A 115,343-nucleotide genomic window follows, 5' to 3' on the forward strand; every position below is an offset into this window, starting at 1 on the left:
TCACCGTGATGTTGTGCTTCGCCCACTCCATCGCGGCCGCCTGGGTCAGCCCGCGCACGCCCCATTTCGACGCCGAATAGTGGCCGAGCAGCGCGAACGGCCGGTGCGCCACGATCGAGGCCGCACCGATGATCTTGCCGCCGCCGCCCTGCCGGATCATCTGCTGTGCGGCCGTCTTGTAGCACAGGAACATGCCGCGCAGATTGACCGCCATCATGTGGTCCCAGTCATCGACGGACAGGTCCAGCAACGAGACCACCTGCGCGATCCCGGCGTTGGATACCATCACGTTCAGCGCACCGAGTTCGTTGACGACTCCCTGCACCATGTCGCCGACTTCGCCCTCGCTGGAAACGTCGGCGATGAGGCCGGCACTGCGCCGGCCCTTTGCGCGGATCAGGGCGACCACTTCGTCGAGGCCGCTGCGGTTGGCGGCAATGTCGTTCACCGCGACATCGAGCCCGTCATCGGCCAGCCTGAGAGCGATCGCACGGCCGATGCCGCGTCCGGCTCCGGTCACCAGGGCAACGCGGCCATCCTGTCTCTCGACCATGATCTTCTCTCCGTCGGTTTGGTTTGCGGCCACGAGGTCGGTCATGGAATCAGGACCGCGCGACCATGGATGAGGCCGTGATGCAGGTCCTTCAGGGCCTGGTTTGCGTTCTCGAGGCTGTATTGCCGGGTTTTCAGGGAAACCAGGCCGCGATCCGCCAGCGCCATCAGTTCGACCAGCTCGGGATAGGTGCCGACCAGGTTGCCGACGATGGTTTTTTCCGAGGTGATCATGTCGATGGTCGGGATCTCGACTTTCCCGCCATAACCGACGATGTAGTAATATCCGCCGTCGCGGGTCATCGCGAGGCCCTGCGAGACCGAACTGCCTTCGCCGACGAAGTCGATGACCGCTTCGGCACCTTTCCCCTTGGTCAGGTCCTTGATCTGCGCCACCTCGCTTCCGTCCGCGATCACGGCATGATGCGCGCCGCACTCCAGTGCGAGCGTCAGCGCCGCTTCCGACCGGTCTATGACGATGATGTCGGCCGCGCACAGGGCACGCAGCACCTGGATCCCGACATGGCCGAGTCCGCCTGCGCCGATGATGACCGCGAACTGGCCGGGCAGCAGATGCCGCGATGCCTTTTTCGCGGCGCGATACGCGGTCAGCCCGGCATCGGTGTAGGGGGCGACATCCTGCGGTGCGAGCGATGGCGGCAGCTTGATCAGCGCCCGTTCGCCGGAGCGGAGATATTCCGCGTATCCGCCGTCGGCGTTGATGCCGGGAAAGCGGCTTTCCTCGGCGTGCATGTCGTCGCCGCGCCGGCAGGCCAGGCAATGGCCGCTGGTGACCAGCGGATGGCAGATGACGGCATCCCCGACCTTGACCGAGGTCACCGCCCGGCCGATCTCCTCGACCCAGCCGGCGTTCTCGTGCCCCATGATATAGGGAAGCGTCACGTCGGCGTGGTTGCGCCACAACCCTTCGACCACGTGCAGGTCGGTGCGGCAGACACCGGCACCGCCGACCCGGATGATGACGTCGGTCGGGCTTTCGATCTCCGGATCGGGGACCGTCTCGTAGCGCACGAGCTCGTCGCGTTCGAGCGTCTCGTCGTATTGGTGCAGCACGGCTGCCTTCATCGCGAACCTCCTGTGGCGTATCCGACGACGCCTGCAGAATCGTTAGCGCAACTTCCATGCCATCGGCCCGACATGCAGCAGTCCGGCGGGTTCGTGCGACTATGCTGCACTGCAACGTTTCACAACGGAACAGGCATGTTCCGAAACGGAACAGCGTACGTCATGCGGGCTTCCGCGTACCGGATAGCACGCTCATAGTGGCTCCACGAACGAGACTCCGCACAAGCGGTCCCTTTGGAGGACAACTTCCTTGGACGTTCTGGAAAAAGTTGCCGAAGCCCGTTTGCGGCTCGAGAAATACGGCGAGGTGTCGCAGTCCCTGGTCTCGACCGAAATCAGCGCGAGCTGGAATCGCTGCCTCGAGGCGGGCCTCGATCCGAGGCGCTCTCCCGACCTCACCGAACTCGATCTTCCTGCCCTGCGCCATGTCCGCGCCCAGCACGACCAGGTCGCCCGGCTCGCACGCACCGAGATGGAGACGCTGCACGGGCAGATCGCCGGCTCGAATTTCCTGATCGCCTTCGCCGGCCCGGATGGTACCGTGCTCGACGCGATCGGCGACGGCACGTTCCGCGACCAGGCACGCGACCGCGCGCTCGGACCGGGCATGTGCTGGAGCGAGATGCGTCGCGGCACCAACGCGCTCGGCCTGGCGACCGCCCTGCAGCGCCCGGCCTTCGTGCATGGCGCCGAGCATTTCTTCCGTGGCGACAGTGCGCTGACCTGCGTGGCGATCCCGGTATGGGCGCCGGACGGCAGGCTTGCCGGTGTGCTCGACGCGTCGACGCTCTGCAGCACCCGGCAACTGCACACGCGCGCGCTGCTGAGCATGGCGGCCACGCAGATCGAGAACGGGTTGTTCCGCGACGAATTCCGAGACCGCCTGCTGATCGCCTTCCATGGCCGCGAGGAGTTCCTGCACACCTCCGGCGCCGGGTTGCTCGCGCTGTCGTCCGACGGGCACATCTTGGGCGGCAGCCCCCAGGCGCTGGCGATGCTGCACGACCTGCCGCTGACCGCCGGTTGCTCGTTCGGTTCGATCTTCGCCGAGCGCTTCGGCGTCGCGATCGCCGGTCATACCGCCGGCGAGAGCTTCCGGCTGCGCGACCGGTCCGGCTCGGGTTTCGTCGCCATGGTCGCATCCATGCCGGCAATCCGCCACCGCGCGCTGCCGGTGCCGAAGGCGCCGATCGTGCTGGCGTCGTCCGCGCGCCTGTCCTTCGTGGCGCAGGACCCGGCCGTGGCGCGCGCGGTCTCGCTGGCATCGGCCGCTGCCCGGCGCCGGCTGCCGATCCTGATCGGCGGCGAGACCGGAACCGGCAAGGAGGAGCTCGCCCGGGCCGCCCACCTGGCCAGTGGCCGGTCGGGTCGGTTCGTGCCGGTGAACTGCGCCGCGCTGCCCGGGGACCTCGTGGAGGCGGAGCTGTTCGGCTACGCGGAAGGCGCTTTCACCGGAGCCCGCCGCGGTGGTGCCGCCGGTCTCGCGGTCGAAGCCAGTGGCGGCACCCTGTTCCTGGACGAGATCGGCGACATGGATGGCCGTGCCCAGGCGGCGCTGCTGCGGCTGCTCGATGACTGGGTGGTGCGGCCGGTCGGCGGCGGCAGGGGGCAGACGGTGGACGTGCTGCTGATCGCCGCGACCAACGTGTCGCTCGACGAGGCGGTCGCCGAGAAGCGGTTCCGGCGCGACCTGCTGCACCGGCTGGCGGTGGTTCCGGTGCAGCTGCCCCGCCTGGCGGACCGGCAGGATTTTCCCATGATCGCCAGGCATGTGCTGGCGAAGATCGACGCGGCGCTGACCCTCCCGGACGATGCGGTCGCCCTGCTGGCCGCCCAGGACTGGCCAGGCAACATCCGGGAGCTGCGGAACCTGCTGCTGCGGGCGAGCCTGGAGGGCGGCTCCCGGCTCGGGATCGCGCAGCTGCTTCCGTTCCTGCCGAGCCTGACGGTGGCAACTCCGGTTGCGCCGTCCCGCGATCTCAACCTGCAGGTGGCGCAGCGCATCGTCGCCGCCTGCGACCGGCTCGGCGGCAGCATCAGCGAGACCGCCCGGCAGCTTGGCGTGTCGCGCAACCGGGTCTATCGCGCGCTGCGGCGTATCGAACCGAGGGAGGCTTCATGTCCAAGATGATCCACAGCATGATCCGGGTGCGCGACGAGCACCGGTCGCTCGCCTTCTACGAGACCGCACTCGGGCTCACGGTGCGTGACCGCTACGCCATGGACGGCTTCACGCTGATCTACCTGCGCGATGCCGAGGGGACCTTCGAGCTCGAGCTGACGGTCAATGACGACCAGCCCGAGCCCTACGCGTTGGGCAACGGATACGGCCATCTCGCAGTATCCGTGGATGCGCTGGGCGATGAGCATGCGCGGCTGGAAGCGGCCGGCCTGAAGCCGACTACGCTGAAGTCGCTCGACCACGAGGGCGAGACGCTGGCGCAATTCTTTTTCCTGACGGATCCCGACGGCTACAAGATCGAGGTGCTGCAACGCGGCGGCCGCTACCTGTAATCCATACGGCTGGCCGGGCACTCAGGCGCCGAAGATCTCCGCGATAGTCCGCCGTACCGTGGATCTCGACAGCGTCTCACCGATATGAAGCTGGCCCTGTCTGGAAAGATGTCGCCAGAGATCGTCGTCGCGCAGGAGCTTCACCACCTCGTTCGCGAAGGCGGTTTCGTCGTCGGCAACCAGGATGTGCCGGCCGTGCACCAGGCCCATTCCTTCCGCACCGATCGGCGTTGCGACAACCGGAAGTCCGTGTGCCAGGCTCTGTCCGACCTTCCCCTTCATGCCGGCGCCATACCGAAGCGGCGCCACGAAGACGCGATGCCGATCGAGGTGGGGCGTCACATCTGGTACGTAACCGAGCGCCTGGATTCCCGGGCGTTCGCCATAGGCCAGAACATCGTCGCTCATGCTGCTGCCGGCGATGCACAGCTCGACGTCCGGTTCCTGTTCTCGGATCAGCGGCCAGATCCGCTCGACGAACCAGTGGATGCTGTCGATATTCGGCGAATGCAGGAAACTGCCGATGAAGAATAATCCGCGCCGCTGATCCAGGTCCGGCGGAGCGCGCGCCGGCACGTCGAATATGCAGGGCAGCACCTTGACGATCGCCGTCGGCGCCAGGGCGATGACGGCTTCCTGTTCCTGCCGGGTGACCGCGATCGTGACATCGGCTGCCCGTGCGAGTGCCACTTCCTGGTCCCGCGTCCGCCGGGCCTCGGCGTAACGCGCTGCGTCGGCGGTGAGCCCGGCCTGCCGTTCGATCCGCAGGCTGTGGAAATCCACCATGTCGAACGCGATCCGGGCGTCCGGGAAGCGCGCGCGCACGAGCGGCATGAACCGGCCGGCCACGCTCGGATAGGACATGAACGCCCAGTCGATCCTCGTATCGGGCTGGTCGAGATACGCCTGGATTTCTGCTTCGCCGTACAGGATGTGGCGAATATCGAGTGCGCGCAGGGCCCCTTCGTATCGTAGTCTTCCATCCACGGAGGTCAGGGCATCGGGGAGTTCGGAGCGCTCGAGATACGAGCCGAAGGTGAGGCTCCAGCCGGCTTCCCGCAGCAGCTCCAGCAGCGTGAACAACCGCAGCGCGCCGCTCTGCTGATCATAGAGTGGCGGCATATCGGCAATGACGAACATGCTTCCTGCCCGCCGGTTTTTAGCTCTCTTCTTGCGCCGCATCGAATGCCAGACGGTCGAGACCGCGCGCACCGGTGCGGTGATCTTCCATGAACGGGACGCGTGTATCGCGGAAACGATGCGTCGTTGCTCCTGTCCCGCAGCACGCAGGCAACCGATCTCATCGATCATCGCCTGCGCGATCCGGTCCAGTTCCTCGAGGTGAACGAGGCGGTGATCGCCGGATCCGTCGCGGCACTCGCGGATCAGCCGTGCGATCTCCTGCAGACGGAGCGTGTCATCCTTGACGATTGCCGGGTCGGTGATGGTCTTTCCCCGCGTGCAGACTGTCGGGCTAGTGCGTCAGGATGTAGTTCACCGTCAGGTCGATGTCGAAATGGTCGCCCTGCATGTCCGGCGGAACCTCGGGCAGCTTGGCATTGCGGAACATGCCCTGTGTCGAATCATCCAGCGCGAACGAGCTGGACGAGCTGACCAGCCGCACGCTCTTCACATGCCCGTCGCGGTCGATCACCACATGCACGCTCGCCTGGCCGTCCTCGCCCCGCTGGGCGGCATCGGGTGGATAATACAGATGGCGGCGGATCCAGGCGTCGATCTCGTTGCCGTAGTCGTTGCTGACGCCCTTGATGCCGACCGTCGCGAACGGCGTGTTCAGGCGGCCGTTCTTGACCAGCGGCCCCAGCGACATGTCGATCGGCGCATGCGACCCGCCGACCCGGCCGGTGCGGGTGCGTGGCGGGCCGACCTGCGAGAACGACAGATCCATCGGATGCGAGAACGCCGAGCTCGGCGAGCTCTTTGCGGACGAGCGGGCGGTGCGTAGCGGTATCCGCATCGGCTGGCTCTTGGCCGGCTGGTCCTGCGGTTTCTCCGGGGTCGGCGGAGGGGGCGGCGGCAACGGCAGGAATTCCGGGATCTCGATCGGTGGCGGCGGCGGCATCAGGTTGGTGTTGACGGTCGGCTCCTGCGGTGCCGGCGTCGGTGCCGGCGTGGCGGGCGTTTCCGGAGCGGGCTGGGCGGGAGGCGGCGCCTCGTGCGTCGGGGGCGAGCCGCCGCCGAACTCCGGCGACACCGGCTCTCCCTTCATGCCGCTCTGACCATAGACCATCTCGACCGGCTGCTGGTCGCTCGGCGGCGGCAGCTTGGACTGGCGGGCGTAGAGCACCGCGAGCAGCACGAACAGGATCAGGTGCAGGATCGCCGAACCGCCGACGCTGCGCTCGAACGGGGTGCGCTGCGAGCGGATGCCGCCGGACATCGGCACGCCGGCCAGGTCGAGCCGCGCCTGCTGGACCAGGGCGGCCGCGTGCGCGAACGGCGCCGACGGTGCGACCTGCCGCCCGGAGCCGCGCGGCTCGAACGGCAGCAGCGACAGCGCCGAGCGACGGGCGATGGCCTGGCGGTGGGTCGGGAGCGAGACCGGGCGGCGTGGTGCGCGCGGCATCGGATCCTTGGGAGCGGCGCGATCAGCCATGTGGGGTCGGGTCTCTCCGCCTGATCGCCCGCGGCCCTGATTGCTCGCTACGACGTTCTGTGTGCCGACGGTCCCGCCCTGGTCGGCTCCGGCTTCAGGCCGCATTGTGGCAGTTGGCATCCCGCTTCGCCACCACCTGCGTGATCGGATGAACGACGTGTCATCGAAGCGTGTCCCGGCTGCACGTCCGGCACCGGAACAGGCCCCGCGATCGGTCGATGCGGCGCGGCGACACCTGATGGCAGCCGACCCGGACCTGGCCGCGCTGATCCACCGGATCGGGCCCTGCCGGTTGAAGGTCGACCGCAAGCCGGAGCCGTTCGAGAGCCTGGTCCGCGCGATCGCCCACCAGCAACTCCATGCCCGCGCCGCCGGGGCGATCCTGGGACGGCTGGTGGCGCTCGCGCCGGGTGCGGCCTCAGCCCCGGATGCGTTCCCCGCCCCGGACGTCCTGCTGGCGCTGAGCGACGAGGCGGTGCGCGGATGCGGCTTCTCCGGCTCCAAGACCCGGGCCATGCGCGCGGTCTGCGACGCGACCCTCGCCGGCATCGTGCCGACGCGGCGGCAGGCGATGCGCCTGTCGGACGAGGCGCTGATCGAACGGCTGGTCAGCCTGCGGGGCATCGGACGCTGGACCGTGGAGATGCTGCTGATCTTCAGCCTGGGCCGGAAGGACGTGATGCCGGTCGACGATTTCGGCGTGCGCGAAGGCTACCGGCTGATCAAGCGTCTCGAGATGCAGCCCAAGCCCCGGGTACTCGCCGGGATCGCTCAGGCATGGAGCCCGCATCGCTCCGTCGCCGCCTGGTATCTCTGGCGCGCCTCGGACGAGGGCAAGCCGGCCGCGAAGAGGCCTAGACCGGCCAAGGCTTATAAAGCGACCGGCTGAGACCGGCTTGAAGCCAGGACGCGCCGATCTTGGAAACGCCCTGGTCAAGCCTCGACACGCTCTCGGCCGCAACGCGACGATAAGCAACAGGGCCTTGTCGGCAGCGGCTTCTACATCAGCGACAGCTCCATGGCTCATACACAGCGTGCGGTTGGCCTCTTTGGTTCGCGTCCGAAACAGAATGTCTATCGCACGGCCGGGTTTAGCTCTTACGGGCCGCTACGACCGGGGCATACGCATAAGTTGGCCGGCAATCAGCAACACGATAATTAGAGCCACCCCGATCGGCACGGTCCAGAGGATGATCCTGCGGGCCACGTAGCGCCGCGTCCCTCGATCGCCATCCGGCAGCAGCAGCGCCCATGCAAAGAGGAGAGCAAGGCCGACGACCTTGGTGACCATGTCCCCGGACGTGAGCCCGAGGATCTCCGCACCGATCGCAGCATAGCCCAGGGCCCCGACATACAGTCGTCTCAACGGAGTTTGCGGCGCTGGCTCTCGAATTGATATCTGTGCCATGTGCGGACCTTGTCGATATCGTCGATGGGGTTGGTCGTCGGGATCACGTGCTGCAGCAACGCCGAGCCAGCCGCGACGGCAATGCTCTTGGTAATCGCCGGGCCGCCAAGCGCCGCAATAGCGGTTCCAGCAAGGGCTTCTTCTGGGACCAAAAGGGTGACGCCCGCACCGACGGCAAGCGTGCCGATTGCCGAAAGAATATACCCGACAGTGTCGCGTATTACCGAGGGCGGCGTGTAATCGGCACTGTCAACCTGGCCGCCAAAAAGCATCTGGCAATGCTCCTGCCATTGCTGCTGAGTAAGACAGAACGGATAGTCCCCGGGTGCGCGCAGCATGGCATGCTTGGTCTGGATCACCGACTGCGCATAGATCGACCATGGCCTGCGCCGCGCGATGCTGTCGAGTGCGGCGTTGAACCATTGGCGGTAGGCTGGCGATGCCCAGCGGTAGAGAGTCAGACCGACCCAGAAGCCTCGCAAGGCGACCGCGTCCGGCGCGGGCGTGATCCGCACAGCGATGCCACCGATACCCCAGTCGGATTGACGCAGAATGAGGTCGAGGTTCGCGTCGTTCAGCGCGGTCATATGGCCTGTTTCCGTTTTCCTGAACTAGCATTAGCTTCTGGTAGAGAGCGTCGCCTAATCTCCGCAAAACTGCACGTTAATGAGTCAGGTCGCAATTTTACACCGCTGGAAGCCGCGCCGACCCCCCTAGAACGACACAGCTTGATGCGGTCGTTGCGTCGCTTTCCATGCGAGACAGCTGCTTGAAAAACGCTGCATCGCTGGCGATTGCCGGCTGAAGTGTCATGGCAACGGTGAGGCGACGACCAGCCTAGCCCGGAAACGCCGCGGTGAAATCCTCGACCAGTTGCAGGAAGCGGGCAGGGTTCTCGACATGCAGCCAGTGCCCGGCCTTCTCGATCACCTCGAAGCCGTGGTTCGGGAACAGCCGTCGCATCGCCGGATGGTCCTCGGCGCGGATGTACGGGGACGTCTCGCCGGCAAGGAACAGGGTCGGCCCGTCATAGCTGTGCCCCTCGGGGATGTAGGGCCAGCCTTCGATGTTGGTCATCGAGTCCACGATCTCGGCCAGCCCGATCACCCAGCCCGGGTTCTCGCCCAGGCGCAGGTTCTGCAGCATCAGGTTGCGGATGTCCGCATCTTGTATCGCCTCCAGCAGCATCTCGTCGGCGGCGGCGCGGTTCAGGTAGGACGGGAACTCGATCCGCAGCATCGCCTCGCCGAGCGTGAAGCTGCCATGCCCGGTCCGCGCCGGCGGGATGTCGGCGATCAGCAGGCTGCTCACCGCCTCGGGCCGGCTCAGTGCCAGGGTCATCGCCGCCTTGCCGCCCATCGAGTGTCCGACCAGCGTGGCCGGTAGCGCGTCGTGCTCGGCCAGCGTCTCCATCAGGTCGAACGCCATGCTGGTGTAGTCCATCTGGCCGTGCGGACTGTCGCCGTGGTTGCGCAGGTCGATGGCCAGGGTGCGCCGGGTGACCGCCAGCCGGCGCTGGAAATAACCGAGATTGCGTGCCCGCCCGAACAGGCCGTGCAGCAGGACGATCGGTGGCAGCGTGCGGCTGTTCGGACCCTCGGTGTCGGGTCCGCGCGAGACGACGTTCAGCTTCACACGTTGACGTCCATCGAGTGGTCCTTGGATGCGGGATCGGAGAGGCTGAGGATGATCTTGCCGGCGTGGCTGCCGCTCTCCATCAGCGTATGGGCTTGTGCCGCCTCCGTGAAGGGCAACACCTTGTGGATCAGCGGCCGCACCGTGCCCGCATCCAGCAGCGGCCACACGTTCTGCCGCAGCGCCTCGGCGATCTCCGCCTTGAACGCGGCGGTCCGGGGACGCATCGTGGTGCCGGTCAGGGTGAGGCGGCCGCTCATGATCCGGGCGAGGTCGAGTGTGTCCGCCTTGGCTCCGCCCTGCACCGCCACCAGCACCAGCCGGCCGAGATCCGCCAGGCTGGCAAGGTTCCGCGACAAATAGGGCGCCCCCATGAGGTCGAGGACCACGTCCACCCCCCGCTTGCCGGTGAGGGTGGCGATACGCTCGGCGAAATCCTCGTCGCGGTAGTTGATCGCGGCCTCGGCACCGAGTTCGAGGCACAGGGCGCATTTCGCGGCCGAACCGGCGGTGGCGAACACCCGCGCCCCGAAGCTGCGTGCGAACTGGATCGCGGTCGAGCCGATGCCGCTGGTGCCGCCATGCACCAGCACGGTTTCCCCGGCGGCCAGGTGGCCGGTGCGGAACAGGTTCGACCAGACGGTGAAGTAGGTTTCCGGCAGCGCCGCCGCACGGACCGCATCGTAGCCTTCCGGCCAGGGCAGGCACTGCAACGCCGGGGCCACGCAGTATTCGGCATAGCCGCCGCCATTGACCAGCGCACACACGCGGTCGCCGACCTGGACCGGATCCAGCCCGGCACCATCCGCCGACGGCACGACCGCCACGACGATCCCGGCGATTTCGAGCCCGAGTACCGGGCTCGCACCCTGGGGAGGCGGATAGGCGCCTGCGCGCTGCATCACGTCCGGTCGATTGACCCCGGCCGCCATGACACGAACCAGGACCTCGCCCGGACGCGGGGACGGCAGGCTGCCGGTCTCGACCCGGAGCGTGTCCGGCGGTCCGCCGGCGGCATCGTGGGCGATGTAGCGCATCGTGGAAGGTAGGGTCACGGCCTGTTCAGCTCCGGCTTCGGTGGTTGGCTGGTCGCGAGGTCGGTCGACCCGGTTGGACCGAGACCGAAACTGTCCCGTCCCGGACGGCTTGTCACCACACCGGCGCACCAGATGCTCACGGATCATGAAGGAGACCGTCATGCGGCATGTCCAGGACCGCAACCGCTTGCCCCGTGGCGACGCGTCGGCGAGCGGCCAGGAACCACCACCGCCGCCGATGCCCGATCACGATCCCGACGGTCCGCCGCCGCTCGGCGATCCGCCGATGCCGATCCCGGTGCCGCCATCCCCGGGCCCACCGCCGATGCAGGTTCTCGGCAGGGCGATGCAGGAAAGTCGCGCCTGACCGCATTCGGTCGGTGGCTGGTCCCGCAGGCCAGAGAACCGTTGCACTGACCGGGTACACTCTTCAAAAGTCGCAGGGGCAGCCGCACGACATCAGGCGGTGCCTCGCGAGGCTGTCCCGGTGTCCGGTTCTCCACCCCTGGTCCCATCCACCGCCATTCCGGGCGAACGCACGGGTCGGAGCGATCCGGCCGCGGGCAAGATCGACCTGTTGACCAGTCCATCGGCGCCGCATCTTCCGGACAGCCGGCAGGCCGCATTGCGCGCCGGGATCGCGTCCCAGGGAGCCGCCGTCAAGGGCTGGGTGCTGCATGCGCCGCTGACCCTCCGTGCGCTCGTCCGCACCGACGAGATCTGGCTGGCGGTGCTGGCCGCCTTCACCGGAGTCCTCGGCGGCCTGCTCGTGGTCGTCATCAACTCGATCACGCTGCTGATGCATCGCGTGCTGTTCGCGCTCGACAATGACGGGCGCCTGTCGGGGCTGGGCCAGCTCGATCCGGTGCGTGCGGTCCTGGTGCCCACCATCGGCGGGCTGGTGCTCGGGTTGCTCGGGTTGCTGCTGGTGCGATACGTGCCGGGCCGCCCGGTCGATCCGATCGAGGCGAACGCGATCTATGGCGGCCGCATGTCGATGCGCGACAGCCTGGTCGTGATGGTCCAGACGATCCTGTCCAATGGCGTCGGCGCGTCGATCGGGCTGGAAGCCGGCTACACCCAGATCGGCTCGGCGCTGGCATCGAAGCTCGGCCGCTCGTTCCGGGTCAGGCGGCAGGATCTGCGCGTGCTGGTCGGGTGCGGGGCGGCCGGCGCGATCGGTGCCGCCTTCGATGCGCCGATCGCCGGCGCGTTCTACGCGTTCGAACTGGTGATCGGCACCTATTCGCTGGTCAACCTGGCCCCGGTCACGCTGGCCTCGATCTGCGCCATCCTGGTGACCCACGTGCTGGGCAGTGCGGCCCCGTCGCTGCAGATCGAAGTGCCCGTCGCGATCGGCGGCACCGACTACCTGCCGATCCTCGCACTCGGGGTGATCTCGGCGCTGGTCGGCATCGCCATCATGCGTGCGGTCACGCTGTCGGAAAGCATGTTCCGGCGGTCGGCGCTGCCGGTCTGGCTCCGGCCGGCGGTCGGCGGGCTGATCGTCGGGCTGATGGCGCTGATCACGCCCGCGGTGATGTCCTCGGGTCACATGGCGATGCGGCTCGGCCTCGATGCGCAGTTCGGGATGCAGCAGGTGGCGGTGATGCTGGTGCTGAAGGCGGTGGCATCGGCCGTGTCGATCGGCTCCGGATTCCGCGGCGGCCTGTTCTTCGCGTCGCTGTTCCTGGGGGTGCTCACCGGCACCCTGTTCGGCGACCTGCTGGCGCTGGTGACCTCCAACCCGCTATCGCCGGTGATCTGCGCGCTGATCAGCATGAGCGCACTCGCGGTCGCGGTGGTCGGCGGCCCGTTGACCATGGTGTTCCTGGCCCTGGAATCGACCGGCAGCCTGCCGCTGACCAGCGCGGTGCTGGCAGCGTCGGTGGTGTCCTCGCTGACCGTGCGCCGGACCTTCGGCTATTCGTTCGCCACCTGGCGCTTCCACCTGCGGGGCGAAAGCATCCGCAGCGCGGTCGATATCGGCTGGATGCGCAACCTCACCGTCGGACGGATGATGCGGCGCGAGGTGCGCACCATCCGCCGCGACACCTCGCTGGCGGCGGTGCGTCGCGACTACCCGCTCGGTTCGGCCCACCGGATCATCCTGGTCGACGAGGCCGGCGCCTATGCCGGGCTGGTGCTGGTGCCGGAACTGCACGGCTCGGAGGAAGACGTCACCCGGCTCGACCAGCTCGTGCATTACCCGAATGTCATGCTGCTGCCCCAGATGACGGTGAAGGAAGCGGTCGCCCTGTTCGAATCGGCGGAAGCGGACGCACTCGTGGTGGTGGACGACGCGAACACGCGGCAGGTGCTGGGCGAGCTGACCGAGCAGTACGCGCTGCGGCGCTACACCGAGGAACTGGATCGCACCCGGCGGGAGCTGTCCGGCGAGCGGTGATTTCGCTCGCCGGGATGCCGTCAGACCGGCAGGAACCGTGACCGGATCCCCAACTTGGCGGCCAGGTGGCTGAAGCGCCCGGCGATCTGCAGAAAGACGTCGCGCCGTACCGCGTAGAGGACCACCGGATACAGGATCCCGCTCAGTGCCGTGATGACCACGACGCGAGCCATGTTGGATTGCGAGATCAGCGGCAGAAGCGATGCCCCGTAGGCGATCAGCGTCGTACTTCCGGCCAGGAGCAACGGCACCAGATACAGCTCGAGAACCTGGCCGATGCGAACGCCGCCCTCGCGCAGGATCAGGATCGAGCAGATCGGCGGATAGATCGTGTAGTAGACCACCACAGCAGCGGCCACGCCGATCGCGCCGTCGATCTTCCCACCCAGGATCACCGCACCGAAGAACAAGGGTGCCGAGATCGACGCATAGATCAGTGCACGGCCGAACTCCCGGCGTGCGCTCAGGAGCGCGCCGGTGATCCAGGATACCGCATCGAATGGCAGACCGATGCTGAGCAGTTGGACGATCGGGATCGCAGCCAGCCAGCGCTTGCCGAACAGCAATTCCAGACCGGGGCCGGCCAATGCCGCCTGCAGGAAGCAGAACGGTACTACGAGATAGGACAGCAACCGCGAGGCGCGCAGGGCGGCCTCGGCCTGGCGTGCCGGGTCGCTGCGAAGCTGCGCCAACGCCGGAAACAACACGTTGGTGAAATTACCGGCCAGCATACGGACCGGCTGCACTGAAAACCGGAACGCGAAGTAATAAAGACCGACGACATTATGCGAGGCGATCAATCCCAGCACGATGTAGTCGCCCTGGTTGACGAACTCGACGATGGTGCGCGAGGCAAACACGATACTGCTGTTGCCGAGCATGTACCAGAGCTGTATCGGCCGGAACCGACGCCAGATGACCGGTGGTGCCTTCCAGCAGAACAGGACCGCCTTGATCAGCGCCAGGATCGGCACCGGAATTACGAAGCTGTATGCGCCCAGTCCAGCCCAGGCGAGGATGATGGTGCCGAACTGCAGCGCTGCGATCTCGAACGTGTTGTAGGCTGCGAGAAACCGGAAGTTCATCGCGAGCCTGAGCTGAACCATCGGCACGTTCGCCAGAGTCCGGATCGGCATCGCGAGTGCCAGGATAACGATCAAGCCGACGATGCTGTGACTGTGGTAGATCTCGGCGGCGAAAGGCGCAGCCACCATCATCACCACCATTCCGATGATGCCGAGCGTCAGGCTGATCCAGAAGGCTGGAGCAGACCACATCCGCATGGTCCGCTGCCGCTGAAGCAACACGTCGTCCACGCCGAAGCTGACCAGTACCTGGGCGATGCTGGTGACCGTGTTGGCGAGCCCGATGATGCCGAAATCCGCCGGCATCAGCAGCGCGGCCAGGAACAGCTGGGAGACGAACCCTAACACGCGGGCGCTCAGGCTCTGGGCGATCAGCCAGATGACACCGCTGGTCGCTGCACGACCGAGACTCGTCTGACCCGGAACCGTTTTCGTCACGCTTGCGTCATCATGTGCTGCTCTCGTTATTTCTCTGTGTCGTCGATCGACCGTTCATCACCTTAAACGTCGGCCAGTGCGAACGTTTCAGGCCGGGTGGGCCGACCGCGCGTAGCGTAGCACTTCCTCGAACGCGACAACGATGTGGTAGAAGGTGCTGGCGGGTACGACGTCGGACGTCTGCCGTCCGGCCTGGTCGAACTGGTCGATCCACAAGCCTTGTGTTCCGGTCGCGAAGTAGGTGTCGAGGACAGCGAGGCTCAGCCGGGCTGCAGCATCGTGCTGGCCATTGACGAGGCAGCTCTTGATCAGTTCGGTTTGCGGCCAGATGCGGCGGCTCGGTCGCGTCTGGTGTCCGGACCGGTCGCACTCGTCGACGGCATAGCCCTCGCTACCGAGCCCATGCGCCAATCCCCAGCGATGCAGCGCGCCGGCCTCTTCGATCAGGTCGCGTCCATCAAATCCCGCAAGACGGTAGAGCAGCCAGGACCATTCGAAATGATGTCCCGGCTCGACGATCTCACCCATGGGCGGCGGCGCCAGCTGGAACCCGGCCGTGAAGAACTCCCCCAGGATCCCGCTCGCCCGGTCGAACAGGGAGGCCGCGAACACATCGGCAATCCGGTTTGCCCGGTCGAGAAACTGTTGTTCGCCGGTCAGCTCGAACCAGGCCAGTAACGCCTCGAGCAGGTGCATGTGGGGGTTGGACCGGCGCGGCAGGCTGGCCGGCACCCCTTCGCGGACGCTGCCATCGCTCGGCTCGGTCAGGGATGTATCGATGAATGCCAGGGTGTGGTCGGCGAGCTGTCGCGCGTTCGGCAGGCCGGCACGCGCAGCACCATGAAGTCCGAACAGGAGGAAGGCCTGGTCGTACGTGTCGCGAAGGGTGTCTTGTGGCGAGCCGTCGGGGCCCAGCAGATGGATCCAGCCGGGCTGTGCATCGATCCCCCAGCCATACGTCTCGATCGACGCGAGCGCGTGGCGGAGGCGGGGAAGTGCCGCCGCATGCCCGGCTTCAACGGCTCGCGAGAAGGTATAGAGCTGGCGTCCCTGCACCCGCATGCGACGCGATACGATCTCGTCGGGCTGGCCGGAAAAATCCAGCTGTTCGTAGAACAACCCCTTCGGATCGAGCCCGCGGTCGATCCAGAGCGGCCAGGCATGTGAAAACCAGACCTCGATACGATCTGCTGCCTGCTTGAGTAACTCGCTAGCTGCCATGCGTCGCCGCTCCGCCTGATATGATATCCGCACTGCGGTCCGCGGACACTGGCGTGGCCCGGGCCATTACCGTCCCGTCGGTTCGAAAAAGCCCTATCTTGATATCCCGCAGCCGCGGCACTGGCCAGCTTTCGATCCTGGTCCGAAGAGGGAACAGATTGGGAACCCGCGCCAGCTGTCATTCGCCCTTGTTTCCAGCCGAAACGCGTCGAAATTTTGGCACGTTAACAAAGACCGGCGTGACTGAAGCGAGCCGCGGCAACCAGCCGCACCCGCGTCGCTCTCCCAATCGGGGGGCCTCAGCCTTTCTTCAACAGCTTCCTGAATGAACGGCTTAGTTGATACGCCCAGTTCATCACGGCGAGACCGTTCGAAAGCCGAACGACCGACACTTCACTTGTCGAATAATGCGCCGCGAAGAAGCTCTTATGTCCATCGCTCGGCACGATACTGTAATCCAGGCAAATAGCCGCCTCGTTCCTGATGATCTTGCACGGAAACTCGTTGATGATCGGCATGATCGTAAGGGTATACATGAGCGGGCCTGTAAGACGCATGACCCCGACCTTGCCGGTCCCGTGCATCCAGGGTCGGTACGAGTGGATACCTTCGAAGATTGCAACGAGGACTGCGTGCAGGAAGGGATGTCCAGGGGCGGCAATGACGTGCCATTGCTGCAGTTCACCGCCAGGAAATTGAGCGACCTGAGGTTTCAGGCCAAATCCCTCGTATCTCTCCCCCTTCTGGTTGCTCCATTGAGAGGCAATAAAATGCTCGTCACCATGAATAACCTCGTCGATCGGACACGAGAAGCTGCTTTTGATGTCGAGGTAGATCCCGCCGATCTTGTAGATGACAAGATATCGAAACAGGTCGGCTCGCGCCGCGCCATAGGTCGGATCGATCCGCAGATAGGCTGCCAGGACTCCATCGCCGTATTGGCTGAGAATGAACGCCTCGACGGCCTCGTCATCGTAGAACCGATGCTCCCACCCAGGGTTCTTTTCCTGAAGCGCAGTCACGTTCTGCTGAAGCGCCGCTGGCAACTCGCGGGTACCAAAGGTCTGGTGAATGATCCTTGGAATCGTTGTGCCGATCGGAACGTTTCCAAGCAGATGGCTAAAGCGTGATTGTATCATCGTTCCTCGCAACAAAGATGAAAATCGGCTCGCTATTTCATCGTTCGATTCTAGTGCGGTTCTGCCGCAAGGCCCAATTTCGCCGAAAGCTATACCTAACCGCGCTTACCGCCGTATTAGTTTCTTGATCCTGTTCTTGACAGCATCCGAGACGGCAATCCGAAATACGATGCGCCCAACCAGTCTGGGCCACTGACGGCGCGGAACAAGACGGAAGGCGTCCTTGATCCTGCCCTCTATAGCCATCCGGATTCCGGCCGACAGAATTCCCTCCTCGTAAGTGTCATAGAACCGTCGTGATCCGACGTCCCCGTCTCTCTGGGGAACGGAGAGAATATAATCTACATCCGATGGTGATGGCTCGAATGGCCGGTAGTAACAAGTTTCGACAAGTTTCGCGGCCATCGAGGAGAAGAACCACGGCCTTTCATCTTCTCTCATGATGGGCTCGACGACACGATACAGGTCGATCAATTCATTCTTGGAGTCGATACTCGTCTGCAGCTCTCGCGTGAATTCCACATCAGGGAGATTGCTGCGTGTCCGCTGCGCCGATAGGGCAGAAAGCTGCGTCCAGGCCGACATGCGGCGACCGGAAACGATCGACTGTGATGAAATCGAGTCGGCATGAATCCTGTAATCGCCAAGCACTTCCGGCATGATATGGAGTTTTCCAAACTTCATCATGCGCCAATAGAGATCCGTATCCTCCGCCACCGTAAGCAGTCGATATCCGCCCGCTGCCAGGAATGTAGCTCTGCGCATCATCAGAAGTGGCTGCAGGATATAGGGCTCGTTCGCCGGTAGAGCCGCATCATCTACGAGCGCCATATCCTTGGCGCGCGTCGTAGTGCCGATGGGCTTGCCGCCCTCGTCGATATGACGGGCCAGGGCACTGACCGCTACGCAATCCTCATTGGCGAGGAGGTAGGCCCGTTCCATCTCGAACCGGTGTGGATACGAGATGTCATCGCCATCATGGCGGGCGACGAGCGGAGCGGTGCATAACAGCATGCCGGCGTTTACAGCCGCGACGATGCCGGCATTCTGCTGATACTGGTACAGGATGCGCGGGTCATTTTCCTGCGCCTTTGAAATGATCGCCCTGGTATCGTCGGTAGAGCCGTCATCGATAATGATGATCCGGATATCGTCGATCGTCTGGTTCTGAATGCTCGTCAGTGTTTCATCCAGATACTTTCCGGCATTAAATACCGACATGACCACGTCTATTTCAGCCACAGAAAATCTCCTCGCGACGTGTCACACTTCGATGTAGGTGCCGCACCTGGCTCCTGTGCCTGGTAATCGTCGCGTAAACGAGCCCACGTCCGGCGAGGGCGATGCGGACGTCGCGTACCGTTGGCGTCCGCGTGGTGGCCAGCTTATTCGGCAGCGACCGGGCCGAAACACAGGCTGGCATCGCCACATCCATCATCGGCGTCATGGAATATCCTTTGCGTCGATCTGTCTCGGCCCTGCTGATCTCCAGGACGTCTCGTGGGTTGGGTCCCGCAAACCGTTTACCATGCGGAAATGCCTGGTCGCAAAACCCTCAGGAGTGGCATTGCCATCCTTTGCAAATCACGCTGTCGAACGGTCATGGGCAAAGGTGCGTGAAACGGATCTCGACACCTTTGCAGTCCGTGACCACCTTAACGTGATCCAGAGCGTCAGGATGCGGCTCGCTGTAAGACGGCGTGAAGAGCTTGGCGACCGACCTGAGTACGGATACGAAGCCCTGACCCCGCGATGCCCTGGCCCGGCCGGGCAGCTAAAGCTCGATCCCGAGCTTCGGCGCCGCCCAGCTCACCGCAAGATACAGCACCACCGTCAGCAGGCAGCCCAGCAGCAACGCCGGGTAGAACGGCATCCCCGCGCGCAGCAGGGCCGGGATCAGCAGGAACATCGGCAGCGACGGGACCACGTACCAGAACGTCGCGCCGACATGGGCCTCCATGCGGGCGCGGTCGTGGGTGTCGCGCCAGAGCCAGATCATGCCGAGCACAGAGATCAACGGCAGCGAGGCGACCAGCGCCCCGACCGAGGGGCTCCGCCGGGCAATGGTGGAGACCGCGGCGATCAGCAGGCCGGACAGCACCGCCTTGAGGATGAAGTAGATCATCGCCCGGTCCCGGCTTCCCATCGAGCCCGGTCGAGCACCAGCTCGTATTCATGGGCAGGCGCACCATCGAAGACGTCGCCGTCCTCGGTGCGGCCGACGATCTCGAAGCCGAGCCCGGCCAGCAGCATCAGCGACGCATCGTTGCGGGTATCGACGATCGCGTCCGCCTGCTGGCATCGGTAGCGGTCGAACAGGCAGCCGAGCATGCCGGTAATGGCCTCGGTGGCGATGCCCTGCCGCCAGAACGGCGGAAAGATCATGTAGCCGATCAGCGCGGTTCCGGTATCGCCACCGTCGGCCAGCGTCGCCTGCACGAGCCCGAGGCAGCGTCCGTCGATGTCGCGACGGATGATCCAGTTGCACCAGAGATCGGCACCGTCCGGGGATCGGCCGGTGGCGATCTGCCGGTAGCGCGCCTGCAACTCGTCGAGGTCGGCAGGCGGCTGGTCCGCCATGAAGCGATAGAGGGCGGGGTCGGCGAGGCCCTCGAACATCTCGTCCGCATGTCCGACGCGGAGAGGTTCCAGCGTCAGCCGGACGGTCCGTAGTGGCGGGGGAAAGCGTGGCGGGGAGGGCGGCAGGGATTTGTCCCGGACCGGAGGGAAGGGCGCCGCCAGGCCGATCGGCCCGGGGCGCCCCATGATTCAGGCCCGGTCGGTCAGACCGAGTAGTACATCTCGAACTCGACCGGGTGCGGGGTCTGCTCGAAGCGATAGACTTCCTGCCACTTGATCTCGCAGTAGCTCTCGATCTGGTCGACGGTGAACACGTTGCCGGCCAGCAGGAACTCGTGGTCGGCCTCGACCGCCTTCAACGCCTCGCGCAGCGAGCCGCAGACGGTCGGGATCTCCCTCAGCTCGTCGGGCGGCAGGTCGTACAGGTCCTTGTCCATCGCCTCGCCGGGATGGATCTTGTTCTTGATGCCGTCCAGGCCGGCCATCAGCATCGCCGAGAAGGCGAGATACGGGTTGGCGGTCGCATCCGGGAACCGGACCTCGATGCGCTTCGCCTTCGGGCTGGTCGCATACGGGATGCGGCAGGAGGCGGAGCGGTTGCGCGCCGAATAGGCGAGCAGCACCGGCGCCTCGAAGCCCGGGATCAGGCGCTTGTAGGAGTTGGTCGACGGGTTGGTGAAGGCGTTCAGCGCCTTGGCGTGCTTGATGATGCCGCCGATATAATAGAGCGCCGTGTCGGACAGGTCGGCATAGCCGTTGCCGGCCATGACCGGCTTGCCGTCCTTCCAGATCGACTGGTGCACGTGCATGCCGGAGCCGTTGTCGCCGAACACCGGCTTCGGCATGAAGGTCGCCGTCTTGCCGTACGAGTGCGCGACGTTGTGCACGCAGTATTTGTAGATCTGCATGTAGTCGGCTGCCTTGAGCAGCGTGGTGAACTTGGTGCCGAGCTCGTGCTGCGACTGCGCCACCTCGTGATGGTGCTTCTCGATCGGCAGGCCCATCTCGCCCATCGTCGAAAGCATCTCGGCGCGCAAATCGTTCTCGCTGTCGACCGGGGCCACCGGGAAGTAGCCGCCCTTGACGGTCGGGCGATGGCCCATGTTGCCTTCCGGGTAGTCCTTCAGCGAGGCGCCGGGGCCTTCGATGCTGTCGAGCTGGTAGGAGGAGTAGTTCGGGCCGACGCCGAACTTCACGCTGTCGAAGATGAAGAACTCGGCCTCGGGGCCAAAGAACGCGGTGTCGCCGATGCCGGTCGATTTCAGGTACTGCTCGGCGAGCTTGCAGGTGCCGCGCGGGTCGCGGTTGTAGAGCTGGCCGGTCGAGGGCTCGATGATGTCGCAGAACAGGATCATCTGCGGCTTGGCCGAGAACGGGTCCATCACCGCGCTGTCGGGATCCGGCATCAGGATCATGTCGCTCTCGTTGATCGCCTTCCAGCCGGCGATCGACGATCCGTCGAACATGAAGCCGTCACGGAACACGTCTTCCTCGATGGTCGAGACATGCTGGGTGGTGTGGTGCCACTTGCCCTTGGGGTCGGTGAACCGCAGGTCGACATACTCGACCGAATGCTCCTGCAACAGCTCCATCACCTTGGCGACGTTGCTGGAGAGGGGCGTGGGCTCCGCACCGGAATGAGAAGATTTCTTGGCCATCCGTTGACACTCTGCTGTTTGGGACAGCCGCATGGTGCGGCCGGCTCGCTTCGAGAAACTGGTTGGTGCCGGACCGTGACTGGATCGCGTGGTCCGGGTGGGCCTGGATGAAGTCGTTCAGCGGAACGAGGCGAGGGGATCCGCCTGAACCGGGAAATCAGTTAGATCGCATCCTCGCCGCGTTCGCCGGTGCGGATGCGCACCACCTCCTCAAGGCTGGAGACGAAGATCTTGCCGTCGCCGATGCGGCCGGTGCGGGCCGCCTCGACGATCGCCTCGACGGCGCGTTCGGCGATCCGGTCGTCGCAGACCACCTCGATTTTTACCTTGGGCAGGAAATCGACCACGTATTCGGCGCCGCGATACAGCTCGGTATGGCCCTTCTGGCGGCCAAACCCCTTCGCCTCGGTGACGGTGATCCCCTGCAACCCGATCTCGTGCAGCGCCTCCTTCACCTCATCAAGCTTGAACGGCTTGATGATGGCCTCGATCTTTTTCATGACCGCCCTTCTTCGTCACGGCGCGTTTCCGGCGCCCGCTATCGGCGCCCGCCCTGGTCATGGCACGTTCGCACGGGGCGCGGGTCGCGGCAATCGCGGTCGCCGCCGCTTTGCGCCATGATCGGTGCCGACCCGATGCCGAGGCCCATTTGCATGAAACCCCTGAACAGCCAGCTTTCCGAGGCGCGCACGACGATCTTCACCGTCATGTCTGCCCTTGCGGTGAAACATGGCGCGATCAATCTCGGCCAGGGCTTCCCGGATACCGAGGGCCCGGCGGATATCGTGCAGGCCGCCGCGGATGCGCTGCTCGACAATCGCAACCAGTATCCGCCGATGACCGGCCTGCCCGAGCTGAAGCAGGCGGTGGCGCGCGCGAATAGTCGCTTCTATGGCCTCGACGTCGATCCGGTGACCGAGATCGTGGTCACGTCCGGCGCCACCGAGGCGCTGATCGCCACCCTCGCCGCGCTGATCGACCCCGGCGACGAGGTGGTGCTGTTCGAGCCGCTGTACGACACCTATGTGCCTGCAGTCCGGCTGCTGGGCGGTATCCCCCGGCTGGTCCGGCTCACCCCGCCCGACTGGGTGCTGCCACGGGCCGAGCTGGAAGCGGCGTTCGGACCCAGGACCAAGGCGGTCCTGCTCAACAGCCCGATGAACCCGGCCGGCAAGGTGTTCGATGCCGAGGAGCTGGCGTTCATCGCCGGCCTGCTGCAGCGCCACGATGCCTATGCGGTGTGCGACGAGGTGTACGAGCACCTGACCTTCGACGGTGCCCGCCATACGCCGTTGATGACGCTGCCGGGCATGCGCGAGCGCTGCCTGCGGATCGGCAGCGCCGGCAAGAGCTTCTCCCTGACCGGCTGGAAGGTCGGCTACGTCACGGCGGCAGCCCATCTCGCGTCCGTGGTCGCCAAGGCGCACCAGAACCTCACCTTCACCACGCCCCCGAACCTGCAGCGCGCTGTGGCCCTGGGACTCGACAAGGACGATGCCTATTTCGGCGCGCTGGCCAGCGAGCTCCAGGGCAAGCGCGACCTGCTGGCGGCGGGGCTGGAGGAGATCGGCTTCTCGGTGCTGCCGTCGCACGGCAGCTATTTCCTGATCGCCGACTTCCGCGGGCTGGGCTTCACCGGCAACGACGTGGCGTTCTGCGAACATCTGACCGAGGCGGCAGGCGTCACCGCGATCCCGGTCTCGGCCTTCTACGACCAGCCCGATGCACCCGATCACTATGTCCGGTTCGCGTTCTGCAAGCGCGAGTCGGTGCTCCGCGAGGCGCTGGATCGGTTGCGCGCGTACGTGCGGGCTCTGCCGCTGAAGGTTGGGGCGGTGAAGGTTCGGGCGGTTTCGTGAGATCGGATCGATTGACGCGGGTTCGCGCCTCTTCTAAACCCGGCGCCGCTGTGGCGGACGTAGCTCAGTTGGCAGAGCGCCAGGTTGTGGTCTTGGATGTCGCGGGTTCGAGCCCCGTCGTTCGCCCCAGCGGAAATCCCGGCCACCACAAGGCCGTGGGTGCCAACATTTGATCGATGCGGTTGCGATGGTCCTTGCCGGCGGCGAGGCCCGCCGCCTCGGTGGCATCGACAAGCCGCTGATCGAGATCGGCGGAACCCCCATCCTCTTGCATATCCTCGACCGGCTGCGGCCGGTGGTGAGCCACGTCGCGTTGAGTGCGAACGGCGATCCGGCCCGCTTCGCGCGCTTCGGGCTGCCGGTGCTGGAAGACCGGCGCATCGGCATCGGACCCCTGGCCGGATTGCTGCGCGGGCTGGACTGGGCCGCCGGGCTCGGCGCCGGGCTGCTCCTGACCGTACCGGGTGATACGCCGTTCATCCCGGACGATCTGCTCCGGGCGCTGTCGCCGGCGCCATCGGTCGCGGTGTCGGATCGCCGGCATCACCTGGTGGCGCTGTGGCCGGTGGCCTGGCGCGACCGGCTGGCGCGGCACCTGGACGGGCTCGATCCGTCTGATGGACGCCGCGCCTATGGGGTGCTGGCGTTCGCAGGCCCGCTCGGCATGCGCGAGGTCCGCTTCGCGTCCGAGCCGCTCGATCCGTTCTTCAACGTCAACACGCAAGAGGACCGGGACCGGGCCGACCTGATGTTCAGTGCGCGAATGTCCGGGCCAGGCCCGCGGCCAGGCTGATCGGGTCCAGGCGCAGGATCTCGCGCATCTGCGCGATGTCGAACGCCTTGTCCTCCATCAGCCGCCTGATCTCCGCCGCGCCGATCGAAGGCAGGCGGGGAATCGGCCCAGCCAGGAGTGCTCCCAGCATCAGGGGCCAGGCCGGGACCGGGATGATCCTGCGTCGCGGAAGCCCCGCCGCATCGGCGATCCCCGCCACGAAGTCCCGGTAGGCCAGGATGTCGGGGCCGGCGATGACCAGGCCATGCGGCCCGTCCCAGTCGCGGCCGAGCGCTGCCAGCATCGCGGCGGTGACGTCGGACTGGTGGATCGGCTGCACCAGCGCCCGGCCGCCCCCGGGCAGGGGCACCACCGGCAGCCGGCGCAGCACGTCGGCCAGGCGCTGCACGTTGTTCTCGCCTTCGGCCCCGTAGATCATCGTCGGGTGCAGCATGACGCCACGCCGGCCGGACGCCTGGAACGCGCGCTCCCCGGCCAGCACGCCGTTGCCGTGTTCATCCGGCCAGCGGGTGAACTTGCGCGTGCTGCCGAGGAACACGAACCCGGCGTCCGCAGGCCCGGCCGCCAGTATCGCCCCGGCATGCCGGGCATGGGCGGTACTGACCACGCGGCCGGCACCCGCCAGCGCAACCGCCAGCGCCGGGCCATCCTCGATGTCGGCGACGCGTGGGCTGATCCGGATACCGGCGGCGTGCCAGCGCTCGGCACTGCGAACCACCGGAACCACGGCAGCGCCCCGATCCAGCAGCGCGCGGACCAGCGCCAGGCCCGACCGGCCATTGGCGCCGATCACATGGACCGGGCCGATCCGGGAGAGGTCGGGAACGTCGGGGAGGGGGTCTGTATCCGGCATCCGCCCATCTTCCTTTGGCCGGACCGATCGCGCCAGCCGGAACCCGAAATGGCCACGGCCTGCGGTATCCCGATACCGTTGCCAAAGATGCTTACCAGTCAACGGGTTTACGGAAGTGCTTGACGCGGCGGCGTCCGGCGCGGATAAGCCCGCCCTCAGCACTTTCCTCCAAATACGGACAGCATGCCTATGAAGACCACCCTCTCGCTGAAGCCTGCGGAGGTGACGAAGAACTGGATCCTGATCGACGCCGATGGCCTCGTTCTCGGCCGTGTGGCTTCGATCATCGCCCAGCGCCTTCGCGGCAAGCACAAGCCGCAGTTCACCCCGCATGTCGATTGCGGCGACCATGTCGTCGTGATCAACGCCGAGAAGGTCCGTCTGACCGGCAACAAGGCCGGGCAGAAGCTGTTCCACTACCACACCGGCTACGCCGGCGGCATCAAGCAGCGCACCATCACGCAGCGTCTCGAGGGCAAGAACCCGGGCCACATCGTGACCAAGGCGGTCGAGCGGATGATCACCCGCGGCCCGCTGCAGCGCGCGCAGATGAAGCATCTCTATGTGTATGCCGGCACCGTGCATCCGCATGACGGCCAGCAGCCGAAGATGCTCGATGTCGCGTCGATGAACCGGAAGAACTCCGTCACCAACAAGAACGTCGGAGCCTGATCATGTCCGAGACCCAGACCCGTACCGGCTCGCTCTCCGACCTTAAGGACATGGCGGTTGCGGCCGGCGTGGCCGTCACGCCCGACGAGACCGCGATCGTCCGTGAGCCGAAGCGCGACGCGCAGGGCCGCTCCTACGCGACCGGCCGACGCAAGAACGCCATCGCCCGCGTGTGGATCATGCCCGGCAAGGGCGACATCAGCGTCAACGGCCGCAAGGTCACGACGTATTTCGCGCGTCCGGTGTTGCGCATGCTGATCACCCAGCCGTTCCTGGTAGCGGATCGCTACAACCAGTTCGACGTGTATTGCACGGTGAACGGTGGCGGACTGTCCGGTCAGGCCGGCGCGCTGCGCCACGGCATCAGCCGTGCGCTCACCTACTACGAGCCGAGCCTGCGCGGCATCCTGAAGGTTGCCGGCTTCCTCACCCGCGACAGCCGCGTGGTCGAGCGCAAGAAGTACGGCAAGGCGAAGGCCCGTCGTTCGTTCCAGTTCTCCAAGCGCTGATCGTCTTCCGGCGCGGGGTGGCCGATCGGCTCGGGCTCGATCGGCATCCTGGCCGGCGGTGATTTCGAATGGCTCGCCGGGGTGGCATTTCGCTGCCCTTGGCGGGCCGTTCGCATTCCGGGCACGCGGACGAATGGGCGGTGTCAGAACAGCCCGAGATCGTAGGCACCGGTGATGGCGGCGGCACCGCCCTCACTATACCTTGCGGCCGGCGAATCCTCGGGCATCGGGCCGGTGGCGCAGGATGTCAGCAGGAGCAGCATCGCGAGCAGCCACATGATCGGCCTGATGGTCGGGTCGCTTTGTTGCAAAACGGGTGCGCCATGTCGTCGGGTTGAGGGTGGTGGCAACGGACACGTGAGCCCCGCATATGCGACGGGCCACTAAATACGGATTTACCGAGGCAGAAGGACCGAGGCATGACCTCAGCGACCGTGTTCATCGACGGCGAGGCCGGCACCACCGGGCTCGGGATCAGGCGCCGGCTGGAAAGCCTGCCGGTCACGGTGCGTTCGATCGATGCCGACCGCCGCAAGGACCCTGCCGCCCGGCGCGCCCTCATGGAAGCGGTCGACCTCGTCGTGCTGTGCCTGCCGGACACCGCATCGCGCGAGTCCGCTTCCCTGGTGGCCGAGCTGGCGGATCCGCCGAAGCTGCTCGACGCGAGCACCGCGTTCCGGACCGACCCCGACTGGGTCTACGGCTTTCCCGAGATGAGCAAGGGCCAGTCCGATGCGATCGCAGGCGCCGCGCGCGTCTCCAATCCCGGATGCTACGCGACCGGGGCGATCGCCCTGCTGCGGCCGCTGATCGAGGCCGGGTTGCTGCCCGGCGATCATCCGCTCGCGATCAACGCGGTCAGCGGCTATTCCGGTGGCGGTCGAACCATGATCGAGGCGCACGAGGCCGGCGGCGGCCCGGCGTTCGAGCTGTATGGGCTGACCCTGGAACACAAGCATGTGCCGGAAATCCGGACCCAGGCCGGGCTGGCGCGCCGTCCCATCTTCGTGCCGTCGGTCGGGCATTTCCCGCAGGGTATGATCGTGTCGATCCCGCTGCATCTCGATCTGCTGCCCGGCGACGTCACGGGCGCCGACCTGCAGCAGGCGCTGGCGGACTGGTATCGCGGCTCCGACCGGGTCCGCGTCGGCGACGAGCTTGCGCCGACGGTCCTGGTCGCCGAGGCGCTGGCGGATAGCGACGCGATGGAGCTGCGGGTGCATGCCAACGAGGCGTGCCGCCACGTGCTGCTGACCGCGCGTCTGGATAATCTCGGCAAGGGCGCATCCGGCGCGGCGATCCAGAATATCGCGCTGATGCTGGGCCTGAGCGCGCCCTCCATCGCATGACTGCCCGGCCGATGAAGTACCGGCTGCTGCAGGTGCTGGTGGTGGTGTTCGGGTTCGTCCCGGTGCTGGCCGGCCTTGCCGGGATCGTGCTGGGACCGTCGATGGCCGGGCTCGCGCCGAGCGACACCCCGGTCGCGCTGGATAGTCACGTGCGGTACCTGTCCGGGCTGCTGCTGGCGATCGGGATCGGCTTCTGGAGCACCGTCCCGCGGCTCGAATGGCACGCGGTGCGGTTCCGGCTGCTGACCGCGCTCGTGGTGGTCGGCGGCCTCGGCCGGCTGATCGGGCTGCTGGCGATCGGGGTTCCACCGCCATCCATGCTGTTCGGGCTGGCGATGGAGCTGGTGGTGACTCCGGGTCTCTGCTGGTGGCAGTACCGGATCGCGGAACGGGCATAGGGCGTCGTCCGGTCCGCTTCGGCCGCACGGGATCCCCGGTAGAGGCCTGCGTCTGTCATAGGCGTCATCCTGGGCGTAGAAGGCCCGGACCTGACGGCTGGAGCTTTTCGATGCGTACTACATTGCTCGATCTTTTGCGGATGAAGCAGGCCGGCGAGCGGATCGTCATGCTGACCGCCTACGACACCCCGTCCGCGATGATCGCCGAACGCGCCGGCGTCAGGCTGCTGCTGGTCGGTGACTCGCTGGGTATGGTGGTGCTCGGGAACGACAGCACCATCCCGGTCACCCTCGACGACATGGTGCGGCATGCGGCCGCGGTGTCGCGGGGCGTGCAGGACACGCTGGTGGTCGGGGACCTACCGTTCCTGACCTATGCGAGCGAGGCGGACGCCATCGCGTCGGCGCGGCGGATGATGCAGGAGGCCGGGGTCCAGGCGGTGAAGCTCGAGGGCGGACAGCCGATCGTGCCGATCGTGCGGCGCCTGACCGAGCTCGGCGTCCCGGTCATGGGCCACCTGGGCTTCACCCCGCAGGCGCAATACCAGCTCGGCATCCGCGTGCAGGCCAGGCAGGCGTCCGATGCGCGACGCCTGCTCGAGGATGCGCTGGCACTCCAGGAGGCCGGCGCGTTCGGGATCGTGCTCGAGCTGGTGCCGGCGGTGCTGGCGGAAGCGGTGTCGAAGCGTCTCCGAATTCCGACCATCGGCATCGGGGCCGGGGCGGGCTGCGACGGACAGGTGCAGGTCTGGCACGACGTGCTCGGACTGCATTCGGCGAAGTCGCCCCGCCATGCCAAGCGCTACGGCGACATCGGCGCGGCGATGGAAGCCGCGCTGCGTCTCTATGTCGAGGAGGTGCAGTCGGGCGCCTTCCCGACCGCCGCGCAGAGTTCGAAAATGGACGAGAGCGAGCTCGCCGAAGCACTCGCCGGCCTGCCCGGGACAACACCCTGAGCACGCGAGCATATCCCCCGATGCAGGTCGTCAGCACCATTGCCGAGTTCCGCGCGGCACGGCGCGGCTTCCCCGATCTCGGCCTGGTGCCGACCATGGGCTTCCTGCATGCGGGCCATCTGAGCCTGGTCGAGCGCGCTCGCATCGAGTGCGGCGCAGTCGCGGTCAGCATCTTCGTCAACCCGACCCAGTTCGGCCCGAACGAGGACCTGGCACGCTATCCGCGCAGCCTGTCGCGCGACCTCGACCTGTTGCGAGAGGCCGGCACCGCGCTGGTGTTCACCCCGACGCCCGCGGAGATCTATCCGTCCGGCTTCACCAGCAGGGTCGAGGTCGGGCCGATCGGGGAGGTGCTGGAAGGCGCGATCCGGCCCGGGCATTTCTCCGGGGTGGCGACGGTGGTCAGCAAGCTGTTCAACATCGTGCAGCCGTCGCGGGCCTATTTCGGCCAGAAGGATGCGCAGCAATGCGCGGTGATCCGCCGCTTCGTGCGTGACCTCGACGTGCCGGTCGAGGTGGTCGTGGTGCCCACCATGCGCGACCCCGACGGCCTGGCGATGTCGAGCCGCAACAGCTACCTGACGGACGGTCAGCGCGCCCAGGCACCGGTGCTGTATCGGGCACTCAGTGCGGGACAGGACGCATTCCAGGCCGGCGAGACGGATGCCGCACGTCTATGCCTGGCCGTGCGCGGGGTCCTGGCGACGGAGCCCGACCTGACCGTGGATTACGTCAGCGTCGCCGATGCCACCACGCTCGAGGAACTGCAGCGGGCGGACCGGCCGGCCGTCATGTCGGTCGCGGTCCGGCTGGGCCGCACGCGACTGATCGACAACGTCCTGCTGGACCCGCTCATTTCCTGAGGCGACACACCGCCAGCGCATTGCCGTCGAGGTTGGACCGGACCGGCAGGCACGGCCCGTCCCGGTGCAGGCCATAGAATCGAAGCACGGCGGCGCCGGGATCGCCGGGTGCCGATGGCTGCAGGCCATATAACGGGCCCTGGTGGGTGCGGACCGCCTGCTCGATCTGTCGCTCCAGTGCACTGTCTTGGCCCGGGTGCACGAGGTTGTTGTCGACGCCGACGAACCGGATCGTGGGTGCCATGTAGGCGGCGACATACGCCATCGGATCGCCGGTCAGCAGCAGCACCATGGCATCGGGCGGCAGGGGCGGCGGCTCGACCGACGCCGCGGTCGTCGCCGGGCGCTCGCGGCCCCAATCCGGGTAGATGGTGATCGCCGCCGACCCGAGCAGCAGAACGGCCAGGATGGCGGGCGGCAGCATCGGCGAGCGTGCCTTCAGCGGCTGCAAGGCGATCAGGATGGCAAGCCCCGACAGCAGCTCGATCGGTGCCAGGTAGCGCAGGATCGAGAAGCCGGCTTCCCACAGGATGAAGGCGATGGCGAGGAAGACCAGCAGGAAGCCGGCCCGGCGCTCTCCGACCGGCCGCGCGCTGCGCAGGAAGGCGATCAGGCCGCAGCAGATGGTGGCGACGAAGGCGATGGCCAGGCGCGGATCGCGCACGGTCAGCTCGCTGACCAGCCGGCTCGGCGAGACCGCCCAGAAGAACGGATAGAACAGCGCCTGCAACTCGGTCCTCGGCACGAACCAGTTGGGCAGGTCGACCGGTGCGACCAGCGGCGACTGGAAAAGCTGGTTCATGTAGGGAAACAACGGGCTGCCGGTGAGGCGGGTCAGGTGCCACCACCACGGCCCCCCGATCACGAGCGCACCCAGGGCGACGCCGAGGCTGAACCAGACCAGGCGGATGAACCGGCGCGATGCCGATACCGGCGTGCACAGGGCGATCGCCACCGCCGCAGCGACACCCAGGATCGCCAGCGTGGGCTTGAGGGCAAACGCAACCCCGAAGCCGATCCCGGCGAGCACGGTGCGCCAGGCTGGCGCCCGGGCCCCCGGGTCGGTCAGCAGCAGGCCCAGTCCGGCGAGCGCGAAGCAGGCGGCCGGCATCTCGCTCATGCTGGTGCCGGTGGTCGGCAGGCCGGCGACACCGGTGGCGCCGAACAGCACCGCGAGCACCAGCGACAGCCGGGCGCCCGGGGTGTCGTCCGGCTCGATCCGGCGGCCGATGAACCAGGCGATCACGACGGCGACGGCGCTCGGCACGGCCAGCATCGCATCGAGCAGGTGCGGCCAGCGGTTGAGGCGGAAGCGCAGCCAGAGTGACGGCAGGTCGACCATCGGCGGGTGGAAGGTCTGGCGCTGGGCCGCGACCAGGTCGGTGAAACCGTGCTTCCGGAGCGCCGAGAAGGCGTCGTACAGATGGTAGTTTCGCAGGTCCCAGCTGGCATCCGGACCAAGCCGGACCGACAGCAGCAGCATCGCGCAGCCGAGCGCGGCGGGAACCAGAAGCGTTCCGAAACTGATCCGTCGTATCACTGGCCACCGTGCTGCAAAGGCAAAACCGGAGTCCGGCCCGGGAAACGCAACAGGCCGGGACTCGCGTCCCGGCCTGTGCGTCGTCGCGGTCTATACCGTCAGAGCTCGGTGATCGAGCTCACCACCTTGGTGACGAGGCCATAGGCGATGGCCTCTTCGGCACCCATCCAGTAGTTGCGGTCGGTGTCCTTGGCGACCTTCTCGTAGGTCTGCCCGGTCTCACGCGCGAACAGCCGGTTCAGCCGCTCGCGCATCTTGATGATCTCGCGCGCCTCGATGTCGATGTCCGTCGCCGGTCCACGCACGCCGCCCATCGGCTGGTGCAGCAGGAAGCGCGTGTTCGGCAGGCAGAAGCGCTGGTCCTTGGCGCCGGCCGCGAAAATCAGCGCGCCGGCGCTGGCGACCCAGCCGGTGCCGATCATGCGTACGGGTGCGACCGCATTCACGAAGCGGATCATGTCGTGGATGGTGTCGCCGCTCTCGACGTGACCGCCGGGCGAGTTGACATACACGTCGATCGGCTTGTCCGACGCGCCGGCCAGGGCGAGCAGGCGGCCGGTGACGTCGCGCGCCACCTTGTCGTTGATCGCACCGAAGATCAGCACCTTGCGCTGGTCGAACAGGCGCTTCTCGAGCTCGTTGATCGGCGAGGACAGGGTCTTGTTGTCACCGGGCTCGGACGGCTCGGGACCGTTGGGCTCGGGCACTTCCGGGCCGTCGGGGTCTTCGTCATCCATCCGGATAAGGTCGTTCGGCGTCATGCCGGTCATCAGGCTCTCCCTCGATCCGGTACTGGGGATCATTGCATCCATCCTGCAACCGACCCGGCACGATGCCAAGCCGGCGGGATGACGGATCCGTCCGGGGCCCGGATGGGCCTCCGGTCCGCTACATACGGTCCGCTGCATGTAGGGTGTCCGGCCGGCAGGTGAAGACCGGCCGGCGCACGATGACGACGCTGTTTGCAAAGCGGCGGCTTCTCCCGCGGGGAAGGGCCGGGTAACAGTGGCATCCTGACGCACTGCCGGAGCGATCTCCCGCATGGATCGTCGTCGTGGATGGAAGCGGATGGGCAAGGCAGGCGGCACGGTGAAGCCGGACGGACAGGGCCTTCCCCGGCGGACAGGCGGATCGGCGGCGCGTATAGCGTCCGGCCTGGCACTGGTGCTGGTGGCGGGATGCGGCCATCGCGACGTGATCGATACGCCGGTGAGCTGGTGGCACGACCTCGAAGGCGGCGCCATCGCGCAGCAGCGGCCGCCACCGCCGGGAGTGGACGATCCCTATCCGAAAATCGGCACCACGCCGGCGGCCGCTCCCCAGGTGGCCTCGCTCGACCTGCGTAAATCGGTGACCGACAACCTGGTCGAGCAGCGCAATCTTTCGGCCCGGCTGAACGCGCATGATCCGCTGCCACCGCCGGTGACCGCGATCGCCGCACCGCCAAAGACGCCGGCGCCTACGGCCACAGCGTCGTCGGCGACGCTCGACGCGGCCGACGCCCCTGCAACGCCGGCACCGGCCCAGCCTGCGGCGCCTACGACGGTGAATCCCCCCGGGGAGACCGAGCTGGCGATGCCGGACGTCATCCCGCCGGCGACCCAACCGGGCGCCCCGGCCGGCACCGGCCTGGATGCGGCCAGCGTCGCGATGCCGCAGATCCCGTCGGCGCCACCGCCGCCGCCCGGCCTGCCCGGGATCGGGACTCCGGCCGAGGTCACGTATGCGCCGCCGCCGCAGCCGCACTACGCGCTGGCCGCCCGCTCCGGCGAGGCGCTGGAATTCGCCGCCGGCTCCGATGTGCTGAGCCCGGGGCAGTCGGGAACGTTGCAATCCGTGGTCGCCAGGCGCGGCGCCGGCAGCATCTTCGTGCACGGCTATGGCGATGCGGCGTCCGACGCGCCGCGCGACCAGGCACTGGCCCTGACCCTGGCCGCCCTGCGCGCCCGCACCGTCGCGGACGTGCTGGAGAAGCAGGGCGTGCCGTCCGGATCGATCCATATTCGCGCCGACGCATTCGGTCGCGGCGCGACGGCGGGTCTGGTAGACTGATCCGACCGGCAACCCCCGAAAGCATCGCGAAGAGCCTGCCATGACCGAAGAATTCCACCGCATCCGCCGCCTGCCGCCGTACGTGTTCGCGGAGGTCAACAAGGCGAAGGCGGCGGCACGCAGTCGTGGCGAGGACATCATCGATCTCGGCATGGGCAATCCGGACAGCCCGACTCCGCCGCACATCGTGCAGAAGCTGGTCGAGACCGTGTCCGATCCGCGCTCGCACCGCTATTCGGTCAGCCGCGGCATCCCCGGCCTGCGCAAGGCGCTCGCCGGATATTACGCACGCCGCTGGGACGTGGGCCTCGACCCGGAAACCGAGATCGTCGCGACGCTCGGCTCCAAGGAAGGCCTGGCCAACCTGTCGGCCGCGATCACCAGCCCGGGCGATACCATCCTGGTGCCGAACCCGTCCTACCCGATCCACCAGTTCGGCTTCATCATCGCCGGCGCGTCCGTGCGCTCGGTGCCGGCCAAGCCGGACGACGACATGCTGCGGGCGCTGGAGCGCGCGGTCCGCCATTCGGTGCCCAAGCCGACCGCCTTGATCGTGAACTTCCCGTCCAACCCGACCGCGTATCTGGCCGACCTCGATTTCTACAAGGAGCTGGTGGCCTTCGCGCGCCGCGAGGAAATCTGGATCCTGTCGGATCTCGCCTACGCGGAAATCTATTTCGGCGACCTGGTTCCGCCCTCGATCCTGCAGGTGCCGGGCGCCAAGGACGTGGCGGTCGAGTTCACCTCGATGTCCAAGACCTACTCGATGGCCGGCTGGCGGATGGGCTTCGCCGCCGGCAATCCGCGGCTGATCAACGCGCTCACCCGGATCAAGTCGTATCTCGACTACGGCGCCTTCACGCCGATCCAGGTGGCGTCTGTGGCGGCACTGAACGGCCCGCAGGACTGCGTCGACCAGGTGCGGGCGCTGTACAAGGAACGCCGCGACGTGCTGATCCGCGGTCTGGCCGTGGCCGGCTGGGATGTGCCGTCGCCGGGCGGCTCGATGTTCGCCTGGGCGGCGATCCCGGACAAGTTCGCCCATCTCGGCAGTGTCGAATTCTCCAAGCTGCTGCTGCAGGAAGCCGGAGTCGCGGTGGCGCCCGGCCTGGGCTTCGGCGAGCACGGCGAAGGCTTCGTGCGGATCGGGCTGGTCGAGAACACCCAGCGTCTCCGGCAGGCGACGCGCAACATCAAGGCCTTCCTGACGTCGCATGACGGGGTGATCGATCCGCGCGGCGTCGGTGCGATGCGGCATGACGTGCATCTGGAAAAAGCCGGATGAACACGCTCTCGCTCCACGCCGCCGCGGCGCCCCTGCGCGTCGGTATCGCCGGTCTCGGCACCGTGGGTGCCGGCACCGTGCGGCTGCTGCGTGCCAATGCCGAGCTGATCGCGGCGCGGGCCGGGCGGCCGGTGGTGGTGACCGCGGTTTCCGCGCGCGACCGGCATCGGGCCCGTGGCATCGACGTGTCGAGCCTGGCCTGGCACGACGACGCGCTGACCCTGGCGACCGATCCCGATGTCGATGTCGTGGTCGAGCTGATCGGCGGATCCGAGGGTGCCGCGCGCACGCTCGTCGAGACCGCCCTGTCGCGTGGCCGCCCCGTGGTGACCGCGAACAAGGCGCTGATCGCCATCCATGGCGCCGGCCTGGCCTCGGCGGCCGAGCGCGCCGGCGTGGCGCTGGCCTTCGAGGCTGCGGTGGCCGGCGGCATCCCGGTGATCAAGGCGCTCCGCGAGGGGCTGGCGGCCGACCGGCTGGTGCGGATCGGCGGCATCCTGAACGGCACCTGCAACTACATCCTGACCGCGATGCGCGAGACCGGCCGCGGCTTCGCCTCGGTGCTCGAGGAGGCGCAGGCGCTCGGTTACGCCGAGACCGATCCGTCGACCGACGTGGACGGCATCGACACCGCGCACAAGCTGGCGATCCTGGCGGCACTGGCCTTCGGCCGCCCGGTCGATTTCGACTCGGTGCATATCGAGGGCATCCGCCGGATCGGTGCGGCCGACATCGCGTTCGCCACCGAGCTCGGCTACCGCATCAAGCTGCTCGGCATCGCCCGGCGCAGCGACCAGGGCGTCGAGACCCGCGTGCATCCATGCCTGGTGCCCAACACCGCGCCGATCGCGCAGGTCGAGGGCGTGTTCAACGCGGTGGTCGCCGAGGGCGAGTTCGTTGGCCGGGTGATGCTGGAGGGCAGGGGCGCCGGTGCCGGCCCGACCGCGACGGCGGTGGTGGGCGACCTGATCGATATCGCCCGCGGCAGCCTGGTCCCGGCCTGGGGCGCGATCTCCGGATCGCTGTCGAAGCTGACCTCGGTGCCGATGTCCGCGTGCCGTGGCTCGTTCTACCTGCGGCTCGACGTGCGCGACCGGCCCGGCGTCATTGCCGAGATCACCGCCGTGTTGCGCGACTGCGGCGTCTCGCTGAAGAGCATGCTGCAGCATGGCCAGGCGCCGAGCGCGCTGCCGGACGAGAGCGTGCCGATCGTGCTGGTGACGCACGAGACTCGCGAAGTCGCGATGCAGGAAGCGACGGCGCGTATTGCAGGGCTCGACGTCGTGGTGGCATCTCCGGTGATGATCCGGATCGAGGCAGGTTGATTCGACTCGTCGTTCAAGATCTTCCGCTATCAGCCAAAGGAATTCGCATGCAAGCGTCCACCGGTTCCAGCTATCAGACAGACCGCAACCTGGCGCTCGAACTCGTTCGGGTCACCGAGGCGGCTGCCTTGGCGGCGTCGCGCTGGACCGGGCGCGGCAAGAAGAACGAGGCGGATGGCGCCGCCGTCGAGGCGATGCGGCTGGCCTTCGATACCGTCGCCATCTCGGGCACCGTCGTCATCGGCGAGGGCGAGATGGACGAGGCGCCGATGCTGTATATCGGCGAGAAGGTCGGCGCCGGCGGACCGGCGATGGACATCGCGGTCGATCCGCTCGAAGGCACCTCGCTCACCGCCAAGAATGCACCCAACGCGCTAACCGTGGTGGCACTGGCCGAGCAGGGCAAGTTCCTGCACGCGCCCGACATCTACATGGACAAGATCGCGGTCGGTCCCGGCCTGCCCGAGGGCGTGGTCGACCTGGATTCGAGCATCGCGGTGAACCTGCGCAACCTGGCGCGGGCCAAGAAATGCGACGTCAGCGACCTCACTTTGTGCACGCTGGATCGCGACCGCCACGAGGAGCTGATCGCGCTGACCCGCGAGGCCGGCGTGCGGGTCATGCTGATTTCCGATGGCGACGTGGCGGGCGTGATCGCCGCCTGCATGCCGAACAGCGGCGTCGATATTTTCGCAGGCTCCGGTGGTGCGCCCGAGGGTGTTCTGGCGGCGGCGGCTTTGCGTTGCACGGGCGGCCAGATGCAGGCCCGCCTGCTGTTCGAGGACGAGGCCCAGGCAACGCGGGCCCAGCAGATGACCCCCGGCGATCCGCGCCGCCGGCTCGCCCTCGAGGACCTGGCCCAGGGCGACGTGCTGTTCTCGGCGACCGGCGTCACCACGGGCGCGCTCCTGCGCGGCGTGGTGCGGTCCGGCGACCATGCGGTGACGCATTCGATCGTCATGCGCAGCAAGTCGGGCACGGTGCGGTTCATCGAGGGGCACCATAACTTCGCGACGAAAACCTGGAGCGCCACCTGACTGCCGGCTGATGCCTGACGGCGGCCTGGTCCCGGCCATCGCCGGGGGCGCGCTCCCCGGCAGCGTGCTCGGGGTCGAGGCCAGCATCGGCCAGCGGCGCTGGATCTGGCGCGGCGCCGACAGCGCCGCCCAGGAGCGGGCTGGGCTGGCGATGTCGCAGCGGCTGGTCCTGCCCGAGATGGTCGGGCGGCTGCTGGCGGCGCGCGGCGTCGATGTCGAGACCGCGCAGCATTTCCTCGAGCCGACCCTGCGCGCGCTGCTGCCCGACCCGTCCTGCATGATCGACATGGACGCGGCGGCGGCCCGGCTGGCGCGGGCCGTCGAGCAGTCCGAAACCATCGGCGTATTCGGCGACTACGACGTGGATGGCGCCTGTGCGGCGGCGGTGCTGACCACGCTGCTGCGATCGTTCGGCTGCACCGTGCATACCCATATCCCCGACCGGATTCGCGAGGGCTACGGCCCGAACGCGACGGCCCTCGGCGGCCTGGCGGAGCGTGGCGCGACGCTGATCGTCTGTGTCGATTGCGGCACCGCGGCGGCCGACCAGCTCGCGCACATGGTCGGCCGGGCGGACGTTGTCGTGCTTGACCATCACAAGTCGGACGGTCCGGTGCCGCCGATCCTGGCCACCGTCAATCCGAACCGGCTGGATTGCGGGTCCGGCCTGAACACCCTGTGTGCGGCGGCGATCACCTTCCTCACCGGGGTGGCGCTGGTCCGGCATCTGCGCCGGGACGGGTATTTCGCCAGCCGGCCGGCGCCGGACCTGATCGCGCTGCTGGATCTGGTGGCGTTGGCGACGGTCTGCGACGTGATGCCACTGACCGGCCTGAACCGGGCGCTGGTCACCCAGGGGCTCAAGGTGATGGGAAGGCGGGCGCGCCCTGGCATCCATGCGCTGCTGGAAGTGGCGTCTGTGAAGGACGTGCTGAGCGCGTTCACCTGCGGCTTTGCGCTTGGGCCGCGGATCAATGCCGGCGGCCGGATCAGCGAGGCAGATCTCGGCTTGCGGCTGCTGCTGTGCGACGATCCCGTCGAGGCGAAGCTGCTGGCCGAGCGGCTGGATGCGGTGAACCGCCAGCGGCGCACCGTCGAGAGCGGCATCATGGACCAGGCGATGGAGCGCGGCGCCGCGCAGATCGAGGCGGGCCATGCGGTGATCCTGCTGGCGGGAACCGACTGGCACCCGGGCGTGGTCGGCATCGTCGCCGGGCGGCTGAAGGAGCGGTTCAACCGCCCAGCCTTCGTGGCGGCGGCACTCGAGGACGGCACCGTGAAGGGCTCGGGCCGATCGGTCGACGGGCTGGACCTGGGTTCGGCAATCATCAGCGCACGCCAGAACGGGCTGCTGCTGACCGGCGGCGGCCACGCGATGGCGGGCGGGTTCTCGCTTCAGGCGAGCGACCTGGACAGGTTCCACGCCTTCCTCGACGAGCGGCTGGCGGCGGCCCGGTCCCGCCCGATGGCGTCCGCATTGGCGGTGGACGGGGTGCTGACGGTGCAGGCCGCGACGGTGGAGCTGGCCAGCCACATCGACCGGCTGGCGCCCTTCGGGTCCGGCAACGAGGAGCCGCTGTTCGTGCTGTCGCGGGTCAGGGTGCTGCGGGCCGACCGGATCGGCCGCGAGGGCAACACGCTGCGGCTGATGCTGGAAGGCGAGGGCGGCGGCCCCCGGCTCAAGGCGCTGCTGTTCCGCGCCAACGAGAGCAAGCTGACCGCGACGCTGGAGGCCCGTGGCGGCCCGCCGCTGCACCTGGCCGGCTGGCTGCGGGCGGAGAGCTGGAACAACACGACTAGCGCCGGCTTCTTCATCCAGGACGCCGCGGTCGCTTGACCGCCAAAGGTCGCTCCGCTACGCAGTCGCCGTAGGTCGCCCAGGCGACACTCTGGCCCAAGTCCTGTTCGTCTAGTGGCCTAGGACACCGCCCTTTCACGGCGGTAACACGGGTTCGAACCCCGTACGGGACGCCAATCAAATTGCTCAGTGTTTCGAGAATGTGTTTTTGGCTGAGCCGGTTAGGAAAGCTTGGGGCTGGCATTGAATCTTTTCGTTCGGTAGCCTGAGGTCACAAAGAAAGGGCAGCCCCCTTGTGGCACCGCCCTCCGATCTGTCTGGCGAGGGCCAAAGTGTCTATGGAACGGTGGGCGCTAGTGGAGCAAAGGTGCCCTCACTGTCGTCGGCTGTCGGAGACCGTGTGTCGCCTCTAAGGCATTTCGAGCCTCAGCACCTTGACTGGTTCGTCTTCATACTTGCGCCAACGGCCTACGGTGCATCTTCGCCTTGCTCGACAACATCGAGGTTAAGCCCATGCGACAGTTGTGGTCGGTGCCGGCAGGTCGATTACTGCGGCCGAGGCGTGTGCGGCCCGCAGGCGAGCCAGAATTCAAGGCCGACTGAAGAACTGCGTATAGATCGCGGTTGGTGTTATGGTGCAAAGGCTCGCCGATCACGCTTCATGCCTTCAAAGACGCAATACCATTTGACGTGCCAACCTTGCGCGTCTACCCCGGCACTTGGCTCATCTCCAGGGGTCCTGGACATAGCTCGAACGCCCGGCCGCCTCTTACCGTAGCCGTCCAGATGCAAAGCGGCTCTAGGATTTCGTGCAACGGTTCAAGTCAAAGCAGGCGTTACGTCGCGTAGGACCTCGCCACGAGCGCCGGCACTTCTTGAGGCGGACGCTCCAGTTCGACCGATTTTTTCGCATCGAGACGAGATTTAAGACTCCCGCCCGTAAGAGCAGTGTTCCACACTATGGTGCCTGCGATGGTTCCGATAATCGCCTAAGTCAGCATGCTACTACCAAGGTCTTACTGAAAAGACCGGAAGCCGAATTTAGGCCTGCGTCTTTCATCAAGCGGGCGAATTAGATGTAATGAAGATCCCGGGCACCTGCGTAAGAATGGGATGAGAGTGATTGGCGGACGAGACCGAAACCGAGGCTGATACCTGCCGTAGGGCTATCACTCCACGTCTGCAAGCTGCTGGGTGGGATAGCCTTCCTCATCAGTTGCACGAGCAGCACATTATCACTCCTGGGCGCATCCTGTTTACCAAGCGCGGGACAAGGCGAGGTGAGCGTCGAAGGGCCGACTACTTATTGCGCTATCGAGCCGATGTTCCCATTGCGGTTGTTGAGGCCAAGGCCTCCTACCTGCCTGCTGCAGAGGGCATGCAGCAGGCGAAGCAATATGCAATCATGCTTGATCTAAGCTTCGCTTATTCCAGCAATGGCGTTGAAATTCTGGAATTTGACTTTTTTACTGGACTAGAAAAGCTAGTCGACACGTTCCCAGCTCCGGATGAGCTCTGGGAGCGACAGCGTATCGGCCTCGGGCTAGATCCGCGTGCAGCGGAGGTGGCGCTAACGCCTGGACGCCCTGATCCGAAGCAGCCTCTTCGCTACTACCAAGAAGCAGCAATTACTCGAGCCATTGAGGCTATTGCGTCGGGCCGCCGTCGTACATTGATTATCCTTTGCACGGGATCGGGTAAAACATCCATTGCCTTCCAGATCGCATGGCGTCTTCACGCCGCCCGCTGGACAGCAATCTCAGGCCGCTTGCGCGCACGTGTGCTATACTTGGCGGACCGCGATGTGCTGGTGAAAGACCCGCAGAACCGATACTTCGGACCATTCGGGGATGGGCGCCACCGCATCCTGGCCGGACATGCACCGGGGTCACGCGAGGTCTTCTTTGCCACGTATCAAGCTCTACTGGAAGAGGGACCCAATGACGTACGATTTGCAGGACTGCCCTCCGACTTCTTCGATTTGATTATCGTCGACGAGTGTCACCGTGGCAGCTCACGTGCTGACAGTGCTTGGCGTACTATTCTCGAGCATTTTGCGGCGGCCGCTCAGATTGGCATGACAGCGACACCGATATACGACGAGACACGCGATACCTTCGCTTATTTCGGAGCGCCGCTTTACGTCTACTCCCTAAGACAGGGGATTGAGGATGGGTATCTTGCCCCTTACAAGGTCCGTCGTGTCGTAACTGACTTTGACGCTGCAGGTTGGCGGCCGACAAGTGGCGAACTCGACCGCTACGGGCAACCTATTCCCGACGACGAATATCAGACCAAGGATTTTGAACGCGTTGTGGCACTTCGGGCTCGTACTGAAGCGATTGCTCGTCATTTAACTGAATACCTCCGCGGTACCGACCCGTTCGCTAAGACACTTGTTTTTTGTGTTGATCAAGAGCACGCGGACGAAATGCGCCGAACTCTGGCTAACCTGAATTCCGACCTGATGGTGATGCACCCTGATTGGGTTTGTCGTGTTACCTCAGATGAGGGCGATGTCGGACGCACGTATCTGGAACGCTTTCAGGATTTGGATTTACGTACGCCGGCTGTGCTGACAACGTCACAGATGCTTACGACTGGCGTCGATGCGCCGACTGTACATAACGTTGCGCTAGTCCGCGTCATCGGTTCGATGAGCGAGTTCAAGCAGATCATCGGCCGGGGCACGCGTGTCCGTGAAGATTACGGAAAAACCTGGTTTACGATTCTTGATTATACAGGTACCGCGACGGCAAAATTTGCCGACCCAGCATTCGATGGTGATCCCATTGCCGTGATGGTGGAACCGATGGATCCGATCACAGGCACCGTGCCTGATGGGGCCCTTGAGACGACTCCTCATGAGGATTCAACAGCGAATGAGGCTCAAGATGAAGGGGGCGGAACAGTCCTTGTGCCATGAGGCGGCGGACCCGCGGCCAGATCAAAATATTATGTAGATCAAGGAAGATCCCGCATCGTGTGGGACCGAGCAATGGAGCTCGATCCAGAAGGTAGGCTTGTTACCCGAAGAGTCCTTGATCGCACACGGGACGTTGTGCGCACTCTTTATGCAACGCCTGCCGCTCTCCGCACGGTCTGGGGCCTTCCTGATAAGCGGCTAATAGTAGCAGAGGCGCTGGCTGCTCACGGACTCGACGTGAAGGAGCTGGCGGAGGCTGCTGGACAGCCCGATGCTGACCCCTTTGACTTGCTCTGCCACGTAGCTTGGGACGCCCCGCCTCGCACAAGACGAGAACGAGCTGAAGAGTTGAAGCGCCGCAAACCCGCGGTTTTTGATCGGTTTGGCGGAGAGGCTCGGGCCGTACTGGATGCCCTTCTTGATAGATATGAGATTGGCGGCCCGGATGAATTGCGGCTGCCGGAAGCCTTGAAGATCAAGCCACTTTCCGCCATGGGCAACCCGCTGGAAATTGCTAGTCGGTTCGGTGGCCCAGAAGGTCTTCGGCAGGCTGTGATTGAACTGCAGGAACAACTCTACGCCGCCTGATTTGGCTGGCCCTTTAAAGAGAATCAAGATGGCACCAGCACAACGGTTGAAGCGGGAGGCTCCCCCGCGCGGCGCGGCCCAGCGGCTCGACGCCATTATTAAACAGGCTCGCAATAAGTTACGTAAGGACAAGGGCTTAGACGGTGACACAGACCGTTTGCCGTTGCTTGCGTGGCTCATGTTTCTCAAGCTCTTGGATGACGTAGAGCGTGTGCGTCAAGCAGAGGTCGCGATGGAGGGGCGGCGCTTCGACAGCGTGGTCGCGCCTCCCTATCGCTGGCGAGATTGGGCCTCGCCAAAAGATGGGCTTACGGGGGATGACCTCATCCGCTTCTTGACGATCGAAAAGGAGACGCTGCGGCCGGATGGCACGACTGGCCCAGGTCTTTTCGCAACTTTGCGCTCCCTCCGGGCTGATGGCGCACGTGATCGTCGAACGGTTGTTGCAACTGTATTTGTAGGCGTCAGCCTAAAGGCGCGTTCAGGCCACATCCTACGCGAGGTGGTAGAGCTGGTGGATGGCATCCACTTCGATGCCTCTGACGAGGTGTTCCAGCTCTCGCGCCTTTATGAGAGCATGCTGCGTCAGCTGCGTGATGCAGCTGGTTCGGCTGGCGAGTACTATACACCGCGTCCTGTCGTGCGGCTCATGGTAAAAGCACTCGACCCTCGCCTTGGCGAGGTAGTGGAGGATCCGGCGTGTGGAACCGCAGGCTTCTTGGTGGAGGCTTTTACTCACCTTCGCGATCAGCGCAAGAGTGCAAAAGACCAGCGTATCTTGCAGGAGCGGAGTATCCGTGGCGGTGAGGCTAAGCCGCTACCATTCCTGCTGGGTCAGATGAACTTGATGCTGCACGGCTTAGATGCGCCTGACATCGATTCCGGTAACGCTCTTCGCAACAAACTTACCGAAATAGGAGAGGCACAGCGGGTGGATGTCATCCTGACTAATCCCCCGTTTGGAGGAGAAGAGGAGGCGTCTGTTCTTGGTAATTTCCCAATAAATAAACGCACTTCGGAAACGGCTCTGCTGTTTTTGCAACTAATAATGCGCAAGTTACGACGTGGCGGGCGAGGCCGAGCCGCGGTTGTCTTGCCAAACGGAACGCTGTTTGAGGGCGGAGTCGCGGCAAGAATCAAGGCGGAATTACTGGAAACCTGTGACCTGCGCGCAATCATCCGTCTCCCCGAAGGAGTGTTTGCACCCTATACGGACATACCGGCCAATATCTTATTTTTCAGCACCGGAGGTCCGTCCCGCAACGTTGCCTATTGGGAGCAAACCCCGCCAGAGGGACGGCGGAAGTATACCAAAACGCAGCCAATGCTAGATGAGGAGCTAAGCGACGCGTTGGCATGGTATCGTGTCGGATTTCCGGATGATGAACGTGCTTGGATGGTGCAGGCGGAGAGCCTGCTGATAAAGGACAAGGCTGGTCGAGTCGTTTCCTGTAATCTTGATATCAAGAACCCTAAATCTGCAGCAAAAGAAGATCATCGTTCTCCATTCGAGATTATTGCATCTGCGATCGAGAAAGAGCGTGAAGCACTTCGACTTTTGGAAGACGTGCGAGTATTGCTGAGGCAAGACACGTGACGGTTCGGGAGCAGCTACATGTTGTACTAGAGGATGTACTGACACCAAACTACGACTGGATAGTCTTGGATCCTGATGCTGACTATAAGCAGGTAACCGTTAAACTCTGGGGCAAGGGCATAGTCCAGCGAGCGATCGTCAAAGGCAGTGATATCGCTGCCGCCTCTCAACTACGCGTTAAAGCCGGGCAGTTCATTGTCTCTCGGATCGATGCAAGGCACGGGGCATTCGGATTTATCCCACCTCAGTTGAACGGCGCAGTTGTTTCGAGCGACTTTCCTTGCTTTGACGTGGATAAAACCCGGCTCAACGTAAGGTATTTAGCTTGGCTCAGCCGAACTCCAGAGTTTGTGGATCTTGCGCGATCGGGTAGCGAAGGATCAACAAACAGAGTACGTCTGAAAGAGGCTCGCTTCCTAAAACAAAAGCTCATTTTGCCGTTGCTAGCAGAACAAGAGGCAATTGCGAAACAATTGGACAAGGCAGCGTCTTATATAGAAAAAAGAGCAAAAGCGGCGCAGTCAGTTAGTGATAACTTGCAAGCGATGCTGCAGGTTGTTTTCCGTCGTATCACGCGCAGTGCGCCTGTCGTTTGCCTTGGTGAGATCGCTCCGTTGGTCCGTCGTAATGTAAAGATCGAGGAAGAGAAGAGCTATACGGAAATCGGTATACGTAGCTTTTATCGCGGAACATTCCGCCGACGAACTATTCCAGGTTCTTCTTTTACTTGGCAGGAGCTTTTCTCAATCAAAGAACACGATTTGATATTCAGTAATTTAATGGCCTGGGAAGGTGCGGTAGCAATTGCGACACGGAGCGACGTCGAATGTGTCGGTAATCGACGCATGCTCACCTGTGAGGTTAATTTAAAACGAGCGGTCCCAAGCTTCATTCACTTCTATTTCACGCAACCAGAGGGTTCGGCTCGGTTGATTGCAGCCTCTCCAAGTAGCATTGCTCGAAACCGTACATTAGGCCCGGTAGCACTCCATAATCTACCGGTTCCACTGCCTAGCTTGGGTGCGCAGCAGATATTCGACTCTCTGCATACCAAAGTTCAGGCGGCGCTAGCTGCACATAACAAGGTTGAAGAAGAGCTCGCCAATCTCTTGCCGGCTTTGTTGCATCAAACCTTCAATGATCACGAAGTGGCTTTGCCGAATAAAAAGGCGACAAGGCGCCGTGCAGCCGCTTAGGTTTTATTTACGGTTCTAGACCCGTGAGTTGAGGGAGAAAAGTTTAACTTAAGGTTAGGGCATGAGGATGAACAATACATCCGGTAATGTCTGGCGTGGCGTTCATCTTGCTTAAGGCGAGGCTGCTATCTGCCGTGGTCTCGTGCATGAAAAGCGGATTGGGGCTGCACTTTCGATTTCGGCTCGGTCTGGCCCCCGTGAAAATATTTGGTTTGTGGTCCCGGCCGATTAGCTACATTTCGTGGTATTGGATGGTGTGTGGCACCTGCGCCAGCTTGTTGTGCCAAAATTTGAGTGTGCGCGGTTCGCGATTAAGCATATATTCTAACCTGATGGTAGAGACGTTCACAAGGTCATCGACCTGTTGGAGTGACCAGCAAGATGATTAAGGTAGATGTTTGATAAGCGAATTGCAGGGCCGCACGGTCGGGTATCAACCGCTGGCAAGCCTGGACGTTTTTGCGCTTACTTGAGAGCGTCTGCGGCAGCATTATTGATGGCCTTGCACAAACGAGACACCCCGACTGGGCAGGAATTCTTGGCAAGATAAGCTATCTTCTCAATGTCGCGTGTATTCAGCGTCGAGTTGATTTGAGCGGTAACAAAAAAGGCGGAGAGCAGGAGCCTTCTTGGTTTCGGCTGCGAAGTTAGGAAGCGATCTCCAATGGTCGGCTAAGATTCTTGCCACACCCTCGGACGACGCCTCGGCTATTTCCCCTCCGTCGCACCCTTAATAAAGATGGAGATACGCCGCGACAGCTCGCCACGACGTCAGCCCGTCGGCTGCAGTCTCCGCAGCATCCGCCTTCGCTGGTGGGCAAGCTAAAGACTGGGCGCCCACGTTGCCAACGAACAGAAGAAGAAACGCAGCAACGGGAAGACATTTAACGAATAGGTTTACGTTCCCGGCTTGCCCCATGCGCGGTACCGACAGGCGGCTACGCCAGCATGATGTTGTTCCCCGACTAAGACAGGCGCGATACCCGTGTAGCCTGCCCTTCAACGTTTCGACGGAAGCTGCCCCACAAAGTGCACCCGGACGGCCGAGACCCTGACCCAACAAATCAGACATCTCCACACCGCCTCCATCATCAGCCAAACCCATCACTCCCACCCTCCACCAACGTCATCGGCCAAAGCCGCTGCACCGGCCCAACCAGGACCCCCTCATCATCGGGTGTCATCGCCAGCAGCAACGCCTCGGCAAGATCCCTGCCGAGGTCGTGCAGCGATAGCGTGAAGCATGTCAGCGAGGGCGACAGGCCGCGGCTTGCCGGCGTGTCGCGGATGCCGATCAGCGACATGTCCCGGCCTGGTCGCAGTCCGGCCTCCTGCAGCCGGCGATAGGCCCCGACCGGCATGGTGTCGCCATTGAGGATCAGCGCCGTCGGGGGATCGGCCAGCCCCAGCAGCGTATCCACGGCCCGGTAGCCACCGGCCTCGTCGGTCTCGACGCGAACCAGCAGGGCCGGATCGACCGCCAATCCGGCGTCCTGCAGTGCTGCGCGATAGGCATCGGCAAACACATGCCCGAGATTGATGTCCGATGCCGGGTCGGCCAGGGCGATACGCCGGTGTCCGGCGGCGGCAAGGCGGGCGACCGACTGGTGGGCTACGGCCTCGAAATCGAGGTCGATCCACGGCTGGCTGCCGCCGGACAGGCTGCGTCCCAGCGTGGCGAACGGAACCCCGCGCTCCAGCAGGAACGGGATGCGCGGATCATGCCGCATCGTCGCCGACAGCAGCCAACCATCCGCAAGGCCGCGCGACACCGCACGCTGCAGGAACGCGAACTGGTCCTCGTCGCTCCGGGCAAGCAGGACCATGAGGTCCAGTTGCCGGGACGCCAGGGCAGCCTGGATCCCGCCGAACAGCGCCATGAAGAACGGGTCGCCCTGGGCCGCACTGTCCGCGCTGGGGGTCAGCACGAAGGCGATGGTCCGGGTCTGGCCACGACGCAGCGTCTGGCCGGCCTGGTTGGGCACGTAGCCGAACGCCGCGACCGCCTCGAGCACCCGGACCCGCGTCGCCTCGCGCACGTCCTTGCGGCCATTGAGGGCCCGGGACACCGTGCCGATCGACAGGTCGAGATGGCGGGCGAGCGCGCGTATGTCCATCGGGTCCGTTCCATCCTCGAGCCGTGTCGCCGCAATCCCGGCTTGACGCAGGGATAGCACGCGCACAGTCTCCGTAAACGTTTACGGGACCGATCGCCGAACGCAGCCTCACAGAAGGCAGGCGGCGATCGAGCAGGGGGAGGATGACGATGCGAGCAGCCTTGATCGGTTGCGGCGAGATGAGTCGCGCCTGGCTGGCGGCAGCGGCCGAGCTGGACGAGATCGAGATCGTCGGCCTGGCCGACCTGGACGAGGGCCGCGCCCGGTCGCGGGCGGTGGAATTCGGCCTCGGCGACGTGGTGATCGCCAACGATATCGAAACGCTGCTGGAGCGCTCAAGGCCGGACATGCTGTTCGACGTCGTCGTGCCGGCGGCCCGTCATGGTGTCGTGCTGGCCGCCCTGGCCGCCGGATGCCACGTGCTGAGCGAGAAGCCGCTTGCCGACACGCTGGTGCATGCACGGGAACTCGTCCACGCGACACGCTCGGCCAGCCGCCTGCACGCGGTGATTCAGAACCGGCGCTATTTGCCCGGGATCCGGAGGCTGCACCGGCTGATCGAGAGCGGCGCGCTCGGCAAGGTCACCGGCCTGCATTGCGATTTCTTCAAGGCGCCGCATTTCGGCGGATTTCGCGAGCAGATGGAACACGTGCTGCTGCTCGACATGGCGATCCACAGTTTCGATGCGGCGCGCTATCTCGCCGGCGTCACGCCGGACAGCGTCTATTGCCACGAAACCAACCCGGACGGATCGTGGTTTGCCGCTGGCGCCGCGGCGAACGCCATCTTCACCCTGCCCACCGGCGGGGTGCTCACCTATCGCGGCAGCTGGTGCGCGAACGGAATGCCGACCAGTTGGAACGGCCAGTGGCGCGTGGTCGGCGACCGCGGCACCGCCATTTGGGATGGCGAGGATGCCGTCACCGCCGAATGCCTCGCCGACCCCGCGGCACAGGATGGGCTGTTCTCGGTCACGCAGCCCATCGAAGTGCCGCCGTTGCATTCCGATGACGGGATCGACGGACATCTCGGCCTGCTGCGCGACTTCGCACGCTCCGTGCGCGAAGGCCGCGAACCCGAGACGGTCAGCCACCACAATCTCGGCAGCCTGGCCATGGTGTTCGGCGCGATCGAAAGCGCCGAGACCGGCCGCAGCGTCACCATCGCCATTCCCGAAGAACCGGAGGTTCCATGACCAATCCTGCGCTCGATATCCGCATCGGCACCATGGTCCGCGCCAACGCACCGGATCCGGCCGGTACCGTGCGACAGATCTTGCCGCATGGCTTCGAGAGCATCGAGCCGTTCTTCTGGCAGACGCTGGGCGGCGTCGATCTGCCGCGCCTGGCCGGACAGCTTCGCGACGTGATCGCCGATTCCGGCGTGACCATGAGCACGCTCGGGATGTTCGGCAATCCGCTGGAGGACCGCCCGCTCGATCGCGAGACGCTGGCCGGCTGGGAGCAGCTCATCGACCATGCGCACCTGTTCGGCGCGACCACGATCGCCGGCTTCACCGGCCGGGTGCGCGACCGGCCGCTACCGGAAAGCCTGCCGCGCTTCAGGCAAGTCTTCGGCCCGCTGGCGAAGCGCGCCGCCGACAAGGGTGTGCGGATCGCCTTCGAGAATTGTCCGATGGAGGGGTCCTGGGCAACCGGCGACTGGAACATCGCCCATAATCCGGCTGCATGGGAGCTTATGTTCAACGCGCTGCCGGACGAGAATATCGGCCTCGAGTGGGAGCCGTGCCACCAGCTCTATTACCTGATCGATCCGATGCCGCAGCTGCGCGACTGGATGCCGAAGATCTTCCATGTGCATGGCAAGGATGCCAGCGTGCGCTGGGATGTGGTGCGCCGGCACGGCGTGCACGGTGCCGAGCCGTTCGCCTTCCACCGCACGCCCGGGTTCGGCGACAGCGACTGGACCGCGATCATCAGCGACCTTCGCCTGGGCGGCTACACCGGCTCGATCGATATCGAGGGCTGGCACGATCCGGTCTATCGCGAGGCGCTGGAAATGACCGGGCAGGTGGCCGGGCTGAACCATCTGAAACGCTGCCGTGGAGGCGACTTCGTGCCCAACCCGGCCTGACACCGTCGCACCTGCGGCCGACCGGGGATCAACTCCGGCGGCGTCTTCGAGAGGAAACACCGATGTTCAAACATGCATGCCGGCTGGCGTTTTCCAGGTTGGCGATCTCCGGGCTGGCGATACTGTGTGTCGCACCCGCCCGGGCGGCTCCCGTCACGTTGCAATTCTGGACGATCGAGAAGCCGAACCAGGTGACGCAAAGCTACGCGCTGGCGAAGGAGTTCGAGGCAAAGAACCCCGACATCCACATCGAGATCAAGCATGTCGATTTCGCCGATGTGTCCAACGACACCATGCGCGCCATCGCCACCGGCGCCGGGCCCGACCTGGTCACCATCGACAACCCCGAGGTCGCGTTGTTCGCCGCGCATAATGCGCTGGCCGACCTGTCGCCGCTGATCGCGCAATCGAAGGTGATCGATCCGAAGCGCTTCTTTCCCGGCCCGCTCGCATCGGTGACATGGAAGGGGCACGTGTTCGGGCTGCCGCGCGGCTCGAACACGCTGGTGCTGTATATCAACGACGACGCCTTCAAGGCGGCCGGGCTCGATCCCGCGCAGCCCCCGGCCACCTGGGACGCCCTGCGCGAAGATGCGCGCAAGCTGACGGACCCGGCGAAGGGTGTTTACGGTCTTGCCTTCTCGGCCATCGGCGACGAGGAAGGAACGTTCCAGTTCCTGCCATGGGTGCAGAGTGCCGGCGGTGACTACGACAAGATCTCCGGTCCGGCCGGGGTGGCGGCGCTGACATTCTGGCAGAGCCTCATCGACGAGAAACTCGCCTCGCACGACACGCTGATCCGGGCACAGTCGGACGCGTTCCAGACCTTCGTCAACGGCAACGCGGCGATGGCGATTTCAGGACCGTGGGAGCTGAGCGGCCCGATCTCGACCGCGAAGTTCGCCTGGAGCACAGCACTCCTGCCGGTCCAGAAGCCGGGTGGCACGCACGCCTCGGCCCTCGGCGAACATGCGTTCGTCATCCTGCACAACAGCGCGCACCCGGCCGAAGCATTCCGCTTTCTCGAGTACGTCTATTCGCAGGAAGGACGCGACTGGAACGAGTTCGGCATGCTGCCCTCGATCCGCATCGACAATCCGGCCGCGCCGCAGCATCCGCAAGCCTACGCGACCTTCATCGAGGAGATGAAATATGCCCGGGTGCGTGGACCGAACCCGCACTGGTCGGTCATTTCCAAAGCGATCCAGGCCGCCTTCCAGTCGGCGCTGACGCATCAGGCCCAGCCGGCCGCCGCGCTGAAGGACGCACAGGCGATCATCGACCCGGCGCTGCAGGGCGACAATTAATGAAGCTTGCCCACCAGCGGCCTATGTTCGACATCGCCATGCTCGGCGTGCCGCTGGTGTTTCTCGTGCTCATCTGTGCGGTCCCGGTGGTCTACACCGTCGTGATGTCGTTCCAGAGCGTCGACATGTTCACCATCATGTCGCTGCGCCGGCCGTTCGTCGGGCTGCACAACTACATGGCCCTGTTCGCGCGGCCGGGTGCCCGCCACATCTTCCTGAACACCGCCCTGTTCACCATCCTCTCGGTGAGCGCGCAGCTCGTGCTGGGGTTCGCGCTGGCGCTGTTCTTCAACCGCCGCTTCCCGGGCGCCGCCACGCTGCGGGGCGTGTTCCTGGCCGGCTGGATCATGCCCGGGCTCGTGGTCGGCGGGATCTGGAAATGGATCTTTGCCGGCGATAACGGCGTGCTCAACGCGGTGCTGGCCGGACTGCACCTGACCCGGTCGCACCCATTCTGGTTGTCCGATCCCGCTTTGTCGCTCTACGCGGTCATCGTCGCCAACATCTGGCTCGGGATCCCGTTCAACATGATCCTGCTGTCGGTCGGCTTGGCCGCGGTCCCGGCCGACGTGTACGAGGCTGCGAAGATGGACGGCGCCGGCCCGGTCCGCACGTTCCTGTTCATCACGCTGCCGATGATGCGGGCGACCATCGCCGCGGTGGCGTCCCTCGGGGTCATCTTCACGCTGCAGCAATACGATCTGATTTCCGGCCTGACCGAGGGTGGCCCGTCCAACAGCTCCAATGTCGCGCAATACTGGTCCTGGCAGCTGTCGTTCCAGGTCTACGAGATCGGGCAGGGCAGCGCGCTGGCGGTGCTGATGCTGGCGTTCACGGCGGCGGTCGCGGGCTTCTATGTCTGGTCGACCCGACAGGAGCAGGCGGCATGATCCTCCCATCCGTGCGCCGGCGGCGGATCGATGGCGGCATCGGCCTGGTGCTGGCCGCGATCTACCTGTTTCCGCTCTACTGGATGTACGCCACCGCGCTGAAGAGCCCCGCCGAGATCTTCCGCAATCCGCCGACCTTCTGGCCGCACACCCTGCACATCACCTTCGGGCGGGTGTTCGTCGAACATGCGATGGCGCATTATCTGTGGAACTCGGCACTGATCGCCGCCGGGACCACGGTGCTGACGGTCCTGCTCGGCACCGGCGCCGCCTATGTGCTGGCGCGTCACCGCAACCGCTGGGTGGATGCGGCACTGTTCCTGGTGCTGCTGTTGCAGGCGCTGCCGCCATCGTTGCTGGTCACGCCGATCTTCGTGGCGTTCAATCAGCTCGGCCTGCTGGCCACGCCGCGTTTCGCGGTCGTCCTGGCCCAGACCGGCAAGATGGTGCCGTTGTTCATCGTGCTGTGCCGTGCCAGCTTCGCGCAGGTGCCACGCGAACTCGAGGATGCCGCCCGCATGGATGGTGCCAGCCGCCCGATGGCGTTCCTGCTGATCATGGTGCCGCTGGCGCGCAACGGTATCCTGGTCTCGGCGATCCTGGTGTTCCTGCAATCCATGGGCGAATATGTCTATTCGCGGTCGCTGATCTCGTCCGATGCGCTCCAGACCGCGAGCGTCGGCCTGCGCGGCTTCCTGGGCACCAACACGACGGACTGGGGCGGCATCATGAGCTATTCCGCGATCTTCGTGACGCCGATCCTGATCGTCTTCGCACTGCTGCAGACCCGGATCATCGGCGGCCTGACCGCGGGAGCGCTCAAATGATGCCGGCGGCAACGACGGACAGAGGGAGACATCCGAATGAAAACGCTTAAAGGGCCGGCCCTGTTCCTGGCGCAGTTCGCGGGGGATGCAGCACCGTTCAACGGGCTTCCGGCGATCGCCGCCTGGGCGAAGGAATGCGGCTTCGATGGCGTGCAGATCCCGTCCTGGGACGCGCGCCTGTTCGACCTGGCCCGCGCCGCCGAGAGCGACACCTACTGCGACGAGGTCAAGGGCGTGCTGGCCGAGAACGGCCTGGTCCTGACCGAGTTATCCACGCACCTGCAAGGCCAGCTGGTGGCGGCACACCCGGCCTACGACGTCGCACTCGACGGGTTCGCTCCTCCATCGGTGCATAATAACCCGGTGGCACGGCAGCAATGGGCGGTGCGGCAGCTGCATCTCGCGGCGCAGGCGACGCGCCGCCTCGGGCTGACGGCGCATGCGACATTCTCGGGCGCGCTCGCCTGGCCGTACCTCTATCCGTTCCCGCAACGTCCGCCGGGCCTGATCGACGAGGCGTTCACCGAGCTGGCCGGCCGCTGGCGGCCGATCCTCGACGCGTTCGACGAGGCCGGGGCCGACCTCTGCTACGAGCTGCATCCGAGCGAGGATCTGCACGACGGCGTGACGTTCGAGATGTTCCTAGACCGCGTCGGCAACCATCCGCGCTGCAACATCCTGTACGACCCCAGCCATTTCGTGCTGCAGGTCATGGATTATCTCGGCTTCATCGACGTCTATCACCAGCGCATCCGCATGTTCCACGCCAAGGATGCCGAATACGTCCCGAGCGCCCGCCAGGGGGTCTATGGCGGCTACCAGGCCTGGATAGACCGTACCGGCCGGTTCCGGTCGCTCGGCGACGGGCAGGTCGATTTCGGATCGGTGTTTTCCAAGCTGGCGCAGTATGATTTCGACGGCTGGGCCGTGCTGGAATGGGAATGCTGCCTCAAGCATCCCGAAGTCGGCGCGCGCGAGGGTGCGGAGTTCATCCGGCAGCACATCATCCCGGTGACCGACCGGGCCTTCGACGATTTCGCCAGCGGCGGCACCGACCATGCCGCCAACCGGCGCATGCTGGGCCTTCCGGTCGGGGACGCCACATGACCCGGCGTCGCCTGCGCCTCGGCATGGTCGGCGGTGGCGCCGGCAGCTTCATCGGCGGGGTGCATCGCATGGCGGCCCGGCTGGACGACCACTACACCCTGGTGGCCGGCGCCCTGTCGTCCGACCCCGAACGGGCCCGGCAGTCGGCGGAAGCGCTGCACATCGAGCCGGACCGCACCTACGCCGACTACGACACGATGGCGGCCGCGGAAGCTGCGCGCCCGGACCGGATCGACGTCGTCAGCGTCGTCACCCCGAACGACAGCCACGCGGCGATCTGCCATGCGTTCCTGACGCACGGCATTCCGGTGATCTGCGACAAGCCGCTCTGCACCTTGATGCAGGATGCGCGATCATTGGCCGACCTGCTGCAACGAACCGGACTGCCGTTCGTGCTGACCCACAACTACACCGGCTATCCGCTGGTCCGGGAGGCGCGCGCACGCGTGCTGGCGGGCGAACTCGGCACGATCCGCGTGGTGCAGGTCGAGTATCCGCAGGAGTGGCTGGCCGAGGCGATCGAGAACACCGGCCAGAAGCAGGCGGCATGGCGCACCGACCCGGCGCGGTCCGGGCCCGGCGGCAGCGTCGGCGACATCGGCACCCATGCCCATCAGCTGGCCGGGTTCGTGACCGGGCTGCGCCTGGAATCCGTCGCGGCCGACCTGTCGACGTTCGTGCCGGGACGTCGTCTCGACGACGATGCCCGCATGCTGCTGCGCTACGAGGGCGGCGCACGCGGCATGCTCTGGTGCAGCCAGGTCGCGCCGGGTTTCGAGAACGGCTTGCGCCTGCGCGTGATCGGCGACAAGGGCAGCCTGGATTGGCTGCAGGCGGAGCCGAACGTGTTGCACCTGGCGCTGCTCGGCCAGCCCATGCGGCGCCTGACACGGGGGATGCCGGACTTGTCCGCCTCGGCCAGCCACGCCACGCGCATTCCGTCAGGCCATCCGGAAGGCTATCTCGAAGCGTTCGCGCAGATCTATACCGATGCCGCCGCCCTGCTCTGGAACCGGCTGGAGAACACGCCGGCCGGGGCGGATGCGATGCTGCTGCCCGGGATACAGGACGGGCTACGCAACGTCGCCTTCATCGACGCGGTCATCGCGTCGCACAAGGCCGATGCGGCATGGACGCGGCTGGAGGTCTAGGCCGCCGAAGTCGCCTGGATGGACCTCGCGGTTTCGAACGTGCGCTCCTGCATCATGCGGCGCTCCCAGGCAAGCGACGAGCCGAGGATCTCGTCGAGCCCGGTATGGCGCGGCTCCCATCCCAGCACGCTGCGGATACGGTCGGCTTGCGCCACCAGCGCCGGTGGGTCGCCGGCGCGGCGTGGCATCGTCGTCAATTCGACGGTGGTGCCGGACAGGCGCTCGACCGCCTCGATCACCGCACGGACCGACTGGCCGCGTCCGTAGCCGCAGTTCAGCGTGGTGCTGGCGCCGCCGGCACGCAGGTAGCGGAGCGCCAGCACGTGCGCCTCGGCCAGGTCGGAGACGTGGATGAAGTCGCGCACGCAGGTGCCGTCGATGGTGTCGTAGTCGCAGCCGAACACCGACATGCCGGCCCGCTGGCCGGTGGCGACCTCGCAGGCGACCTTGATCAGGTGCGTGGCACCGACCGTGCGCTGCCCGGCGCGGCCGTCCGGGTCTGCGCCGGCGACATTGAAGTAGCGCAGCACGGCAACCCGGATTCCGTGCGCCGCCGACACGTCCGCCAGCAGGCGCTCGGCCGCAAGCTTGCTGCTGCCGTAAGGGTTGATCGGCGCCGGCACGGTGTCCTCGTCCACCTGTGCCGCATCGGACAGGCCATACACCGCGGCGGTCGAGGAAAACACCAGCTGCTCGACGCCGGCCAGAACGCAAGCCTCGGCCAGGTTCATCGTGTTGGCAACGTTGTTGCGCCAGTAGGCAACTGGATGGACGACCGATTCCGGCACAACCAGCGAGCCGGCGAAATGCATGACGGAATCTATGTCGTACAGACGGACCAGCGTCACGATCAGCTTGGTGTCGGCGGTGCTGCCGCGGATCAGCGTAACGCCCGACGGCACCGCCGCTTCCGTGCCGGTCGAGAGATCATCCAGCACCACGACCCGAACCCCGGCATCGCGCAGTGCGAGCGCTGCGTGACTGCCGATATAGCCTGCTCCGCCGGTGACCAGCACCGCACGATTTCCATTGATCATGACACGATTTCTTCTGGTTGCCGGATGCCTGGCAGGGAGCGGTCCGCTTCCATGAACCCGATGATGGTGCGCACCGCCCAGCGTGGATGCGCGGCGAGCTTGCATGATCCCGGCCTGTTCACGTGGCCGGCTCCAGGATCGCTGCCAGCGCATGGTCCTGGCCCGGCGCCGCCTCGATCCGGAACCACTCAATCGTCCCCGCCGCATCGAGTGCCATGGCGAGCCCTTCCGGCCCGCCGAACTGGAAACCGAGCTGGGTCGCGTAGGCACTGCAGACCCTACGCTTGCGCGCAACGTCGATGGTGACCGCGCACTCCGGAAGATCCGACATCGCGCCCGCGAACGGCTCGGCCGGCTCCGCGGTGCGTGCGGCGTATGGAAAGTCTCGCCACCACAGCACCGGAACCGCGACGGGAAGCTCGCGCAACGCGTTCACCGTGACGACATGATCGACATGGCCGCCAATGCCCTGCGGCGCCAGAACCAGCGCCGGCGTCGTGACCGCGAGCAGTCCTGCGATCGTGCCCATCACGGCGGTGCCAGCCTCGTCGCTTGCAAGCACCGGCCCGAACAACGCAGCGGCCGACGAATATCCTCGATGCGGCGCCTCGGGGAAATCCATCCACCGCGTTTCTGCGCCGGCAATCGAACAGGCGGCTGCATCCTCGTCGCGGCGCAACGCCATGTAGTCGGTGCTGGCCGGCAGACCCTTGTCCAGCTGGCAGGCCAGCGCGAAGCCGGTAGGGGACGCGACCGACCGGGTGAACAGGGTTGCCACCACCACCCGCCATCCGGCCGCGGACAGCCGTGCCAGCGTGCCGCCGCAGGAAAACACCGCATCGTCGAGATGCGGCGACACTGCGAGCGCGATCGGGGCCGGGTTGGGCGAGGCTGTCACAGCAGGTGCGGTGCCTCCCGATAGCGGCAAGGGGTCAGCGGCAGCACCGGATCGAAACCTGTCGCGGCAGGCTGTCCGCGAACGGTCGCATAGACATCCATGATGCTCCGTCCCACGGACTCCCACGAATAGGTCAGGCGGCATTCCTCGAGCGCCGCACTCGCGAGGCGACGGCGCAACGCGGGATCGCCGATCAGCCGGCGCAACGCTTCCGCCTGTGCCGGAACGTCGCCCGGCTGCACCAGCAATCCGTTCTCGTCGTTGCGGATGCAGTCCATGACGCCGACCGCGACGCAGGACAGCACCGGCAATCCGCTGGCCATCGCCTCCAGCACGGTGTTCGAGAAGCCCTCGGCATAGGTCGGCGACACGAACACATCCTGCCGGTGATAGATCGCCGGCGCGTCGTCATAGGCGGCATACCCGCTGAACCCGACCAGCGCCTCGATACCGTGCGACGCCGCGCGTTCCCGGGTCGCGTCCAGGTCCGGCCCGATCCCGGACACGGTGGCGGCGAACGGGATGCCGTCGCGGTGAAGCAGCGACAGCGCGTCCATGAAATCGAGCGAGCCTTTCCGCCGGTCGACGCGGCCATGATACAGCAGCCTGACCGGGTCCGCCGCGTCGCCGAGGGTGCGGCCCGGCTCGGGTGCGAACCGATGCACGTCGACCGCGCCTGGAACGATCGTGAAGAGCGAGCGCGGCACCGACAGTCGCTCCACCACCTCGTGCGCGAAGCTTTCGCAGCCGATCAGGACCGCGTTCGCATTCTCCAGCACGCGCAGCATGCCGAGCCGGTGCGTCTCGCAGCATGATCCGACCCAGTGTCCATCGCCGCCCTGGATCGAAACCACGCAGGGAATGCCGAGTTCACGGCCGGCCAGCAACACCGCCCAGCCGTTCGGATACCCATACTGCGCATGCAGGATGTCGAACGGTGCTCGCGCATGTTCTTCACGGATCGTGGCGATCATGTCGTCGATATCGCGCTCGAAATCGCCGCCGTTCTCCTCGCCGAGCGAGCGCCGGCCGATGATCTTCACGCCGTCGAGCCCGGGTGGCGGGCCGCCGCCATAAACGCGCGTGCCGACCGGATCGCCGCGATACTGGCTGATCATCGTGACGTCGTGGCCTGCCGACACCAGCTGGCGCAGCAGGTTTTGCGCATAGACGCTCATCCCGCTGACCGCCGGAAAGTAGCGTCGCGAGCAGAACAGGATTCTCATCGACGGCAATCGTTCAGCCAGCGGCGGGCATCGGGCACCATCCGGTCCGCACGCCCACTGTCCGAGGACAGCTCGACGCACACCAGGCGGGAAAATCCGATCTGCTCCAGAGCGTCCAGGCAGCCGGGAATATCCATGTCGCCGTCGCCGAACGCGAGATGCACATGATCGCCGCGCTTCATGTCCTCGATCGAGACGCTGCCGATCCGGCCCGCGAACTCCAGGATCGCCGCTGCCGGGTCACGCTCCTGCGTCACCATGACATGGCCGAGATCGAGTGCCAGCTGCAGGCTCGGGAATGCCTCGGCGATACGCACGAAATGATCGACGGTGCCGACCATCATTTCCGGTTCCGGCTCCATCGCGGCGGAAACTCCCACGCGCTCGGCACGCGCCAGCACCTGCTCGACGCCCTCGTGCAGCCAGTCCCACGCCTGGCCGAGCTCGATCCCCGGCTTGGGGGAACCGGACCAGAACGACATCACCTCGGCCTGCAGGATCTGGCCGATATCCAGCGCCCTCTGCAGATAGGCGAGCCGGTAGCCGCGTCCATCGGCGGTCGGGCTGACCAGGGTCGGCTGGTGCTTGTCGCGCGGATCGAGCAGGAACCGCGCGCCGGACTCGATCACGCAGCCGAGCCCGCGTGCCTGGAGATCCGCGGCGAGCGCCTCGGCCCGTCGCTCCCAGCCCGCATTCATCGGGTCGAGATAGTCGTGATCCAGGGTCAGCGCGACGCCGTCGTAACCCGCGTCGGCGATCAGGGAAACGGCATCCGTCATGCGATGATGCACGGTGCCGTTGGTATTATATGCGTACCGGAGCGCCATCTTGGTCCTCGATGAATGTCGGTGTTTGTGCTGAGCCGGACGCGTCATCCTGCGCGCGTCGCGATCGCAGGATCTGGGCGGCGAAACAGCCGGGTTCGCGATAGAGCGGGTAGAGCTGGTCGACGATGCGGTCCGCGCGAGCCGCGTCGAACCAGGCCGGTCCGCCGGCACGACGCTCATCCGCCGGCCGCATCCTGACGGGCAGGGCGCCTTCGCGCGGTGCGTCGAGAAGCATGGGGTCGTTCCGGTCGCGCAGGCGTCGCACGCCGCGCCAGCCGATGCGGTGGTAGCTCATGGTTTCGCTCTCAAGCCCCGGCACCACCACCTTGACCGTCTGCACCTTGTCGTCCGGACCCCGGAACGCGACGTAGAAAGCCTCCAGCCCCTCGCTGGCAAGTCGGTCCTCGAGAACCCGCAGCCGGTCGGTTGAGCGGCTTACGGTCTCGGCGCCGGTCTGCGGCAGCGACGACAGCCTCAGCGTGCGCCGGTGCGAGAACACGGTGTCGGCCAGGCGGGCGCGCAGGGACGTGGCATCCTGGTCCAGCCATTCGGCCATCGCCTGCAAGGCACGCGGCTCCTCGTGCTCGAGCTGCACGTCATCGAGCTGCTGGTCCACATGTGCCGCCGGCATCACCCGGCGGCATTCCTCGATCGTGCCGTGCGTCGCCACCTTCCGCACACGCGAACCGCAGAACTCGAGCAGCGCCTTGCGGAGTGCGCGATCACGATCCGGATGCGAGGCCTCGCCGCATGCGGTGACCTGCAGTGGCGAACCGGGCGCATCGTCGTCGCCCACGACATACAGGTTGGTCATCCCGAAATCGGTGGCCGCCAGCTTGGCCGTGACATGGATGCCGAGCGTTTCCAGACGGTCGAGCAGCCCGCGCACCGCCGGGTCCGGCACCGCATCGAGCTCGATGACCAGCCCCTGGTCGAGCGCCCGGTAGCCGATCACGTTGCCGTCGCGCTGCAGCAGTTCCATGATCCCATGGCCGATCGCGTAGTCGAGGTCGAAGCCCGCGCCGAGACCGTTGGTGATCGGCGTGATCAGTTCGGGCCCATGATCCAGATCGAACCCGTGCGAGGCGATCCAGTCCATCGGCAGCCAGATCGCCGCTTTCGACAGGCGGCTTCCCTCGACCCAGGTCAGCGGGCGATCCGGCGCATAGCCGGAGCCGGCGGGAAGGCACAGCGTCAACGGGTCGGCCACGGCGTCCACGCCATGCTCCGCCACCATGTCTTCGTACGACGCCCTAGTGCCGCGGTTCCGTGCCAGCCAGGCGTTGCAATGCACTTCCTCGCAGAGTTCGCCGACTGCGCCGACTTCGCCTTCGATCGGCTCGAAGCCGTAGCCATGGCCGGTCATCAACGGCAATCCCGGCAGCAACAGGTTGGCCTGCACCACCGGGACGCCGGTACGATCGAGACCGTCGATTCGCATCATCGACAGGGTGCCGCCGGCCGGCAGGGCGGCACGGTAGGCGGCTGCGACCTGCTCGAGCGTATCCGTCATGCGTAGGTCCTGCCGCGCAGCTCGTCGATCGGGATATGCCGTACAGCCGGTGGCCCGCGCATGCCGTCATCGAGAACGGCGAGCGCCATTTCGGTATCGATACCCGGCGCGTGCTCGAAAGGCGTGCAGATCGTATCGAAGTCGAGCGACGCGATCACGTTCCGGTAGCGGCACAGCTCGAGCGGTGTAAGCGGGATGTTCTTGTGGAATGCCTTGTGCGTCGAAACGGCCAGGCTTTCGCCGGCCTCGTTCTGATCGACCTTGAATGCATCCCCGCAGAACAGCATCCGGCGGGTAGGATCATGCAGCACCGACTGGCCCTCGTAGTGACCACCGACCTGCCGCAGCGTCTGTCCGGTCGGGAGCACCAGCGCGTCGTCATACGGCCACGTGACGCGAAAGGCCTTGGTCAGCCATAGATCCTCGCGCTGGATCGCGACGATCTCCGGGTCGAATTCCTGCTGCAACTGCCAGAGCGCGCCATATCCGTGCACGTGGCTGGCTGCAAGAATACGAATGCCGCCAAGACGCCTTATCTCGTCCAGCATCGCCGGCGTGTAGTAGGGTGCCGCCTCGAAGGCGATATTTCCCTCCGGATGCAGCAGCAGCCAGCCGGTGCCGTTCAGGCCGAACGGCGGAGACGTCGAGAACGCCACCACGTCGCGACCGATGGTGCGCCAGCGTCCCACCAGCCTGGACGCGACATCGGCTTCGCTTCGGAAATCCCAACCATTCTCGGGCAGGTCGTTGCGCGTGTCGGTGCAGACCGGGCAGTCCGGCGGCGTTGCGAAGTAGCGCTGCCAGTGTCCGCAATTCGAACATGCATAGTAGCTCAGGGGCATGCGGCACTCTCGTAGCATCGGTGGAGCAGGCGCATCGTGTGCAGGTCGCGCACGGCATCGAAGCTGTGCGCCGTGCCTCGAACCGCATCCGAGAACGCCGCCATCTGTCGCGTGAAGGGCGAGACATCGAGGTCGGACACCGGAAGCGCCGACCGGGAGCCGGTATCGGCATCGATGAACGTGACGCAACCACCCGCGTCCTGGCCCATGGTGTTCTCGGCCACGAACATTCCGGCGGTACCGACGATCTCGAGCCGGCGCCGTGGCAGCGCGTCCGGGTGGTTGTACGCAACCGACAACGAGACCAGCACGCCGGACCCGGTCGACCCGACCACGACCGCCCCGTCATCGACCGGATAATCATGCACGCGCCGTTGCGTCATCGCGGTGATCGAGCAGATCGGCTCGTCGAGCAGGAAATCCACGAGATCTATCCCGTGCGGCGCGAGGTCCATCAGCGCCCCGCCACCGGCGCGTGCCTGGTCGATCCGCCAGTTGTCGACGCCACCGTTCGGCGACCAGTCCGCAGGCAGCCAGCAGGCATAGGTGATGCGGATCGCGGTCACCTGGCCGACGCGTCCGGACCGGAGCGCGTCGCGGATCGCACGGTGCGCGGGATGATGCCGCTGGTCGAACGCCGTGCCGTAGAGAACGCCGGCCCGGGCCACCGAAACAGCCATGGCTTCCGCCTGCTCCAGCGTCGCCGCCATCGGCTTCTCGCACAGCACCGGCTTGCCGGCCGCCGCGGCAGCGCCGACCACGGCACCGTGGGACCAGTTCGGCGTGGCGACATACACGGCGTCGACCGCCGGATCGGCCAGGAATGCATCGAGCGTCTCGTGCCAGTTGGCTCCGGACCGGCGCACGGCATCCGCGGCACCCGCGCCGGTATCGTGCACCGCGACCAGCCGATGGCCGGCGGCGATGATTGCCGGCATCGCAAAATCCTGCGCCACCCAGCCGAACCCGACGATGCCCCATCCGACCTGACGCATTACCAGCGCTCCGGCAGGTCGAGCAGTTCGCGGCGCCTTGCCCAGGACCGGGTCGCCTCGTCGAGCCTGGCGCGCGGCGGGCAGGGCGACCGCAGCGGGTAGGTGGCCCGTGGCCCGTATTCGGCCTCGTATCGTGGCGACGGCCACGTCACCGCCCCATCGGCGCGGTACAGGGGGTTGCGGCGAAGCTCCGCGCCTTCCGATGGCACCGTCAGCAGGCCGACCGCTGCCGAGCCGGGCCGACCGCGCATCACCGCGAATGCCTCGACGGTCTCGAGTTCGGTCGGCTGCACACTGCGTGGCTGCCGTCCATCCGCGGCGGCCACGGTCAGCTCCGCGTCGTCGTAGAAGGTGCCGTCCGCGAATAGGGCCACCAGCTGATCGACCGTGATCGCCGATCCCGCCGACAGGTTCGGCCAGTTCCGGTTATGGATATGCCCGACCAGCAGCGTGCCAGCATCTGCCAGCGCGCTCAGCCGATCCAGGATCTCCTGCTTCGGCTCCAGGAAATAGAACGCGTCGTGACAGCACACGAGATCGAAGCGCTGGCTGCCGACCGGCCATGGGCTTCCTGCATCGAAACAGACCAACTCGCTCGCCGGCGAAACGAACTGGCGCGCCAGCCACAACTTGGCGAACACGATATCCGCTCCGGTCGTGCGGACGCCATGCTGGGAGAGGGCGCGCAGATGATGACCGATCCCACAGGCGAGTTCGAAAGCCGATCGCGGCGACGACCAATGCGCCTCGACCAGCGACAGACCGGCAATGAAGCTCGGATCGCTCCACCGGTGCGCGAAATAATCGGCGACCGGGCCCCAGCTCAGCAGTGCCATCGCCTCGCGCAACGTCAGCGTCGCCCGATCCCGCACCAGCCGACGCAACGCGTCCGGCTCGGCCACCGGACCGGTCCACCACGCATCCTGGTCGGCAAGCAGCAGCACCAGCGCCTCGTCGGCCCGGCCGGCATCGAGTTCAGCCAGCACCGCGGACACCAGGGCGTCCCGTCCGGTACGCAGGTATGGGATCCCTTCCACCACCGGCCATCGCGACGTGCCATCGGAGACGGAATGGGCACTGTCCGCCCGTAATGCGAGACCGGTGACCGGCGAGAGCAGGTCCATCATGCGAGCAGACCGGCTTCCCGTAGCAAATCATCCTGGAACATCTTGACCGGGCCTGCATGAACCAGCGCCATGTCGTTCAGCACGAAATCCAGCGTGACTTGGCCCGGACGCAGATGCTGGTCGATTTGCCAGACGCGATCGAGAGTGTCGGCAGCGTGGAACGCGCGGCCCTCGGGAGAAGCCACGTCGGGAAGGATCCGGCGCGCCACGCGCACTTTTTCGGCCAGTGCCGCAGGCAACTGGTCGAGGCATAGCGTTGTGGCACGCTGCATCAGCGGTTCCAGATGTTCCCCGAGCAGCATTTCGCCGCTGAACCCGGAGTCCGGCATGAACGCGTTGTGCAGATGATGCGACATCGATGCCAGCCACACGGTCGCCGGGTCTGCGCCGTAAGCCGGGGCCAGGAGAACACCATATAGGGCAACGATCGCGCAGTGCTCGGCATGATTCTCTGCCGGCTCGAACAGGAGCCGCTGCAATCCGGGACAGGTGACCCCGGCTCGAGGCTGGGATGCGAGCCGGTCGACGAAGTCACTGTCCCGGGTCTCATGGTCTGCCTGCGGCTCTACGCTTGCCACCATCGAAACGATCGCCCCGGGCAATCCGGCGGACATGTCCGCCACGCCCGAACGCTGCACCGCAATGGCCTCGGAAACCCTTAAACCGAGTGCGACGAGAGTCTCGATATCAAGGTCACCGAGCCGCGACGCGGCGAGTAGCTTGAAGACGCTTTCCCGCATCGCCTGATCTATGGAGCGACCGCCGACAAGCAGCCGCCAATCCCGCCGGAATGCACGCTCGGCAATCGATCCCGAGCGTCTCGCTGTCCGCACCCGCTTGAGCTCACCTAGTTCCCGTAGCGTCGTGAGCAGGCCGGGACGGATTAATGCATCGGTCAAAAAACCTCCCGGGGCCCATATCCAGCACAGGTTGTCGAAATCGTTGAGCGGGGGAAAAGTTCCGTGAACAGCGCTGCCTCATTCGTTCACCTTGGTGTGGCGCGGAGTTCGGAACGTCATGACACGCAGTGGCAATCCTACCCTGCAGCTGGCATTCCGTTATGGCGGTTCGACACCACACCTCGCCGAACAGGATCAGGCAGGTCGCAAAAATTTGCACGCACAGACAGGTTGATTTTCTATCCAGGGTGACAAGTCAAAGTATTCCGCGCACGGTCGAATTTTGTTCGAGCGTGTCGATCTGCTTGAACGCTACCGCCGCGATCGATCGTATTGTCAGGCAAGGTCGCGGCAAGTCCGAAGGCTGGATCATCAGGCACCACCGGCCCATGTTGTGAACGTGCGTCGAGCCGGCTGCATGGCGGTGCTCGAAATCCAGGAGGGATACATGCTGGAAAGATTGATGCCGATCACGGCGATCCTGGTCACGCTGGCCGTGTCGGCCTGTGCTCCCGCCGAACGATCGGGAGCGAGCGATGGTCGCGGCGCAAGCGTGAGCGGGCCGTATATCGGCGGGGGAGGCGGCTATGGCGTCCACTGAGGATCTCCCTGCCGCTTCGGGCATCGAGGATGTCTGGACCTACCCCCGCCCGCCTGCGCTTCAGCGGGTCCCGCAGCGTGTGCGGATCATGTTCGGTGGACAGACCATTGCCCTGACCGATGCCGCATGGCGTGTGCTCGAGACGTCGCATCCGCCGGTCTATTACCTGCCGCCGTCTGCATTCCCGGACGGCGTGCTGGAGCCGGCGCAGGGCACCAGCTTTTGTGAATGGAAGGGCCTGGCGCGATACTGGTCCGTTCGGTCGGGCAGCCAGTTCGCCGAGCGAGCCGGCTGGAGCTACCCCGAGCCCGACCCCGCCTATGCGGCCCTGCGCGATCATGTCGCCGTCTATGCCGGTGCCATGCAGGCCTGCTTCGTCGGCGACGAGCAGGTGACGCCGCAGCCGGGCGGATTCTATGGCGGGTGGGTCACCCGTAACCTTAAGGGTCCGTTCAAGGGCGGGCCTGGCAGCATGGGCTGGTAGTCGATGCGATCCTTCGAACCGGGTGGCAGTGCGGTCGTGGTCGGTGCCGGTGGTGGCATCGGCGCGGCGCTTGTTTCCGGATTGCTGCAGACCGAGGCGTTTTCCTCCGTCTGGGCGTTGTCGCGCGACGGCGATACCGGGCGCGACGGCAGGCTGCGGCGTGGCCGCATCGATGTCGGGGACGAACCCAGCATTGCGGCCGCATGCCTTTCCCTGTCGCTTGGGGTCGAACAGGGTGCCGGGCCGATCCGGCTGGTGATCGTGGCGACGGGCATGCTGCACAGGCCGGGAATGCAGCCGGAGAAGACCTATCGGGCGCTCGATGCGGACGCGCTGATGCTGAGCTACCGGATCAACGCGATCGGGCCGGCACTGGTCGCCAAGCACATGCTGCCGTTGCTCGCCCGGCCCGGCCGAGCGGTATTCGCGGCGCTCTCGGCGCGGGTCGGGAGCATCGGCGACAACCGCACCGGTGGCTGGCACGGCTACCGGGCGTCGAAGGCGGCGCTCAACATGATCCTGCTGAACCTGGCGATCGAGACGCAGCGGCGTGCACCGGACACGCTTGTTGTCGGGCTGCATCCCGGCACCGTCGATAGCGGCTTGAGCCGGCCGTTCCAGCGCGGTGTCGCCGAAGATCGGCTGTTCACGCCCGCGCATTCGGCGGACCGCCTGCTCGCGGTGATCGACGGACTGGGCGCCGGGGACAGCGGCCGGGTGCTGGACTGGTCGGGGCAGGTGGTCGTGCCCTGACCACGTAGCTTAGCCGGCGAGGGATGCCGCGATGTTCACACCAAGGGCTATCACCGCGGTGTTGAACAGGTAGGCCACCATCGAGTGCGCCAGCACCAGCTTGCGCATCGACGCCGTCTGTGTGGACACGTCGCTGACCTGACTGGCGACCGCAACGCAGAACGAGAAATACAGGAACTCCGACGAGTTCGGCCTGTCGTTGCCCGGGAAGATCAGGCCACCGCGCTGCCAGAACTCATGCGCGTAGTGTGTCGCGAAAATCGTGTGGATGAAGAACCAGGACAGCAGCACGGTGACGCCGCCGAGCCCCTCGAGGAAGCCGCCATGCGCCTTGCCGTGCGCGTGCGCCAACTCGAACACGATCGCGCCCAGCGACGCGACCGCAGCCACGATCGTGGCGCCGAGAATGCCCAGGCGTCCCTCATCGAGCAGGTCCGCGATGCGCTTGAGGCTTTCGGGCGTGGTGCGCCACATGATCGCCAGGAACACTGCGCCGTAGGCGACGATTCCGACATCCCAGCCGATCAGTGCCGACGTGACCAGCCCCAGCCGCGTGCCGGCCAGCATCGCCACGAGTACGGCCACGCCCAGGCCGGTCATGAGCGAGGGGCGATGTCGGAGAGGGTTGATGAAGTTCGGCATCTGGTTCCGTGCGTTGATGGGCGTTGGCGCGCCGGTGCGGCCCGCATGGGGCTAACGTCGGTTTGGCGATTGTATTTTCCGGCAGGGGCTTTATATTCGAGAAATCGGCTGTCTTTTCGGCCGGGAAGATACGATCCCTACGTAGTAACGCACGTCGACTTCAAAGTCTCCCAATCGGAAAGTGGAGTGGTCCACATCGTCGTGGATTGCAGGCCTATCAAGGAGACTTGCGATGTCAACAGGTACAGTGAAGTGGTTCAACAGTCAGAAGGGCTATGGTTTCATCCAGCCCGACGATGGTTCGAAGGACATCTTCGTACACATTTCCGCCGTTGAGCGTGCAGGCCTGACCGGTCTGAACGAGGGTCAGAAGATCAGCTACGAGCTCGAGCGTGGCCAGCAGGGCAAGGTCTCTGCCGGAAACCTCCAGGCGAGCTGATTTCGCTGGTTAAGACGGCCCCGCTTCGGTGGGGCCGTCGAAAGGACTCGTCATGAGTATGCCGAAGTTCGGGATCGGCGACCGCGTCTCGTTTGTTCCCGGCAAGTATGACAACAACATCACGCGTGGCGTCTATACAGTCGTTCGTGCCATGCCCGTCACCAATCAAGGCTATCAATACCGGGTCAAAAGCCTGCGTGACAGCCATGAGCGGGTGATCGACGAAGTTCAGCTCGCGTCTGCGTCCTGAAACTGCGGCCTTGCCTGAAGATCGGGCCGTAGAAACGGGAGAAGCGGTGTCCGGTGACGGTTCCGTCGATCCTGTCGCCGATCGAAGCCCTCGCAATCCTCGCCATATGAACTTCCCGACCTATCGCGACGACGAAGCGGCAGCAGACCGCGCGATCCACATCGTCGGCCTGATCGTGGCGTTCGGCGGCCTGTCCTGGTTGCTCGCCCGCAGCCTTCCCAACACGAATGTCGCCGGGGCCGTAGCGCTCATCGTCTACGCCGTTGGCGTGCTCTGCATGCTCGGAGCGTCGGCCGCCTACAATCTGTGCCCGCCGAGTCCCCTCAAGGCGACCCTGTGCCTGGTCGACCGATCGATGATCTTCGTGATGATCGCCGGCAGCTACGCGCCGTACGCCCTGCACGCGCTCCCGCCCAACATCGGCCTGCCGCTGTTCATCGTCGTCTGGACACTGGCCCTGGTCGGGGTGGTGCTGACCCTGTTCTGGTTCGAGCGGTTCCAGAAGGTGTCGCTCTGGCTGTATCTCGGCATGGGCTGGCTGCTGGTCGCCGTGCTCCGACCGCTGATCGCCTGGCTGCCCCCAACGGTGCTGTATCTGCTGCTTGGCGGCGGCCTGACCTATTCGCTCGGCACCGTGTTCCACAGTTGGGAGCGGCTCCGGTTCCACAACGCGATCTGGCATCTCCTGGTACTGGTGGCGGTGCTGACGCATCTGGCTGCGATCATGCTGATTTTCACACCGCATTAACGCATAGTCTCGCAATCACCCCGACCGACCAAAAACCTTAACAAAACCTCGATAGTCGATTTCGACAAACTGTTTCAAAAGAACCACCGGCAGCAACGATGCGGCGCCAGAATTAACAGATCCAACCTGCGGTGGTGAGACGACATGACCTTCAAAACCTGGTGCAGGTCGACCTGCGCCTTTGCCGTAACTTTCGCGATGATGCAGCCGACCGTGGTGTTCGCCCAAGAGGCTCGCGGCGACGTGACGATCGCACCGCACAGCAGCGATCTCGTGCAGCGCTTCGCCACGGACATGGCCAAGCAGCCCGTGATGACCACGGCCGACAAGATCAAGCTGCTCCGCAAGCGCGTCAAATACGTGTTCGTCCTGTATCAGGAGAACCGCTCGTTCGATTTCTACTTCGGCACCTTCCCGGGCGCGCACGGCCTGTTCACGCAGTCGGCGGCCAACACGCCGGGCTTCAAACAGAAGATCGTGAACACCGACGGTAGCGTCGGCACGATCTCGCCGTTCCTGATTCCGCAGACGGTCACCACCGCGTCCGGCAAGACCATCCCGATCTATCCGGCCGATACCGCGTCGATCGATCATTCGCACAGCGGCATCGACAACAGCCAGCATTACGTGAACGGGATTTCGCAGAACGACCGGTTCGCGCTCGACGAGGAGGGCCTGACCACCGACGCGAAGGGCACGATCGTCAGCACGAAGACCGGCCTGGCACCGGCAGCACATCCTACGCTGATCCAGAAGCAGATGGCGGAACTCGCCATGGGGCATGTGGACTGCGACACCGCGCCATACCTCTGGCAGTTCGCCGACCGCTTCGCGATGTTCGACAACTTCCATATGACCGTAGCGGCTCCGTCCACCCCGAATGCGCTGGCCCTCATCGCCGGCCAGTCCGGACTGACCCAGTGGGCGCTGCATCCCGGCGAAGCCAGCAGCAACACGGCCAGCCCGGTCGTTGCGACGAGCGGCGGCGAGCCGATCGTCGCCGATCCGGGCCCGTTCCCGGGTTCGGATCTCGACACGTCGCCGATCAAGCCGCCCTATAACCCGAGTGACGAGAATCCGGCGACCCCGGCTCTCAACCAGACCTATGCGAGCCTGCCGCTCTCGTTCATGGGCAAGGACATTCTCAAGACGGTCTCCACCGACCAGAACCCGGCGCTCGACCTCGTCGACATCCAGCACGACATCAAGACCATTGCCGGCGACGGCAAGAAGCCGACCGACTGGGCGTGGTTCCAGGAAGGCTACGATGCGGAACCGACGGACTCGGCCGCCGTACCGCTGCATAGCAGCTACATCATCCATCACGATGCACCGCAGTATTTCGGCTACATCGCCGACAACCCGGCCGTTGCGAAGAGCCATCTCTACGGGCTGCAGGATTTCTTCAGTGCGATCCAGTATCGGCAGTTCCCCTCGAAGGGCGGCGTCGCTTACGTTCGCGGCGGCTATGACAACAACGATGGCCTGGTGCCTGTCGATCCGAACAGCGCGGTCCGGGCGGCATTCCCCGGCAGCGACGATCATCCCGGCTATTCCGACGTGCAGATCAGCGAGCAGCTGCTGGCGGACGAGGTCAACGCCATCGCGGCCAGTCCGTACTGGAAAGACAGCGCGATCATCATCACCTACGACGAGACGGACGGGCTTTACGACCACCAGTCCAACACCACGCGCGTGCGTGATCCCGAGGGCAAGCCTCTCGAGCCGTCCTCGCGCATCCCGGCAATCGTGATCTCGCCATACAGCAAGGCGCACGCGATCATCAGCCAGAACTCCGAGCACAGCTCGGTCATCAAGCTGATCAACGAACTGTTCGACCTGACCCCGCTCGCCGATCTGCCCGACGAGAAGCGTGGCGTGAAGCTCGGCAAGGCGCAGTTCGGCCAGGACTACATGGGTCCGGCCGACGCCAACGTTCCCGGCATCGGCGACATGCTCGCCGCCTTCGACAACTCCCGCCTGCTCGGCACGACGGCGCCGCTGCCGGCGTCGTATGCCGAGATCCAGCCGGGCCAGAAGCCGAGCCTGCCGCATTACGCGGGCGGTGGTTGCTACACGCTCAACATCGTCCCGACCGACTATGCACAGAACAAGCTGCTCGATCCGGCGCCCGCCGACTTCAACCCGCGCCCCGCACTCACTCCGGGCGTGCCGACCTCGGGTACCTGGACGCCCTGATCCATCCGGTTCAGTTGGCTAGGAATGGGGAGCCGGTTTCGACCGGTTCCCCTTTATCTTGTACGGAGCGACAGTTTTGAAAAGCCTATTGACCGCGCCGCTCGCCTTCGTGGCGGCGGCGCTGCTTGCATGTCCGGCGATCGGCGCCACCCGGGATGCCGCGACCGCGATTGCGGAAGTTTCCGGCGGCAGCATGCAGACCGATGCTTCATCCAGCCAGACACTCGACCGGGTTCGAAGGTCCGGCACGTTGGTCTGCGGCGTGGTGATCGACGAGGACGACATTTCGGAGGCCGATACGCACGGCAATCTCTCGAAGCTGGGTGCCGATTATTGCCGCGCCATGGCAGCCGAGATTTTCGGCGACGTGAACAAGGCAAGGTTCGTCTCGTCATCGGACGAACCTGCGGCTCTTGCCGCGCTGCGCGACGGCAAGACCGACGTGCTGTTCGGCGCGACGCCCAATCCCGTTCTGGGCATGGTCTATCACCTGGCATTCGGCCCGCCGATCCTGATCGACGGCCAGGGCTTCCTGGTCGCAAACCGGCTCGGCATCAGGACGCTGGCCGACCTCGGCGGCCGCAACGTCTGCTTCATCAATGCATCCCCGCCCGAGCAGACACTCTACGACTCGCTCGAACCACGCCTGAAGAAACGCGAAAACCGGTTCCCCTATTCCGAGCGGGGCGAGATGGATATCGCGCTGCTCGATGGCCATTGCGATGCCATAACGGGTGATATTTCCTGGATGGCGAACGTGCGTGCGAGCTTCGGCAAGCGCGCATCGGAGTTCTCGATCCTGCCCGACACAGTGTCGATCGATCCGTTCTCCCCGGCCTACCGTACCGGTGACCCCGGCTGGGCGGCGCTGGTCGATTGGACCGTCTGGGCGGCTCAGCAAGCGGAAGCGCACGGCATTACGCAGGCCAACGTCGCCACGCTGGGCCGGAGCACCGATCCGGTAGTGCAGCGCCTGGTTGGAACCAGTCCCTGGATCGGGCGCACGCTCGGAATTCCGGACAACGCGTTTCAGCATGCGGTGGCCGCGGTCGGCAATTCCGGGGAGATCTACCAGCGCAATGTCGGAAGCGGCTCCGACCTCGACCTGCCGCGCGGACGAAGTGCGCTGGCCGAGCAGGGCGGCCTGCTCTGGTCGCTGCCGGTCGAGCCATCGCAATAGATCGGCGCTCCCCGCGTCGATCCTGCCCTGAAACACGAACGCCTCCCCGCAGAACGGGGAGGCGTTGTTATTTCCATCCGGCGCGGATCACCGCGCCGATGTGTCGTGTCAGGCGAGGCTGATCGCGGCAGCCTCGGGACCCTTCTGGCCCTGGACGACCTGCACGCGGGTCGCCTGACCCTCGTTCAGGCTGGACAGGCCGGACCGCTCGAGCGCGGACGCATGGACGAAGATGTCCTTGCCACCGGTGTCGGGGGTGATGAAGCCGAAGCCCTTGGTCGCGTTGTACCACTTGACGATGCCACGGGTCTCTTCGGCCGAGGACAGGTCAGGGGCGGCACGACCGCTGCGGAAACCGCCGCTGGCACCGGCCGGGCCGGCAGCGCGTGGCGCGCCGAATCCTGCACCGGCGGAGCGCGGACGCTCCGGCTGCGCGGTGGTCTCGTCTACGGAGATCACCTCGGCAACCTGGCGACCCTTGGGGCCCTGGCCGATGCGGACGCCGAGCGTCGCGCCTGGGCTGACCGAGTCGTGGCCCGACTGCGACAGCGCGTTGGCGTGCAGGAACACGTCGCCGGAGCCATCCGCCAGCTCGACGAAGCCGAAGCCCTTCTCGCTGTTGAACCACTTCACGCTGGCGCTGATCTCGGGGCCGGACGCGATGACCTGCGAACCCCCGCCACCACCACCGGCACCGCCCATGGGACGACGCGGCGGGCCACCACTGTTCCGGTCACCAAACGACGGCGAGGGCGTGGGGACGAAATCATCATCGAAGCCGCCGCGGCGTGGGGAGCGGGGGCTGCGGTCGGTTCTGTTACTTCTCAACGGTCGTAATCCCGAGGTCTAAAAGGTTGCACCTGGCGACAGGCACACCGGGTGAATGGGTCGGCACGCGATCGGTCATCAAGTAGCCTGGGTGCCCCAGAGCGTCTCTTCTTGATGGATCGGACCATGGCATAGCACGATCGGTGCTGCACGGACCACCACCATACATCACCCGATCGTGTAGTTTTTTCGGGGTGTTACCGTTCGATCAGTGGCTTTCCCACGGACGTTCCGGACAACACCGGCCCGGCCGCATGGTGGTCGTGCCAATGCCGCGCAATGTCGATCCGGCGACAGATCCAGACCCGGTCGTGCTGCTGGATGTGATCGAGGAAACGGGCGAGCGAGGCTGCCCGGCCCGGCCGTCCCGCAAGCCGGCAATGCAGGCCGACCGACAGCATCCGCGGTGCATGCTCGCCTTCGGCATAAAGCATGTCGAAGCTGTCGCGGAGGTAGTTGTAAAAGTCCTCGCCGGTGGAAAATCCGCCCGGCGTCGCGAACCGCATGTCGTTGGCGTCGAGCGTGTACGGCACGATCAGCTGCGGCCGGCCGTTTCGCCCCGCTTCATGGGTGCGGTCCCAGAACGGCAGCTCGTCGGCGTAGGAGTCCGCGTCATAGGAAAACCCGCCCTCCTCGGCGACCAGTTGCCGCGTGTTGGGGCTGCAGCGCCCGAGATACCAGCCGAGCGGGCGGCTGCCGGTGACCGCCGTCTGCACCGCGATGGCACGCTGCAGATCCTCACGCTCGCGCGCGATATCGACATGCTGGTAATCGATCCAGCGATAGCCGTGGCTGGCGATCTCGTGGCCCGCCTCGGTCATCGCATGCGCCAGTTCGGGATAGCGCTCGATCGCCATGCCGACCGCGAACGACGTGAACGGCAGCCCGCGCTCCTCGAACAGCCGCATGATCCGCCAGACCCCGACACGGCTGCCGTATTCGTAGATGCTTTCCATGTTCATGTTGCGCGCGCCCTGGATCGGCTGCGCGGTGGTGATTTCGGAGAGGAACGCTTCCGAGGCCGCATCGCCGTGCAGGATGCAGTTCTCGCCGCCTTCCTCGTAGTTGAGCACGAACTGCACGGCGATCCGGGCCTTGCCCGGCCACTGCGGATCCGGCGGCGTCCGCCCGTAGCCGACCATGTCGCGCGGATAGGGCTGGCTCATCGTGCCTCCTTCTGATGACGCTATCCCGGACGTTCGCGCGCGGGGCGCGCGGGGCAGGGGTTTCCGCAACGCGCCGAAGCCCTTATGAGAAAACAATCCGAGCCATGACGTAGTGAGCACAATGATGCGCAGCATGACCACCCGCACAAGAGCCATCGCTCCCGTCATCGGAGTGTCGATCGGCCTCGCGCTTGGTGTGTCGCCGGGTTCGGCCTCGGCCGAGCCGCAGCAGGATCCCTACGGAACCTGGACCGCGCAGGTCGAGAACGATGCCGTCTCGACCCTCAAGGGCACGTCGGACCAGTACTACACGAGCGGCCTGCGGCTCGGCTGGACCTCCGGCACCGACAACCAGCCGCCGGCGATCTCGGACCTGAACCGGTTCATCTGGGGCCCCGGCGTGCAGCGGATCGCGATCGGCCTGCAGCAATCCATCTTCACGCCGCGCGATACCCAGCAGAACCAGTCGTTCGTCAACATCAAGGGATCCGGTTCCCAGGGCCGCGCCGACCGGCCCTATGCCGGCGTGCTGCTGGCCACCGTCAACCTGATCAGCGACACCGACATGACCCGCTCGGTCGCCGGGATCCAGGCCGGCGTGGTCGGCTCCTATGCCGGCGGCTACCAGGTGCAGAACGGCTTCCACAGCATCATCGGCGACACCCTGAATCGCGGCTGGTCGCGCCAGCTGCCGAACCAGCCGATCCTGCAGATCCAGGCGGCGCGCACCTGGCGCCTGCCGCTGATCACCCGCTACGGGATCTCGGCGGACGTGCTGCCGACCGTCAGCGGCGCCGCCGGCGACTATCGCACCTACGCGCAGATCGGCGGCACGGTCCGGATCGGCCAGGGGCTTGACAGCGACTTCGGCAGCCCGCGCATCTCGCCCGGCCTCGACGGCACCGATGCCTACAAGGGCACGCGCCGGTTCGCCTGGTACGCCTTCGCCGGCGCCGACGGACAGGCTGTCGCGTATGACGTCACGTTGCAGGGAAGCACGTTCCGCAGTGGGGAACCGCACGTGTCCAAGCTCTGGGACGTCGGCGAGTTCGAGGGCGGTGCCGCGCTGATCTTCCACGGCTTCCGCGTGACCTACACGCAGACCTGGCAGACCCAGGAATTCCGTGGCGCCAAGTCCGGACTGTTCAATTTCGGCTCCGTCGCGTTATCGACGAAGTTCTAATGCCGATCTCGAAGCTTGCAGCGGAGTGACGCCGTCCTGATCCCGACATCCCGCAATGGCCGCGCCAAGCCGGGCAGGAACCGGCTGATAGCCTACCGCGTGCTGGTGGCGATCGCGGCCGCATGCTTCGTGGGGGCGTTCGCGATCGCGGCACTGGCGCCGTTCGACCTGACCCTGGCCGGTGGCCTGGTCCGGCTGGACCAGACGGCGGCGTCGTGGCTGCAGCCGGTCATGAGCGAGGCGGGGCAGGCGGCGTTCCATCCATCCTGGCACATCATCGTGGTGCCGTTCCTGGCACGGCCCGCGTGGATATTGCCGGCCATGATCGGGTTGATCAGTGCCGGCCTCGCGGTCACGGTCGGGCGGGTCGTCGGCAAGCAGCGCGTCTAGCGGCGCGCCTGCCCACCCCCCCGGTGGCGCTCTAGTCCGACGAGATCGGTTCGAGCGCCGTGTCGGAATCATCCTGGTTCAGCTTGCGCAACGGCAGTTTGGGGATCGGGCGCCCGATCAGGTAGCCCTGGATTTCCTCGCACCCATGCGCGTCGAGGAACGCCAGCTGCTCCTCGGTCTCGACCCCTTCGGCACAGCTCGTCATGCCGAGCGCCTGCACCATCTGCAGCATGCTGCGGGTCACCGCCTCGGCGCGCCGGTCATGGCCGAGAGCCTGCACGAACTGCCGGTCCAGCTTGATCTGGTCGAACGGGTAGGTGATGAGCGTGCTCAGGCAGGAATAGCCCGTCCCGAAATCGTCCAGCGCCAGCCTGACGCCCATGGCACGCACCTGCGACAATTCGCGGCGGACGTTGCCGTCCTGCTCCATGGAACTGCGCTCGGACAATTCGATCTGCAGCCGGTTCGGCTCCAGCCCGGTTTCCTCGAGAACCCGCTTCAGCAGGTTCGGCAGCCGGCTGTGCGACAGCCAGACCGGCGACACGTTGACGCTGATGCCGAGCGCCTGCTCCCAGGATTGCGCTTCCTTGCAGGCAGCCCGCAGAACCCAGGCATCGATCTGCTCGATCAGCCCACCCGCTTCCGCCACCGGAATGAACAGTGCCGGCGATACCTCGCCATGGCCCGGACGGTTCCAGCGCACCAGCGCCTCGAAGCTCACCACCCGCTCGGTCGCGGTGTCGATTGCCGGCATCCAGTTCAGGTGGAAGGCACCCTGTGCCACCGCCGCCTGCAGATCCTGCTCCAGCCCGGTCGACAGGGTGTAGGCAGCGGTCAGCTGCGGCGTGGCCCGGCAATGCCGTCCGTCACCGTGCTTCTTGGCCGCCGCGAGCGCCGCCTCGGTGCCGAGCAGCAGGGACGCGACATCCTGGCCATCCGCCGGCGCCAGCGCGATCCCGGCCGACGGGCGCAGCGGCAACTCCAGGGTGCCGATCTGCACCGGCTCCCGCAGCCGCTCCATCATCCTCAGCACGATCGCCTCGGCATCGCTCGGCCCGATCCGGCCGGGTGCCACGAGCGCGAAACCGCTGCCGCCGAGATGCGCCAGGAAGCTCGGGATCGGGGCGATCGTCTGCAGCCGGTCGGCCGCCTGCTTGAGGAACTGGTCGGCGATCTCGCGCCCGTACATCTCGTTGAGCGCGGTCAGCCTGCCGACATCGACACGGAACAAAGCCAGCCCGGGCGTGGCGCTCGGGCCGGGTGCATCGCCGGCACCGCGGACAGGCACTTCCAGCGCCTGTTCCAGATAGCGCTCCAGCCCCTGCCGGCCGGGCAGGGCGGTAACCGCATCGATTCCGCTATCGACGCTGTGGCCGTCGTGATGCACGGCCAGCACGCCGGCAACGCCACGGGCGAGGTCGGACAGGGTCAGCAGTACCTCGCGCCCATAGCGGCGGCGCTCCCGGTCGAGCAGGAACAGCACGCCGATCGAGGCGCCGGCGGGATCGCGGATGGTGGCGCCGGCATAGGCGTTGAAGCCGGCATCGCGCTCGTGCATGGGCGCATCGATGAATTGCGGATCGACCGACAGATCGACGATCTCGACCGTCACCCGTCGCGGCCGGCTCATCTGCGCACGCAGGATCGAGACCGGCAGCGCCTCGCCGTCGCAGGTGCCGGATACGGCATGGACCTGCAGCCCCGATGGCGCGTCCACGACCAGGACAGCCAGCTGGCTGCCGGTGGTGCGCACCGCCAGCCTGGTGAAGATGGTGAGGGGTGTGTCCGACGACTCCTCGGAACGACTGCTGGCGCGAGGCAGCGCCAACCGTTCCGGAGTCCGTGCGGCCAGGGGCCCTGATGGTGTGGTGTTCGGGCCAATTCGCGACATGTTCAAAGGCTCCGCCCGACTGCAATAAAACGCAAGTGCCGTGGTCGGTTCCCGCCCGGTCAGCCGGACGAAAGTGTCCGTACGGCATCAGTCCGCCCGAATAGCGCCAGCAGCGGGCGCACCGCCTGGCCCCGTGGCGAGGTAAGCTGCGGATCACGCTGCAGCAGCCGTTCCGCATCTTGCCAGGCGCGTCGCACCAGCCGGTCGAAGTCGGTCCCGCGGGCCAGCCGGAAGCCGGGCAGCCCGGACTGGCGCCGTCCCATCAGGTCGCCGCCGCCGCGGATGCGGTAATCCTCGTCGGCGATCACGAAACCGTCCTCGGTGTCACGCAGCAGCGCCAGCCGCCGCCGCGCGGTCGCCCCAAGCGCCTCGTCATGCAGCAGCAGGCAGTAGCTCACCTCGTGTCCGCGCCCGACACGGCCGCGCAGCTGGTGGAGCTGGGCCAGCCCGAAGCGCTCGGCATGCTCGATCACCATCACCGTGGCGGTCGGGATATCGACCCCGACCTCGATGACGGTGGTGGCGACCAGGATGCGGGTGCGGCCGGCGGCGAACGCGTCCAGCGAGGCCTGGCGCAGGTCGGCGTCCTGCTGTCCGTGCGCCAGCCCGACCAGCCCTGGAAAGCGTTCATCCAGCGCGGCATGCCGGGCCTGGGCGGCGGCGAGGTCTACCAGTTCGCTCTCCTGCACCAGCGGGCACACCCAGAACACCTGCGCCCCAGCCTCGATCGCGCGGGCGATCGCCGCCAGCATTCCGGCCTGAGCCGACAGGCTGTGCAGCGTGGTGCGGATCGGCAGCCGCCCGGCCGGCTTCTCGTCCAGCCGGCTCACCTGCATCTCGCCATACTGGGTCAGCAGCACCGTGCGCGGGATCGGCGTCGCGGTCATGACCAGCACGTCGGTGGCAGCCCCCTTGTCGCCCAGCATCAGCCGCTGCTCGACCCCGAAGCGGTGCTGCTCGTCGATCACCGCCAAGGCGAGGTCGTGGAACACCACGCCCTCCTGGAACAGCGCGTGCGTACCGACCACCAGCGGTACCTCGCCGGTCTCGAGCAGGCGCCGCACGCTGCGCTTGGCGCCGATCTTCAGGCTTCCGGTCAGCAGGGCCACCGGCACCGGCGACAGCCGGCTCAACGTGATGTGGTGCTGGCGGGCGAGGATCTCGGTCGGCACCATCAGGCAGGCCTGGGCGCCGGCCTCCACCGCCCGCAGCATCGCCAGCAGCGCCACCAGGGTCTTGCCGGAGCCGACATCGCCCTGCAGCAGGCGCAGCATCCGGGTCGGCTGCGACAGGTCGCCGTCGATCTCGGCGAGCGCGCGGCGCTGCGCGTTGGTGGGCGTGTAGCCGAACCGGGCCAGTGCCTCACGCCGCAGCCGATCGTCGCCGGCCAGCGCACGGCCGGCGCGGTTGCGGGCGACGAGGCGGGCCTGTCCGATCGCCAGCTGGTCGGCCAGCAGTTCGTCGCAGCCGAGCCGGTCACGCGCTGCCGCCTCGCGCGCCATGTCGCCGTCGGGGGTGTGCACGAGACGCAACGCGCCCCCGAAGCTGGGCCAGGCCTGGCGCCGCACCAGTTCCGGATCCAGCCATTCCGGCAGTTCGGGCAGGCGCCCCAGGGCTGCCCGCATGGCACGCCCGAGCATCCGGTTGGAAAGCCCGGCCGTCAGCGGCCATACCGGGTCGATCCCGGGGATCGCGGCGTCGGTCAGCACGGCCGACGTGCCCAGCGGCACCACGTGCTCCGGATGCGACATGCTCAGCCGGTTGCCGTACGCCTCGAGGATTCCCGAGATCGCCACGTGCTGCCCGACCGCAAGCTGGCGGGCCTGGTACGGGCTGAAGAACACCAGCTCGACGGTGCCGGTGCCGTCTCCCGCATGCACCCGCCAGGGCTGGCGCGGCCGGCCCGGCCGTTCGATGCGCTGGATGGTCACGGCCAGGGTGGCGATGCGGCCGGGCTCGGCAGCGAGAAGGGTCGGGCGGTAGCGCCTGTCGATCGTGCTGTCCGGCAGATGGAACAGCAGGTCGATCACTTTGGTGCCACCGGTGGCGCGGGCGATCAGGCCGGCTATGCCGGGTCCGACGCCGGGAAGGCTGGTGATGCTGGCGAGAAGCGGTGCCAGCTGGGACGCGAACGGGACGGAAGCGGGGCGGTGGGAGCCTGATGGAGAGACGCCGGGACCGGCGACCGGTGTTGCTGATGCCACGCGATTCAGAAGCCTTTCGGGCCGACGGGCTGACAGGGCCCGGGTGCGCCGCTATATGACAACCCGCGCCATGCAACCATACGCCAGTCCCCCCGAGTCCGTCCCGGATCCCGATCCGTCCTCGCCGCCGCTTCTCGATTCGAGACGGCGGCGCATCCTGTTCCGCGCGACCCATCGCGGCACCCACGAGACCGACGTGCTGATCGGTGGCTTCGTAACGCCGCGGATCGCCGGCTTCGACGATGCCGAGCTCGACGCGCTCGAGGAACTGATGGAACTGCCCGATGTCGACCTGGCCGACTGGCTGATGGGACGCCTGCCGATCCCGCCCGAATGCGATACGCCGATGCTCCGGGCGGTCGAGGCGGCGGCACGGACGCGGTCCCTGTCCGGGTTGAAGCGTTGAGCGCGGATGGCGGCGGCGCGGTCGACGCGACGACGACCATCTGGGGTGTGCCCGAGGGCTACGACGCGATATTGCTCGCACGCCGGCAGACGCAGTTCGGCGGCGAGCATGACGGACCGTTGCTGCATGTCGCGCGCGACGACACCAACCTGGCCCGGCTGGCCGACCTGCTGGCCTATGTCCGGCCGGAAGCGGAAATCCTGAGGTTCCCGGCCTGGGACTGCCTGCCGTACGACCGCGTCTCGCCCAACCCGGCGATCGTGTCCGAGCGGGTCGCGACGCTGACGCGCCTGCTGGAGCCGACCACCTCGCCGCGCATCGTGCTGACCACGGTCAATGCGCTGGTGCAGCGGGTGCCGCCGCGCAAGGCGTTCGCGGGGCAGTCGCTGAGCGTGAACTCGGGCGAGAGCCTGGACGTCGCCTTCCTGATCGAGGTGCTGGTCGCCAACGGCTACAACCGCACCGACACGGTGATGGAGCCCGGCGAGTTCGCCACGCGCGGCGGCATCGTCGACATCTTTCCGTCCGGCGAGCCCGACCCGATCCGCCTCGATTTGTTCGGGGACGAGGTCGAGAACATCCGGCGTTTCGATCCGGCCACCCAGCGCTCGACCGACAAGCTCGACCGGCTGGTGCTGCGGCCGGTGTCCGAGATCTCGTTCGATGCCGACAGCGTATCGCGGTTCCGCACCGGCTGGCGCGAGCAGTTCGGGCCGGAAGCCGCCAACGATCCGATCTATCACAGCGTGTCCGACGCGCGCCGGCATTCCGGCGTCGAGCACTGGATGCCGCTGTTCCACGAGCAGATCGAGACGCTGATCGACTACCTGCCCGGCGTGTCGCTGAGCATGGACCATCAGGTCGACGAGGTTTTGTCCGGCCGGCTCGAGATGATCGCCGACCATGCCGACGCACGGGCGATGCCGACCCGCGACGGCGAGGTGCCGTACCGGGCGCTGCCGCCCGAGCTGCTCTATCTGGATCGCGCCGCCTGGGACGCCATGCTGGCGCACCTGCCGGTGCTGTCGTTCAGTCCGTTCGCGAAGCCCGACGGCGCCGGCGGCTTCGAGGCGGGCGGGCGTCCCGGCATCATGTTCGCGCGCAGCCTGCCGGCCGGCAGCCGCGAGACCGTATTCCAGATGCTGGGCGACCAGGTCGGGAAATGGGCCAAGGGCCAGAAGCGGCGCTGCTTCGTCACCGCCTGGACCCGTGGCTCCCGCGAGCGCATCGGCACGCTGCTGCGCGAGGCCGGCCTGGATGTCGAGGCGATCAACGACTGGGCCTCCACCGCCAAGCTGAAGCCGGGCCGGATCGGCCTGCTGACGCTCGGCCTGGAACGCGGCTTCGTCGCCGAGGACATGGCGCTGGTGTCCGAGCAGGATCTGCTCGGCGAGCGGATCTCGCGTCCGCCACGCCGCCGCAAGCGCGCCGACCAGTTCATCGCCGAGGCCACCGAGATCGCCGAGGGCGACCTCGTGGTGCACCAGGATTACGGCATCGGCCGCTATGACGGGCTGGAGACTATCGGCATCGTTCGCGCCGGCAGCCAGAGCGTGATCGGCACCGCCCCGCACGACTGCCTGCGATTGATCTATGACGGCAACGAGAAGCTGTTCCTGCCGGTCGAGAATATCGAGCTGCTGAGCCGGTTCGGCTCCGAGCAGAACGGCGTGGCCCTCGACAAGCTCGGCGGTGCCTCCTGGCAGTCGCGCAAGTCCAAGATGAAGCAGCGCATCCGCGACATGGCGGGCGAGCTGATCCGGACCGCCGCGGCCCGCCAGCTGCGCGATGCGCCGAGCCTGGCGCCGGCGGAAGGGGAGTGGGACGAGTTCTGCTCGCGCTTCCCGTTCGTGGAGACCGAGGACCAGGCGCGGGCGATCGCCGACGTGCTCGAGGATCTGGCGGCCGGACGTCCCATGGACCGGCTGATCTGCGGCGATGTCGGCTTTGGGAAGACCGAGGTGGCGCTCCGGGCCGCCTTCGTGGCGGCGATGTCCGGCTCGCAGGTCGCGGTGGTGGTTCCGACCACCCTGCTGGCCCGCCAGCATCATCGCACCTTCACCGCACGCTTCGCAGGCCTGCCGGTCCGCGTTGAACAGCTGTCGCGCATGGTCAATGCCAAGGACGCCGCCGCCGTGAAGCGCGGCGTGACCGATGGCACCGTGAACATCGTGATCGGCACGCATGCCCTGCTCGCCAAGGGCATCGAGTTCGCCGATCTCGGCCTGCTGATCGTCGACGAGGAGCAGCATTTCGGCGTCTCGCACAAGGAGAAGCTGAAGGCGCTGCGCGAGGACGTGCACGTGCTGACGCTGTCCGCGACGCCGATCCCGCGCACGCTGCAGCTGGCACTGACCGGCGTGCGGGAAATGAGCCTGATCGCCACCCCGCCGACCGACCGGCTGGCGGTGCGCACCTTCATCATGCCGTTCGACTCCGTGGTGATCCGCGAGGCGTTGCAGCGCGAGCGGTTCCGTGGCGGCCAGGTCTTCTGCGTGGTGCCACGCATCGAGGATCTCGATCGCATGGCCGCGCGCCTGCATGAGATCGTGCCGGACGCCAAGCTGGTGCAGGCGCATGGACGATTGGCGCCGACCGAGCTCGAACGGGTGATGACCGAGTTCGGCGACGGCAAGTACGACATCCTGCTCTCCACCAACATCGTCGAGAGCGGGCTCGACATGCCGGCGGTGAACACGCTGGTGATCCATCGTGCCGACCTGTTCGGGCTTGGGCAGCTCTACCAGCTGCGCGGACGGGTCGGGCGCGGCAAGCAGCGCGGCTACGCCTATCTCACCTGGCCGCAGCAGCATCGCCTGTCGGCTTCGGCCGAGAAGCGCCTCGAGGTGATGCAGACGCTCGACCAGCTCGGCGCCGGTTTCACTCTCGCCAGTCACGACCTGGATCTTCGCGGCGCCGGCAATCTGCTCGGCGACGAGCAGACCGGGCACATCCGCGAGGTCGGCATCGAGCTGTACCAGCAGATGCTCGAGGATGCGGTGTCGGACCTGCGGCGCGAGAAGGGCAAGCGCAAGGCCGAGGATCGCGACTGGACACCCAACATCGTGCTCGGATTGCCGGTGCTGATCCCCGAAACCTACGTGCCGGACCTGCCGGTCAGGCTGGGCCTCTATCGCCGGATCGGCAGCCTGCCCGGCGACGCCGAGACCGAGGCGATGGCCGCCGAACTCGTCGATCGTTTCGGCAAGCTTCCCGACGAGGTCGAGAACCTGCTGCAGGTGGTGACGCTGAAGCGGATGTGCCGGATGGCGGGCGTCGAGAAGCTGGAGGCCGGGCCGAAAGGCATGGTGGTGCAGTTCCGCGGCAACAACTTCAGCAACCCGGCCGGGCTGGTTGCCTGGATCGGCGCCAAGGGCAGTGACATGCGCCTCCGCCCGGACCACAAGCTGGCGATCGCACGCGAGATGACCACGGCCGCACGGATCAAGCTGGCCCGCGACGTGGTCGGCAACCTGAACCGGCTGGCGGACCAGGCGAAGGCCGCCTGACCGTTCCCGTTCCGGTCGTTACGGTGATGGTCTAGCACGGCCGGGCTGCGCTATAACGCCCGTATCGCTTCCATGTGGGATTTGTGTGTGCTCCAGAACCGTCGCGTCGTCGTTGTCCTGCCCGCCTACAACGCGGCGAGGACGCTGGAGCAGACTTGCCGTGAGATCCCCAGGGATATCGTCGACGACATCATCCTGACCGACGATGCCAGCCGGGATGGCACCGTGGAGCTGGCCCGGTCGCTCGGTTTGCACACGATCCGCCACGACCGGAACCGCGGCTACGGTGGCAACCAGAAAACCTGTTACGCTGCAGCATTGGAGCGCGGTGCCGACATCGTCGTGATGCTGCACCCCGATTACCAGTATACGCCGAAACTCATCGCGGCGATGGCCGCCATGCTGGTGTCCGACCAATACGATGCCGTCCTTGCCTCGCGGATCCTTGGACGTGGGGCGATCGCCGGCGGCATGCCGCGCTACAAGTACGTGGCGAACCGCGGTCTGACCCTGGTCCAGAACATCCTCATGCAGGCAAAGCTATCGGAGTATCACAGCGGCTATCGGGCCTGGACCAGACAGGTTCTGGAACGTCTGCCGCTCGATCGCTGCTCCGATGATTTCGTGTTCGACAACCAGATGCTGGCGCAGGCGCTGCATCACGGGTTTCGGATCGGCGAGATTTCCTGCCCCACGCATTACTTCGCGGAGGCTTCGTCGATCAACCTGAAGCGCAGCGTGGTCTATGGGCTCGGCGTGCTCCGGACGTCCGCACAATACCGTCTGCATCACATGAAGCTTCGGCATGACCGGTTGTTCGATGCCGTCCCGGACTGAGCCGGTGAACAGCCCAGCCATCCGGACCGATTCAACCGCCCGGTCGTCCGGAGCATTCGCAATACGCGTCGCCTTGGCAGTAGTCCTTCTCCTGGTGGTCGTGGCCGGGATCGTTGGAATACGGGTCTGGCCGCATCGGTTCGCCCACGGCCTGAGCACGATGATCGAGATGGGTCGCAGCTTCGGCGCTGTCGGGTGGTTGCTGGCCGCGTTGATCCAGATCCTGATCGCCTTGTGCGGGATACTGCCGGCGTCCGTCGGCGCACTCGCTGCCGGAATGCTCTACGGGATCGTGCCCGGCTTCCTGCTGTCAGGCGTGGCGACGCTGATCGGCGCGGCACTCGCGTTCATGCTGACGCGGTCGCTGTTCCGGCCATTCATCGCCCGGACGTTGCTGCGCTGGCCGCGGATCGGCCGGCTCGACGATGCGGTGGCGCAGGACGGCTGGCGCCTGGTGTGCCTGCTGCGTATTTCGCCCATCATGCCATTCGCCGTCACCAGTTATGCGCTCGGCCTGACATCGCTCCGTATGCGGCAATACATGATCGGCACACTGGCCTCGCTTCCAGCGCTGCTTGGCTATGTAGTGCTTGGAAAACTTGCGGGAGCTGGCCTGAGCGCGCTCTCGACCCGCCAAGCCCAGCCACTTCGGTGGATCCTGCTTGCCCTGGCGATTGCTGCAACCGCGCTCCTGACGCTGCGGCTAGGACGGATCATCGCTAGGATCATGCAATTGCCGACTGTTCCCCGGGCGGCACAGGAGCCAGATACTCAACGGCACGTTATCCTATGACACCTTTGACGTCTCCCAATCGTCGCGTCTGGGCGCTTCGCATTATCCTGCTGACGGTGTTCGCATTCTTTGTATGTATTCGCATGCCAGAAATCGTTCTGAAAGGCCGGTTCTGGGCGGAGGAAGGAAAATTCTTTTTCCACAATGCGTGGGTAATGCCACCGCTTCAAGCGCTGCTGGAGCCGGTAGGAGGATACCTGAACTTGGTGGCCAACGCCGCGACGCTGGCGGCTCGCTGGCTGATGCCTCTGCGTCTAGCTCCTTATCTTACAATAGCTGTCGCGTTAGTGTTCCAGCTAATGCCGCCGCTGCTGCTGCTGACCGCTCGCGACTCTTGGTTGCAAGAAGGAAGGATAAGGCTTTGTGGTTTACTGTTATTACTGTTGGTTCCAGCTTCGGAGGAAATCTGGCTACAAACTCTCCACAGTCAGTTCGAGCTGACGCTTAGTTGTGCCATCATCTTAACGTTAGAAACCGATTCCGGACGGATGCCGTTATCGAGACGAGGTTTTGGGCAGGCGGGGATCCTTCTGTTAGCGCCCCTTTGCGGCCCCGGCGCGATTGTACTGGTGCCGCTATTTTTCATGCGCGCCATACTCGATCAGTCGGGGTCGCGCCTGATCCAAGCGTTCGTCCTTTCGGTTGGTAGCGTTATCCAGTTGCTTCTGTTCTTCCATGCGATTCCTGGTAGAGGCTATAAGCTGGAGCCCGTATCGTTGCTCTGTGTCTTTGCAATTCGGCATTTGGCGGTTCCGTTTCTCGGTCTTCCGCAGGCCGAAACAGTCGCCGGGGTCGTGCGAGCAAGCTTGTCCAGCGGTCATCTTCCGTGGCTTGCGGTGCTATTGCCGTTGTTGTTGTTCGTGCCGTTCTCCATCGCCACACTCGGTACCCGTAGAACCCGTCCAGCATTCTGGCTACTGGCAGCCGGCGGCTTCACGGCGTTGGCGTCTTACTTCGGTGCGATCGGCGGGACGATTGCACTTATCGACGTGCATTTTGGAGAGCGCTACGTGTTCGTGCCGCAGGCACTTTTTAGCCTGGCGTTCCTTGCGTTTGCGGCAACTGGCAATGCCAAGCTTGCAGGCATCGCTCGGGTCGCAGTGCTTTGGCTCATCGTAGTTGGTGCGACCAATTTCTTCTGGACGTGGCCTCTGATCAGCAACGGCCCGTCGTGGCGATCCGAGATCAGCAAATGGCAGAGTGACCCGACGCGTTTTATAGAACTATGGCCGGATGGTTGGACGATGACGCTGGAAGCCCCACGCACTTCCAAGTAACGTTGCTGCATCGCGTCCCCGAGTTAGCTACTTGGGAGCAAATCTTTCTGTCAGATTTTACAAGGGAGATCTGCATCCATAGGCTCATTGAAGTTTTGTAAACCATGACAGGCGCTCCGTAGATACGAAGGCGTGATTCCAACTCTCGGGATGATACACGACATCTGATCCGATAACGGGTGTGCCTCCGGCCATGGGGCGGACGTCTGTGTAACGATTAAGCCTAACCAACTGGTTCAAGCTTTCAATATCCGCGTTTGGCAGGATTTCGATGAAAATGATCGGCCGGTAGCGGCGGGTTGTCCATGTTGTGCCCGCCAGTAACGCTGTTTCATGGCCCTCCACATCAACCTTGATCAGCGATAGTTGCCTTACAAACGGCGCAAGGTGCAGCATCGCCCGGTCCAACGTTCTGACAAGAACCGGATTGCTTGATGAGTGATTGGACTTGAAACTCGCCTCCAGCGAGGCACTGGTTTCTACCAGACCGTGCTCCTGAGTTAGCATGTAGAGGTTAGAATATCCGTTCGAGTTGCTAAGCGCACACGTGATTGGCCTTATGCGTTTCTCAAGCTTGTTTCGACGGATATTATCGTGGAGCATGACAGAAATCGATGCTACAGGCTCGAATGCTAGGTCCTTGACCCGCAAAGAAGCCGAAGCTGCCAGCAAGGGAATAGAATCCGGTATTCGCACCGACGTCTATCACCAGCCCCGGCGAAGCGCGACATACCTTGAAAATATAGTCAGGCAGCGGACGTTCGAACGCCTGCCAGCCATCGAGGCCGATCTGACAAGCGACGAGATCTCGATCTTCGTGCTTATCAAGGATGAATCTTTGTAAATCAGCATTTAGAGGTAGGCTTACGGCAGTCTGTAACATCGTCTCTGACATGTTTCGATCCACCGTATGCCGTCAGAACAGTCTGACTTCAAAGTTGCTGCTCGTTGATGATGACACGGTCGGGCTGCTCACACGAGCCTGGCCCCGATCTCTGCTTCTGTCCTCAACGTGTACGCATTATCCTGACGTATCTTCTACTGTCCATGATAGAAAAACGTCACTATAGCTACAGGTATCAAATATAAACCTGCGAGCCCAGCAACAGCCGTAGGAATGAGCAGAATACCTGGCTGGCCAGCATCGCGTGGTCCGAACCGCGGAAGCGCGAGTGCCACCAGTGGAATTAACGGGACTAGATACCGACCTTGCGGTCCGCTGATCCAATCATACCCGACCGGTGTGAAGCTGAGATATTGCGAAATGTAAATTAAGAGGATCGTTATGAAGACTGCTGCAAGCAAAGCAAGCGTTTCTTGAGGCTGGCTTCCGTCCGTGTTTGATGCCCCAGCTAACGTCCCGGCGAGACACGAAGCGCCGAGTGCCACCACCCAGAGCGTCATTAGCGTGGTCGGCAATACTAGGTTAAGCCAACCAAGTACACCCAAGAGCTGCGTAAAGACATCTCGATTCATAAACATCGAGTGAATCGGAAGGCTAATGAAGAGCCAGGGTCGCGCCAGCAATACCGACAACTGCGCTCCCATGTCAGTGCGATCGAAGATCGCCGGGCGATTGCCCGGCCAAAGCGGACCAGCCTCTTCTGGCGCCCGTATCACCGGTGCTGCCGCGTAGTGGACGTTAAGCCACGTCCAGCCGATAGTGCATGCCAGAATCAAGGCAACTGTGCCTAACCTGATACCGAACCATGCTGGTAGCGGGCTGCGTCGTGATAGTTTCAGCGGTAGGAACAACAGAATGACAAGTGGGAGATAAGGGGGTTTAGCCAAGCTGATGCAGGCGACCAGAATTGCCACCGCCCAATAGGATGGCGATGCAGCGGGAGGCTGGTCTAGGCGGAGACGACTAGCGAAAGCGACGGCAAGTACTGCTGCGCCGATCAACAGCCCGTCCTGGTTAACTGACGCGGCCAAGGACAAGGTCGTGGGTAGCAGAAGGGTTGCAAACAAAAGCGCTCTGCCGCGCGTCGCCAAAGACAATGCGGCCGCCCCCATACAGAGCGTGAGAACCAGATTGATGAGGCGAGCAGCCATGAACGCCGCATATGCACCAAAGCCACACAACTTGCAGATCCCTATCGCGACTGCGGCCGGGATATAGAAAATCGGAAAATAGCTGGCAATCGTGCCGATCTCATAGAAAGCATGCCGTCCGCCAAACCTAACCCGTCTCGACTCTTCCAGAGCGGCTCCGCTCATATGACTAGGCGTCAGATCATTCACGCGGATCTGCGAGATGATGACGTCCAGCAACGCGCTATCTCCTATTACTCCTTCACGTAGAATGCGCCTTCCGTCCGGTCGGATTTGTGTTTCGCGATGTCCGATCAGTTCACCGTGCAGCAGTGAGTCGGCCTTCATCACGTGCGGCGGTTCGTCTGGTATCTGTCCCAGAGGGGTGAGGGCTGCCAGGAATATGCCCAGAGGCAATGACAGCATCAAGAACAGCAGAACCAGGGGCTGCAGTAACGGGCGGTTTATCGTCAGGCGCATCTGGTCCTGTTAACAGGCCTTCTAACGTAATGGCAACGGAACGTTGTTGACCATCAGCGTGCCCTGTTGCCAGGCGAGGTCCCAGTCGGACTGATCGCCCTGGCGGTGGGCCACCAGTTTCGCGAGGAACAACCCCGTGCGCAGGCGCTCCAGCCCGGGCGCGTTCGCGGCCTCGATCAGCGCATCGAAGCCTTGCGCGGTCAGGTGGCCCACGCCGGTGCCGGCATCCGGCGTGCTGGCGATGCTGGCCCGGCCGTGCCCCGACAGGGTCGTGGCGCCACGACGGGCGACCGCCTGCTCGATCGTCACGTCGACCGGGGCGCCGTGGCCGCCGGTGGCCGACAGCAGCGCCGGCAGTTCGCTGGCGGGCAGGGCCACGCGCACATCGAGCGATTCCGGAAACAGCCCGGCGGCGCGGTCGTTCGACACGGCGCCGTCAAGCATCCCGGTCAGGTGCGCCGTGCGTCCGTCGCCGGCCACGTGCAGCGCCAGGCGATGCGCGCCGAACCTGGTAGTGCCGGCACGGACCGATACGTCGGTCCAGGTGAAGTCGTAGCCGCCACCGGTCTGGACGCCATGCGCGAGCGGCCGCATCGCCGTCTGCAGTACCGCATCCGGGCAGGCGCCCGAATGTTGGGAGGATAGCGCGGTCAGCAACGCGGCGGCGGCGGCGGTCGAGGCCTGCTCGAGTTGCGCCGGCCCGACCGAGGCGGCACCCTTGGCGTCGGCCCGCAGGCGCGCGGCGTGCAGGGATGGCGGGGTCGGCGAGCCGGTGCCCGGGATCGTCACCTCGAGCCGGCCTGCCTCGAAGCCACCGCCAGTCTCATGCAGGTTGGCACTGCCGGCGATGGCACATCCCCCCGGCAGGTCGAGATCGGCCGCCCGAGCCGGAGTTGGCGCGGCGATGGCGACCCAGGCGGCCAGGGCAGGCACAAGGATCGCGGCGAGGGCTGGTGTGGCATCGTTGATCATCGGGGACTAAGGGTGGCCCAGCCTCCACACGGTGGCAACTCGCCACGGTGGGGATGAACGATGCTGAAGCCAGACCCGTTCCTGCTCGCCTTGATCGTCACGGTGCTGCTGGCCTCGTTCGTCCCGTGCCACGGGGCGGCAGTGCCGGTGTTCCATGGCCTGACCATCGCGGTCATCGCGCTGATGTTCTTCATGCAGGGCGCCCGGCTGTCGCGAGCGGCGATCCTGACCGGGCTGGGACACTGGCGGCTGCACCTGGCCATCCTGTGCTGCACCTTCGTGCTGTTCCCGCTGCTCGGCCTGGCCCTGCACGCCCTGGCGCCCGGATTGCTGACGCCGACGCTCTGGCTCGGCGTGCTGTTCGTGTGCGTGCTGCCCTCCACGGTCCAGTCGTCGATCGCGTTCACCTCGATCGCGCGGGGCAACATCCCGGCGGCGGTGTGTGCTGCCACCGCGTCGAACCTGCTCGGCATCGTGATCACCCCGCTCCTGACCGGGCTGGTCCTGGCGGGCGGGATCCACGCCCATGCCCAGGTTTCCGGCCGGGGCGTGCTCGATATCGTCCTGCAACTGCTGCTGCCCTTCGTGGCCGGCCAGCTGCTGCAGCCGTGGATCGGCGGCTGGGCGCGGCGGAACAAGCGGCTGCTCGGCTTCACCGATCGCGGCTCGATCCTCATCGTCGTCTATACGGCGTTCAGCGAGGCGGTGGTGCAGGGGCTCTGGCAGAAGGTGCCGCTGGAACAACTCGGGCTGGTGCTGCTGGTGGATGCGCTGCTGCTCGGGGTGATCCTGCTGGTGACGCGATACGGCGCGCGGGCACTGGGCTTCGCGCACGAGGACGAGATCGCGATCGTGTTCTGCGGCTCGAAAAAGACGTTGGCCACCGGCGTGCCGATGGCCAACGTGCTGTTTCCCAGTGCCATGGTCGGGCAGATCGTGCTGCCGCTGATGATATTCCACCAGCTGCAGCTGTTCGTGTGCGCGGTACTGGCCCGCCGCTATGCGCAGCGAGCCATGATCGACGCGGATACGCCGGTCAGAACGCGTAGTTGACGCGTCCGTAGTAGAAGCCGCCCGAGAGCGGGATCTGCGAGGCGGTCTGGTCGTAGTGGCTGACGTTCGCGTAGGCGGTCGAGGCCGGGGTCTGGCGCGGACGCATGTTGAACAAATTGTTGGCGCCGAGCGTCGCGTGCCAGTGCTTCTGGATCTGGTAGCCGATCTCGAGATCGGTCAGCCACACCGGCGTGCTCTTGAACTCCAGGAACTGCGTGCCGGAGAAGGCGAGGTCGGCCGGCGCCTGGTCCTGGTAGCCGAGCAGGTTGGTGGTCTGGCCCCAGCGTGTCTCGCGGACGTTGACGTCCACCTTCCCGATCTTCCAGAACGCATTGAGGATGATCTTGCTGCGCGGCGTCGCGGTGGTGACGTAGCCCGCACCCTGGGCGGTCAGGAACGGGTTGCCGAGACCGTCGGTGCCGACATGATGCAGGCGGGTCCGGTTGAGATCGATGCCGGCGGTCCAGTTGACGGTGCCGTACTGGCGGAAGTCGGAAAAATAGTTGGCGGCGACGTTGAGGCCCTGGGTGCGGGTGCTGACCCCGTTGGCGAAATAGAACGCCGAGATCTGGTCGACCTGGGCATTGGCCGGAATGGTGGCACCCGTCAGTTCGATCGCATCGAGCGCTGGCTGGCCCGTCACGCCGCCGGCGCCGACGATCCGGTCGCGGATGTTGATCTGGTAGACGTCGGTGGTGATGCTCAGGTTGGTGATCGGCTCCACCACGAAACCCGCGCTGACGTTGGTGGAACGTTCCGGCTTGAGCGGCAACGCGCCGATCGAACGGCCGGCGGCGGAGTCCACGGCAAGATCGCCGCTGGCGCTGGTCGGCCCGACATTGAGCGAGCTGAAATGCTCCTCGGCCAGTGACGGCGCCCGGAAGCCGTTGCTGATCGTGCCGCGGATCGCGAACCTGCGGCTGAAATCGTAGCGGGTCGAGACCTTGCCGTTCTCGGTATTGCCGGAGTCCGTGTAGTGCTCGAAGCGGCCGGCGAAATCGAGGTCCCAGTGCTTGAGCGGGTGGGTGTCGAGGTCGATGTAGCCGGCATAGACGTCGCGGTTCCAGCTGCCGGCGTTCTGCGGGCGCAGGCCGGCGAAACCCTGGGTGCCTCCGACTTCCCAGGAGGCGGGATTACCGGCGCCGAGCTGGTAGGTATCGAGCCGGTGTTCCGCACCGAATGCCAGGTTGACCGACTTGCCGAACACGGTGAACGGCTGGGTGAAATCGAGGTTGTTGGTCCATTGCGCGGTGCGCTGGGTCTGTGCCAGGACCTTGGTCGGCGTGAAGCCGGTGCCGAGATCGAAATCCGGATCGCCGGGCTCGGCGCCGGTCTTGTAGAGGTTGGGGTTGGCGGTGTTCTTGTTGCCGATGTCGGTCTCGTCGTCGCCGTACGTGCTGCTGATGTCCACATGGAAACCGAAGAAGTCCTCGGCCTTCAGGCCCAGGGTGGTGGCGAAATCGTTCTCGTCGTTGGTCTCCAGCGGCGAGAAGCCGTTCGGATAGAGTTGCGGAAGCACTGTCGGGGTCCGCCAGTTCTCGTAGCCCTCGGAGTGGCGGTGGGCATAGGTGATCAGGCCGTAGCCCTGCACGCCACCGAACAGGTCGGGCACCAGCGTCTCACCGGCGGCGATGCTCAGCGTCTCGCGGGTTTCCTCGGGGACGCCCAGGATTTTATTCGAGTTGAGTGGCGAGCCGAACTTGGCCGCACGATTATCCTCGGTGGGCGCGACGAAGAAGTCCTTGTGATACATGCCGCCGCCGATATGCAGGTAGCCGTCGCGGCCGAACGACGTGCCGCCATCGGCATCGAGCTGATAGAGCCAGCCGTCGCCGTTCGCGGCGTTCGCCCCGGTCTGGGCGCTGGCGTTGAAGCCGTGATCGCTCTTCTTGGTAATGATGTTGACCACGCCGGCGATGGCGTCCGATCCGTACTGCGCCGCCGCGCCATCGCGCAGGACCTCGATATGGTCGATCGCCGACGACGGGATCATGTTGATGTCCGGCGCCGTCGAGCCTTGCTCGGGTCCTGAATCGGCCGCGATGTTCGAGGTCGGATGCCGGCGCTTGCCGTCGAGCAGGATCAGGGTGTCGTTCGGGTTGAGGCCGCGCAGGACGATGTTCGCGGTCAGTGCTGCGGTATCGGAGCCTTCCGCCTTGATGTTGATCGAGGGGTCGGTCTTGACCAGCGCGCTGGCGAGGTTGGGTTCGCCGGACCGACGCAGGGTGGTCGCGCTGATGACGTCGATCGGGCTGGTGCTGTCGCGCGCCTTGCGGTTGAGGCTGCGCGTGCCGGTGACGATGACGCTCTCGCCCGCATCCGCGAACGCCGGAGCTGCGGCGCCCGATCCGGCACTGCCCCGTCCCGCCGGGACTGGCTCGTTCGCTGCAACCAGGATGGGTGGTGCTTCCACTTTGGCCGCGGTTGTGGCGCTGACATGTCTTGTCTTGTGCGAATGATGACGAACCGGTGCGGGCGTCTTGGTTGTCGCATCACCTGTCTGGGCGATCGCCGGAAGCGTCCCGGCAATGATCGCCAACGGACATGCAGTATACAGCAGCACTCTTCGAAAGCCGCTTGCTTGGGTTGTCGTCATCCTGCTCTCCATTCCGCCGTCCGTTGGAAGCCGTGTCCCGGGATTTCGAAACCTGAACGAACCGATCCGGCGTCGTGCCGGCGCGGAAGTCCGTTCGCTTCCCGTCACGACCAAAAACTAGGCAGGTAGGGGAATCAAGCCAAAACTGCATATCAAGTATGCAAATAGAGTCAGTGCGGCCTATATGCACCACCAAGAATGTCTATGAAACAGGCAGTTGAGTAGTATATGTGCTGTTTGACGAATCGTTACTGACTATAATAACGTCAGGTCTATCGAGAGCGCGATCTCGATACCGACCTGGAGCACCGCACCTTGAATCGAATGCACGCCTTGGAGCCGACCCGACGGCAACTGCTGATGCGCATCGGAGCGGCGGCCGGCAGTGTCGCCATGTATCAGGCAATGACACAGCTCGGCCACGCAGCCGGAACCGACTTCACGGGCTCACCGGTCCTGTCCGGGGCAAAAAAAGGGACTTCCGTGCTGGTGCTTGGTGCCGGCTTGGCCGGCATGCTGGCGGCCTACGAGTTGCGCAAGGCCGGCTACAGCGTGCGCGTGCTGGAGTACCAGACGCGCTCCGGCGGCCGCAACATCACCCTCCGCGGCGGCGACACCCTGACCGAGCTGGGCGGCGCGACCCAGAACGTGAAGTTCGCATCCGGCAACTACATCAATCCCGGACCATGGCGTATTCCGTATCACCACCAGGGGCTGCTGCATTACTGCAAGCTGTTCGGGGTCCAGCTCGAGCCGTTTATCGAGGTCAACCACAACACCTATCTGCACAACACCGAAGCCTTCGGCGGCCAGCCGCAGCGGTACCGCGACGTGATGTCGGACTTTACCGGCCACACCGCCGAGCTTCTGGCCAAGGCGATCAACCAGGACAAGCTCGATCAGCCGGTCAGCGCCGACGAGAAGCGCGACCTGCTCGATGCGATGCGCGGCTGGGGCCTCCTGGACAAGGACTACGCCTACAAGACCAGCGACTTCGTGTCCCTGCGGCGCGGCAACTCGAAGCCGGCCGGCGGCGGTCCGGACGGAGCACCGGTCCCGTCGACCGTGATGGGTCGCAGCGAGATCATGAAGTCCGGCCTGTGGCAGTGGCTGTCGTTCAACATGAGCTACGAGATGCAGACGACGATGTTCCAGCCGGTCGGCGGCATGGACATGATCGGCAAGGGTTTCGCCAAGCAGGTCAACGATCTCGTCACCCACAACATCAAGGTCACCAAGATCGCGCAGGATGCGAACGGTGTCACCGTGAGCTTCCTGGACAACGGCAAGGGCGGCGCCGCGGGCGAGGCGAAGGCCGATTGGTGCGTCTGCACGATCCCGCTGCCGATCCTGGCGGAAATCGAGGTGCAGGCGGGCGCGCCGATGAAGGCGGCGATCAAGGCGGTGCCCTATGCCTCCTCGGTCAAGGTCGGTCTCGAATTCAATCGGCGGTTCTGGGAGCAGGACGAGCAGATCTATGGCGGCATCAGCTTCACCGACCAGCCGATCAGCCAGATCTCGTATCCGAGCACGAACTACTTCTCGAATGACAAGGGCGTCCTGCTCGGCGGATACATGTTCGGGCCCGCCGCCTATTCGTTCGCCGGCATGACACCGGAGGAGCGGATCGAGGCGGCGCTCAAGCAGGGCAGTCTCATCCACAAGCAATACCGGAAGGAGTTCAGCAACGGCGTCGCCGTCGCCTGGAGCCGGATGCCATGGACGCTCGGCTGCTGCTCGACCTGGAGCGAGGAAAGCCGCAAGGCGCACTACAAGCCGCTGACCGAAATCGATGGCCGCCTGGTTATCGCCGGCGAGCACGCCTCCTACGTCGGATGCTGGCAGGAGGGCGCCATCCTGTCGTCGGTCAGCGCCATTACCCGTCTCCACCAGCGCGCGATCGGAACCGCATGATGCGCCCGGCTTTTTCCAGCACGACCTTCTCAACCATCGCCGCGACCCTGGCGATCGCGGCGCTGTTTTCGCTTCCGTCCAGTCAGGCGCTGGCGGATGCGGCATCCAACGTCGCCGGCAAGTCGACCACCAGCACCGACGGCGCGGTGATCTTCCAGCAGGTGTGCCAGGGCTGCCACATGGCCAACGCCAAGGGCGCGGTCGGTGCGGGTTATATCCCGGCACTCGCCGGCAACCCGAAGCTCAAGAGCGCCGGTTATCCGATCTATGTCGTGCTGAACGGCTACGGCGGCATGCCCTGGCTCGGAACGATGCTGAACGACGCCCAGGTGGCCTCGGTGGTGAACTACGTGCGCAGCAATTTCGGCAACAACTACACCGACAAGTCCAAGCCGGAAGACGTCGCCGCCGTGCGCGGCGCGGCCCCCACGATGGAGAAATGAGCGTGATGACCAGGATGATTCCGGCTGCCGTGCTGTCCGCGATGCTGGCCGCGACGGCGTTGTATGGCGCACCGGCCTCGGCGGCGGACCTGATCAGGCACGCCACCGGCAAGTTCCCGATCGCCTCGGCGATCGAAGTTCCGCCAGGCTACACCACGATCTATCTGTCCGGCATGGGCGCCGAAATATCGGACAAGAACGCCAAGCCGATGACGATGGCGGCGTATGGCGATACCGAAACCCAGGTCAAGAGCGCGCTCGGCAAGATCCAGGCATCGCTTGCCGAGCTGCACCTGACCTTCGCCGACGTGGTGCAGATGCATATCTACATGGTGGCGGATCCGAAGCTCGGGAAGCTCGACTTCGCCGGCATGATGAAGTCGTACACCCAGTTCTTCGGCACCACGGCTCAGCCGAACCTGCCGACCCGGTCCGCCTTCCAGGTCGCGGCCCTGGCCAATCCCGGCTGGCTGGTCGAGATCGAGGTGACCGCCGTCAGGAAGTAGCGACCTCGAGCGTCGCCACGTCCAGGAGGCGCAGGAAAACCTCCGTCTCCTGGGCGCCCGACACGGCAAGGCGGCCGGCGAACACGAAGCACGGCACCCCGCTGATGCCGCGACGGTGCGCGCGAAGGTTCTCCGTATGGACGATGTCCGCATTCTCGCGGGAGCGCAGGAACGCGAAGGCCGCGCTCTCGTCCAGGCCCGCGGCCGCGGCGATCCCGGCCAGCACGTCGAGATCGCCGATATCCAGTCCCTGTGTGAACTGCGCGGCGAACAACGCTTCCACCAGCGCGTCGGCCGGGCCGAATCTCGCCGCCCAGCCGGCCAGGCGATGCGCATCGACGCTCGACGGGATATGCGTCATGCGATCGAACCGAAACGCGACGCCGTCCTGCAGGCCGAGTTCGGTGACCGACGCATAGAGGCGGCGGCCCCGTTCCTCGCCGCCATACTTGCGTTGCACGTAGTCGGGCCGGCTGAGCCCTTCGCGTGGAATATCGGGGTTGAGCAGGAACGGCCGCCAGTTGATCTCGAACCGGTCGTCCGGACGCAGCGCGAGGGCACGAAGCAGACGGCGCACGCCCAGGTAGCACCACGGGCACACGAAGTCGTGTACGACTTCGATGGCGAGGCGGGTATGGATCGGCGTCAGCGCATTCACCGCCCCAGTCTATGACAAGTTGCCGCTGATTCGACTAAAATCCATGGCATGAGTCGATCACGGTGAGCAGTGCCATGGACCAAGAGCTTTCCGAAGGCCAGGCGCGTTTCGCCGGCTACGTCGCCACGCTGGGTCGCGGCCCCGGCAAGTCGCGCGCACTGACCCGGGAGGAAGCGCGGGATGCGTTCTCGCTGGTCCTGTCGGATGCGGTGCATCCGGCGCAGCTCGGCGCGTTCCTGATGCTGCTGCGCTATCGCGGCGAAGACCCGGACGAGATCACCGGACTGGTCGAGGCGGCCCGTGCGTCGGTCGCCGGCGCCGGCGAGCATGCCGTCGGGCGCGTCGATCTCGACTGGCCGAGCTACGGGGCAGGCCGCACGCGCGGTGCGCCCTGGTTCCTGTTGTCCGCCCTGGCCGTATCGCAGGCCGGCTTTCGCGTCCTGATGCACGGGACCAACGCGTTCTCCGGCGCCATCTCGGTCGGCGACGCACTGGCCGGACTGGGACAGGCGGTGTCGACCGATGCGGCCGGCGTCGGCGACGCCCTCGACCGGCGCGGCTTCGCCTACTGGCCGGTCGACTGCTTCGCTCCCGGCGTGGACCGGCTGCTGGACATGCGGCGGCTGTTCGGACTGCGCTCGCCTGTGAACACGGTGGCGCGCCTGCTCGATCCGGGCAACGCGGCAGCGTCGGTCGATGGCGTGTTCCACCCGGCCTATATCGCACTGCACCTGGGCGTGGCCGAACGGCTGCAGCGCCGGTCGTTGCTGGTCATCAAGGGCGGTGGCGGCGAGGCCGAGCGACCCGCCACGAAGGCGACCGCCGCGCATGTATGGCGCCACGACACCGGACGGTCCGAACTGCTGCTGCCGGCGCTGGCATCGCCGTCCGAACCGCGTGGGGCCGATACCGTCGCCGGCCTGGTCCGCGTCTGGCGCGGCGAGGACGAACAGCATGCCGCGGTGCAGACGGTAATCGGCACGATCACGCTCGCGCTGCTTGCGCTGGAGCCGGGGATCGAGGCTGCGGCGGCCGACCGGAGGGCGGGTGAAATCTGGTCTGCGCGGCGTCCGATCTAGCATCCGGCAAGCCATCACACGCACTGTTGCGCTGGCGTGCCAACAGGGGCTTACTTCGACCCAATCAAGAATCAATGATCCCGGGGAACGAAATGGATAGAGGCGAGGATCCAGGGCCGCCGGCCCTGGAGATGAAGGGTATCTCGAAAACATTTCCGGGCGTGCGCGCACTTGCCAGCGTCGAGCTCAAGGCCTGGGGTGGCGAGATCCTGGCGCTGATGGGCGAGAACGGCGCCGGCAAATCGACCCTGATGAAGATCCTGTCCGGCGCCTACCAGGCCGACCCGGGCGGCGAGATCAAGGTGTTCGGCAAGCCGATCAGCATCGGCAGTCCGCAGGCGGCCAAGCAGGCAGGCATCGCCATCATCTACCAGGAGCTGGCGCTGGCGCCGAACCTCACGGTGTCGGAAAACATCCATCTCGGCAACGAGATGAGCCGGGCCGGCGGGCGTCTCGACCGGCGTGCGATGATCGACGCATGCCGTCCTGTCCTGGAGCGGCTCGGCACCCCGTTCGGGCCGGAAACCCTGGTCGGCACCCTGTCGATCGCCGAGCAGCAGCTGGTCGAGATTGCAAGGGCACTGTACCGGCAATCCCGCATACTGGTTCTGGACGAGCCGACCACGGCGTTGTCGGCGCGCGAGACCGACCGGTTGTTCGCGCTGATCCGCCAGCTCCGCAGCGAGGGCATCGCGCTGATCTATATCTCGCACCGCATGGCCGAGGTGTACGAGCTTGCCGACCGGGTCACGGTTCTTCGCGATGGCGCCTATGTCGGGACCCTCGAGCGCGAACAGCTCTCGGCGGATGCGATCGTGCGCATGATGGTCGGCCGCGACCTGTCCTCGTTCTATACCAAGCAGCACGATGCGAACGCGATGCGCGGCGAAGTGGTGCTCGAGGTCGATGGCGTGACCGACGGCGGCCGGGTGCGGCCGTGCTCGTTCACCCTGCACAAGGGCGAGGTCCTGGGGATCGCCGGCCTGGTCGGAGCCGGGCGCACCGAGCTGGCCCGGCTGATCTACGGCGCAGATCGCAAGGCCGGCGGTTCGGTCCGACTGAACGGCAAGGTGGTGTCGCTGCGCAGCCCGAAGGCCTCACTGGATGCCGGCATCGCGTATCTCACCGAGGACCGGAAGGGACTCGGCCTGTTCCTGGACATGTCGTGCGGCGCCAACATCAACCTGGGCGTGATCGATCGCGATTCCGGGGCCGGCGGTAGGCTCAACCTGGCGCGGGCCAGGGAGCGGGCAGGGCGCGCCTTCAAGTCGTTCCGGGTCCGTGCCGCAAGTCCTGCGGTGCAGGTCGGCAGCCTGTCCGGTGGCAACCAGCAGAAGGTGCTGCTGGCACGCCTGCTCGAGACCGGCCCGAAGGTGCTCATCCTCGACGAGCCGACCCGGGGCGTCGATGTCGGCGCCAAGTCCGAGATCTATCGCATCATCGACGAGCTGGCCCAGTCGGGCCTGGGCGTGCTGGTGATCTCGTCCGACCTGCCCGAGATCGTCGGCATCTGCGACCGCGTGCTGGTGATGCGCGAGGGCGCGATCGCCGGGGTCGTGGGCGGTCCGGGCGGCGAGCCGATCAACCAGCAGAACGTCATGGTTTTCGCAGCCGGCCTGGCGGCCTGAGGACTTAACGCTATGTCAGACAAACCAGTCGAGCTTCCCGCAGGCCCTGCCGGCAACGCCGCCGCGATGCCTCCCCCCGGTCCGGCCGCGTCCGGCGCCGGCCTCTCCGCGCGCCAGGTGCAGGTGCGCTCGATGATCCAGGCGGCGGGAATGCTGCCGGTGCTGGTCATCCTGGCGATCGGCTTCCACCTGCTCGGCGGGCACCGGTTCCTGTCGGTGCAGAACCTCTCGATCGTCGCACAGCAGGCGGCGATCAACTGCGTGCTCGCATCCGGCATGACCTTCGTGATCCTGACCGGCGGTATCGACCTGTCGGTCGGTTCGATCCTGGCGGCGTCGGCGATGGGCGCGCTGATCATGTCGCTGGTACCCGGTCTCGGCTTCCTGGCGATCCCGGTCTGTCTGCTGGTGGGCCTGGTCATCGGCCTGCTGAACGGGGCGCTCATCGCACTGGTGCGCCTGCCGCCATTCATCGTGACGCTCGGCTCGCTGACCGCGGTGCGCGGCCTGGCCCGCCTGATGGGCGCCGACAACACGGTGTTCAACCCGCAGCTCAGCTACGCCTGGATCGGCAATGACGGGGTGACGGTGTTCCCCGGCGTGGCGATCCCGTGGCTCGCGATCATCGCCGTCGCGGTGATCGCGATCTCCTGGTTCGTGCTCCGCCGCACGGTGCTCGGCGTGCGGATCTATGCCGTCGGCGGCAATCCGGCGGCGGCGCGGCTGTCCGGCATCAACGTGCCGGCGATCCTGCTGTTCGTTTATGCACTTTCCGGTTTGCTGGCCGGGCTCGGCGGCGTGATGTCCTCGGCGCGGCTCTATGCCGCCAACGGCCTGCAGCTTGGCCAGTCCTACGAACTCGATGCCATTGCGGCCGTCATCCTCGGCGGCACCTCGTTCGTCGGCGGCATCGGCTCGATCTGGGGCACGCTGATCGGCGCGCTGATCATTGCGGTGTTGTCGAACGGATTGATCCTCGTCGGCGTCTCCGATATCTGGCAATTCATCGTCAAGGGCCTCGTCATCATCGGGGCGGTGGCGCTTGATCGGTTCCGGCAGGGCAGCGGCGTTCGCACCTGACCATCTACGCATGGCGGGATCGCCCCGCCTGCCGTGCGCACGAACAAACGGGGCGGTCAGAGGAAACATGACGATGCACAAGAGTTCGATCAGCAGCCGGGCCCGCCTGGCAGGCAGCATTTTCGCAACCGCCCTCGCGGTCTTCGGCGGCACGGCCATGGCGAAGCCGCTCACCTCGATCGGCGTGACGATGGGCTCGCTGGGCAATCCGTATTTCGTGGCGCTGACCAAGGGCATCACCGCCGAAGCCCGTGCGAACGGTGCCAACGTTACCGTCACGTCGGTCTCGGCCGATTACGATCTCAACAAGCAGTTCACCCAGATCGACAACTTCATCGCCGCCGGCGTGAACCTGATCGTCATCAACGCGGTCGATCCGAACGCGATCCTGCCGGCGATCAAGCGCGCGCAGAAAGCGGGCATCGCGGTGGTTGCCGCCGATGTCGCGGCGAACGGTGCCGATGCGACGATCATGACCGACAACACCCTGGCCGGTAGCGAGTCCTGCGCCTTCCTCGCGCAGAAGCTCGGCGGCAAGGGCAACGTCATCATCGAGAACGGCCCACAGGTGTCCTCGGTGACCGACCGGGTGAAGGGCTGCAAGACCGCGCTGGCCAAGTCGCCGGATATCAAGATCCTGTCCTTCGACCAGGATGCCAAGGGCTCGCGCGACGGCGGCCTGCAGGTAATGCAGGGCTACCTGATCCGCTATCCCGACATCAACGGCGTGTTCGCGATCAACGATCCGCAGGCGATCGGCTCCGAGCTTGCGGCAAAGCAGCAGCATCGCAACGGCATCGTCATCACTTCGGTGGACGGCGCGCCGGACATCGTCTCGTCCCTGAAGGCGAACGGCCTGATCGAGGCGTCCGCGTCGCAGGACCCCTACACGATGGGCCGCCTCGCCGTGAAGGCAGGCCGCGAGATCCTGGATGGCCATCCCCCGGCCGAAAAAATCACCCTGATGGCACCGAAGCTGATCACGAAAGCGAATGTCGACAGCTATGTCGGCTGGACCCAGCACTAGACCTTAATAAAGCCGCGGTTCTTGCACACTCTGACATAGAACCACTGCCCGGGGGCGATACGACGGGAACGTCGTCGCCGCTTCCGCGTAGGAAGGCTCCTGCACGCAAAAGGATCTATGCCATGACCGTTCGTCTTCCCACCGCCGGCCTCCTGGCTGTTGCTCTTGCCCTCGGCGCCGCATTCTCCGGCCCGGCGATGGCCAAGGGCTGCCTCAAGGGTGCCGCCGTCGGCGGTGTCGCCGGTCACGTTGCCGGCCATCATGGCGTCATGGGTGCCGCGGCCGGTTGCGCCGTCGGCCATCACGAAGCCAACAAGAAGGCCAAGGCCGCCGACACCACCGCAGCCCCGCCGACCTGATCCGAGACCGGCACGGTCCTGCGAAGGATCGTGCCGGAAGCCTGGTCAACGAGCGAGAAGCCCCGGTATCCTGTGGATGCCGGGGCTTTTTCCGTGCGCTGAGCTAGACCCACCGCCAGATCCCGGCCGCCCAGCCGGCAAGCGGCAGATGGGCCCAGGTTGCGGCCAGCCAGACAACGAGCCCGCCGAGCAGTTCGTGCATCCCGAACGCACCGAGACGGGCCCGACCCTGCGCGATCGCCGCGAACGGCCAGTAGCTGGTCCTGGATTCCCAGGCCGGCCACATCTCCGGCAGCAGCTGCTCCTTCTTGCGGTCCTGCAGCGCAGCCCCGACCAGCGAGAGGACAATGATCGCGCCTGCAACCGCGATGTTGGCGGCGACCGGATAGACCGCGATGTGGCAGAGCCCCCAGAGCGCGAACGACCAGAGCATCGGATGGCGGGTGATCGCATACACGCCGCTTGCCGTGTCCGGCGCAGTCCCCGTGCCGGTGGGGTTCGGCGTTGCCGGGTTGCGCACCAGCGATCCCATCAGCAGCACCGATGCCACCAGCATCACGATCGTCGCGGCGGCCCAGAGCACGTCATTCACCGGCCAGAGCGGTGCCGTGGCCGGCGCCGCGCGGTAGGCAACCACCAGCCACCCGAGCGTGGCGATCGCCACCAGCGAGTAGATCCCGAGGAAGCCAGTTTCTCCCAGCCTTCGCACGATCGGCCGGCGTAGCGGGTGGGATAGCAGGAAGTGCGTTCCGACGAATGCAGCGGCAGCGATCGGAACGGCGGTCGTGCCTTCCATGATCTCGGCTCCCTCAAGCGTTGGTGGTTCCGGCACCCCGACCCACGTCACCGGGCCCGTGCGGCCAAGAGCGTCGATGCCAGCTGCAATCACTTGTACGGATGCATTGTGGCGCGTTGCGCGGCGGTCCTAGTTCTGCGACTGCCGGCTCGATGCCGGACCAGCGGTTTCCATCGTCTGCCGCATGGTGCCCAGGCTCTGGGTCATCGTTCCAAGGCTCTGGGTCATGGTGCCCAAGGTCTGCGTGCCGAACTCCGATGCGTGCAAGGGAGGTTCGATCGTCCAGAACGCGTCGGCGATGTCGTTCTGGATCAGGCGAAGCTGCACCTGCACCCAGTCGAGGAACTCGTGCAGCCCGCGCAGGATGATCTGCTCGATGGTCTGGTCGGTGAGCGCCGCGCGAAGCTCATCCATTCGTTCCAGGGCGGCACCGCCCCGACGCAGCCCGTAATCGGTGCGAAGCTGTCCGACCGCCCAGTAGACCTGACGCAGGGTCAGCACGAGCGAGCGCGGAAACGCATTGTTCAGCAGCAGGAACCCGGCGACCGAAGCTGGACTGAGCGAGCTGGGCATGACGCGACGATAGGCATGATACGCCGCAGCCGATCGGAGCACGGCGCTCCACTGGCTGATATCGACCTGGCTGCCGACGCCCGCCTCCCGCGGCAGCAGCGTGTGATACTTGATGTCCACCAGCCGGGTGGTCTGGTCGCCGCGTTCCAGGAACTTGCCGATCGAATAGAAGTACCACCCCTGGTCGCGATAGAACGTTCCTTCCGTGATGCCATAGTGGGTCTGGCACTCCTGCTTCAGCCGCGCGCAGAGTGCGGAGAGCTGCGACGAGCGGATATCGTTGCTGTTCAGGCGCCTGACCCAGTTGTGGAACACGTTGATGTGGGTCCACATCTCGGTCGAGATCAGCGGGCGCAGGGTGCGGGCATTCTCCCGCGCGACATCGATGATGCTGGCAATCGAATTCGGATTGTCCCTGTCCAGAACATAGAACTCGGTGACGCCGCGAACGTCGGCCTCCGTGCGCGTGCTGTAATAACGCTCCTCGTCGGCGTTGATCTGGATCACCGATCGCCAGCCATTCTCGACCAGGCTGGTGCGGGTGAAACTCTCGGTCACGTCGAGGATGCGGGCGAGGTTCTCGATCCGCTCCATATACCGGGCCAGCCAGACGGTGCTCTCGGCATAGCGCGACAGCAGCGCCTGGGTCCGCATCGGCGCATCCATGCGCTCGTCGTTCGGGAGGGCCGGCGTGACGATGGTCATGACAGCACCCACGTGTCCTTGGAGCCGCCACCCTGGGACGAGTTCACCACCAGCGAGCCTTTTTTCAGCGCCACGCGGGACAGGCCGCCCGGCAGGACCCAGGTGGACGCGCCGGTCACCGCGAACGGGCGCAGATCGACATGGCGGGCCTCGACGCCGCCCTCGCACAGGGTCGGTGCGGTGGAGAGGTTGATGACCGGCTGGCTGATGTAGTTGGCGGGATCGGCCTTGAGCTTGATCCGGAACTCGTCGAGCTCGGCCCTGGTGGCATGCGGCCCGATGATGAGGCCATAGCCGCCCGACTCCCCGACCGGCTTGACGACCAGCTTCTCGAGGTTGTCGAGCGTATATTTGAGGCCATCGGGTTCCCGGCAGATCCGCGTATCGACGTTGTTCAGGATCGGCTCTTCATCCAGGTAGTAGCGGATGATGCGGGGCATGTAGGCATAGATCGCCTTGTCGTCGGCAACACCGGTGCCGACCGCATTGGCGATCGCCACGTTGCCGCGGCGCCAGGCATCGACGAGCCCGCGTACGCCGAGCTGGCTTTCCGGCCGGAACACGTCCGGATCGAGGAAATCGTCGTTGAGCCGGCGATAGATCGAATGGACCGGTCGCAGGCCGGCAATCGTTCGCATGAACACCCTGGCGTTCTCGACCACCAGGTCACGACCCTCGACCAGCGGCACGCCCATTTCCCGTGCGAGGAATACATGCTCGAAATAGGCCGAGTTGTAGATGCCCGGCGACAGCAGCACGACCTGCGGATCGCTCACGCCGGCCGGGGCGATCTCGATCATCGCCTGCTTCAGCCTGAGGCCGTATTCCTCGACCGGCCGGATCCCGATGCCCGACAGCAGGTCGGGCAGCACCCGCAGCATCATGTGCCGGTTTTCGATGACGTAGGACACGCCCGACGGCGTCCGGGCATTATCCTCGAGCACCAGGAACCGGCCGGCCTCGTCGCGCACGATGTCCGTGCCGTTCACATGCACGTAGACCCCCAGCGGAACGTCCAGCCCCATCATCTCGGGACGGAAGTTGACGTTGCCGAGTACCAGGTCGCGCGGAATGATGCCGTCCCGCAGGATTTTCTGGTCGTGGTAGATGTCCCACAGGAACTTGTTGATCGCGGTGACCCGCTGGACCACGCCGCGTTCGACGAGCTCCCACTCGCCGGCGGTCAGGATGCGCGGGATCAGGTCGAAAGGCAGGATGCGGTCGATCGCGTCCCGGTCTGAGTAGACCGTGAAGGTGATCCCGAGATTATAGAGCTCGGCCTCGGCCGACGTCGCGCGGCGGCGCAACTCGTCCACGTCGAACGACTGGAGCCGGTCATGGATCATCTGGACGGTCGGATCGAGCGGTCCGAGCGTGTTCATAATCTCGCAGAAGAAGCGCGGCATCCCGTAGCTCGCGAACAGGTCCGCAACCGGTATCCTGGCATCGGTCGGCGATGCGATCGAGACGGACGCTCGGTTGGCTCCGGCCATCACCGGCTGGATCCGTTAGAGGCTTGATCCGGCCGGGCCGGATACAGGCGCAAGGGAATCATCCGGTCCACCTGACACTGTTATGACGAAATTCTCGACGAAGCCATTTACTAGGTGTTTGCCGAAACTCCAGCCGCTAGGATAGCCCAAGGTCGTGCAGGTGGTCACGCCACCGAGAGACCAGTGCCAGCGCAGGAACGTTGTCACATTATCGAGATATTTGCCACGGCCCGTTGTGACGGTCTCCGTCATCTCGTTCCGTCCCATCACCCGGTCAGGGGTCTTGCCACCGATGTCGAGCCGCGATCCCGCCGACATTGTCGGCTCAGGTAGAGCCCCGCCCGGGAAGCCTCAGGGTGCTGCCGCGAAGGTGCCGAAGGTCGCACGGAAGCGAACGGCACGGACGCCGGTGGTCGCTTCTGTCGAACCATCTCCGCCGATGCCCGCTGCCGGTGAACGGGACAGCCCCGTTGCTGACCCCAAACTCCTCGTTGCGGATCTGCAGCCACGAGCGGGAACCCCTGTGCCGATCGCGGCAGCGTCTCCGATGCTTTCCCCCACCCTCGCGCTACCTGAGCGTCATCGTCGCGCATCGGACATAGCCGCGCTGACGTCGGCGGTCCCACCGGACGAGCGCGAACTGGAAGTCATCCTCAACGGTCTGTTGCCGGTAGAGCACGCAAGGCCCCGCGTAGCCGACGAGCCGCAACGGGTCCCACTCGTCGTCCCCGCAGTGCGGACGTATCGCCTGCCGGAACTGGAGCGGCCGACGCTCGCCTTGCGGCAGGAGCCAAGGCTTCCGCCGGCAAGTGCCTCGGCTTCCAGTTGGGTAAGGCCGCAGCCCGCGACGAGCGTATCACCCGGACCCTTCGTGGTTGCTCCAACCCGCCGACTGCCCTGGCGCCGCGTGCCCTAAGGGCAGGGGCTCTTGGCTGCCGCTGTGGGGTGAGGCATAGAAGCCGCCACCGGAGCGGTAACCGGATGGGTGGCCGAGTGGTTTAAGGCAGCGGTCTTGAAAACCGCCGTAGGTGCAAGCCTACCGTGGGTTCGAATCCCACCTCATCCGCCAGCTTACACAATCGGATCAGTTATTTACCTGTCGCCAAAGTGCAGGGCGGATCGTGCTCGCCTCGATTTCCGCATTTCGGTGTTGGGCTTGCAGGTCAAGACGCAGCCGGCAGGAACGGCGCACCCGTCCTCGCGTATGGGCCTCTAGACCCACAGGACGCACGTGGCCAGATTTGTTGGAACAATCCAATTTTAAAGAACGTTAACGAACATTGATCGAAGGTTTCGCTGATCATACGCGTTGCGTATTGGTTCCGAGCCGTTGCAAAAATAGAAACGATGGTTAGTCGGTTTCACCTGTCTTCGATGTGCTAGGGAGCGATCTATGCTCTTCTCGATTCCCCCACACCCTGCGCGGGTTCGGCTGTTCCAGAACCAGTTCATGGAGCTGACGACCCTTACGCCATTTCCAGTCTTCTTTTCTGTCTGGATCTTAATTTTGACATGGGTGACGACGGTAGCATCGGCCCACATGGGCTGGCAGCGTCTTGGGATCGCGACCCTGTTCGGTGTCATCTTATGGACCCTGGCCGAGTACATGATGCACCGGTTCCTGTTCCACCTGAAGATGAAGTCGGCCTACGGGCGCCGGCTGATATTTCTTCTGCACGAAAACCATCACGCCGACCCGGCTGATCCGCTCCGCGGGATCATGCCGCTGACGGTAAGCCTCCCGCTCGGGGCGGCGTTCTGGGGCCTGGCAGTCCTGGCACTCGGCCCGCTCGGTCACGCCGTTTTCCTGGGCTTCGGGGCCGGCTACGTGATGTACGACACGGTGCATTGGGCCTGTCATCAACTGCCGATGCGGGGAGCAGTCGCCAGGCGCCTGAAGCTGCATCACCTTCGTCATCATTACGCCGAGCAGGATGCCAACTACGCGACCACCGGCATTTTCTGGGATCGGGTGTTCGGGACCGGGATGCGGCGGCGTCATGATCGTCGTGCTGACTGACCGGTTCCGCATCGGGATCGACGGTCGCAATATCGGTCGCCCGAATGGCACGGGTGTTGCGAACTACGCGTCTACTTTGGCGCGAACCTGCGGGGACCGCCGGTGGCGGTCCGTGAGGGTGATCGATGCACCCGCTGCCGCTACAACCCGCTCGACGCACAGCCCGACTGCAAAGGTTCGGCGCTTCCTGTCTGCCGTTCGACAGTCCGCGATCGCGAAACCCGTCATGTTCGATGGCGAGATGGCCTGGCTAGCGCCGGACGTGTTCCGGATCGCCCAGGTGCATTTCAACATCCGCCGGCGCCTGCTCACCGTGACCTTGCCCGACCCGCCTGCAGTGATGCACTGGACCTATCCGTTGCCACTGCATGTCGCCGGCGTGGCGAACGTCGTTACCGTACACGACCTGATCCCGCTGCTGGAGCCGGATCTGACCGACATCTGTGCGATCCGCATGGAGCGCATGCTCCGCGCGACAACCTCCCGGGCCGCCTATGTCGTCACCGTATCGGAAACCGTGCGTGCGGATATCATCCGGCGACTGGGCGTGCCGGCAGAGAAGGTGGTCAATCTCTACCAGGCCGTCGATCTGCCGCCGGAGGCGACGGATGCGCCCCTTCCGTGTCCGGCCGGCAGCTTCGTGTACGTAGGCAGTATCGAACGACGCAAGAACATCGCCCGCTTGATCGCCGCCCACGGACGCAGCGGCAGCCTGCGCATGCTGGTGCTGATCGGCCCGGATGGCGACCACGCCGCGACGGAACTTGCAGCCCTGTCCCTTCACCCCAATCCAGACCGGGTGTTACGGCTGCCTTGGATCGGCCGACCGTCGCTGGTCCAGGCAATCCGGTGCGCGCGCGCGTTGGTGTTTCCTTCGCTCGCGGAGGGGTTCGGCCTTCCCATCGCCGAGGCGATGACGCTGGGTACGCCGGTCCTTACCTCGCGCGGTGGCGCTACCGAAGAGATTGCCGGCGGGGCCGCGCTGCTCGCCGATCCGCGTGATGTCGGTGAACTTGCAGATGCCGTGGCGAGGCTCGACCGGGATGACGAACTTTGCGCGCGCCTGGGCGCTGCAGGGCGTGCAAGGGCAGGCCTGTTTTCCATCGAGGCATACGGCGAGCGGCTGGACCGGTTATATCACCAGGTCCTGGCGGGCTCCCTTCCGATGCCGGTGGGGATCAACTAGAATGGGGCTCGATAAAACCTGGTTGGCACCGACAAACCGTCTGTGGTGCCACGATGACTACGGAAGGTCGTTTCGTGCCTGGTTCCGCTAGTTTTCGTGTGGGTGTCGATGGGTTCAACCTTGCGTTGAGCCGTGGAACGGGTGTTGCGACCTACGCGCGCACGCTCAGTCACTGCCTGACCGACATGGGCCACAAGGTGGACGTGGTCTACGGTATGAACATCTCGCGCCGCACGTCGCTGGCTCTGCGAGAGGTGATATTCTTCGACAGTCTGGACCAGGAACACATCGCCAGGCGGCCAAAACCGTTCAGCCGGCGCTGGATCGACGATCGCCGAGCCGAGTGGTCCGGTCATGCGGCGGTGGATGTGCCGATGAGCGGCCGGGTGGAGTCTCGCGGCTTCCTGCACCGGATGCCGTCCTACGATCGGATCCTGAATGTGCCCGCATTGTTTCGGATTGCAACACAACACTACAAGCGGACGCGCCGCTTCCTGACCATCACCATTCCCGATGCTCCGGCGATCATGCACTGGACCTATCCGCTGCCGATCCGCCTGCGCGGTGCAAAGAACGTCTATACCATTCACGACTTGGTGCCACTGCGGTTGCCGCACACGACGCTCGACGACAAGGGTTATCATTACAGGCTGATCGGTGACCTGGCCGCGCAGGCCGACGCGTTGTGCACCGTGTCGGATGCATCGCGGCGCGACATCATCTCGTTCTATCCGAAGTCAGAACCGCGCGTTTTCAATACCTATCAGTCGTTCCGGTCGAACGAGATGGCGTTCGCGCGAGGCAGCTTCGAGTCGGCGCTTGAACTCGACGGGTTGTTCGGCCTGCAGGAGGACGGATATTTTCTGTTCTTCGGATCGCTGGAGCCGAAAAAGAATATTGGTCGGATGATCGAGGCCTTCCTCGCAACCCAGACCACCCGGCCACTGGTTCTCGTCGGGGCGATGGCGTGGAAGTCGGAGAACGAGCTCCGCTTTCTCAAGCGCGGCACCGAGAGCGGCCGGATCATCCATCTCGAATACCTCCCGGAGCCGGTGCTGATGAACCTGATCGGCAGTGCCCGTGCCGTGCTGTTTCCATCCCTGACCGAAGGGTTCGGATTGCCGGTGCTGGAGGCGCTGTCTTTCGGTACCCCTGTCCTGACCTCGCGGGAGGGCGCCTTACCCGAGGTTGCGGGAGACTCCGCCGTGTTCGTCGATGCATACGATACGGCATCGATTTCCGCCGGGATCCGCTGGCTCGACGAGGACGATGCAGGCTGCGACATGCTTCGTGCCGCGGGCCCGGCACAGGCCGCAAAATTCGATATGGCGGCATACCAGAAGCGACTGGCCGAGATGTATCACGGCATCCTCTTCGGCGCATGGGCAGCCTGATCCATGACCCCAACACGCGTGAGCGCCTGCATGCCTGACAGACCGTTCGACACAGCTTCGGGTTATCGGTCCGATGCGGCCGCGGGTCCCTTCCGTCCGCCCGCGACAGGCAGGAACGTCCAGGGTCGTTCCGTCAGGCCGGCTCTGAATGCAGCCCTTACGATGTTGCTACCGATAATCTTGCTCGCGGGATGCAATACCCTGCCCGACAGCGGGCCGGTCGAGTCCAAGATCCTCAACGACGCGAAGAAACCCGAGACCAATCCGCTCGGGTTCAGCATCGTGCAACTGGATCCCTCGGTGATCAGCATGCTGGCTACTCAGTCGCCGCCATTGCTTTCGGCCCTGGGCGGTGGAATGCGCGATCGCCTGAGGGGCGACCGGATCGGTCCTGGCGACGTGCTGCAGGTCTCGATCTTCGAACTCGGCAGCGGATTGTTTGGCGGTGGCAGTGCGGGCGGCATGTCGTCGGGCGGCGGATCCAATCCACTGATGGGCGGCGCCGGCCCGGGCACGAGTGTCACGTCGGAGAACCTGCCACCGATCGTGGTCGACGGCAGCGGGGCGGTGGACGTGCCGTATGTGGGGCGGCTGCAAGCCACGGGGCGGACGCCGACACAGTTGGCGGCGGCCATCAAGGGCGGCCTGAAAGGCCAGTCGCAGAACCCACAGGTGCTGGTGCGGATCAGCACGGATATCACGAATGCCGTGATCGTATCAGGCGACGTGAAGAAGCCGGGGCGTGACGCACTCACGCTCGCGCATGAGCGGCTGCTGGACATGATCGCGATCGCCGGCGGCCCGGAACATGCGCCGGAAGACACCGTGGTGCAGCTGAATCGAGACGGTCGGACCGCGCGCATCCCGCTCCGGATACTGCAGGACCAGCCCGACCAGAACGTAACGCTGGTGCCGGGCGACCGGATCCAGGTGACGTATCAGCCGCGGTCATTCACCGTGTTCGGGGCGACGTCGAAGGTTTCGGAGACGGCGTTCGATACACCGGAGCTCAGCCTGGCGGAAGCACTGGCCCGCATTGGCGGCCCGTTGGACGACCGGGCCGATCCCAACGCGGTGTTCCTGTTCCGGTTCGAGGACCGGCAGGCGGCGGTTCGGATGGGTCTGCCGGTGCGGCCGGGGGTGGCGCTGGCTCCCGTGGTCTACAAGCTCGATATGATGAACCCGACCAGCTACTTCGTGGCGCAAAAGTTCGCCATGAAGGACAAGGACCTCGTCTATATCGCCAATGCGAAGACCAATAAGTTTTACAAGTTCTTCAACCTGATCAGCATGATCGTCGGTCCAGCGATCACTGGCCTTGCGGTATCCCGTTAGGTGCAGCCCCGTAAAGCAGTTCGATCCCATCCTGGACCGGTCCGCGCGCGTAAAATTTACCCTTGCAGACTTCAGCTCTGTTGTAACGATGGTAACAGGGTGGGCTGTCGACGACGATGGTGACGGTTCAAGAAGCCTTGTCTGAGACACCTCGCCAGCATCCCCGTGGTTGCCACCTTGTAAATCTATCGGGAGTCCTGCTCCGAAGAGGACCTATGCAGGTGGCCCGTGCTGAGATGAGGGTGTGGGGTGTCGGTCAGCTATTCACACGCGCCTGCCAGTGAGACCTTCGAGCCCGAACTTGCAGCTTATCACGATTGGCTGTCACAATTTTAGCCTTGATCAGAACACTGATATCACGTTGAAAATGTCCAGACCGGAATGATCAGGCTTCACAGCGGAATTCTTAAGGCGAATACGTGGGTCTTCATGCCATGTAATGTCGTAGTTGATGAAGTTTGGTGGCGCAGGAGACGAGATTGAAACGATGGCTTCAACGGCCGGCCAGGGAAGTGCATCTGGAAGCGTCCGGCTCCGGTGCAAATCCCGTCATGCTTGCAGATCGAGGACAAGTGGAACACGAATCCCTGTCGGCACGCGACAGGGGAGACCACGCCCGGGACGGCAAAGCCTGGATCCAGGCGGCACAGTTCTACGAGAACCATTTGAAGGTCGTGCCGGACGACACGGCCATCTGGGTACAACTCGGACATGCTCGTAAGGAAAGCGGCGATTATGCCCGCGCCGAGGAAGCCTATCGCACTGCGATATCGCTTAGCCCGACTGACGCCGATGTGCCTTTGCAACTCGGTCATCTGATGAAGCTCATCGGTCGTACAAGGGATGCGACTGAATTATACACCACGGCACTTCGGCTTCAGCCGAGTTCAAATGCCTATAGAGAACTGGTAGGCCTGGGCCAGGCCGCGCGAGCGGACCGCCTGATTGGCAGCCTGGCAATGGGAAGTATCCGACCCACCATTTATCTGCAGATCAACGACCTGCTCCACTTCCTGAGAGTTCATAAGACACCATCCGGTATCCAGCGTGTTCAACTCGGGATCTTGACTTATTGCCTGGCGGAACGGCCAGGAGCAGACGAACCACAAGCTGAGTTCGTCTTCAACCAGCCGAACGACACGCAAGTCTGGAAAGTGTCGAGGGCACGGTTGCGCCGCATGGTCGACTATCTAGATGGACTAGATGTCGACACTCTTCTGCTACGCCAACTCGTTGACGAAATACTCGAAGATGCGGTTCTTGTTAAACCGGGTAAGGGTGATAGTTTTGTCATAATCGGGGCATTCTGGGGAATGCCCGGTAATACGCATCTGCTGTCCAGCCTGAGTGAACAGGGTGCCTCCCTGGGTGTTTATTTGTATGATTTGATCCCAATAACGTTCCCGGAATACTGTGCTCATCAACTAACAGTCGAGTTTACGGCCGACTTATGTGAAGCACTGCAGCTTGTCGACTTTGCTCTTGCAATATCGGAATATACCGCTAGAGAAATAAAAAGCTTTATTCAGGAGCATAATTTTCCTTCAATACCCGTCCGGGTCATACCTCTCGCCCACAGCCTTACCGGACTACAAGCTTCAAGCGGTCACGGAGATATCGCAGGCGCCGATTGGACAGACGCCACCGAACGACTTCAGGAGCGTGATTTCGTTCTTTGCGTCTGCACCATCGAGCCGCGTAAAAATCACCGATACCTTTTCGACGCCTGGAAGTTCCTGAAGCAGGAAGGTGTGTCTGTTCCGGATCTGGTATTTGTCGGCCGAAAAGGCTGGCATGTCGGCGATTTCATGGCTCAGCTTGAGAACACCGATTATCTCGATGGAAGCATCGTCGTTGTTCATGATCTCTCCGATACCGAACTTGCGACGCTTTATCGGGCGTGCCGTTTCACGGTTTTCCCTAGTGTTGTAGAAGGCTGGGGGCTGCCTTTGGGAGAAAGTCTCAGCTTTGGAAAGCTTTGTGTATCGTCGAACACGTCTTCGATGCCTGAAGTTGGGCAGGACTTGGTAGAATATGTCGACCCACTGAATTTGCGCGAAGGAATAGAGACCTTTCGGAGACTGATCACGAAGCGTGATGAAGTCGATGAATGGGAACGTCGAATACAGTCGAAGTTCCACCCACGCTCGTGGGAGCATGTTGCTAAACAGTTTCTTTCCGTAACCAGTGACTTGCTTTCGAAGCTTGATGGGGTTGAAAAGCGTCATAGCCCAAGGCTTAGATCCGGAATCCCGCTGCGTGTTAGCGACCTGGTTCGGACCGGAAAAACCAGGTCCATTCAGGATCATGTCGATCTTCAAGCACTTATCCTGAGCGGGAACTGGTATCCGCCAGAAAACTTCGGGGCATGGATGAAGGGAAGCAGTGGCAATATCCGGTTCGCGACTGGCCTGTCGGCTGGGCGAACAGCGATCATCCATCTGGAGTTTGTCACCGCCGCAAATGCCGATCAGGTCAAAGTCGTGTTCTCGACATCCCTCCAGCCTGCGCAGGAACTATCTGTATCTGCGAGCCAGTCCTTATCGATCCGTTTGAGAGCCGTCGTCGAAAAGACCGGAGACATATCCATCGGCCTTAAAACAAGAGGCAGTTATGACGCTGCAATGTATTATCCGAGAGTGTTCTGTATCGGTCTTGTGTCGGTTGCCTTTGTTGACGCCGAAGACCTCGTGGGGCGCGCTGAGCTTTTGGAACGAGTTCTGATTGAACATGGACAAGATACGTCTTCGTCGAGGCTATCATCGCGTTCTACCACCTGATTTGCCAGGTTAGATGCAACAACTAGGAGCGCGGACTTTGAAAGATATCGCCATCTCCAACGGTCTCGAAAGCCTGCCACTACTCGATACCGTCCTATGGTCGTACAGACTTTTGCTTGGTCGAAATCCTGAGGATCTTGAAGAACTGTCACGGCACTTCACCAGCCAGGTGTCGTTCAGCGAGATAAGGCAGCGCTTCTTGCAAAGCCAGGAGTTTGAGAACAAAGTCGTAAGACGGAGGAGGAGCAAGATTGATCAGGCTTTGCTGGACGATTTTCCACCCTATAATGGTCCGGGCCTGGATGGTTCTTTCTACGATTTCATCGGAACTCGAACTCGTTGCTCTTACCTTCCTGCAGTGTATGCAGGCGCGTCCGGTTTAGTCGAAGGACCACCTGGGACGGAAAGATTCGGATTGCATGAACCGGCGGAGTGGGAAGGCACGCTTCGCTCGGTCCTCGAAGCCGGGTCTCGTTTCGTGGCTGTAGAGCTAGGAGCGGGATGGGGACCCTGGCTGGTGGCCGGTGCCAGGGCCGCACAGCGGCGCGGCATTCAGGATATCCGTCTTGCCGGTGTAGAGGGCGCGTCCAGCCACTACGATTTTATGCTGCAACACTTCCGTGACAACGGTCTCGATCCTGCGTCTCACCTGCTCTTCAACGCCGTCGCTGGGGTCCATGACGGTATTGCACGATTTCCGAAACTTGTTCATCCAAGTTCGAACTGGGGCGCCGAAGCAAATTTCGAGCAGGGCCAGAGCTTGGAGCAGTTTGAGGAGGTGGAAAGTATCTCGATTGCAACATTGTTGGCGAAGCTTCCAAAGGTTGATCTATTACATTGCGATATACAGGGTGCGGAAGCAGACGTACTTCTAGCGTCTGGCGATCTACTATCCCAGCAGGTTAGTCGGATTGTAGTTGGTACGCATGGTCGTGTTATCGAAGGTCGACTGATGGAATTCTTCGGCGCCAACAATTGGACTCTGGAACATGACAGCGCCTGCCGATTCAACCAGGACGCCACCGGCAAGCTGCAGCTCGCCGCCGACGGGGTACAGGTTTGGCGCAACAACCGTTCTCAACAAGACATGATGATGTGAAAATGTTGGATCGGCAGATTTCTATATCGCTTCGTAAATATTCACCGCCTCGCGGACCGTCGAACACATGTGAAACTTAGTTTTGTGTATGACTGCTCCTGTATCGCAGTGCTCACGGATAAAGCCCATGTCATGTGAAACAATGATCAACGCGCGATCGACACGTCGGCCGAAAAGCTCGTCCTGGCAGCGTCTCAAAAAACGGGCATCACCAACCATGATCACTTCATCGATGAGGTAGCATTCGAACTCGATGACGATCGAAAGCGCAAACGCCAGGCGTGCCCGCATGCCCGAAGAGTATGTTTTAACAGGCTCGCCGAGTTGTGTTCCAAGCTGGGCGAAGTCATCTACGAAGGCACGGGTGTCCATGTAGTCAAGATTGTAGATACGACAGATGAAGCGAAGATTATCTAGTCCGCTCAAGCTCCCTTGAAAGGCACCGCCGAAGGCGAGGGGCCAGGACACGCTCATCGTCCGTTCGACAGAACCGCTTGTCGGAAGCTCTACGCCCCCGATGAT

105 protein-coding genes and 3 tRNA genes (2 of these 108 cut by a window edge) are annotated in these 115,343 nt (G+C 65.0%); 63 read left to right on the plus strand and 45 right to left on the minus strand.

Annotated features, from left to right (window positions below; translation table 11 throughout):
• Both HN018_RS08465 and HN018_RS08470 read right to left on the minus strand, forming a co-directional pair.
• Positions 1-553, minus strand: partial view of an SDR family NAD(P)-dependent oxidoreductase gene (locus HN018_RS08465; protein WP_204259701.1) — the 5' portion only. The gene continues 239 nt to the left of window position 1, outside the view; 553 of the gene's 792 nt are visible here — the first part of the coding sequence; its start codon is at positions 551-553; its stop codon lies off the left edge, out of view.
• Between the two features lie 41 nt (positions 554-594).
• Positions 595-1,638 carry an NAD(P)-dependent alcohol dehydrogenase gene (locus HN018_RS08470; RefSeq protein WP_171835968.1) on the minus strand — a complete coding sequence of 348 codons (1,044 nt, stop codon included), beginning with the start codon at positions 1,636-1,638 and terminating at the stop codon, positions 595-597.
• A gap of 250 nt (positions 1,639-1,888) precedes the next feature.
• On the opposite strand from HN018_RS08470, the gene HN018_RS08475 reads away from it, so the two are divergent.
• Together HN018_RS08475 and HN018_RS08480 are read left to right on the plus strand one after the other, a co-directional pair.
• Positions 1,889-3,769 (plus strand): sigma-54-dependent Fis family transcriptional regulator, encoded by a 1,881-nt coding sequence (locus HN018_RS08475; RefSeq protein WP_171835967.1) that lies wholly within the window; start codon positions 1,889-1,891, stop codon positions 3,767-3,769.
• Positions 3,757-4,152 carry a VOC family protein gene (locus HN018_RS08480; RefSeq protein ID WP_171835966.1) on the plus strand — a complete coding sequence of 132 codons (396 nt, stop codon included), beginning with the start codon at positions 3,757-3,759 and terminating at the stop codon, positions 4,150-4,152. The genes HN018_RS08475 and HN018_RS08480 overlap by 13 nt, the downstream gene beginning before the upstream one ends.
• 21 nt (positions 4,153-4,173) lie before the next feature.
• Here the strand turns inward: HN018_RS08480 and HN018_RS08485 are convergent, their stop codons facing one another.
• Together HN018_RS08485 and HN018_RS08490 are read right to left on the minus strand one after the other, a co-directional pair.
• Entirely contained in the window at positions 4,174-5,463 is a 1,290-nt protein-coding gene (locus HN018_RS08485) for a glycosyltransferase (RefSeq protein ID WP_171835965.1), read from the minus strand.
• A 163-nt stretch (positions 5,464-5,626) separates the two neighbouring features.
• A complete protein-coding gene (locus tag HN018_RS08490; protein WP_239479145.1) occupies positions 5,627-6,769 on the minus strand; it encodes an energy transducer TonB in 1,143 nt (380 codons plus the stop codon).
• A gap of 238 nt (positions 6,770-7,007) precedes the next feature.
• Here HN018_RS08490 and HN018_RS08495 point away from each other — a divergent pair, with 238 nt between their 5' ends.
• Positions 7,008-7,658 (plus strand): DNA-3-methyladenine glycosylase family protein, encoded by a 651-nt coding sequence (locus HN018_RS08495; protein WP_239479265.1) that lies wholly within the window; start codon positions 7,008-7,010, stop codon positions 7,656-7,658.
• A 219-nt stretch (positions 7,659-7,877) separates the two neighbouring features.
• On the opposite strand, the gene HN018_RS08500 is transcribed toward HN018_RS08495, so the two are convergent.
• The 4 genes from HN018_RS08500 to HN018_RS08515 form a co-directional block, all read right to left on the minus strand.
• Positions 7,878-8,135: a hypothetical protein gene (locus HN018_RS08500; protein WP_171835963.1), complete on the minus strand. Its 258-nt coding sequence runs from the start codon at positions 8,133-8,135 to the stop codon at positions 7,878-7,880.
• Positions 8,132-8,764 carry a hypothetical protein gene (locus HN018_RS08505; protein WP_171835962.1) on the minus strand — a complete coding sequence of 211 codons (633 nt, stop codon included), beginning with the start codon at positions 8,762-8,764 and terminating at the stop codon, positions 8,132-8,134. Before HN018_RS08505 ends, HN018_RS08500 begins: the two co-directional genes overlap by 4 nt.
• A 250-nt stretch (positions 8,765-9,014) precedes the next feature.
• On the minus strand, positions 9,015-9,812 hold the full coding sequence (locus HN018_RS08510; protein WP_171835961.1) for an alpha/beta fold hydrolase: 798 nt from the start codon (positions 9,810-9,812) through the stop codon (positions 9,015-9,017).
• Complete coding sequence (locus HN018_RS08515; protein WP_171836042.1) at positions 9,809-10,849, minus strand: NAD(P)H-quinone oxidoreductase; 1,041 nt, start codon at positions 10,847-10,849, stop codon at positions 9,809-9,811. Before HN018_RS08515 ends, HN018_RS08510 begins: the two co-directional genes overlap by 4 nt.
• Before the next feature lie 160 nt (positions 10,850-11,009).
• On the opposite strand from HN018_RS08515, the gene HN018_RS08520 reads away from it, so the two are divergent.
• Both HN018_RS08520 and HN018_RS08525 read left to right on the plus strand, forming a co-directional pair.
• Positions 11,010-11,216 carry a hypothetical protein gene (locus HN018_RS08520; RefSeq protein ID WP_171835960.1) on the plus strand — a complete coding sequence of 69 codons (207 nt, stop codon included), beginning with the start codon at positions 11,010-11,012 and terminating at the stop codon, positions 11,214-11,216.
• Between the two features lie 258 nt (positions 11,217-11,474).
• Positions 11,475-13,256, plus strand: coding sequence for a chloride channel protein (locus tag HN018_RS08525; protein WP_408886790.1), 1,782 nt, complete (start codon positions 11,475-11,477; stop codon positions 13,254-13,256).
• A gap of 20 nt (positions 13,257-13,276) precedes the next feature.
• Here HN018_RS08525 and HN018_RS08530 read toward each other — a convergent pair whose 3' ends face one another.
• The 8 genes from HN018_RS08530 to HN018_RS08565 form a co-directional block, all read right to left on the minus strand.
• Positions 13,277-14,779: an oligosaccharide flippase family protein gene (locus tag HN018_RS08530; protein ID WP_171835959.1), complete on the minus strand. Its 1,503-nt coding sequence runs from the start codon at positions 14,777-14,779 to the stop codon at positions 13,277-13,279.
• 87 nt (positions 14,780-14,866) lie between these two features.
• A complete protein-coding gene (locus tag HN018_RS08535) occupies positions 14,867-16,000 on the minus strand; it encodes an AGE family epimerase/isomerase (RefSeq protein ID WP_171835958.1) in 1,134 nt (377 codons plus the stop codon).
• A gap of 299 nt (positions 16,001-16,299) precedes the next feature.
• Positions 16,300-17,139: a glycosyltransferase family 32 protein gene (locus HN018_RS08540; RefSeq protein WP_171835957.1), complete on the minus strand. Its 840-nt coding sequence runs from the start codon at positions 17,137-17,139 to the stop codon at positions 16,300-16,302.
• 105 nt (positions 17,140-17,244) lie between these two features.
• On the minus strand, positions 17,245-18,381 hold the full coding sequence (locus HN018_RS08545) for a glycosyltransferase (protein WP_171835956.1): 1,137 nt from the start codon (positions 18,379-18,381) through the stop codon (positions 17,245-17,247).
• Positions 18,382-18,913: 532 nt separating this feature from the next.
• On the minus strand, positions 18,914-19,261 hold the full coding sequence (locus HN018_RS08550) for a DUF3147 family protein (protein ID WP_204259760.1): 348 nt from the start codon (positions 19,259-19,261) through the stop codon (positions 18,914-18,916).
• On the minus strand, positions 19,261-19,905 hold the full coding sequence (locus tag HN018_RS08555) for a GNAT family N-acetyltransferase (RefSeq protein ID WP_171835954.1): 645 nt from the start codon (positions 19,903-19,905) through the stop codon (positions 19,261-19,263). Before HN018_RS08555 ends, HN018_RS08550 begins: the two co-directional genes overlap by 1 nt.
• Positions 19,906-19,922: 17 nt before the next feature.
• On the minus strand, positions 19,923-21,377 hold the full coding sequence (glnA, locus tag HN018_RS08560) for a type I glutamate--ammonia ligase (protein WP_171835953.1): 1,455 nt from the start codon (positions 21,375-21,377) through the stop codon (positions 19,923-19,925).
• 161 nt (positions 21,378-21,538) lie between these two features.
• Entirely contained in the window at positions 21,539-21,877 is a 339-nt protein-coding gene (locus HN018_RS08565) for a P-II family nitrogen regulator (RefSeq protein ID WP_171835952.1), read from the minus strand.
• A gap of 153 nt (positions 21,878-22,030) precedes the next feature.
• On the opposite strand from HN018_RS08565, the gene HN018_RS08570 reads away from it, so the two are divergent.
• The 3 genes from HN018_RS08570 (at position 22,031) to mobA (ending at position 24,029) form a co-directional block, all read left to right on the plus strand.
• Positions 22,031-23,236 carry an aminotransferase gene (locus tag HN018_RS08570; protein ID WP_171835951.1) on the plus strand — a complete coding sequence of 402 codons (1,206 nt, stop codon included), beginning with the start codon at positions 22,031-22,033 and terminating at the stop codon, positions 23,234-23,236.
• A 53-nt stretch (positions 23,237-23,289) separates the two neighbouring features.
• Positions 23,290-23,365, plus strand: a tRNA-His gene (locus HN018_RS08575).
• Between the two features lie 40 nt (positions 23,366-23,405).
• Positions 23,406-24,029, plus strand: coding sequence for a molybdenum cofactor guanylyltransferase (gene mobA / locus HN018_RS08580; RefSeq protein WP_171835950.1), 624 nt, complete (start codon positions 23,406-23,408; stop codon positions 24,027-24,029).
• On the opposite strand, the gene HN018_RS08585 is transcribed toward mobA, so the two are convergent.
• A complete protein-coding gene (locus HN018_RS08585; protein ID WP_171835949.1) occupies positions 23,989-24,882 on the minus strand; it encodes an SDR family oxidoreductase in 894 nt (297 codons plus the stop codon). The two genes, mobA and HN018_RS08585, sit on opposite strands and share 41 nt — an antisense overlap.
• Positions 24,883-25,071: 189 nt before the next feature.
• Here HN018_RS08585 and rplM point away from each other — a divergent pair, with 189 nt between their 5' ends.
• Positions 25,072-25,554 (plus strand): 50S ribosomal protein L13, encoded by a 483-nt coding sequence (gene rplM, locus HN018_RS08590; protein WP_171835948.1) that lies wholly within the window; start codon positions 25,072-25,074, stop codon positions 25,552-25,554.
• 2 nt (positions 25,555-25,556) lie between these two features.
• Positions 25,557-26,063: a 30S ribosomal protein S9 gene (gene rpsI, locus HN018_RS08595; protein WP_171835947.1), complete on the plus strand. Its 507-nt coding sequence runs from the start codon at positions 25,557-25,559 to the stop codon at positions 26,061-26,063.
• Positions 26,064-26,206: 143 nt separating this feature from the next.
• Here rpsI and HN018_RS29085 read toward each other — a convergent pair whose 3' ends face one another.
• The gene (locus HN018_RS29085; protein ID WP_275434264.1) at positions 26,207-26,341 is read right to left on the minus strand and encodes a hypothetical protein; all 135 of its coding nucleotides are present in this window, start codon (positions 26,339-26,341) and stop codon (positions 26,207-26,209) included.
• A gap of 141 nt (positions 26,342-26,482) precedes the next feature.
• Here HN018_RS29085 and argC point away from each other — a divergent pair, with 141 nt between their 5' ends.
• The 4 genes from argC to panC all read left to right on the plus strand — a co-directional run bounded on the left by argC (position 26,483) and on the right by panC (position 29,629).
• Positions 26,483-27,412 (plus strand): N-acetyl-gamma-glutamyl-phosphate reductase, encoded by a 930-nt coding sequence (gene argC, locus HN018_RS08600; protein WP_171835945.1) that lies wholly within the window; start codon positions 26,483-26,485, stop codon positions 27,410-27,412.
• Positions 27,413-27,423: 11 nt separating this feature from the next.
• Positions 27,424-27,810 (plus strand): DUF4345 domain-containing protein, encoded by a 387-nt coding sequence (locus HN018_RS08605; protein WP_239479147.1) that lies wholly within the window; start codon positions 27,424-27,426, stop codon positions 27,808-27,810.
• A 110-nt stretch (positions 27,811-27,920) separates the two neighbouring features.
• A complete protein-coding gene (gene panB / locus HN018_RS08610) occupies positions 27,921-28,766 on the plus strand; it encodes a 3-methyl-2-oxobutanoate hydroxymethyltransferase (RefSeq protein WP_171835943.1) in 846 nt (281 codons plus the stop codon).
• Positions 28,767-28,786: 20 nt separating this feature from the next.
• Complete coding sequence (gene panC / locus HN018_RS08615; RefSeq protein ID WP_171835942.1) at positions 28,787-29,629, plus strand: pantoate--beta-alanine ligase; 843 nt, start codon at positions 28,787-28,789, stop codon at positions 29,627-29,629.
• On the opposite strand, the gene HN018_RS08620 is transcribed toward panC, so the two are convergent.
• Positions 29,619-31,169: a glycosyltransferase family protein gene (locus tag HN018_RS08620; protein WP_171835941.1), complete on the minus strand. Its 1,551-nt coding sequence runs from the start codon at positions 31,167-31,169 to the stop codon at positions 29,619-29,621. The genes panC and HN018_RS08620 overlap by 11 nt on opposite strands.
• A gap of 98 nt (positions 31,170-31,267) precedes the next feature.
• Positions 31,268-31,972 (minus strand): ATP-dependent Clp protease proteolytic subunit, encoded by a 705-nt coding sequence (locus tag HN018_RS08625; RefSeq protein WP_408886767.1) that lies wholly within the window; start codon positions 31,970-31,972, stop codon positions 31,268-31,270.
• Between the two features lie 238 nt (positions 31,973-32,210).
• On the opposite strand from HN018_RS08625, the gene HN018_RS08630 reads away from it, so the two are divergent.
• From HN018_RS08630 to HN018_RS08670, 10 genes are all read left to right on the plus strand, one after another.
• A complete protein-coding gene (locus HN018_RS08630; RefSeq protein WP_171835940.1) occupies positions 32,211-33,221 on the plus strand; it encodes an OmpA family protein in 1,011 nt (336 codons plus the stop codon).
• Between the two features lie 40 nt (positions 33,222-33,261).
• Positions 33,262-34,506, plus strand: a complete 1,245-nt coding sequence (locus tag HN018_RS08635) for an LL-diaminopimelate aminotransferase (protein WP_171835939.1) — start codon at positions 33,262-33,264, stop codon at positions 34,504-34,506.
• Positions 34,503-35,831 carry a homoserine dehydrogenase gene (locus HN018_RS08640; RefSeq protein WP_171835938.1) on the plus strand — a complete coding sequence of 443 codons (1,329 nt, stop codon included), beginning with the start codon at positions 34,503-34,505 and terminating at the stop codon, positions 35,829-35,831. Before HN018_RS08635 ends, HN018_RS08640 begins: the two co-directional genes overlap by 4 nt.
• Positions 35,832-35,878: 47 nt before the next feature.
• Positions 35,879-36,868: a class II fructose-bisphosphatase gene (gene glpX / locus HN018_RS08645; protein WP_171835937.1), complete on the plus strand. Its 990-nt coding sequence runs from the start codon at positions 35,879-35,881 to the stop codon at positions 36,866-36,868.
• 10 nt (positions 36,869-36,878) lie between these two features.
• A complete protein-coding gene (gene recJ, locus HN018_RS08650) occupies positions 36,879-38,705 on the plus strand; it encodes a single-stranded-DNA-specific exonuclease RecJ (protein WP_171835936.1) in 1,827 nt (608 codons plus the stop codon).
• A gap of 61 nt (positions 38,706-38,766) precedes the next feature.
• Positions 38,767-38,842, plus strand: a tRNA-Glu gene (locus HN018_RS08655).
• Between the two features lie 947 nt (positions 38,843-39,789).
• Complete coding sequence (gene hsdR / locus HN018_RS08660; protein WP_204259702.1) at positions 39,790-41,592, plus strand: EcoAI/FtnUII family type I restriction enzme subunit R; 1,803 nt, start codon at positions 39,790-39,792, stop codon at positions 41,590-41,592.
• 72 nt (positions 41,593-41,664) lie between these two features.
• On the plus strand, positions 41,665-42,180 hold the full coding sequence (locus HN018_RS29715; RefSeq protein WP_204259703.1) for a type I restriction-modification enzyme R subunit C-terminal domain-containing protein: 516 nt from the start codon (positions 41,665-41,667) through the stop codon (positions 42,178-42,180).
• A 28-nt stretch (positions 42,181-42,208) separates the two neighbouring features.
• The gene (locus HN018_RS08665) at positions 42,209-43,777 is read left to right on the plus strand and encodes a class I SAM-dependent DNA methyltransferase (protein ID WP_171835935.1); all 1,569 of its coding nucleotides are present in this window, start codon (positions 42,209-42,211) and stop codon (positions 43,775-43,777) included.
• Entirely contained in the window at positions 43,774-44,973 is a 1,200-nt protein-coding gene (locus tag HN018_RS08670) for a restriction endonuclease subunit S domain-containing protein (protein ID WP_171835934.1), read from the plus strand. The genes HN018_RS08665 and HN018_RS08670 overlap by 4 nt, the downstream gene beginning before the upstream one ends.
• 1,091 nt (positions 44,974-46,064) lie before the next feature.
• Here the strand turns inward: HN018_RS08670 and HN018_RS08675 are convergent.
• Positions 46,065-47,150, minus strand: a complete 1,086-nt coding sequence (locus HN018_RS08675) for a substrate-binding domain-containing protein (protein ID WP_204259704.1) — start codon at positions 47,148-47,150, stop codon at positions 46,065-46,067.
• An 89-nt stretch (positions 47,151-47,239) separates the two neighbouring features.
• Between HN018_RS08675 and HN018_RS08680 the strand changes: the two genes are divergently transcribed.
• From HN018_RS08680 to HN018_RS08710, 7 genes are all read left to right on the plus strand, one after another.
• Positions 47,240-48,286, plus strand: coding sequence for a Gfo/Idh/MocA family protein (locus tag HN018_RS08680; protein WP_171835933.1), 1,047 nt, complete (start codon positions 47,240-47,242; stop codon positions 48,284-48,286).
• Positions 48,283-49,185 carry a sugar phosphate isomerase/epimerase family protein gene (locus HN018_RS08685; protein ID WP_171835932.1) on the plus strand — a complete coding sequence of 301 codons (903 nt, stop codon included), beginning with the start codon at positions 48,283-48,285 and terminating at the stop codon, positions 49,183-49,185. Before HN018_RS08680 ends, HN018_RS08685 begins: the two co-directional genes overlap by 4 nt.
• 62 nt (positions 49,186-49,247) lie before the next feature.
• Positions 49,248-50,492, plus strand: coding sequence for an ABC transporter substrate-binding protein (locus HN018_RS08690; RefSeq protein ID WP_204259705.1), 1,245 nt, complete (start codon positions 49,248-49,250; stop codon positions 50,490-50,492).
• Positions 50,492-51,382: a carbohydrate ABC transporter permease gene (locus HN018_RS08695; protein WP_171835931.1), complete on the plus strand. Its 891-nt coding sequence runs from the start codon at positions 50,492-50,494 to the stop codon at positions 51,380-51,382. Before HN018_RS08690 ends, HN018_RS08695 begins: the two co-directional genes overlap by 1 nt.
• Positions 51,379-52,209, plus strand: a complete 831-nt coding sequence (locus HN018_RS08700; protein ID WP_171835930.1) for a carbohydrate ABC transporter permease — start codon at positions 51,379-51,381, stop codon at positions 52,207-52,209. The genes HN018_RS08695 and HN018_RS08700 overlap by 4 nt, the downstream gene beginning before the upstream one ends.
• A 36-nt stretch (positions 52,210-52,245) precedes the next feature.
• A complete protein-coding gene (locus tag HN018_RS08705) occupies positions 52,246-53,316 on the plus strand; it encodes a sugar phosphate isomerase/epimerase family protein (protein ID WP_171835929.1) in 1,071 nt (356 codons plus the stop codon).
• Positions 53,313-54,467 carry a Gfo/Idh/MocA family protein gene (locus HN018_RS08710; protein ID WP_171835928.1) on the plus strand — a complete coding sequence of 385 codons (1,155 nt, stop codon included), beginning with the start codon at positions 53,313-53,315 and terminating at the stop codon, positions 54,465-54,467. Before HN018_RS08705 ends, HN018_RS08710 begins: the two co-directional genes overlap by 4 nt.
• On the opposite strand, the gene galE is transcribed toward HN018_RS08710, so the two are convergent.
• The 9 genes from galE to HN018_RS08755 all read right to left on the minus strand — a co-directional run bounded on the left by galE (position 54,464) and on the right by HN018_RS08755 (position 63,831).
• Positions 54,464-55,504: a UDP-glucose 4-epimerase GalE gene (galE, locus tag HN018_RS08715; RefSeq protein WP_171835927.1), complete on the minus strand. Its 1,041-nt coding sequence runs from the start codon at positions 55,502-55,504 to the stop codon at positions 54,464-54,466. The two genes, HN018_RS08710 and galE, sit on opposite strands and share 4 nt — an antisense overlap.
• 118 nt (positions 55,505-55,622) lie before the next feature.
• Positions 55,623-56,402: a PIG-L deacetylase family protein gene (locus HN018_RS08720; protein WP_171835926.1), complete on the minus strand. Its 780-nt coding sequence runs from the start codon at positions 56,400-56,402 to the stop codon at positions 55,623-55,625.
• A complete protein-coding gene (locus HN018_RS08725) occupies positions 56,399-57,628 on the minus strand; it encodes a glycosyltransferase family 4 protein (RefSeq protein ID WP_171835925.1) in 1,230 nt (409 codons plus the stop codon). The genes HN018_RS08720 and HN018_RS08725 overlap by 4 nt, the downstream gene beginning before the upstream one ends.
• Positions 57,625-58,455, minus strand: coding sequence for a sugar phosphate isomerase/epimerase family protein (locus tag HN018_RS08730; RefSeq protein ID WP_171835924.1), 831 nt, complete (start codon positions 58,453-58,455; stop codon positions 57,625-57,627). The genes HN018_RS08725 and HN018_RS08730 overlap by 4 nt, the downstream gene beginning before the upstream one ends.
• Positions 58,433-59,968 carry a YcaO-like family protein gene (locus HN018_RS08735; protein WP_171835923.1) on the minus strand — a complete coding sequence of 512 codons (1,536 nt, stop codon included), beginning with the start codon at positions 59,966-59,968 and terminating at the stop codon, positions 58,433-58,435. Before HN018_RS08735 ends, HN018_RS08730 begins: the two co-directional genes overlap by 23 nt.
• The gene (locus tag HN018_RS08740; RefSeq protein ID WP_171835922.1) at positions 59,965-60,810 is read right to left on the minus strand and encodes an MBL fold metallo-hydrolase; all 846 of its coding nucleotides are present in this window, start codon (positions 60,808-60,810) and stop codon (positions 59,965-59,967) included. Before HN018_RS08740 ends, HN018_RS08735 begins: the two co-directional genes overlap by 4 nt.
• Positions 60,801-61,805 carry a Gfo/Idh/MocA family protein gene (locus HN018_RS08745; protein ID WP_171835921.1) on the minus strand — a complete coding sequence of 335 codons (1,005 nt, stop codon included), beginning with the start codon at positions 61,803-61,805 and terminating at the stop codon, positions 60,801-60,803. The genes HN018_RS08740 and HN018_RS08745 overlap by 10 nt, the downstream gene beginning before the upstream one ends.
• Positions 61,805-62,932 (minus strand): class I SAM-dependent methyltransferase, encoded by a 1,128-nt coding sequence (locus HN018_RS08750; RefSeq protein WP_171835920.1) that lies wholly within the window; start codon positions 62,930-62,932, stop codon positions 61,805-61,807. The genes HN018_RS08745 and HN018_RS08750 overlap by 1 nt, the downstream gene beginning before the upstream one ends.
• On the minus strand, positions 62,929-63,831 hold the full coding sequence (locus tag HN018_RS08755) for a hypothetical protein (RefSeq protein ID WP_204259706.1): 903 nt from the start codon (positions 63,829-63,831) through the stop codon (positions 62,929-62,931). Before HN018_RS08755 ends, HN018_RS08750 begins: the two co-directional genes overlap by 4 nt.
• Before the next feature lie 418 nt (positions 63,832-64,249).
• Between HN018_RS08755 and HN018_RS08760 the strand changes: the two genes are divergently transcribed.
• Genes HN018_RS08760 through HN018_RS08770 form a run of 3 tightly spaced genes read left to right on the plus strand, consistent with a single transcriptional unit; the run spans position 64,250 to position 65,669 of the window.
• Positions 64,250-64,432, plus strand: a complete 183-nt coding sequence (locus HN018_RS08760) for a hypothetical protein (RefSeq protein WP_171835919.1) — start codon at positions 64,250-64,252, stop codon at positions 64,430-64,432.
• The gene (locus tag HN018_RS08765) at positions 64,419-64,916 is read left to right on the plus strand and encodes a DUF427 domain-containing protein (RefSeq protein ID WP_171835918.1); all 498 of its coding nucleotides are present in this window, start codon (positions 64,419-64,421) and stop codon (positions 64,914-64,916) included. Before HN018_RS08760 ends, HN018_RS08765 begins: the two co-directional genes overlap by 14 nt.
• A 3-nt stretch (positions 64,917-64,919) precedes the next feature.
• A complete protein-coding gene (locus HN018_RS08770; RefSeq protein ID WP_171835917.1) occupies positions 64,920-65,669 on the plus strand; it encodes an SDR family NAD(P)-dependent oxidoreductase in 750 nt (249 codons plus the stop codon).
• Positions 65,670-65,678: 9 nt separating this feature from the next.
• Here the strand turns inward: HN018_RS08770 and HN018_RS08775 are convergent, their stop codons facing one another.
• Positions 65,679-66,311, minus strand: coding sequence for a DUF1345 domain-containing protein (locus HN018_RS08775; RefSeq protein ID WP_171835916.1), 633 nt, complete (start codon positions 66,309-66,311; stop codon positions 65,679-65,681).
• 232 nt (positions 66,312-66,543) lie between these two features.
• On the opposite strand from HN018_RS08775, the gene HN018_RS08780 reads away from it, so the two are divergent.
• The 5 genes from HN018_RS08780 to HN018_RS08800 all read left to right on the plus strand — a co-directional run bounded on the left by HN018_RS08780 (position 66,544) and on the right by HN018_RS08800 (position 71,127).
• Complete coding sequence (locus HN018_RS08780; protein ID WP_171835915.1) at positions 66,544-66,750, plus strand: cold-shock protein; 207 nt, start codon at positions 66,544-66,546, stop codon at positions 66,748-66,750.
• Positions 66,751-66,802: 52 nt separating this feature from the next.
• A complete protein-coding gene (locus HN018_RS08785; RefSeq protein WP_239479149.1) occupies positions 66,803-67,000 on the plus strand; it encodes a hypothetical protein in 198 nt (65 codons plus the stop codon).
• Positions 67,001-67,106: 106 nt separating this feature from the next.
• The gene (gene trhA / locus HN018_RS08790; RefSeq protein ID WP_172443469.1) at positions 67,107-67,748 is read left to right on the plus strand and encodes a PAQR family membrane homeostasis protein TrhA; all 642 of its coding nucleotides are present in this window, start codon (positions 67,107-67,109) and stop codon (positions 67,746-67,748) included.
• A gap of 144 nt (positions 67,749-67,892) precedes the next feature.
• Entirely contained in the window at positions 67,893-69,947 is a 2,055-nt protein-coding gene (locus HN018_RS08795) for a phospholipase C (protein ID WP_171835913.1), read from the plus strand.
• 76 nt (positions 69,948-70,023) lie between these two features.
• A complete protein-coding gene (locus HN018_RS08800) occupies positions 70,024-71,127 on the plus strand; it encodes a type 2 periplasmic-binding domain-containing protein (RefSeq protein WP_171835912.1) in 1,104 nt (367 codons plus the stop codon).
• A gap of 108 nt (positions 71,128-71,235) precedes the next feature.
• Here the strand turns inward: HN018_RS08800 and HN018_RS29090 are convergent, their stop codons facing one another.
• The gene (locus HN018_RS29090) at positions 71,236-71,955 is read right to left on the minus strand and encodes a cold-shock protein (protein WP_275434279.1); all 720 of its coding nucleotides are present in this window, start codon (positions 71,953-71,955) and stop codon (positions 71,236-71,238) included.
• Between the two features lie 197 nt (positions 71,956-72,152).
• Entirely contained in the window at positions 72,153-73,121 is a 969-nt protein-coding gene (gene puuE / locus HN018_RS08810; protein ID WP_171835911.1) for an allantoinase PuuE, read from the minus strand.
• 133 nt (positions 73,122-73,254) lie between these two features.
• On the opposite strand from puuE, the gene HN018_RS08815 reads away from it, so the two are divergent.
• Both HN018_RS08815 and HN018_RS08820 read left to right on the plus strand, forming a co-directional pair.
• Entirely contained in the window at positions 73,255-74,304 is a 1,050-nt protein-coding gene (locus HN018_RS08815; RefSeq protein ID WP_171835910.1) for a lipid A deacylase LpxR family protein, read from the plus strand.
• 15 nt (positions 74,305-74,319) lie between these two features.
• Positions 74,320-74,694 (plus strand): hypothetical protein, encoded by a 375-nt coding sequence (locus tag HN018_RS08820; protein WP_171835909.1) that lies wholly within the window; start codon positions 74,320-74,322, stop codon positions 74,692-74,694.
• A gap of 31 nt (positions 74,695-74,725) precedes the next feature.
• On the opposite strand, the gene HN018_RS08825 is transcribed toward HN018_RS08820, so the two are convergent.
• The gene (locus HN018_RS08825) at positions 74,726-76,585 is read right to left on the minus strand and encodes a putative bifunctional diguanylate cyclase/phosphodiesterase (RefSeq protein WP_171835908.1); all 1,860 of its coding nucleotides are present in this window, start codon (positions 76,583-76,585) and stop codon (positions 74,726-74,728) included.
• Between the two features lie 59 nt (positions 76,586-76,644).
• A complete protein-coding gene (gene recG / locus HN018_RS08830; RefSeq protein WP_171835907.1) occupies positions 76,645-78,789 on the minus strand; it encodes an ATP-dependent DNA helicase RecG in 2,145 nt (714 codons plus the stop codon).
• A 55-nt stretch (positions 78,790-78,844) separates the two neighbouring features.
• On the opposite strand from recG, the gene HN018_RS08835 reads away from it, so the two are divergent.
• The 5 genes from HN018_RS08835 (at position 78,845) to HN018_RS08855 (ending at position 85,611) form a co-directional block, all read left to right on the plus strand.
• Positions 78,845-79,195: an FAD assembly factor SdhE gene (locus HN018_RS08835; protein WP_408886769.1), complete on the plus strand. Its 351-nt coding sequence runs from the start codon at positions 78,845-78,847 to the stop codon at positions 79,193-79,195.
• A complete protein-coding gene (mfd, locus tag HN018_RS08840; protein ID WP_239479151.1) occupies positions 79,192-82,704 on the plus strand; it encodes a transcription-repair coupling factor in 3,513 nt (1,170 codons plus the stop codon). The genes HN018_RS08835 and mfd overlap by 4 nt, the downstream gene beginning before the upstream one ends.
• Before the next feature lie 87 nt (positions 82,705-82,791).
• The gene (locus HN018_RS08845) at positions 82,792-83,541 is read left to right on the plus strand and encodes a glycosyltransferase family 2 protein (protein ID WP_171835905.1); all 750 of its coding nucleotides are present in this window, start codon (positions 82,792-82,794) and stop codon (positions 83,539-83,541) included.
• Between the two features lie 4 nt (positions 83,542-83,545).
• Positions 83,546-84,334: a TVP38/TMEM64 family protein gene (locus HN018_RS08850; RefSeq protein ID WP_171835904.1), complete on the plus strand. Its 789-nt coding sequence runs from the start codon at positions 83,546-83,548 to the stop codon at positions 84,332-84,334.
• Positions 84,331-85,611: a hypothetical protein gene (locus HN018_RS08855; RefSeq protein ID WP_171835903.1), complete on the plus strand. Its 1,281-nt coding sequence runs from the start codon at positions 84,331-84,333 to the stop codon at positions 85,609-85,611. The genes HN018_RS08850 and HN018_RS08855 overlap by 4 nt, the downstream gene beginning before the upstream one ends.
• 84 nt (positions 85,612-85,695) lie before the next feature.
• Here the strand turns inward: HN018_RS08855 and HN018_RS08860 are convergent, their stop codons facing one another.
• A complete protein-coding gene (locus HN018_RS08860) occupies positions 85,696-86,214 on the minus strand; it encodes an FkbM family methyltransferase (RefSeq protein WP_239479153.1) in 519 nt (172 codons plus the stop codon).
• Here HN018_RS08860 and HN018_RS08865 point away from each other — a divergent pair.
• Entirely contained in the window at positions 86,213-86,455 is a 243-nt protein-coding gene (locus HN018_RS08865) for a hypothetical protein (RefSeq protein ID WP_171835856.1), read from the plus strand. The two genes, HN018_RS08860 and HN018_RS08865, sit on opposite strands and share 2 nt — an antisense overlap.
• 194 nt (positions 86,456-86,649) lie before the next feature.
• Here the strand turns inward: HN018_RS08865 and HN018_RS08870 are convergent, their stop codons facing one another.
• Both HN018_RS08870 and HN018_RS08875 read right to left on the minus strand, forming a co-directional pair.
• On the minus strand, positions 86,650-88,125 hold the full coding sequence (locus HN018_RS08870) for a DUF2142 domain-containing protein (protein ID WP_171835901.1): 1,476 nt from the start codon (positions 88,123-88,125) through the stop codon (positions 86,650-86,652).
• 21 nt (positions 88,126-88,146) lie between these two features.
• Positions 88,147-89,097: a hypothetical protein gene (locus tag HN018_RS08875; RefSeq protein WP_171835900.1), complete on the minus strand. Its 951-nt coding sequence runs from the start codon at positions 89,095-89,097 to the stop codon at positions 88,147-88,149.
• 60 nt (positions 89,098-89,157) lie between these two features.
• Here HN018_RS08875 and HN018_RS08880 point away from each other — a divergent pair, with 60 nt between their 5' ends.
• On the plus strand, positions 89,158-90,150 hold the full coding sequence (locus tag HN018_RS08880) for a bile acid:sodium symporter family protein (protein WP_171835899.1): 993 nt from the start codon (positions 89,158-89,160) through the stop codon (positions 90,148-90,150).
• Here the strand turns inward: HN018_RS08880 and HN018_RS08885 are convergent.
• A complete protein-coding gene (locus HN018_RS08885; protein WP_204259707.1) occupies positions 90,134-92,746 on the minus strand; it encodes a TonB-dependent receptor plug domain-containing protein in 2,613 nt (870 codons plus the stop codon). The genes HN018_RS08880 and HN018_RS08885 overlap by 17 nt on opposite strands.
• 324 nt (positions 92,747-93,070) lie before the next feature.
• On the opposite strand from HN018_RS08885, the gene HN018_RS08890 reads away from it, so the two are divergent.
• Genes HN018_RS08890 through HN018_RS08900 form a run of 3 tightly spaced genes read left to right on the plus strand, consistent with a single transcriptional unit; the run spans position 93,071 to position 95,609 of the window.
• Positions 93,071-94,660, plus strand: coding sequence for a flavin monoamine oxidase family protein (locus tag HN018_RS08890; protein WP_239479268.1), 1,590 nt, complete (start codon positions 93,071-93,073; stop codon positions 94,658-94,660).
• Positions 94,657-95,103, plus strand: coding sequence for a c-type cytochrome (locus tag HN018_RS08895; protein WP_239479155.1), 447 nt, complete (start codon positions 94,657-94,659; stop codon positions 95,101-95,103). Before HN018_RS08890 ends, HN018_RS08895 begins: the two co-directional genes overlap by 4 nt.
• A gap of 5 nt (positions 95,104-95,108) precedes the next feature.
• Positions 95,109-95,609, plus strand: a complete 501-nt coding sequence (locus tag HN018_RS08900) for a RidA family protein (protein WP_408886770.1) — start codon at positions 95,109-95,111, stop codon at positions 95,607-95,609.
• Here HN018_RS08900 and HN018_RS08905 read toward each other — a convergent pair.
• Positions 95,599-96,267 (minus strand): DsbA family oxidoreductase, encoded by a 669-nt coding sequence (locus HN018_RS08905; RefSeq protein WP_171835897.1) that lies wholly within the window; start codon positions 96,265-96,267, stop codon positions 95,599-95,601. The genes HN018_RS08900 and HN018_RS08905 overlap by 11 nt on opposite strands.
• Positions 96,268-96,341: 74 nt before the next feature.
• On the opposite strand from HN018_RS08905, the gene HN018_RS08910 reads away from it, so the two are divergent.
• From HN018_RS08910 to HN018_RS08930, 5 genes are all read left to right on the plus strand, one after another.
• Positions 96,342-97,346 carry a glycosyl transferase family protein gene (locus HN018_RS08910; RefSeq protein ID WP_171835896.1) on the plus strand — a complete coding sequence of 335 codons (1,005 nt, stop codon included), beginning with the start codon at positions 96,342-96,344 and terminating at the stop codon, positions 97,344-97,346.
• A gap of 92 nt (positions 97,347-97,438) precedes the next feature.
• Positions 97,439-98,974 carry a sugar ABC transporter ATP-binding protein gene (locus HN018_RS08915; RefSeq protein WP_171835895.1) on the plus strand — a complete coding sequence of 512 codons (1,536 nt, stop codon included), beginning with the start codon at positions 97,439-97,441 and terminating at the stop codon, positions 98,972-98,974.
• 12 nt (positions 98,975-98,986) lie between these two features.
• Positions 98,987-100,054: an ABC transporter permease subunit gene (locus HN018_RS08920; RefSeq protein ID WP_239479156.1), complete on the plus strand. Its 1,068-nt coding sequence runs from the start codon at positions 98,987-98,989 to the stop codon at positions 100,052-100,054.
• Positions 100,055-100,127: 73 nt separating this feature from the next.
• Entirely contained in the window at positions 100,128-101,081 is a 954-nt protein-coding gene (locus HN018_RS08925) for an ABC transporter substrate-binding protein (RefSeq protein WP_204259708.1), read from the plus strand.
• Positions 101,082-101,203: 122 nt separating this feature from the next.
• Positions 101,204-101,440, plus strand: a complete 237-nt coding sequence (locus HN018_RS08930) for a hypothetical protein (protein WP_171835893.1) — start codon at positions 101,204-101,206, stop codon at positions 101,438-101,440.
• Positions 101,441-101,543: 103 nt separating this feature from the next.
• On the opposite strand, the gene HN018_RS08935 is transcribed toward HN018_RS08930, so the two are convergent.
• The 4 genes from HN018_RS08935 to HN018_RS08950 all read right to left on the minus strand — a co-directional run bounded on the left by HN018_RS08935 (position 101,544) and on the right by HN018_RS08950 (position 105,325).
• The gene (locus HN018_RS08935) at positions 101,544-102,329 is read right to left on the minus strand and encodes an NnrU family protein (RefSeq protein ID WP_204259709.1); all 786 of its coding nucleotides are present in this window, start codon (positions 102,327-102,329) and stop codon (positions 101,544-101,546) included.
• 36 nt (positions 102,330-102,365) lie between these two features.
• Complete coding sequence (locus HN018_RS08940) at positions 102,366-103,463, minus strand: alpha-E domain-containing protein (RefSeq protein ID WP_338034020.1); 1,098 nt, start codon at positions 103,461-103,463, stop codon at positions 102,366-102,368.
• 47 nt (positions 103,464-103,510) lie between these two features.
• A complete protein-coding gene (locus tag HN018_RS08945; RefSeq protein WP_239479270.1) occupies positions 103,511-104,920 on the minus strand; it encodes a circularly permuted type 2 ATP-grasp protein in 1,410 nt (469 codons plus the stop codon).
• A gap of 102 nt (positions 104,921-105,022) precedes the next feature.
• The gene (locus HN018_RS08950) at positions 105,023-105,325 is read right to left on the minus strand and encodes a hypothetical protein (RefSeq protein WP_171835891.1); all 303 of its coding nucleotides are present in this window, start codon (positions 105,323-105,325) and stop codon (positions 105,023-105,025) included.
• Between the two features lie 661 nt (positions 105,326-105,986).
• Between HN018_RS08950 and HN018_RS08955 the strand changes: the two genes are divergently transcribed.
• From HN018_RS08955 to HN018_RS08985, 7 genes are all read left to right on the plus strand, one after another.
• A tRNA-Ser gene (locus tag HN018_RS08955) sits at positions 105,987-106,076 on the plus strand.
• Between the two features lie 447 nt (positions 106,077-106,523).
• Positions 106,524-107,027 (plus strand): sterol desaturase family protein, encoded by a 504-nt coding sequence (locus HN018_RS08960; protein ID WP_239479271.1) that lies wholly within the window; start codon positions 106,524-106,526, stop codon positions 107,025-107,027.
• Entirely contained in the window at positions 107,008-108,213 is a 1,206-nt protein-coding gene (locus tag HN018_RS08965) for a glycosyltransferase family 4 protein (protein ID WP_171835889.1), read from the plus strand. The genes HN018_RS08960 and HN018_RS08965 overlap by 20 nt, the downstream gene beginning before the upstream one ends.
• Before the next feature lie 74 nt (positions 108,214-108,287).
• The gene (locus HN018_RS08970) at positions 108,288-109,607 is read left to right on the plus strand and encodes a glycosyltransferase family 4 protein (RefSeq protein WP_239479158.1); all 1,320 of its coding nucleotides are present in this window, start codon (positions 108,288-108,290) and stop codon (positions 109,605-109,607) included.
• A gap of 162 nt (positions 109,608-109,769) precedes the next feature.
• On the plus strand, positions 109,770-110,942 hold the full coding sequence (locus HN018_RS08975) for a polysaccharide biosynthesis/export family protein (protein ID WP_171835887.1): 1,173 nt from the start codon (positions 109,770-109,772) through the stop codon (positions 110,940-110,942).
• Positions 110,943-111,403: 461 nt separating this feature from the next.
• Positions 111,404-113,722, plus strand: a complete 2,319-nt coding sequence (locus HN018_RS08980) for a glycosyltransferase (protein ID WP_171835886.1) — start codon at positions 111,404-111,406, stop codon at positions 113,720-113,722.
• Positions 113,723-113,759: 37 nt separating this feature from the next.
• Positions 113,760-114,821: an FkbM family methyltransferase gene (locus HN018_RS08985; protein WP_171835885.1), complete on the plus strand. Its 1,062-nt coding sequence runs from the start codon at positions 113,760-113,762 to the stop codon at positions 114,819-114,821.
• A gap of 21 nt (positions 114,822-114,842) precedes the next feature.
• Here HN018_RS08985 and HN018_RS08990 read toward each other — a convergent pair whose 3' ends face one another.
• A protein-coding gene (locus HN018_RS08990) for an ABC transporter ATP-binding protein (RefSeq protein ID WP_171835884.1) crosses the window boundary here: on the minus strand, positions 114,843-115,343 show its 3' portion. It continues 147 nt past the right edge of the window; only the last 501 of its 648 coding nucleotides appear in the window; its start codon lies off the right edge, out of view — the gene reads right to left on this strand; it ends in the stop codon at positions 114,843-114,845.

Origin of the sequence: Lichenicola cladoniae (assembly GCF_013201075.1) — a bacterium.
GTDB lineage: Bacteria > Pseudomonadota > Alphaproteobacteria > Acetobacterales > Acetobacteraceae > Lichenicola > Lichenicola cladoniae.

Excerpts from the sequence above, each read along its gene's own strand:
- HN018_RS08470 (WP_171835968.1), bottom strand. The coding sequence starts at position 1,638 with ATGAAGGCAGCCGTGCTGCACCAATACGACGAGACGCTCGAACGCGAC.
- HN018_RS08480 (WP_171835966.1), top strand. The coding sequence starts at position 3,757 with ATGTCCAAGATGATCCACAGCATGATCCGGGTGCGCGACGAGCACCGG.
- HN018_RS08485 (WP_171835965.1), bottom strand. The coding sequence starts at position 5,463 with ATGATCGATGAGATCGGTTGCCTGCGTGCTGCGGGACAGGAGCAACGA.
- HN018_RS08490 (WP_239479145.1), bottom strand. The coding sequence starts at position 6,769 with ATGGCTGATCGCGCCGCTCCCAAGGATCCGATGCCGCGCGCACCACGC.
- HN018_RS08495 (WP_239479265.1), top strand. The coding sequence starts at position 7,008 with ATGGCAGCCGACCCGGACCTGGCCGCGCTGATCCACCGGATCGGGCCC.
- HN018_RS08505 (WP_171835962.1), bottom strand. The coding sequence starts at position 8,764 with ATGACCGCGCTGAACGACGCGAACCTCGACCTCATTCTGCGTCAATCC.
- HN018_RS08515 (WP_171836042.1), bottom strand. The coding sequence starts at position 10,849 with ATGCGCTACATCGCCCACGATGCCGCCGGCGGACCGCCGGACACGCTC.
- HN018_RS08520 (WP_171835960.1), top strand. The coding sequence starts at position 11,010 with ATGCGGCATGTCCAGGACCGCAACCGCTTGCCCCGTGGCGACGCGTCG.
- HN018_RS08535 (WP_171835958.1), bottom strand. The coding sequence starts at position 16,000 with ATGGCAGCTAGCGAGTTACTCAAGCAGGCAGCAGATCGTATCGAGGTC.
- HN018_RS08540 (WP_171835957.1), bottom strand. The coding sequence starts at position 17,139 with ATGATACAATCACGCTTTAGCCATCTGCTTGGAAACGTTCCGATCGGC.
- HN018_RS08555 (WP_171835954.1), bottom strand. The coding sequence starts at position 19,905 with ATGGGGCGCCCCGGGCCGATCGGCCTGGCGGCGCCCTTCCCTCCGGTC.
- glnA (WP_171835953.1), bottom strand. The coding sequence starts at position 21,377 with ATGGCCAAGAAATCTTCTCATTCCGGTGCGGAGCCCACGCCCCTCTCC.
- HN018_RS08565 (WP_171835952.1), bottom strand. The coding sequence starts at position 21,877 with ATGAAAAAGATCGAGGCCATCATCAAGCCGTTCAAGCTTGATGAGGTG.
- HN018_RS08570 (WP_171835951.1), top strand. The coding sequence starts at position 22,031 with ATGAAACCCCTGAACAGCCAGCTTTCCGAGGCGCGCACGACGATCTTC.
- HN018_RS08585 (WP_171835949.1), bottom strand. The coding sequence starts at position 24,882 with ATGCCGGATACAGACCCCCTCCCCGACGTTCCCGACCTCTCCCGGATC.
- rplM (WP_171835948.1), top strand. The coding sequence starts at position 25,072 with ATGAAGACCACCCTCTCGCTGAAGCCTGCGGAGGTGACGAAGAACTGG.
- rpsI (WP_171835947.1), top strand. The coding sequence starts at position 25,557 with ATGTCCGAGACCCAGACCCGTACCGGCTCGCTCTCCGACCTTAAGGAC.
- HN018_RS29085 (WP_275434264.1), bottom strand. The coding sequence starts at position 26,341 with ATGTGGCTGCTCGCGATGCTGCTCCTGCTGACATCCTGCGCCACCGGC.
- argC (WP_171835945.1), top strand. The coding sequence starts at position 26,483 with ATGACCTCAGCGACCGTGTTCATCGACGGCGAGGCCGGCACCACCGGG.
- HN018_RS08605 (WP_239479147.1), top strand. The coding sequence starts at position 27,424 with ATGAAGTACCGGCTGCTGCAGGTGCTGGTGGTGGTGTTCGGGTTCGTC.
- panB (WP_171835943.1), top strand. The coding sequence starts at position 27,921 with ATGCGTACTACATTGCTCGATCTTTTGCGGATGAAGCAGGCCGGCGAG.
- panC (WP_171835942.1), top strand. The coding sequence starts at position 28,787 with ATGCAGGTCGTCAGCACCATTGCCGAGTTCCGCGCGGCACGGCGCGGC.
- HN018_RS08625 (WP_408886767.1), bottom strand. The coding sequence starts at position 31,972 with ATGATCCCCAGTACCGGATCGAGGGAGAGCCTGATGACCGGCATGACG.
- HN018_RS08630 (WP_171835940.1), top strand. The coding sequence starts at position 32,211 with ATGGATCGTCGTCGTGGATGGAAGCGGATGGGCAAGGCAGGCGGCACG.
- HN018_RS08635 (WP_171835939.1), top strand. The coding sequence starts at position 33,262 with ATGACCGAAGAATTCCACCGCATCCGCCGCCTGCCGCCGTACGTGTTC.
- HN018_RS08640 (WP_171835938.1), top strand. The coding sequence starts at position 34,503 with ATGAACACGCTCTCGCTCCACGCCGCCGCGGCGCCCCTGCGCGTCGGT.
- glpX (WP_171835937.1), top strand. The coding sequence starts at position 35,879 with ATGCAAGCGTCCACCGGTTCCAGCTATCAGACAGACCGCAACCTGGCG.
- recJ (WP_171835936.1), top strand. The coding sequence starts at position 36,879 with ATGCCTGACGGCGGCCTGGTCCCGGCCATCGCCGGGGGCGCGCTCCCC.
- HN018_RS29715 (WP_204259703.1), top strand. The coding sequence starts at position 41,665 with ATGGAGCTCGATCCAGAAGGTAGGCTTGTTACCCGAAGAGTCCTTGAT.
- HN018_RS08665 (WP_171835935.1), top strand. The coding sequence starts at position 42,209 with ATGGCACCAGCACAACGGTTGAAGCGGGAGGCTCCCCCGCGCGGCGCG.
- HN018_RS08680 (WP_171835933.1), top strand. The coding sequence starts at position 47,240 with ATGCGAGCAGCCTTGATCGGTTGCGGCGAGATGAGTCGCGCCTGGCTG.
- HN018_RS08685 (WP_171835932.1), top strand. The coding sequence starts at position 48,283 with ATGACCAATCCTGCGCTCGATATCCGCATCGGCACCATGGTCCGCGCC.
- HN018_RS08690 (WP_204259705.1), top strand. The coding sequence starts at position 49,248 with ATGTTCAAACATGCATGCCGGCTGGCGTTTTCCAGGTTGGCGATCTCC.
- HN018_RS08695 (WP_171835931.1), top strand. The coding sequence starts at position 50,492 with ATGAAGCTTGCCCACCAGCGGCCTATGTTCGACATCGCCATGCTCGGC.
- HN018_RS08700 (WP_171835930.1), top strand. The coding sequence starts at position 51,379 with ATGATCCTCCCATCCGTGCGCCGGCGGCGGATCGATGGCGGCATCGGC.
- HN018_RS08705 (WP_171835929.1), top strand. The coding sequence starts at position 52,246 with ATGAAAACGCTTAAAGGGCCGGCCCTGTTCCTGGCGCAGTTCGCGGGG.
- HN018_RS08710 (WP_171835928.1), top strand. The coding sequence starts at position 53,313 with ATGACCCGGCGTCGCCTGCGCCTCGGCATGGTCGGCGGTGGCGCCGGC.
- galE (WP_171835927.1), bottom strand. The coding sequence starts at position 55,504 with ATGATCAATGGAAATCGTGCGGTGCTGGTCACCGGCGGAGCAGGCTAT.
- HN018_RS08725 (WP_171835925.1), bottom strand. The coding sequence starts at position 57,628 with ATGAGAATCCTGTTCTGCTCGCGACGCTACTTTCCGGCGGTCAGCGGG.
- HN018_RS08730 (WP_171835924.1), bottom strand. The coding sequence starts at position 58,455 with ATGGCGCTCCGGTACGCATATAATACCAACGGCACCGTGCATCATCGC.
- HN018_RS08735 (WP_171835923.1), bottom strand. The coding sequence starts at position 59,968 with ATGACGGATACGCTCGAGCAGGTCGCAGCCGCCTACCGTGCCGCCCTG.
- HN018_RS08740 (WP_171835922.1), bottom strand. The coding sequence starts at position 60,810 with ATGCCCCTGAGCTACTATGCATGTTCGAATTGCGGACACTGGCAGCGC.
- HN018_RS08745 (WP_171835921.1), bottom strand. The coding sequence starts at position 61,805 with ATGCGTCAGGTCGGATGGGGCATCGTCGGGTTCGGCTGGGTGGCGCAG.
- HN018_RS08750 (WP_171835920.1), bottom strand. The coding sequence starts at position 62,932 with ATGATGGACCTGCTCTCGCCGGTCACCGGTCTCGCATTACGGGCGGAC.
- HN018_RS08760 (WP_171835919.1), top strand. The coding sequence starts at position 64,250 with ATGGCGGTGCTCGAAATCCAGGAGGGATACATGCTGGAAAGATTGATG.
- HN018_RS08765 (WP_171835918.1), top strand. The coding sequence starts at position 64,419 with ATGGCGTCCACTGAGGATCTCCCTGCCGCTTCGGGCATCGAGGATGTC.
- HN018_RS08770 (WP_171835917.1), top strand. The coding sequence starts at position 64,920 with ATGCGATCCTTCGAACCGGGTGGCAGTGCGGTCGTGGTCGGTGCCGGT.
- HN018_RS08775 (WP_171835916.1), bottom strand. The coding sequence starts at position 66,311 with ATGCCGAACTTCATCAACCCTCTCCGACATCGCCCCTCGCTCATGACC.
- HN018_RS08780 (WP_171835915.1), top strand. The coding sequence starts at position 66,544 with ATGTCAACAGGTACAGTGAAGTGGTTCAACAGTCAGAAGGGCTATGGT.
- HN018_RS08785 (WP_239479149.1), top strand. The coding sequence starts at position 66,803 with ATGAGTATGCCGAAGTTCGGGATCGGCGACCGCGTCTCGTTTGTTCCC.
- trhA (WP_172443469.1), top strand. The coding sequence starts at position 67,107 with ATGAACTTCCCGACCTATCGCGACGACGAAGCGGCAGCAGACCGCGCG.
- HN018_RS08795 (WP_171835913.1), top strand. The coding sequence starts at position 67,893 with ATGACCTTCAAAACCTGGTGCAGGTCGACCTGCGCCTTTGCCGTAACT.
- puuE (WP_171835911.1), bottom strand. The coding sequence starts at position 73,121 with ATGAGCCAGCCCTATCCGCGCGACATGGTCGGCTACGGGCGGACGCCG.
- HN018_RS08815 (WP_171835910.1), top strand. The coding sequence starts at position 73,255 with ATGACCACCCGCACAAGAGCCATCGCTCCCGTCATCGGAGTGTCGATC.
- HN018_RS08825 (WP_171835908.1), bottom strand. The coding sequence starts at position 76,585 with ATGTCGCGAATTGGCCCGAACACCACACCATCAGGGCCCCTGGCCGCA.
- HN018_RS08835 (WP_408886769.1), top strand. The coding sequence starts at position 78,845 with ATGACAACCCGCGCCATGCAACCATACGCCAGTCCCCCCGAGTCCGTC.
- HN018_RS08855 (WP_171835903.1), top strand. The coding sequence starts at position 84,331 with ATGACACCTTTGACGTCTCCCAATCGTCGCGTCTGGGCGCTTCGCATT.
- HN018_RS08865 (WP_171835856.1), top strand. The coding sequence starts at position 86,213 with ATGACAGAAATCGATGCTACAGGCTCGAATGCTAGGTCCTTGACCCGC.
- HN018_RS08860 (WP_239479153.1), bottom strand. The coding sequence starts at position 86,214 with ATGCTCCACGATAATATCCGTCGAAACAAGCTTGAGAAACGCATAAGG.
- HN018_RS08870 (WP_171835901.1), bottom strand. The coding sequence starts at position 88,125 with ATGCGCCTGACGATAAACCGCCCGTTACTGCAGCCCCTGGTTCTGCTG.
- HN018_RS08875 (WP_171835900.1), bottom strand. The coding sequence starts at position 89,097 with ATGATCAACGATGCCACACCAGCCCTCGCCGCGATCCTTGTGCCTGCC.
- HN018_RS08880 (WP_171835899.1), top strand. The coding sequence starts at position 89,158 with ATGCTGAAGCCAGACCCGTTCCTGCTCGCCTTGATCGTCACGGTGCTG.
- HN018_RS08885 (WP_204259707.1), bottom strand. The coding sequence starts at position 92,746 with ATGACGACAACCCAAGCAAGCGGCTTTCGAAGAGTGCTGCTGTATACT.
- HN018_RS08890 (WP_239479268.1), top strand. The coding sequence starts at position 93,071 with ATGCACGCCTTGGAGCCGACCCGACGGCAACTGCTGATGCGCATCGGA.
- HN018_RS08895 (WP_239479155.1), top strand. The coding sequence starts at position 94,657 with ATGATGCGCCCGGCTTTTTCCAGCACGACCTTCTCAACCATCGCCGCG.
- HN018_RS08900 (WP_408886770.1), top strand. The coding sequence starts at position 95,109 with ATGACCAGGATGATTCCGGCTGCCGTGCTGTCCGCGATGCTGGCCGCG.
- HN018_RS08910 (WP_171835896.1), top strand. The coding sequence starts at position 96,342 with ATGGACCAAGAGCTTTCCGAAGGCCAGGCGCGTTTCGCCGGCTACGTC.
- HN018_RS08915 (WP_171835895.1), top strand. The coding sequence starts at position 97,439 with ATGGATAGAGGCGAGGATCCAGGGCCGCCGGCCCTGGAGATGAAGGGT.
- HN018_RS08920 (WP_239479156.1), top strand. The coding sequence starts at position 98,987 with ATGTCAGACAAACCAGTCGAGCTTCCCGCAGGCCCTGCCGGCAACGCC.
- HN018_RS08925 (WP_204259708.1), top strand. The coding sequence starts at position 100,128 with ATGCACAAGAGTTCGATCAGCAGCCGGGCCCGCCTGGCAGGCAGCATT.
- HN018_RS08930 (WP_171835893.1), top strand. The coding sequence starts at position 101,204 with ATGACCGTTCGTCTTCCCACCGCCGGCCTCCTGGCTGTTGCTCTTGCC.
- HN018_RS08940 (WP_338034020.1), bottom strand. The coding sequence starts at position 103,463 with ATGCGGACCCAGGCGCTGCTGTCGCGCTATGCCGAGAGCACCGTCTGG.
- HN018_RS08945 (WP_239479270.1), bottom strand. The coding sequence starts at position 104,920 with ATGCCGCGCTTCTTCTGCGAGATTATGAACACGCTCGGACCGCTCGAT.
- HN018_RS08950 (WP_171835891.1), bottom strand. The coding sequence starts at position 105,325 with ATGTCGGCGGGATCGCGGCTCGACATCGGTGGCAAGACCCCTGACCGG.
- HN018_RS08965 (WP_171835889.1), top strand. The coding sequence starts at position 107,008 with ATGATCGTCGTGCTGACTGACCGGTTCCGCATCGGGATCGACGGTCGC.
- HN018_RS08975 (WP_171835887.1), top strand. The coding sequence starts at position 109,770 with ATGTTGCTACCGATAATCTTGCTCGCGGGATGCAATACCCTGCCCGAC.